The organism is Clostridium lapidicellarium, from assembly GCF_041224415.1.
In the GTDB taxonomy this organism is placed as follows: domain Bacteria; phylum Bacillota; class Clostridia; order Clostridiales; family Clostridiaceae; genus Clostridium_B; species Clostridium_B lapidicellarium.
The window spans coordinates 1-115343 of record NZ_JBGFFE010000002.1 but is presented as its reverse complement, the minus strand read 5'-3'; the positions used below and the strand labels follow the sequence as shown (position 1 = coordinate 115343).

General features: G+C 34.0%; 115 protein-coding genes. 110 read left to right on the top strand and 5 right to left on the bottom strand.

Annotation, left to right across the window (positions count from 1 at the left end):
• Positions 1–137 precede the first annotated feature (137 nt).
• From AB8S09_RS02575 to pyk, 21 genes are all read left to right on the top strand, one after another.
• Complete coding sequence (locus tag AB8S09_RS02575) at positions 138–962, top strand: transketolase (protein WP_294181103.1); 825 nt, start codon at positions 138–140, stop codon at positions 960–962.
• On the top strand, positions 962–1903 hold the full coding sequence (locus tag AB8S09_RS02570; protein WP_294181101.1) for a transketolase family protein: 942 nt from the start codon (positions 962–964) through the stop codon (positions 1901–1903). Before AB8S09_RS02575 ends, AB8S09_RS02570 begins: the two co-directional genes overlap by 1 nt.
• Positions 1904–2080: 177 nt before the next feature.
• Positions 2081–2767 carry a cell division ATP-binding protein FtsE gene (gene ftsE / locus AB8S09_RS02565; protein ID WP_294181099.1) on the top strand — a complete coding sequence of 229 codons (687 nt, stop codon included), beginning with the start codon at positions 2081–2083 and terminating at the stop codon, positions 2765–2767.
• Entirely contained in the window at positions 2757–3647 is an 891-nt protein-coding gene (gene ftsX / locus AB8S09_RS02560) for a permease-like cell division protein FtsX (RefSeq protein ID WP_294181097.1), read from the top strand. Before ftsE ends, ftsX begins: the two co-directional genes overlap by 11 nt.
• A gap of 174 nt (positions 3648–3821) precedes the next feature.
• Positions 3822–4997 (top strand): S41 family peptidase, encoded by a 1176-nt coding sequence (locus AB8S09_RS02555; RefSeq protein ID WP_294181095.1) that lies wholly within the window; start codon positions 3822–3824, stop codon positions 4995–4997.
• Between the two features lie 122 nt (positions 4998–5119).
• Positions 5120–6409 carry a PDZ domain-containing protein gene (locus AB8S09_RS02550; RefSeq protein WP_369868453.1) on the top strand — a complete coding sequence of 430 codons (1290 nt, stop codon included), beginning with the start codon at positions 5120–5122 and terminating at the stop codon, positions 6407–6409.
• A 3-nt stretch (positions 6410–6412) separates the two neighbouring features.
• The gene (gene uvrB, locus AB8S09_RS02545) at positions 6413–8413 is read left to right on the top strand and encodes an excinuclease ABC subunit UvrB (protein ID WP_369868452.1); all 2001 of its coding nucleotides are present in this window, start codon (positions 6413–6415) and stop codon (positions 8411–8413) included.
• A gap of 12 nt (positions 8414–8425) precedes the next feature.
• Entirely contained in the window at positions 8426–11248 is a 2823-nt protein-coding gene (uvrA, locus tag AB8S09_RS02540) for an excinuclease ABC subunit UvrA (protein ID WP_369868451.1), read from the top strand.
• 72 nt (positions 11249–11320) lie between these two features.
• Positions 11321–11761 carry an FHA domain-containing protein gene (locus tag AB8S09_RS02535; RefSeq protein ID WP_294181087.1) on the top strand — a complete coding sequence of 147 codons (441 nt, stop codon included), beginning with the start codon at positions 11321–11323 and terminating at the stop codon, positions 11759–11761.
• A 50-nt stretch (positions 11762–11811) separates the two neighbouring features.
• Complete coding sequence (locus AB8S09_RS02530; RefSeq protein ID WP_294181085.1) at positions 11812–13014, top strand: FtsW/RodA/SpoVE family cell cycle protein; 1203 nt, start codon at positions 11812–11814, stop codon at positions 13012–13014.
• A gap of 4 nt (positions 13015–13018) precedes the next feature.
• Positions 13019–14446, top strand: coding sequence for a peptidoglycan D,D-transpeptidase FtsI family protein (locus AB8S09_RS02525; RefSeq protein WP_294181083.1), 1428 nt, complete (start codon positions 13019–13021; stop codon positions 14444–14446).
• A gap of 152 nt (positions 14447–14598) precedes the next feature.
• Positions 14599–15207 (top strand): metal-dependent hydrolase, encoded by a 609-nt coding sequence (locus AB8S09_RS02520; protein WP_294181081.1) that lies wholly within the window; start codon positions 14599–14601, stop codon positions 15205–15207.
• A gap of 16 nt (positions 15208–15223) precedes the next feature.
• Positions 15224–17095, top strand: coding sequence for an excinuclease ABC subunit UvrC (uvrC, locus tag AB8S09_RS02515; protein WP_369868450.1), 1872 nt, complete (start codon positions 15224–15226; stop codon positions 17093–17095).
• Between the two features lie 90 nt (positions 17096–17185).
• Entirely contained in the window at positions 17186–18100 is a 915-nt protein-coding gene (gene murB / locus AB8S09_RS02510) for a UDP-N-acetylmuramate dehydrogenase (RefSeq protein ID WP_369868497.1), read from the top strand.
• 155 nt (positions 18101–18255) lie between these two features.
• On the top strand, positions 18256–19143 hold the full coding sequence (rapZ, locus tag AB8S09_RS02505) for an RNase adapter RapZ (RefSeq protein WP_294181077.1): 888 nt from the start codon (positions 18256–18258) through the stop codon (positions 19141–19143).
• Positions 19140–20468 carry a gluconeogenesis morphogenetic factor MgfK gene (mgfK, locus tag AB8S09_RS02500; protein ID WP_294181075.1) on the top strand — a complete coding sequence of 443 codons (1329 nt, stop codon included), beginning with the start codon at positions 19140–19142 and terminating at the stop codon, positions 20466–20468. Before rapZ ends, mgfK begins: the two co-directional genes overlap by 4 nt.
• Positions 20469–20482: 14 nt before the next feature.
• Entirely contained in the window at positions 20483–21433 is a 951-nt protein-coding gene (gene whiA / locus AB8S09_RS02495) for a DNA-binding protein WhiA (protein ID WP_369868449.1), read from the top strand.
• Between the two features lie 11 nt (positions 21434–21444).
• A complete protein-coding gene (locus AB8S09_RS02490; protein WP_294181072.1) occupies positions 21445–22749 on the top strand; it encodes a DRTGG domain-containing protein in 1305 nt (434 codons plus the stop codon).
• 43 nt (positions 22750–22792) lie between these two features.
• Positions 22793–26266 carry a DNA polymerase III subunit alpha gene (locus AB8S09_RS02485; protein WP_294181071.1) on the top strand — a complete coding sequence of 1158 codons (3474 nt, stop codon included), beginning with the start codon at positions 22793–22795 and terminating at the stop codon, positions 26264–26266.
• 206 nt (positions 26267–26472) lie between these two features.
• Positions 26473–27429, top strand: a complete 957-nt coding sequence (gene pfkA / locus AB8S09_RS02480; protein ID WP_294181069.1) for a 6-phosphofructokinase — start codon at positions 26473–26475, stop codon at positions 27427–27429.
• Positions 27430–27445: 16 nt separating this feature from the next.
• Positions 27446–29203 (top strand): pyruvate kinase, encoded by a 1758-nt coding sequence (gene pyk, locus AB8S09_RS02475; RefSeq protein WP_294181068.1) that lies wholly within the window; start codon positions 27446–27448, stop codon positions 29201–29203.
• 76 nt (positions 29204–29279) lie between these two features.
• On the opposite strand, the gene AB8S09_RS02470 is transcribed toward pyk, so the two are convergent.
• Positions 29280–29477, bottom strand: a complete 198-nt coding sequence (locus AB8S09_RS02470) for a hypothetical protein (RefSeq protein ID WP_369868448.1) — start codon at positions 29475–29477, stop codon at positions 29280–29282.
• Positions 29478–29816: 339 nt separating this feature from the next.
• Here AB8S09_RS02470 and rlmD point away from each other — a divergent pair, with 339 nt between their 5' ends.
• The 6 genes from rlmD (at position 29817) to AB8S09_RS02440 (ending at position 37120) form a co-directional block, all read left to right on the top strand.
• Positions 29817–31211 (top strand): 23S rRNA (uracil(1939)-C(5))-methyltransferase RlmD, encoded by a 1395-nt coding sequence (rlmD, locus tag AB8S09_RS02465; protein ID WP_369868447.1) that lies wholly within the window; start codon positions 29817–29819, stop codon positions 31209–31211.
• A 464-nt stretch (positions 31212–31675) separates the two neighbouring features.
• Positions 31676–31978 carry a hypothetical protein gene (locus AB8S09_RS02460; protein WP_369868446.1) on the top strand — a complete coding sequence of 101 codons (303 nt, stop codon included), beginning with the start codon at positions 31676–31678 and terminating at the stop codon, positions 31976–31978.
• A gap of 199 nt (positions 31979–32177) precedes the next feature.
• Positions 32178–32513, top strand: a complete 336-nt coding sequence (locus AB8S09_RS02455; protein ID WP_369868445.1) for a hypothetical protein — start codon at positions 32178–32180, stop codon at positions 32511–32513.
• A 103-nt stretch (positions 32514–32616) separates the two neighbouring features.
• Positions 32617–34254, top strand: coding sequence for a hypothetical protein (locus tag AB8S09_RS02450; protein WP_369868444.1), 1638 nt, complete (start codon positions 32617–32619; stop codon positions 34252–34254).
• A 413-nt stretch (positions 34255–34667) separates the two neighbouring features.
• Entirely contained in the window at positions 34668–35564 is an 897-nt protein-coding gene (locus tag AB8S09_RS02445) for a DUF5655 domain-containing protein (RefSeq protein WP_369868443.1), read from the top strand.
• Positions 35565–35686: 122 nt separating this feature from the next.
• On the top strand, positions 35687–37120 hold the full coding sequence (locus AB8S09_RS02440) for a hypothetical protein (protein ID WP_369868442.1): 1434 nt from the start codon (positions 35687–35689) through the stop codon (positions 37118–37120).
• A gap of 504 nt (positions 37121–37624) precedes the next feature.
• Here AB8S09_RS02440 and AB8S09_RS02435 read toward each other — a convergent pair.
• Both AB8S09_RS02435 and AB8S09_RS02430 read right to left on the bottom strand, forming a co-directional pair.
• Positions 37625–38521 carry an IS3 family transposase gene (locus AB8S09_RS02435; RefSeq protein ID WP_369868496.1) on the bottom strand — a complete coding sequence of 299 codons (897 nt, stop codon included), beginning with the start codon at positions 38519–38521 and terminating at the stop codon, positions 37625–37627.
• Positions 38515–39198, bottom strand: a complete 684-nt coding sequence (locus AB8S09_RS02430) for a helix-turn-helix domain-containing protein (RefSeq protein ID WP_369868441.1) — start codon at positions 39196–39198, stop codon at positions 38515–38517. The genes AB8S09_RS02435 and AB8S09_RS02430 overlap by 7 nt, the downstream gene beginning before the upstream one ends.
• Before the next feature lie 266 nt (positions 39199–39464).
• On the opposite strand from AB8S09_RS02430, the gene AB8S09_RS02425 reads away from it, so the two are divergent.
• From AB8S09_RS02425 to AB8S09_RS02325, 21 genes are all read left to right on the top strand, one after another.
• Positions 39465–40397, top strand: coding sequence for a hypothetical protein (locus AB8S09_RS02425; RefSeq protein WP_369868440.1), 933 nt, complete (start codon positions 39465–39467; stop codon positions 40395–40397).
• A gap of 179 nt (positions 40398–40576) precedes the next feature.
• Complete coding sequence (locus AB8S09_RS02420) at positions 40577–42094, top strand: Eco57I restriction-modification methylase domain-containing protein (RefSeq protein WP_369868439.1); 1518 nt, start codon at positions 40577–40579, stop codon at positions 42092–42094.
• Between the two features lie 448 nt (positions 42095–42542).
• Positions 42543–42917, top strand: a complete 375-nt coding sequence (locus AB8S09_RS02415; protein ID WP_195509882.1) for a helix-turn-helix domain-containing protein — start codon at positions 42543–42545, stop codon at positions 42915–42917.
• Positions 42917–43702 carry an ImmA/IrrE family metallo-endopeptidase gene (locus tag AB8S09_RS02410; RefSeq protein ID WP_369868438.1) on the top strand — a complete coding sequence of 262 codons (786 nt, stop codon included), beginning with the start codon at positions 42917–42919 and terminating at the stop codon, positions 43700–43702. Before AB8S09_RS02415 ends, AB8S09_RS02410 begins: the two co-directional genes overlap by 1 nt.
• Before the next feature lie 85 nt (positions 43703–43787).
• Complete coding sequence (locus AB8S09_RS02405; RefSeq protein WP_369868437.1) at positions 43788–44000, top strand: helix-turn-helix domain-containing protein; 213 nt, start codon at positions 43788–43790, stop codon at positions 43998–44000.
• Positions 44001–44315 carry an rRNA biogenesis protein rrp5 gene (locus AB8S09_RS02400; RefSeq protein WP_369868436.1) on the top strand — a complete coding sequence of 105 codons (315 nt, stop codon included), beginning with the start codon at positions 44001–44003 and terminating at the stop codon, positions 44313–44315.
• The gene (locus AB8S09_RS02395; protein WP_369868435.1) at positions 44315–45439 is read left to right on the top strand and encodes a DUF2800 domain-containing protein; all 1125 of its coding nucleotides are present in this window, start codon (positions 44315–44317) and stop codon (positions 45437–45439) included. Before AB8S09_RS02400 ends, AB8S09_RS02395 begins: the two co-directional genes overlap by 1 nt.
• Before the next feature lie 21 nt (positions 45440–45460).
• Positions 45461–46000, top strand: coding sequence for a DUF2815 family protein (locus AB8S09_RS02390; RefSeq protein WP_440132412.1), 540 nt, complete (start codon positions 45461–45463; stop codon positions 45998–46000).
• A 41-nt stretch (positions 46001–46041) separates the two neighbouring features.
• Entirely contained in the window at positions 46042–47994 is a 1953-nt protein-coding gene (locus AB8S09_RS02385; RefSeq protein ID WP_369868433.1) for a DNA polymerase, read from the top strand.
• Between the two features lie 17 nt (positions 47995–48011).
• Entirely contained in the window at positions 48012–50414 is a 2403-nt protein-coding gene (locus AB8S09_RS02380; RefSeq protein ID WP_369868432.1) for a virulence-associated E family protein, read from the top strand.
• Between the two features lie 254 nt (positions 50415–50668).
• The gene (locus AB8S09_RS02375; RefSeq protein WP_369868431.1) at positions 50669–50947 is read left to right on the top strand and encodes a VRR-NUC domain-containing protein; all 279 of its coding nucleotides are present in this window, start codon (positions 50669–50671) and stop codon (positions 50945–50947) included.
• Positions 50944–52290, top strand: coding sequence for an SNF2-related protein (locus AB8S09_RS02370; protein ID WP_369868430.1), 1347 nt, complete (start codon positions 50944–50946; stop codon positions 52288–52290). Before AB8S09_RS02375 ends, AB8S09_RS02370 begins: the two co-directional genes overlap by 4 nt.
• A gap of 15 nt (positions 52291–52305) precedes the next feature.
• A complete protein-coding gene (locus tag AB8S09_RS02365) occupies positions 52306–52626 on the top strand; it encodes a DUF7768 domain-containing protein (protein ID WP_369868429.1) in 321 nt (106 codons plus the stop codon).
• Positions 52627–52647: 21 nt separating this feature from the next.
• The gene (locus AB8S09_RS02360) at positions 52648–53127 is read left to right on the top strand and encodes a hypothetical protein (protein WP_369868428.1); all 480 of its coding nucleotides are present in this window, start codon (positions 52648–52650) and stop codon (positions 53125–53127) included.
• 166 nt (positions 53128–53293) lie between these two features.
• Positions 53294–53632, top strand: a complete 339-nt coding sequence (locus AB8S09_RS02355) for a hypothetical protein (RefSeq protein ID WP_369868427.1) — start codon at positions 53294–53296, stop codon at positions 53630–53632.
• The gene (locus tag AB8S09_RS02350; protein ID WP_369868426.1) at positions 53613–54701 is read left to right on the top strand and encodes a HigA family addiction module antitoxin; all 1089 of its coding nucleotides are present in this window, start codon (positions 53613–53615) and stop codon (positions 54699–54701) included. The genes AB8S09_RS02355 and AB8S09_RS02350 overlap by 20 nt, the downstream gene beginning before the upstream one ends.
• A 312-nt stretch (positions 54702–55013) precedes the next feature.
• Positions 55014–55316, top strand: coding sequence for a hypothetical protein (locus AB8S09_RS02345; RefSeq protein ID WP_369868425.1), 303 nt, complete (start codon positions 55014–55016; stop codon positions 55314–55316).
• 15 nt (positions 55317–55331) lie between these two features.
• On the top strand, positions 55332–55709 hold the full coding sequence (locus AB8S09_RS02340) for an HNH endonuclease (RefSeq protein ID WP_369868495.1): 378 nt from the start codon (positions 55332–55334) through the stop codon (positions 55707–55709).
• A 286-nt stretch (positions 55710–55995) separates the two neighbouring features.
• Positions 55996–57240, top strand: a complete 1245-nt coding sequence (locus tag AB8S09_RS02335) for a site-specific DNA-methyltransferase (RefSeq protein ID WP_369868424.1) — start codon at positions 55996–55998, stop codon at positions 57238–57240.
• A 68-nt stretch (positions 57241–57308) separates the two neighbouring features.
• The gene (locus tag AB8S09_RS02330; RefSeq protein ID WP_369868423.1) at positions 57309–57620 is read left to right on the top strand and encodes a DUF6329 domain-containing protein; all 312 of its coding nucleotides are present in this window, start codon (positions 57309–57311) and stop codon (positions 57618–57620) included.
• 237 nt (positions 57621–57857) lie between these two features.
• Complete coding sequence (locus tag AB8S09_RS02325) at positions 57858–58565, top strand: virulence-related protein (protein WP_369868422.1); 708 nt, start codon at positions 57858–57860, stop codon at positions 58563–58565.
• Positions 58566–58597: 32 nt separating this feature from the next.
• Here the strand turns inward: AB8S09_RS02325 and AB8S09_RS02320 are convergent, their stop codons facing one another.
• Entirely contained in the window at positions 58598–58966 is a 369-nt protein-coding gene (locus AB8S09_RS02320) for a DUF1413 domain-containing protein (RefSeq protein WP_369868421.1), read from the bottom strand.
• A gap of 117 nt (positions 58967–59083) precedes the next feature.
• Between AB8S09_RS02320 and AB8S09_RS02315 the strand changes: the two genes are divergently transcribed.
• From AB8S09_RS02315 to AB8S09_RS02090, 46 genes are all read left to right on the top strand, one after another.
• Complete coding sequence (locus AB8S09_RS02315; RefSeq protein WP_122057954.1) at positions 59084–59554, top strand: phage terminase small subunit P27 family; 471 nt, start codon at positions 59084–59086, stop codon at positions 59552–59554.
• A 2-nt stretch (positions 59555–59556) separates the two neighbouring features.
• Complete coding sequence (locus tag AB8S09_RS02310; RefSeq protein ID WP_369868420.1) at positions 59557–61107, top strand: terminase large subunit; 1551 nt, start codon at positions 59557–59559, stop codon at positions 61105–61107.
• An 11-nt stretch (positions 61108–61118) separates the two neighbouring features.
• Positions 61119–62399 (top strand): phage portal protein, encoded by a 1281-nt coding sequence (locus AB8S09_RS02305; RefSeq protein WP_369868419.1) that lies wholly within the window; start codon positions 61119–61121, stop codon positions 62397–62399.
• Positions 62392–63231 carry a head maturation protease, ClpP-related gene (locus tag AB8S09_RS02300; RefSeq protein ID WP_369868418.1) on the top strand — a complete coding sequence of 280 codons (840 nt, stop codon included), beginning with the start codon at positions 62392–62394 and terminating at the stop codon, positions 63229–63231. The genes AB8S09_RS02305 and AB8S09_RS02300 overlap by 8 nt, the downstream gene beginning before the upstream one ends.
• Complete coding sequence (locus AB8S09_RS02295; RefSeq protein WP_369868417.1) at positions 63228–64511, top strand: phage major capsid protein; 1284 nt, start codon at positions 63228–63230, stop codon at positions 64509–64511. Before AB8S09_RS02300 ends, AB8S09_RS02295 begins: the two co-directional genes overlap by 4 nt.
• A 103-nt stretch (positions 64512–64614) precedes the next feature.
• Positions 64615–65610: a hypothetical protein gene (locus tag AB8S09_RS02290; protein ID WP_369868416.1), complete on the top strand. Its 996-nt coding sequence runs from the start codon at positions 64615–64617 to the stop codon at positions 65608–65610.
• 74 nt (positions 65611–65684) lie between these two features.
• Positions 65685–66146 carry a hypothetical protein gene (locus AB8S09_RS02285; RefSeq protein WP_369868415.1) on the top strand — a complete coding sequence of 154 codons (462 nt, stop codon included), beginning with the start codon at positions 65685–65687 and terminating at the stop codon, positions 66144–66146.
• Positions 66147–66204: 58 nt separating this feature from the next.
• A complete protein-coding gene (locus tag AB8S09_RS02280; RefSeq protein WP_369868414.1) occupies positions 66205–66777 on the top strand; it encodes a head-tail connector protein in 573 nt (190 codons plus the stop codon).
• Positions 66774–67100 (top strand): phage head closure protein, encoded by a 327-nt coding sequence (locus AB8S09_RS02275; protein WP_369868413.1) that lies wholly within the window; start codon positions 66774–66776, stop codon positions 67098–67100. Before AB8S09_RS02280 ends, AB8S09_RS02275 begins: the two co-directional genes overlap by 4 nt.
• Complete coding sequence (locus AB8S09_RS02270) at positions 67093–67473, top strand: HK97-gp10 family putative phage morphogenesis protein (RefSeq protein WP_369868412.1); 381 nt, start codon at positions 67093–67095, stop codon at positions 67471–67473. Before AB8S09_RS02275 ends, AB8S09_RS02270 begins: the two co-directional genes overlap by 8 nt.
• Positions 67470–67802, top strand: coding sequence for a hypothetical protein (locus AB8S09_RS02265; RefSeq protein ID WP_369868411.1), 333 nt, complete (start codon positions 67470–67472; stop codon positions 67800–67802). The genes AB8S09_RS02270 and AB8S09_RS02265 overlap by 4 nt, the downstream gene beginning before the upstream one ends.
• 3 nt (positions 67803–67805) lie before the next feature.
• The gene (locus AB8S09_RS02260; RefSeq protein WP_369868410.1) at positions 67806–68636 is read left to right on the top strand and encodes a major tail protein; all 831 of its coding nucleotides are present in this window, start codon (positions 67806–67808) and stop codon (positions 68634–68636) included.
• A 46-nt stretch (positions 68637–68682) separates the two neighbouring features.
• The gene (gpG, locus tag AB8S09_RS02255) at positions 68683–68967 is read left to right on the top strand and encodes a phage tail assembly chaperone G (protein ID WP_369868409.1); all 285 of its coding nucleotides are present in this window, start codon (positions 68683–68685) and stop codon (positions 68965–68967) included.
• A 201-nt stretch (positions 68968–69168) separates the two neighbouring features.
• A complete protein-coding gene (locus tag AB8S09_RS02250; protein ID WP_369868408.1) occupies positions 69169–72006 on the top strand; it encodes a phage tail protein in 2838 nt (945 codons plus the stop codon).
• Position 72007: 1 nt separating this feature from the next.
• Positions 72008–72715: a distal tail protein Dit gene (locus tag AB8S09_RS02245; protein WP_369868407.1), complete on the top strand. Its 708-nt coding sequence runs from the start codon at positions 72008–72010 to the stop codon at positions 72713–72715.
• On the top strand, positions 72715–74571 hold the full coding sequence (locus tag AB8S09_RS02240) for a phage tail spike protein (RefSeq protein WP_369868494.1): 1857 nt from the start codon (positions 72715–72717) through the stop codon (positions 74569–74571). Before AB8S09_RS02245 ends, AB8S09_RS02240 begins: the two co-directional genes overlap by 1 nt.
• A 1-nt stretch (position 74572) precedes the next feature.
• Positions 74573–75694: a hypothetical protein gene (locus AB8S09_RS02235; protein WP_369868405.1), complete on the top strand. Its 1122-nt coding sequence runs from the start codon at positions 74573–74575 to the stop codon at positions 75692–75694.
• Positions 75695–75880: 186 nt separating this feature from the next.
• Positions 75881–76345 carry a hypothetical protein gene (locus AB8S09_RS02230; protein WP_369868404.1) on the top strand — a complete coding sequence of 155 codons (465 nt, stop codon included), beginning with the start codon at positions 75881–75883 and terminating at the stop codon, positions 76343–76345.
• A gap of 17 nt (positions 76346–76362) precedes the next feature.
• Complete coding sequence (locus AB8S09_RS02225) at positions 76363–77442, top strand: serine/threonine-protein kinase (RefSeq protein ID WP_369868402.1); 1080 nt, start codon at positions 76363–76365, stop codon at positions 77440–77442.
• Positions 77443–77485: 43 nt separating this feature from the next.
• Entirely contained in the window at positions 77486–77680 is a 195-nt protein-coding gene (locus AB8S09_RS02220) for a hypothetical protein (RefSeq protein WP_369868401.1), read from the top strand.
• A gap of 168 nt (positions 77681–77848) precedes the next feature.
• Positions 77849–79201 (top strand): hypothetical protein, encoded by a 1353-nt coding sequence (locus AB8S09_RS02215; RefSeq protein WP_369868400.1) that lies wholly within the window; start codon positions 77849–77851, stop codon positions 79199–79201.
• A gap of 25 nt (positions 79202–79226) precedes the next feature.
• Entirely contained in the window at positions 79227–79694 is a 468-nt protein-coding gene (locus AB8S09_RS02210; RefSeq protein ID WP_369868399.1) for a hypothetical protein, read from the top strand.
• A 106-nt stretch (positions 79695–79800) separates the two neighbouring features.
• Positions 79801–80052: a phage holin gene (locus AB8S09_RS02205; protein ID WP_369868398.1), complete on the top strand. Its 252-nt coding sequence runs from the start codon at positions 79801–79803 to the stop codon at positions 80050–80052.
• Positions 80053–80064: 12 nt separating this feature from the next.
• On the top strand, positions 80065–80202 hold the full coding sequence (locus AB8S09_RS02200; protein ID WP_369868397.1) for an SHOCT domain-containing protein: 138 nt from the start codon (positions 80065–80067) through the stop codon (positions 80200–80202).
• Between the two features lie 113 nt (positions 80203–80315).
• Positions 80316–81965, top strand: coding sequence for a recombinase family protein (locus AB8S09_RS02195; RefSeq protein ID WP_369868396.1), 1650 nt, complete (start codon positions 80316–80318; stop codon positions 81963–81965).
• Between the two features lie 14 nt (positions 81966–81979).
• Positions 81980–83581, top strand: coding sequence for a recombinase family protein (locus tag AB8S09_RS02190; protein ID WP_369868395.1), 1602 nt, complete (start codon positions 81980–81982; stop codon positions 83579–83581).
• Positions 83582–83714: 133 nt separating this feature from the next.
• Complete coding sequence (locus AB8S09_RS02185) at positions 83715–84554, top strand: hypothetical protein (protein WP_369868394.1); 840 nt, start codon at positions 83715–83717, stop codon at positions 84552–84554.
• Positions 84555–84902: 348 nt separating this feature from the next.
• Positions 84903–85892, top strand: coding sequence for a hypothetical protein (locus AB8S09_RS02180; protein WP_369868393.1), 990 nt, complete (start codon positions 84903–84905; stop codon positions 85890–85892).
• 21 nt (positions 85893–85913) lie between these two features.
• On the top strand, positions 85914–86339 hold the full coding sequence (locus AB8S09_RS02175) for a hypothetical protein (RefSeq protein WP_369868392.1): 426 nt from the start codon (positions 85914–85916) through the stop codon (positions 86337–86339).
• A 27-nt stretch (positions 86340–86366) separates the two neighbouring features.
• The gene (locus AB8S09_RS02170; protein ID WP_369868391.1) at positions 86367–86573 is read left to right on the top strand and encodes a hypothetical protein; all 207 of its coding nucleotides are present in this window, start codon (positions 86367–86369) and stop codon (positions 86571–86573) included.
• Between the two features lie 744 nt (positions 86574–87317).
• The gene (locus AB8S09_RS15835; protein WP_440132398.1) at positions 87318–87461 is read left to right on the top strand and encodes a DUF961 family protein; all 144 of its coding nucleotides are present in this window, start codon (positions 87318–87320) and stop codon (positions 87459–87461) included.
• Positions 87462–87578: 117 nt separating this feature from the next.
• Positions 87579–88340: an ABC-three component system protein gene (locus AB8S09_RS02160; RefSeq protein WP_369868390.1), complete on the top strand. Its 762-nt coding sequence runs from the start codon at positions 87579–87581 to the stop codon at positions 88338–88340.
• The gene (locus AB8S09_RS02155) at positions 88337–88576 is read left to right on the top strand and encodes an ABC-three component system middle component 7 (RefSeq protein ID WP_063600949.1); all 240 of its coding nucleotides are present in this window, start codon (positions 88337–88339) and stop codon (positions 88574–88576) included. Before AB8S09_RS02160 ends, AB8S09_RS02155 begins: the two co-directional genes overlap by 4 nt.
• On the top strand, positions 88554–90170 hold the full coding sequence (locus tag AB8S09_RS02150) for a DUF2326 domain-containing protein (protein WP_369868389.1): 1617 nt from the start codon (positions 88554–88556) through the stop codon (positions 90168–90170). The genes AB8S09_RS02155 and AB8S09_RS02150 overlap by 23 nt, the downstream gene beginning before the upstream one ends.
• A gap of 385 nt (positions 90171–90555) precedes the next feature.
• Positions 90556–90870, top strand: a complete 315-nt coding sequence (locus AB8S09_RS02145) for a YdcP family protein (protein ID WP_179978096.1) — start codon at positions 90556–90558, stop codon at positions 90868–90870.
• A 19-nt stretch (positions 90871–90889) separates the two neighbouring features.
• On the top strand, positions 90890–91273 hold the full coding sequence (locus tag AB8S09_RS02140; RefSeq protein ID WP_179978095.1) for a YdcP family protein: 384 nt from the start codon (positions 90890–90892) through the stop codon (positions 91271–91273).
• A gap of 30 nt (positions 91274–91303) precedes the next feature.
• Entirely contained in the window at positions 91304–92677 is a 1374-nt protein-coding gene (locus AB8S09_RS02135) for an FtsK/SpoIIIE domain-containing protein (protein WP_369868388.1), read from the top strand.
• A gap of 56 nt (positions 92678–92733) precedes the next feature.
• Positions 92734–93342: an MT-A70 family methyltransferase gene (locus AB8S09_RS02130; RefSeq protein ID WP_179978093.1), complete on the top strand. Its 609-nt coding sequence runs from the start codon at positions 92734–92736 to the stop codon at positions 93340–93342.
• A gap of 188 nt (positions 93343–93530) precedes the next feature.
• The gene (gene mobT, locus AB8S09_RS02125; RefSeq protein ID WP_369868387.1) at positions 93531–94724 is read left to right on the top strand and encodes a MobT family relaxase; all 1194 of its coding nucleotides are present in this window, start codon (positions 93531–93533) and stop codon (positions 94722–94724) included.
• Positions 94725–94779: 55 nt separating this feature from the next.
• Positions 94780–95001: a hypothetical protein gene (locus AB8S09_RS02120; protein WP_063600943.1), complete on the top strand. Its 222-nt coding sequence runs from the start codon at positions 94780–94782 to the stop codon at positions 94999–95001.
• A gap of 16 nt (positions 95002–95017) precedes the next feature.
• The gene (locus AB8S09_RS02115) at positions 95018–95518 is read left to right on the top strand and encodes an antirestriction protein ArdA (protein ID WP_179978091.1); all 501 of its coding nucleotides are present in this window, start codon (positions 95018–95020) and stop codon (positions 95516–95518) included.
• A gap of 52 nt (positions 95519–95570) precedes the next feature.
• Complete coding sequence (locus AB8S09_RS02110; RefSeq protein ID WP_440132397.1) at positions 95571–96017, top strand: conjugal transfer protein; 447 nt, start codon at positions 95571–95573, stop codon at positions 96015–96017.
• Entirely contained in the window at positions 96001–98451 is a 2451-nt protein-coding gene (gene tcpF, locus AB8S09_RS02105) for a conjugal transfer ATPase TcpF (RefSeq protein ID WP_179978089.1), read from the top strand. The genes AB8S09_RS02110 and tcpF overlap by 17 nt, the downstream gene beginning before the upstream one ends.
• The gene (locus tag AB8S09_RS02100) at positions 98452–100662 is read left to right on the top strand and encodes a CD3337/EF1877 family mobilome membrane protein (RefSeq protein WP_369868386.1); all 2211 of its coding nucleotides are present in this window, start codon (positions 98452–98454) and stop codon (positions 100660–100662) included. It abuts the gene before it with no gap.
• On the top strand, positions 100659–101660 hold the full coding sequence (locus AB8S09_RS02095) for a bifunctional lytic transglycosylase/C40 family peptidase (RefSeq protein WP_179978087.1): 1002 nt from the start codon (positions 100659–100661) through the stop codon (positions 101658–101660). Before AB8S09_RS02100 ends, AB8S09_RS02095 begins: the two co-directional genes overlap by 4 nt.
• Before the next feature lie 17 nt (positions 101661–101677).
• On the top strand, positions 101678–102574 hold the full coding sequence (locus AB8S09_RS02090) for a conjugal transfer protein (RefSeq protein WP_369868385.1): 897 nt from the start codon (positions 101678–101680) through the stop codon (positions 102572–102574).
• A 95-nt stretch (positions 102575–102669) separates the two neighbouring features.
• Here the strand turns inward: AB8S09_RS02090 and AB8S09_RS02085 are convergent, their stop codons facing one another.
• Positions 102670–102915, bottom strand: coding sequence for a helix-turn-helix domain-containing protein (locus AB8S09_RS02085; RefSeq protein WP_179978085.1), 246 nt, complete (start codon positions 102913–102915; stop codon positions 102670–102672).
• Positions 102916–103019: 104 nt separating this feature from the next.
• Between AB8S09_RS02085 and AB8S09_RS02080 the strand changes: the two genes are divergently transcribed.
• The 16 genes from AB8S09_RS02080 (at position 103020) to AB8S09_RS02005 (ending at position 115306) form a co-directional block, all read left to right on the top strand.
• On the top strand, positions 103020–103196 hold the full coding sequence (locus tag AB8S09_RS02080; RefSeq protein ID WP_369868384.1) for a hypothetical protein: 177 nt from the start codon (positions 103020–103022) through the stop codon (positions 103194–103196).
• Positions 103197–103596: 400 nt separating this feature from the next.
• Positions 103597–103785 (top strand): hypothetical protein, encoded by a 189-nt coding sequence (locus AB8S09_RS02075; RefSeq protein ID WP_179978084.1) that lies wholly within the window; start codon positions 103597–103599, stop codon positions 103783–103785.
• A gap of 162 nt (positions 103786–103947) precedes the next feature.
• The gene (locus AB8S09_RS02070) at positions 103948–104388 is read left to right on the top strand and encodes a MarR family winged helix-turn-helix transcriptional regulator (RefSeq protein WP_179978083.1); all 441 of its coding nucleotides are present in this window, start codon (positions 103948–103950) and stop codon (positions 104386–104388) included.
• Between the two features lie 13 nt (positions 104389–104401).
• Entirely contained in the window at positions 104402–105223 is an 822-nt protein-coding gene (gene arsM / locus AB8S09_RS02065; RefSeq protein WP_369868383.1) for an arsenite methyltransferase, read from the top strand.
• Positions 105224–105260: 37 nt separating this feature from the next.
• Positions 105261–105761: a GNAT family N-acetyltransferase gene (locus AB8S09_RS02060; RefSeq protein ID WP_179978081.1), complete on the top strand. Its 501-nt coding sequence runs from the start codon at positions 105261–105263 to the stop codon at positions 105759–105761.
• Positions 105762–106246: 485 nt separating this feature from the next.
• A complete protein-coding gene (locus AB8S09_RS02055; RefSeq protein WP_179978080.1) occupies positions 106247–106720 on the top strand; it encodes an arsenate reductase ArsC in 474 nt (157 codons plus the stop codon).
• A gap of 227 nt (positions 106721–106947) precedes the next feature.
• Complete coding sequence (locus tag AB8S09_RS02050; RefSeq protein WP_369868382.1) at positions 106948–107286, top strand: ArsR/SmtB family transcription factor; 339 nt, start codon at positions 106948–106950, stop codon at positions 107284–107286.
• A gap of 25 nt (positions 107287–107311) precedes the next feature.
• Positions 107312–107683, top strand: a complete 372-nt coding sequence (arsD, locus tag AB8S09_RS02045; RefSeq protein ID WP_179978079.1) for an arsenite efflux transporter metallochaperone ArsD — start codon at positions 107312–107314, stop codon at positions 107681–107683.
• Positions 107683–109428 (top strand): arsenical pump-driving ATPase, encoded by a 1746-nt coding sequence (gene arsA / locus AB8S09_RS02040; protein WP_179978078.1) that lies wholly within the window; start codon positions 107683–107685, stop codon positions 109426–109428. The genes arsD and arsA overlap by 1 nt, the downstream gene beginning before the upstream one ends.
• A 20-nt stretch (positions 109429–109448) precedes the next feature.
• Positions 109449–110498 (top strand): ACR3 family arsenite efflux transporter, encoded by a 1050-nt coding sequence (arsB, locus tag AB8S09_RS02035; protein WP_179978077.1) that lies wholly within the window; start codon positions 109449–109451, stop codon positions 110496–110498.
• A gap of 25 nt (positions 110499–110523) precedes the next feature.
• On the top strand, positions 110524–110727 hold the full coding sequence (locus AB8S09_RS02030; protein ID WP_179978076.1) for a DUF4177 domain-containing protein: 204 nt from the start codon (positions 110524–110526) through the stop codon (positions 110725–110727).
• 30 nt (positions 110728–110757) lie between these two features.
• Positions 110758–111168: an arsenate reductase ArsC gene (locus AB8S09_RS02025; protein WP_179978075.1), complete on the top strand. Its 411-nt coding sequence runs from the start codon at positions 110758–110760 to the stop codon at positions 111166–111168.
• A 1057-nt stretch (positions 111169–112225) separates the two neighbouring features.
• Complete coding sequence (locus AB8S09_RS02020) at positions 112226–112693, top strand: RNA polymerase sigma factor (RefSeq protein WP_179978074.1); 468 nt, start codon at positions 112226–112228, stop codon at positions 112691–112693.
• Positions 112690–112917 carry a helix-turn-helix domain-containing protein gene (locus AB8S09_RS02015; protein WP_179978073.1) on the top strand — a complete coding sequence of 76 codons (228 nt, stop codon included), beginning with the start codon at positions 112690–112692 and terminating at the stop codon, positions 112915–112917. The genes AB8S09_RS02020 and AB8S09_RS02015 overlap by 4 nt, the downstream gene beginning before the upstream one ends.
• Positions 112918–113349: 432 nt before the next feature.
• Entirely contained in the window at positions 113350–113496 is a 147-nt protein-coding gene (locus AB8S09_RS02010; RefSeq protein ID WP_058953099.1) for an SHOCT domain-containing protein, read from the top strand.
• A 61-nt stretch (positions 113497–113557) separates the two neighbouring features.
• Positions 113558–115306: a recombinase family protein gene (locus AB8S09_RS02005; RefSeq protein WP_369868381.1), complete on the top strand. Its 1749-nt coding sequence runs from the start codon at positions 113558–113560 to the stop codon at positions 115304–115306.
• Positions 115307–115343: the final 37 nt, after the last annotated feature.

The window sequence follows — 115343 nt, the reverse complement described above, 5'->3', positions numbered from 1 at the left end:
TGATTATAAGCCCCGGTGTTTTAAACACAGGGGTGAAGTTTTATACTGATTTATATAGTTAGTTCAAAAAGTGAAATTTTGTATTTTGTGGTAGAATAAAATTGAAGTTTTTATTAGGAGCATAGGAGGTAAAAATTGTGAAAAAAAACATAGATGAACTTAAAAAAATTGCTTCAAACATAAGAAAAGATATAATCAAAATGTTGACGAAAGCGGGTTCAGGTCATCCGGGAGGTTCATTATCTGCAGTGGAAATTTTAACTACACTATATTTTTATGAAATGAATATTGATCCTGAAAATACTAGAGATTTGGACAGGGATAGATTTGTATTATCGAAAGGACATGCAGCCCCGGTGCTGTACAGCACTCTTGCCAGAAGAGGGTATTTTGGCCTGGAAGAACTTAAAACTCTTAGGAAACTTGGATCCATGCTTCAGGGACATCCTAATATGAATGAAGTTCCGGGAGTCGATATGTCTACGGGTTCTCTAGGACAGGGAATATCTGCAGCTGTTGGAATGGCTCTTGGGGGCAAGATTGATAAGAGAAATTATAGGGTTTATACACTGCTTGGAGATGGAGAACTGGAAGAGGGTGAAGTTTGGGAAGCTTCTATGGCCGCAGCCCATTATAAACTTGATAATTTGACGGCTTTTATAGATGCAAACGGACTTCAGATAGACGGTACCTGTGAAGAGGTTATGTCTGCCTATCCTATTGGGGAAAAATTTAAAGCCTTCAGGTGGCATGTTATAGAAGTGGACGGACACGATTTTGAGCAGATTATAGATGCTATTGAAGAGGCAAAATCGACTGAGGGCAGTCCCACTGTTATAATTTGTAAAACCATTAAGGGAAAAGGGGTGTCCTTTATGGAGAACCAGGTAGGATGGCACGGTTCTGCACCTAATATAGATCAGTGTGAGAGAGCACTAAAAGATATAGGAGATGAAGAGTAATGTTGAATAAAATAGCAACCCGGGAGGCTTATGGAAAAGCACTTGTAGAATTGGGAGCTGAAAATGAAAAAATAGTGGTCTTTGATGCAGATCTTTCAAAATCAACCAAAACCGCTGAATTTAAGAAAGTCTATCCTGAGAGGTTTATGGATATGGGAATAGCAGAGGCCAACATGATGGCTGTGGCAGCTGGAATATCCACCTGTGACAAAATACCTTTTGTAAGCACTTTTGCAATATTTGCTACGGGAAGGGCATTTGAGCAGATAAGGAACTCAATATGTTATCCGAATTTAAACGTTAAGATATGTGCTACTCATGCAGGGCTTACTGTTGGTGAAGATGGAGCTTCGCACCAGTCCGTAGAAGATATATCTCTTATGAGAAGTATTCCAAATATGACAGTTATTTGTCCAAGTGATGCAGTTGAAGCGGAAGCTGCAGTTAAAGCTGTAGCCAGTATAAAAGGCCCCTGTTATGTAAGACTTGGGAGATCCAAGGTCTCCATTATAAATGACAGCAGGAATTATAACTTTGAAATAGGAAAGGCCATAAAGATGCGGGAAGGAAAAGATGCGGCAATAATTGCCACCGGAATAATGGTAGATGCTGCACTGGAAGCATACAATACCCTGGCTGAAGAGGGAATAAAGGTGTCAGTTTTAAATGTACATACGATAAAACCGATAGATAAAGAGGCAATAGTTGATATTGCAAGAAAAACGGGAGTGGTTATAACTGCAGAAGAGCACAGCATTATAGGTGGGCTTGGCTCTGCTGTATGCGAGGTATTAAGTGAAAATTCGCCCACACCGGTTATAAGAGTGGGAATTAAAGATACTTTTGGAGAGAGTGGAAAACCGGATGAGCTTCTAAAAGCCTATGGACTGACGGGTGACGATATAGTCAAGGCTGTTAAAAAGGGAATGTCCCTAAAATAAATCTGAGCAAAGAAGAGGTGTTTTACTGGAAAGCACCTCTTCTTTGATTTTGCCAGGAATGGCTTGTTTATCGTTAATTTCATATAATTAACTTTTGGTTTTCCATATTATTATGATATAATGTTTGATGTAACAGGCAAGCTTGGAAACTTGTTAAAATATTAAGGAGAGGTTTAGATGATACAATTTAAAAATGTGAGCAAGGTTTATAACAACAATTTATTTGCATTGTCCAATATAAACCTGAACATCCACAAGGGAGAGTTTGTATTTTTAGTTGGACCCAGCGGTGCAGGTAAAACTACATTTGTAAAAACTCTTTTAAAAGAAATTGAACCTACAACTGGAAATGTGATAGTTAATAATGTAGACATCACAAAACTCAAGAGAAGCCAGATACCTTTATACAGAAGAAGGTTGGGTGTTGTTTTCCAAGATTTCAGACTGATACCAACTCTCAATGTCTATGAGAATGTAGCTTTTGCGATGAGAGTGATTGAAGCACCCTTGAAAGAAATAAGAAAAAAAGTTCCTATTGTATTATCCCTGGTTGGACTAGCTAACAAGTATAAATCTTTTCCCCATGAGCTTTCAGGTGGAGAGCAGCAGAGAATTTCTCTTGCGAGAGCCATAGTAAACAATCCATCTGTATTAATAGCCGATGAGCCTACGGGAAATTTGGATCCGGACACTTCTATGGATATAATGGAAACTATAAATGACATAAATCATGCTGGAACCACGGTATTAATGGCAACCCACGCGAGTGATATAGTAAATGCTATGAGAAAGAGAGTTATAGCAATAGAGAAAGGTATTATTGTAAGAGACGAGCAAGGGGGTACATACGGCGATGAGGATTAGTACCATGGGTTTTTTTATAAAGGATGCATTCAGAAGTTTAAAGAGGAATAAGACTATAAGTATAGCAGCAGCGGCTACAGTAGCAGCTACACTTTTTATATTCGGGATATCCATGCTTACAATGTTGAATATAAAACAGGGTGTAGTGGAGATACAATCCAAAGTGGAGGCAAAAGTTTATTTGGAAGATAAAATAACTGTGCCTCAAAAAAGGAATATTGAAAACAAGATAAAAAGTATAGATGGTGTAGTTAGTCTTGATTACGAGACAAAATCCGAGGCGTTGAGCAAATTTAAGAATCAACTGGGAGAACAGAATAAATCTTTGGTGGAAGGACTTGACAAGGACAATCCGATTCCAAGTTCATACGTAGTTAAAGTGGAGAAGCCAGAAATCATATCCAAAGTGGTTGGCAGTATAAGAGGAATGCCGGGGATATACAGTATTCAGGACGGAAGAGGCGTAGTAGACAAGATTATAACTATAACCAGGACCATAAAATGGGTGGGAAGCATTATATTCATTCTGCTCATAGGAGTTTCACTGTTTTTGATAGGAAACACCATAAAGCTGACAGTTTACTCCAGAAGAAAAGAAGTAGGTATAATGAAGTATATCGGAGCTACAGATTGGTTCATAAGGTGGCCCTTTATTATAGAGGGTATTATAATTGGTATGACAGGAGCAATTGTGGCAAATCTGGTATTGTACTATCTGTATAGAATGGTTTATGTCAAGGCATCGGCTGCATTTATAATGATGCAGTTGATAAGTCCGCAGTATGTGATTACCACGGCACTTGGACTATTTGTACTGGCAGGTATGGTAATAGGTGCGGCAGGAAGTGTAATGTCCATTAGAAAGTTCTTAAATGTTTAAATTATTGGCTGAAAAGGTTGTTTCAAAGTTTCTTTGAAACAACCTTTGAGTTTTTTATTGTAAAAGTATTTACAAATATTTTCGCAAATTTATTTTCTTTAGTGTTATAATTATTTAAGATTTACATAAATACTATACTATATAGTGAATGTTTCAGAAAACGAGGTGTATAGTTTGAAAAGTAAAAAGAAATGGATAGCATGGACTGTAGCAATTGTACTTGTGACCAATATTCTTACAATGTTCGGAACTACTAATTTTATAAAAAATACCCAGGGCAATGTAATGGGAGAATTTTCAAAGTTATTTGAAGTTAGAAACCAATTATATAAATATTACGATGGACCTATAAACGACAATACATTGGTTGAGGGAGCCATTAAGGGAATGACTTCATCGTTGAATGATCCCTATACTGTATTTATGAACAAAAAAGAATATGATGATTTCAATGTTCAAACTGAGGGCAATTACAGCGGAATAGGAATTCAGGTTACGTCTAAGAACAATAAAATTGTTGTAATGAGCGTGTTTGAAGGTTCACCTTCCAAAAAAGCAGGAATAATTGCAAATGACATAATTCAAAAAGTAAATGGAATTACAGTAAATGGAAAAGATCTAAATAAAGCCGTGTCACTTATGAAAGGCGAGGAAAACACGGAGGTTACTCTTACACTTTACAGAAAAAACAAAGGTAATTTTGACGTGAAGGTAAACAGACAAAAAATAAATATTTCTACTGTGACGGGTGAAATGCTCCAGGGCAATGTGGGATACATACAGGTGTCTATGTTTGATGAAAACACTGCCAAGAGCTTTAAGAATAAATTAGACGAACTAAAGAACCAGGGCATGAAATCCCTGATATTGGACTTGAGGGATAACCCGGGAGGACTTCTGGATCAATGTGTGGATATGGTTTCCAACTTTGTGCCAAAAAACAAGGTAATAGTTTCTACGATAGATAAATATAATAATAAAAAAGAATACAAATCAAAAGGCGGTGATTTCAATAATCTGCCCTTAACTGTGCTTACCAACGGCAATACAGCCAGTGCTTCAGAAATATTTTCAGGTGCGGTGAGAGATTATAAAATTGGAACTTTAGTTGGAGAAAAAACTTATGGAAAAGGTGTTGTCCAGACCGTGCTGGATACTGGCAATGGAACTGCACTCAAGGTTACCATATCTAAATACTATACTCCAAATGGTGAAAATATACACAAGAAGGGAATAAAACCCGATGTCAAAGTTGAATACCCGGAATCTCTCAGAAATTCACCTTATGACAGAAATAAAGATCCACAATTTAGTAAAGCTTTGGAAATAGCAAAAAATAAAGTGAAATAAATGCTTTGATATTTTTGACGATAGGTGAATATATAATTATAATATATTTGAGATTTTAAGTTAGATGAGTTAGACAGGTAAATTCTGTCTAACTTAGTTCGTGGAGAGGGGAATTAGTTTTAATGATATTATTTTATACATTGAAATCTATAGCTTTTGCATTGACCGAACCTTATTTGATATTGGTTTTGGCTGTCCTGGTGTTTGCACTGTATAGAAGAAACAGACAGACAGTTGTAATGCAAAAAATGATAATTGGAGAGGGAATCAATTCTCCTTTTGAACTTACAATATCTCAAATTGTTATAGGAATTTTTGGAGGCATACTGGCAAGTGTCATCATGTCATATTTGGGGATAGTTTTTGATGAAAATTCGGCTGTAGACCTAATATTTTTAGCATCTATCGTCTTTATGTTTTTTAATGTGAGATTTATATGTTTTGCTTATTCGGGAGCAGTATTGGGCTTTTTAAGCCTTGCACTTACCGTGTCATCTCAAACTTTTAACATTCCCAATTTAGATTTTTTAAAAATAGATGTAGTGGCACTTATGAGTATGGTAGCTATATTACATTTTGTAGAAGGAATTTTGATTATATTGGATGGAAGGACAGGTTCAATTCCTGTTTTTTCAAGCAAAGAGGGAAACATAGTGGGAGGATTTGCTCTTCAAAGGTATTGGACAATTCCTGTAGCTATATTTTTTATGATTCACAATAAAACCATGATAGGAAGTTCATGGCAGGTGTCCGTGCCTAACTGGTGGCCGCTTATAAACAGTTCTATTCCCTACGGCGTTTTGAAAAGTGCGGTTTTGTCCCTGGTGCCATTTTATGCAGTGATGGGATACAATAGTGTTACTTTTACAAGAAATACTAAAGAAAAATCATTTTTGTCAGGAGTTTTATTGATATTGTACAGTATTGCCCTATTTGGAATAGCTCAACTGGCAGTTTTGAACATATGGCTAAAATTTTTGGCGGTTATATTTGCGCCTATAGCCCACGAGGGTATTATAATGCTTCAAAGATATCTGGAAATAAGGGGAACTCCCAAATATGTAAGCACCAGCGAGGGTATGATGGTTCTTGTAGTGGCGCCTAATTCCCCTGCCAGTGAAATGGGAATCAAAAGCGGAGATCTACTGGTGGAGATAAATAATGAAAAAATAGAAAATGAAGACAAGATAGCGGAAGTCATCAAAGAATGTTCAAATTTTATATGGTTTAAAGTAAAAAAGGAAGCGGGAAATTTTGAACAGGTGAGCTACAGTAAAATGAATGAAGACAAAAAGTTGGGGATAGTGTTTGTGCCTAGGAAGGTACCCCATAACAGCATGGTGGTAAAATTGAACAAGAATAAATTTTCTGATGTACTAAATAAGATAAAAAACAAAGGTAAGGATGATTAGAAAATGGGAAAATTTAAAATACATTCTAAATTTAAACCTACAGGTGATCAGCCTGAAGCAATAGATAATATAACAAAAGGTATTTTGAAAGGTGATAAATTTCAAACATTGTTGGGGGTAACTGGGTCGGGCAAGACCTTTACCATGGCAAATATAATAGAAAGGGTGCAAAAGCCCGCTCTTGTACTTGCACATAATAAAACATTGGCATCACAGTTGTGTTCAGAATTTAGAGAATTTTTTCCGGAAAATAGTGTGGAATATTTTGTTTCCTATTATGACTACTATCAACCTGAAGCTTATATACCGCAGACAGATACCTACATAGAAAAGGATGCCTCTATAAATGATGAGATTGATAAGCTTAGACATTCTGCCACCTCCGCACTTTTTGAGAGAAAGGACGTAATAGTTGTTGCTTCGGTATCCTGTATTTATGGACTTGGTAATCCGGAGGAGTATAAAAAATTGACATTGTCGTTGAGACCCGGCATGATTAAGAACAGAGACGATGTACTTAAAAAATTGGTTGAAATACAATATGAGAGAAATGATATAAACTTTGTGAGGGGAACTTTCAGGGTTAAAGGCGATATAGTTGATATATTTCCGGCTTCCTCAACAGATCGCGGGATAAGAGTTGAATTTTTTGGAGACGAGATTGATAAAATAAGAGAATTTGACGTGCTTACGGGAAAAACTATTGGAATCAGAAATCATGTTTCAATATTTCCGGCATCTCATTTTGCCACTTCAAAGGAAAAACTTGAGATAGCCATAAATAAGATAGAGGAGGAACTGGAAGACAGACTCAAGGAACTGACTTCACAGGACAAATTGCTTGAGGCCCAGCGCCTGAAACAGAGAACCAATTTTGACATAGAGATGATGCGTGAAGTAGGATACTGCAGTGGAATTGAAAATTATTCCAGAATACTGGACGGCAGGTCAAAGGGAACTCCACCTCAGACTCTTATGGATTATTTTCCGGAGGATTTTCTTTTGTTTATAGATGAAAGTCATGTTACACTTCCCCAGGTGAAGGCTATGTATGCAGGTGACAGATCCAGGAAAGATTCTCTGGTAAAATATGGTTTCAGACTTCCTTCGGCTTATGACAACAGGCCGCTCAAATTTGAAGAGTTCGAAAAGAAGATAAACCAGGTGGTGTTTGTAAGTGCTACACCTTCTGATTATGAATTGGAACATTCGCAAAATATAGTTGAACAGATATTGAGACCTACGGGACTTCTGGATCCGGAAATCATAGTAAAACCTATAAAGGGACAGATAGATGACCTGTATGAAAGTATAAGGGAAACTTCTGCCAAGGGGTACAGAACTCTTGTTACTACCCTCACAAAGAAAATGGCGGAGGATCTGACGGATTATTTTAAAAGTGTGGATATTAAGGCCAGATACCTGCATTCAGATATATCGACCATAAATAGGATGAAGATAATAAGAGATCTTAGAAAAGGAGAATTTGATGTATTGGTTGGCATCAATCTTTTAAGAGAAGGTCTTGATATACCGGAAGTTGCACTGGTTGCCATTTTGGACGCAGATAAGGAAGGCTTTTTGAGATCACAGAGATCACTTATACAGACCATAGGAAGGGCTGCCAGAAATTCTGAAAGTAAAGTCATAATGTATGCAGATACAATTACCGATTCCATGCACAGGGCCATAAGTGAAACCGAAAGAAGAAGGAAAATACAGATGGCCTATAACAAGAAAAATGGCATTACACCTACTACAATACACAAAGGTATAAGAGAAGTTATAGAATCAACTATGGTTTCTGAGAAAAAAGAAGAGTATAGCAGTTTAAAAGAAGCCGTAAAAGCCGATAATGAAAAGATAGATAAACTTATAGAAGTTCGCCAGAGGCAGATGAGAGCGGCAGCTAAGGAATTGAGATTTGAGGAAGCTGCGAAGCTGAGGGATACTATAGCAAAGTTAAAAAAGCAGAAGAAGCGAGGAAAAAGAAAACTTGTCTAAGGAGTTAAACCAATGAAGAATAGCATAGTTATAAAAGGAGCTAGAGTACACAATTTGAAAAACGTCAATTTGACCATACCGAGAAACAAATTGGTGGTTTTTACTGGCCTGTCGGGATCGGGAAAATCTTCTCTGGCTTTTGACACCCTGTATGCAGAGGGGCAGAGAAGGTATGTGGAATCACTGTCTGCATATGCAAGGCAATTTTTAGGACAGATGGATAAACCCGATGTGGATTATATTGAAGGTCTGTCTCCTGCCATATCCATAAGCCAGAAGACTACCAGCAGGAACCCGAGATCCACTGTGGGGACTGTTACGGAGATATATGATTATTTGAGGCTTTTATATGCACGTATAGGTGTGCCACACTGCCCAAAATGCGGCAGGGAAATAACCCAGCAGACAGTAGATCAGATGGCTGATAAAATTATGACCCTGCCCGAAAGGACTAAAATACAGGTGCTTTCTCCTATAATAAAGGGGCGGAAGGGAGAACATGTAAAAGTATTAAACAGTATAATTAAAAATGGATTTATAAGGGCGAGAATTGACGGAACTGTTATAGATTTGGAAGATGAAGATGTAAAACTTGAAAAAAATAAGAAGCATACTATTGAAGTGGTAATAGACAGGCTTATAATAAAAGGTGGTATGAGAAGCAGACTATCGGGTTCTATTGAAACTGCCCTTAAATTGTCAGATGGTATAGTCATAATAAATGTTCTGGGTGGAGAAGATATGCTCTTCAGTGAAAAGTTTGCATGTCCCGACTGCGGAATAAGTATAGGGGAAATTACTCCGAGAACTTTTTCTTTCAATTCACCTTTCGGGAAATGTGACACCTGTGACGGACTTGGAACTCTACTTGAAATAGACGAAAACCTTGTTATACCCGATAAAAAAAAGAGCATACTTGAAGGGGCTGTAATACCCTGGGGAGAAGGAAGTCTGAGAGAGGACTCCTGGACTTTCAGCATACTTAAGGCTCTTTCGAAAAAATACAAGTTTAAATTGAACACTCCTATAGAAAAACTCAGCCCCAAAGTTGTAGATATACTTCTTTATGGACTCAAGGGTGATAAGGTAAGAGTGAGATATAAAAAAAACAACAGGGTCATGGAGTTCAATCATTCCTTTGAGGGAGTAGTAAATAACTTAAAGAGAAGGTACATGGAGACAAACTCCGATTATATAAAAAGAGAGATAGAAAATTATATGAGCAACAACCCGTGCCCTGCATGCAAGGGAGCTAGACTGAATCCAGCAGCGTTATCTGTTACGGTGGGAGGAAAAAATATATTTGAATTCTGCAGCATGTCCATAACGGATGAATTGAAGTTTTTAAAGGAAATAAAGCTGTCCAAGAGGGACAGAATTATAAGTGATCAGATACTCAAGGAAATAGGAGGCAGGCTTCAGTTTCTAATAGATGTTGGATTGGATTATCTGACTCTCTCAAGGTCTGCTGGAACACTGTCTGGAGGAGAGGCGCAGAGGATAAGGCTTGCCACTCAGATAGGCTCAGGACTGGTAGGTGTACTCTATATACTGGATGAACCGAGTATCGGACTTCATCAGAGGGACAATGCAAGGCTTATTGCCACATTGAAGCATTTGAGGGATCTGGGGAATACGCTGATAGTTGTGGAACATGATGAAGATACTATGAGGCAGGCCGACTATATTGTGGATATAGGACCTGGGGCAGGAGAACATGGCGGAAAAATAGTTGCAGCAGGATCCATTTCTGATATTATGAAATGTAAAGGGTCCATAACCGGCCAATATTTAACGGGTGAAAAGAAGATAGAGGTTCCCAGACACAGGAGAAAAGGCAGCAGTAAATTTATAAAGGTAATAGGTGCCAGGCAGAATAATTTGAAAAGTATAGACGTGAATTTTCCGCTTGGGGTATTTAACTGTGTTACCGGGGTGTCCGGTTCTGGAAAAAGCACTCTGGTAAATGAAATATTGTATAAGGCACTGCATAAGAAACTGAATAATTCCAAAGACAATCCGGGGGCCTATGACAGTATTCGCGGCATAAAGAACATAGATAAGGTTATAAATATAGATCAGAGCCCCATAGGCAGGACCCCGAGGTCAAATCCTGCGACCTATACCGGAGTGTTTGACGTCATAAGGGAAGTATTTTCAAACACTGCAGAAGCCAAGATGAGAGGGTATAAGCCGGGGAGGTTTAGCTTTAACGTGAAGGGCGGCAGATGCGAGGCCTGCAGGGGCGACGGAATAATAAAAATAGAGATGCAGTTTTTATCGGATGTATATGTACCCTGTGAAGTGTGTAAGGGAAAGAGATATAATAGGGAGACTCTCCAGGTGAAATATAAAAATAAAAATATTGCTGATGTATTGAATATGACTGTAGAAGAAGCTTTTGAATTTTTTAAAAACATACCTAGGGTAAAAAATAAACTTCAGACATTGGTAGACGTAGGACTTGGATACATTAAATTAGGGCAGCCTTCTACACAGCTATCCGGAGGAGAAGCTCAGAGAATCAAGTTGGCTTATGAATTATCCAAGAGAAGCACTGGAAAAACATTGTATATACTGGATGAACCTACTACGGGGCTTCATGTGGATGATGTGAGCAAGCTTATAAATATACTTCAGAGAATTGTAGATTTAGGTAATACGGTGATAGTTATAGAACACAATCTGGAAGTTATAAAGTGTGCAGATTATATCATTGATCTTGGACCGGAAGGCGGAGAAAAGGGCGGTACTGTCATTTGTACCGGCACTCCTGAGCAAATAGCTAAAAATAAAAGCTCCTATACGGGACAATACTTAAAAGAAATGTTATAATTTATATAAAGGCTAGCATAGGTGCACACTTATAATGCTAGTCTTTCTATGTGTTAAGGAGGATACTTTTAAATGGATCTGAGTAAATTGAGTATTATTTTTAAAATTGTTATCATAGGTATAGTTTATATTATAATATTTTGGGCACTCAGGATAATGTATAAGGATATAAAAGTAGGCAGCAGACGGGCCAGGAAAGGAAATAGGAGGTCGTTTGGACTTGAAGTTTTGAACCCGGGCAGTAATTCAAACCTCAGAAGAGGAGCGGTGATTCCGGTTAGAAGGGAAATAACCGTTGGGAGAAAAAATGACAATCAGCTTGTACTGGAGGATCCTTATGCATCTGGGCATCATGCCAGAATTTATATAAGAAATGGAAAGGATTGTATATTGGAAGATTTGGAGAGTACCAACGGGACTCTTCTGAATGGGAAAAAACTGAGGGGAAAGCATTATCTGAATTCCGGAGATGAAATCAGGATAGGGAATACTTCTTTTAAATTTATAAGGTAGTTTTGATTTGAGTATTGTAAATTACTGTAAATAAATGGGTGGTGAAAGTATTGGACTCTAGTAAGGATGAAAAAAAATTATTAAAATATACATACCTTTTATGTTTTGTATGCTTTTTTAATTTGGCAGTAATAAAGCAGCCCTTTGACAAAGGGGCTATGATAATGGCGCTGGTAATATGCATGTTGATAGGATATTCTTATTTTGTAATAAGAAAATTTTTTTCTGACGGAGATAAATACATATTTATTTTTTCCAGTATACTGGCAGTTATAGGAATGGTAATGTTGTACAGAATAAATATGACAATTGCAATCAAGCAGATAATCTGGTTTGCAGTAGGAGTTACTGGATTTATACTCATTGTAGTTTTGATGCCTGATACCAGCAGGTTCAGCAAATATAAATACATATATCTATTGTTCACGCTTATATTTATGGGAATGGGTACTTTTATTGGGACCGAAGTAAACGGATCTAAAAACTGGGTGGATATGGGTGGATTTCAGTTCCAACCTTCTGAATTCGGAAAATTGTTTCTGGTGGCATATCTGGCAGCTGATTTGAAAGATTATAAAAATTTTAAGGATCTTATAATGCCTATAGTGGTGGTGATGATATCTCTTGGGTTTATGGTTACCCAAAAAGATCTTGGTTCCGCCCTCATATTTTTTGGTATAGCTGTAACCATGCTTTACATAGCTACTTCAAAATTCAAATATGTAATAGTCTGTTTTCTGCTGTTTGCCGCCGGGGGCATGATGAGTTATAATCTGTTCGGTCACGTCAGAACGAGAGTTATGATATGGAAAAACCCGTGGCCCTATGCAAACAACCAGAGTTATCAAATTGTCCAATCCATGTTTTCCATAGCATCCGGAGGGCTTACAGGATCGGGACTTGGACTTGGACACCCAGAATATGTGCCCATAAATACTACGGATTTTATTTTTGCGGTTCTTTGCGAGGAACTTGGCATATTGATGGGATTTGCAATAATAATATTATATTTTCTGCTGTTCTACAGGTGCATGAGAGCTGCCGTATACGGAAATGACGAATTTTCAAGACTGCTGGCTGTAGGATACAGTGCCATGATTGCATCACAGGTGCTGGTTATAGTTGGTGGTGTCATGAATGCAATTCCACTTACGGGCATAACGCTGCCTCTTGTGAGCAGGGGCGGGAGCTCCATGTTAATAACGTTCTTTTCGCTGGGTATAATTCAGAAAATATCAGAAGAAGGTAGGTAGCAGTATGAATAACATATTGAACAATATAAAAAAAGTGATGATGGTTTTTTTAATATGTTTTGTAGCTCTTATCTCCTATATGACTTATTTTGAGATCATAACAGGTCCTCAAATATTGAACAGTCCCTACAATAGGAGACTTTGGATAAAAAGAAATGAAGTTCTCAGGGGAACTATATACGATAGAAATGGAAATGCTCTCACCAAAAGTGAACCCATAAATCAGGAAACTCAAAAAAGGGAGTATACCGGCGGATCCATGTTTGCCCACGTTTTGGGATATGTGGATATCAAGTACGGCATTACGGGCCTTGAGAGGAAATACGATGAGGAACTTATGTCCTCAAATGTTCAGGATAGTATAAAGAGTCTCATATTAAACAAGGGAAAGTCTCAGAAGAAGGTTGGATACAGCTTGAAAACCACTCTGGATCTCGATACGCAGCAGGCTGCCTATAATCTCCTGGGCGACAACAAAGGTGCTGTTGTGGTATTGAATCCCAAGACCGGAGAAGTGATAGCCATGGTTTCCAAACCTTCCTTTGACCCGAATAATCTGCAGAATGACTGGAAACAGCTGAATGAAGACAGTAACAGGCCGCTTTTAAACAGGGCCACTGCAGGTCTGTATCCTCCAGGCTCCACTTTTAAGACTGTAACTGCGATAAGTGCCCTGGAGAATATACCGGGCGTTCAAAATAGAACCATTCAGGATACGGGCGAACTTCCACTTGGAGGAGGGTATACCCTCCATAATTTTGGAGGCGAGGTTCTGGGAACTATTGATTTTAAAAGTGCCTATACCCATTCGAGCAATGTATATTTTGGCGGACTGGGGATTGACCTTGGAAATGACAAATTAAAACAGACAGCGGAAAAGCTGTTTTTCAACAGAGAAATCCCGACGGACGGAATACCGGTAGAAGCCAGTAAATTTCCATATCTCAAGCCCTATGAAAAGGGCAGTATAGCGCAAAGTGCCATAGGACAGAGCAGCGACCTGGCAAGTCCGCTTCAGATGGCCGTAATTACGAGTACCATAGCCAATGGAGGGATCCTTATGAAACCTCATCTGGTGAGCGATGTACTTACGAGTTCGGGTCAGGAAGTAAGGAGCGTACAGCCAGAGCAAGTGGGGCAGCTGATTTCTGTAAATACGTCGGAGGTTATGCAGGGACTCATGAAGTCCGTTGTGGAATCCGGAACAGGAGTCAATGCTTCTGTTGAAGGATTGGATGTAGCCGGGAAAACGGGGACGGCAGATAATGAGTCCATGGGAAAATATTCACCGCCTCATTCCTGGTTTATAGGTTTTGCTCCCTACGAGGATCCACAGGTAGCTGTAGCGGTAATTGTGGAAAATGGAGGACAGGGAGGAAAGCTGGCTGCTTCCATAGCTTCAGAGGTTATAAGGGTGGCGCTCAGGAAATAGCATAAATTGTCAATTGCATAATTTTACCGGGAAATTTTGCTGTAAAATATGAAATTACCCTAAATTTAATGTTATAATGTAGTCAACAAAGGGGTTATTGGAATTAAAAACACAAAAATTGTCTAATATTATGACAGCTAAGAGGGAAAAAAATGAAGGGTAAAACTCATATAGGAATGGGACTGGTTACTTATTTATCAATTTACAACATAATTCCCGGCAAATTTAATTTCCTGGGACTTTTCCTGGTGGTATTCGCCTCCATATTGCCGGACGTTGATCATCCCAAAAGCATGATAAACAAGTACATTCTTCCTTTTAAGAATAAACTTACAAAAGTTGTGCTATATGGGTGTATCGGTCTGATATTTTTATGGTATGATTATCTGTATACGGATGCTCCCATAATGAAAGCTATCGGGATATCCTTCATTATAATAGCAGTATCTTCCCATAGAAATGGTTTAACTCACAGTTTTTCAGGAATGATAATGTTCTCCTTTATCATAGGCTATCTTGGAAATATGTATGATATCCATTATCTGGTTTATTATTTTATGATAGGTTATGGCATGCATCTGTTCTGTGATATGTTTACAAATATGGGAGTGCCTCTTTTTTATCCCTTTGAAAATAAGAAATTCAGATTTCCTCTCACCTATAGGACTAATTCTAAAGTCGGCTCTGTAATAGAAGAAATGTTGATGATATGTGGAATTTTATTTACAATATATAGACTTCCAGTTATATTTTGCAAATAGTTTTAGGAGTGATTTAGTGTTCGATTTTCAATATCAGTTAAAAGTGTTACCAGACAAACCTGGAGTTTATTTAATGAAAAATTCCCTGGGAGAAATCATATATGTTGGAAAGGCAAAGGTTTTGAAAAACAGGGTAAGGCAGTATTTCCAAAATTCGAGGAATCATTCTGAAAAAGTAAAGGCCATGGTCAGACATATTTCGGAATTTGAATATATTGTGACGGATTCGGAGATGGAAGCTCTTATTTTGGAATGTAATCTGATTAAGAAATATAGGCCGCATTACAATATATTGTTGAAAGATGATAAAAGATATCCATTTTTGAAGATAACTGTGAATGAGGACTTTCCCAGGATAATTTATGCAAGAACCGTATCCAGAGATGGAGCAAAGTATTTTGGCCCCTATACCAGTCCCTCTTCCGTATATGAGACCATGGAGGTTATAAAGAAGATATTTCCTATAAGAACCTGCAGGCTTTCCATAAAGAAAAATGGCAAAATGGTAAGACCATGCCTGAACTATTATATAGGGCTTTGCAAAGCTCCCTGCGGAGGTCATATTACCAGGGAGGAGTATGGAAAGATAGTGAAGGGTATAGTAGATTTTTTGTCCGGGAAAGATAAGAGTATAATTAAAAAATTAAAGGAAGATATGAATGCTGCATCGGAGAATCTGGAATTTGAAAAGGCAGCGGAATTGAGAGATAAAATATTTGCAGTGGAAAAAGTTATTGAAAAACAGAAAATAACTACTGTGGGATTTGAGAATGAGGACTTTATAAATGTATATTCGGATGGGAAGGACAGCTGTGTGCAGATATTCTTTTTGAGAACCGGTAAAATAATCGGCAGGGAACATTTTATTGTCGAAAACACGGTGGATTTACCTAAAAGTGAGGTAATATCAAATTTTATAAAGGAATTTTACGGAGGCACAGCTTATATAGGTAAAACCATATATGTTCCTGAAGTGGATGATATCCACCTTCTGGAGGACTGGCTCAGCATGAAAAAGGGCTCCAGGGTCTATATAAAAGTACCGTTTAGGGGTGAAAAAAGAGAAACTCTGGATTTGGTCGAGGAAAATGCCGAGACCACACTTAAGAATTTTAAATTGAAGTTTATTCAGGATAAAAAACTTTACAATACATCACTTGAAGAACTTTCTCAGATATTGGAACTTGATGATATCCCGCACAGGATAGAGGCTTATGATATATCCAACATCCAAGGGGTGGATTCGGTAGGTTCCATGGTAGTTTTTGAAGATGGAAGACCCAAGAACAGCGATTACAGAAGATTTAGAATAAATACTGTAGTGGGAGCCAATGACTATGACAGCATGAGGGAGATAATCAAAAGAAGATTTCAACATGGACTTGATGAAATAGAGAGGATAAAGGAAAAAAACCTCAAGTTAAGTGCTGGAAAGTTTTGTATTTTTCCGGATCTAATTCTCATGGACGGAGGTAAAGGGCAGGTAAATGCCGCGTTGCAGGTTTTGAAGGGCCTGAATGTAGATATACCTGTATGTGGAATGGTTAAAGATAACCACCATAGGACAAGGGGACTTATATATGACAACCGGGATTTGACCATAAACTGCAGTTCTAATGTAATTAAGCTTATTGCCAGAATACAAGATGAAGTTCATAGATTTGCTATATCCTATCACAGGAGCCTTAGAAATAAAAGGGCATTTCATTCAGTACTTGAGGACATACCCAATGTGGGAAAAACGAGAAGAAGGGCATTGTTGATGAAATTTGGAAGCATAGACAATATAAAAAAGGCAAATCTGGAAGAATTGACGGCTACGCCTTCCATAGACAGGCGTACGGCAAAAAACATCATTTCTTATTTCAAAATGGATGGTAAGAATTGAAATGTATATTCTTGATTAAGTAGTATACATACATTATACTAATTATAACACTTAATTTTAATTTTCAAGGAGAAACTTACAATGAATAAATTGAACAAATTTAAAAATTTTGCTATAAATCTAAGAGAAATATTGAATAGAGAAGATATAAAGATAGATGAACCCATGAAGTATCACACTTCTTTTAAGGTAGGGGGTCCTGCAGATATACTCCTTACCCCCAAAGATTTTCAACAGGTAGTAGATGTAATAAAGTTTTGTAGAAAAAATAACATACCCTTTTATATAATGGGAAACGGATCCAATTTGCTTGTAAAAGACGGCGGCATAAGGGGCATGATAATCAAGCTCATAAAATTGAACCATATCATTGTCGAGGGAAATAAAATTACTGCAGGAAGCGGGGCATCTTTGAAAGATGTTTCTACCGCCGCCTTGCAGAACAGTTTGACCGGAATTGAGTTTGCCTGTGGAATTCCCGGAAGTGTAGGGGGAGCAGTTACCATGAATGCAGGTGCGTATAACGGTGAAATCTCCAATGTGGTGGAAAGTGCAAAGGTTGTAGATAAATTCGGGAGGATAAGGATCCTCGACAGAGAGAAATTGAAATTGGGATACAGGATGAGTTCCATAATGATGTATGGATATACTGTCCTGGAAGTGACTTTTAATCTCGAAAAAGGAGAATATGATAGAATAAAAAAACGTATAGATGATTTAAATAGGAGAAGAAGAGAAAAGCAGCCCCTGGAATATGCTTCTGCAGGCAGTACTTTTAAAAGACCGGAAGGTCATTTTGCAGCTAAGCTGATAGAAGACAGCGGATTGAAGGGTGAGAGTGTTGGAGACGCCCAGGTTTCAGAGAAACATTCAGGATTTATAATAAACAGGGGAAATGCCACTGCCAGCGATATTTTGAATTTAATAGAGATTGTACAGTGCAGGGTAAAGGCAAAATTCAATGTGGATCTCTATACTGAAGTTAGAATCATAGGAGAAGATTAAAATATCAAATTTGCCGGATAAGTGGGGAATTGGTGCTTGTGCTGCACTTGATTCTCCATTTTAAGCTATATTTATTCTTACAATTCATTGTGCTATAATTAAAAAAAGCAAATTTGAATGAGAATCTAAATATGTATTGGTGGAGGAATGTGGCCATGAGATTTGTTATAGTGACAGGATTATCCGGGGCCGGGAAAACTCAGGCTATAAGAAGCTTGGAAGATTTAGGATTTTTTTGCGTAGACAATCTTCCTCCTACCCTTATACCTAAATTTGCAGAGGCCTGTTATCAGACTGACGGTAAAATAGATAAAATAGCTCTGGTAATAGATATAAGAGGAGGGCAATTTTTTGACGATATATTTGAGAGCTTGAATTATATAAAAAAAGAAGGATATAAATATGAAATATTGTTTTTAGATGCTTCAGACGAGGTGCTTGTTAAGAGATTTAAAGAATCCAGGAGGAAACATCCTCTGTCCCCTAATGGAAGGATTTTAAAGGGAATACTTATGGAGAGAAACAGGCTTAGAGACATAAAGGAAAGGGCAGATAATATAATAGATACTTCAAATCTTGCAACCAGAGAATTAAGGGAAAAAATAACAGAAATATATTCGGAAGAAGGACAAATAGAAACCCAATTGATGATAACCGTGCTTTCCTTTGGATTTAAATATGGTATACCGGTGGATTCAGATTTAGTGTTTGATGTGAGGTTTTTGCCGAACCCATTTTATATCCCATCTCTTAAAAAATATTCTGGAAAAGACAAACCTGTAGTGGATTATATAATGGATTTTAAGGAAACTGCTATATTTATAGATAAGCTGGAAGACATGCTGGAGTTTTTAATTCCAAATTATTTGAAAGAGGGCAAGAGGCAGCTCATTATATCGATAGGATGTACTGGAGGCAGACATAGATCTGTAACTATTGCCAATGCCATTTACGACAGATTGAAAGCTAATGGACATAAAGTGAACATAGACCACAGGGATATTGAAGAGGACGTAAAGAATAAAGGTGGTAAAAAACTATGAGAATTGTAGATTGGCTTAGACCCGGCATAAAGGTTAAAAGGTGGGTTATGCTTGGAGCCATGGGAGTGCTGTTTATAATATTTGGAGTGATAGAGTTTGTAAATAGGAGGTTTTACAGCTTTTATTATATTTCTTTTTATGTATTTTTAATTGCATCCGGGATATTTGTGGTATATATTTCCATAACTCAGGGAATGCGTTCCATAATAGCTTTGATAAACAAGGGGTACTTGAACGTATCTCTGGATTCAAAAAAATTGGAGAGCCTCATATATGAAAAACGCCTCCTGGTAAAGGGACCCAAAATTGTGGCTATCGGCGGGGGTACAGGACTCTCCACCATGCTTCGGGGTCTCAAATATTATACTTCGAATATAACTGCCATAGTGACTGTTGCAGATGACGGCGGCGGTTCCGGCGATTTGCGGGAGGATTTGGGAATGCTTCCGCCTGGTGACATACGAAATTGCATACTTGCCCTGGCGGATACCGAACCTTTAATGGAAGATCTTCTCCAGTACAGGTTTAAAGATGGAAGACTTAAAAATCAAAGCTTTGGGAATCTGTTTCTGGCTGCCATGGACGGAATATCTTCAAATTTCGAGGAGGCTGTCCATAAAATGAGTTCTGTCCTTGCAGTTACTGGAAAGGTTATGCCTGTTACATTGGACAATTTGGTTTTAAAGGCAAGACTGAAGAATGGTTCTGTAGTGGAAGGGGAATCCAATATCCCCCAGGAGGCTATCAGGCAGAACAGCAGTATAGACAGGATTTTCATAGAACCTGAGAATGCAAGGGCCTTAAAGGAGGCAGTGGATGCCATATTGGATGCAGATGCCGTGATATTGGGGCCGGGAAGCCTTTATACCAGTGTAATTCCCAATCTTCTGGTAAAGGATATAGCAGGTGCGATGCGAAATACAAATGCCCTGAAGCTTTATGTGTCTAATATAATGACCCAGCCTGGTGAAACGGATGGGTTTGCCGTAGAAGATCATATAAGAACGATTTTTGATCATGTGGGCAGTGGTATAATTGATTATGTGATTGTAAATGTAGGGAAGATAAACAGAGAATTGGAAGGAAAATACAAGGAAGAGGAATCACATCTGGTCAAGATAAACGAGGAGGCCATATCTTCCCTGGGAGTAAAGGTTATAGAAGGTGATTTTATAAGTGCTAAGAATGGACTTATAAGGCATAATTCCGAAAAATTGGCTTCTATATTGATAGAGACTATCATGGATAAAAAACTTCTGTATGACAGAAAGAAAATAATAGAATATTTCTATTTATCGGAGAGGTTAAAGGAAATAAAGAGATAAGCGGGAGATTGAATATGTCATTTTCGTTGAGGGTAAAAAATGAGATCTGCAGATATGCGAATATGAGCAGAGAAGAAGCTGTGGCTGAGTTGTCTGCAATAATGAAGGTAAGCGGTACTTTACTTTTGGGTGGGATAAAAAAGTTTGGCTTTAAGATAATTACGGAAAATGCTCCCACTGCCAGGTTTCTCTTCAAGCTGTTGAAGGATAAATTTGATATACATACGAAGATACTGGCGAAGAGAAGTAATTCTCTAAAAAAAAATCATATATATGAGATAATTATATCGGAAGATGGAAAAGTAAGGGGACTTCTCAAAGAAGTGGGAATTTTAAAAGAGGAAGGAGATATCTTTTCCCTGGATTACAGCATACCGAGGGATATGGTGAGGACTGATCTGCTAAAAAGGGCATATATAAGAGGTGCATTTTTGGGAGGGGGAAGTATCAGCAATCCTGAGAAGACATATCATCTGGAGTTTGTAACCCATAATGATGTATATGCAGGCGATTTGAGCAGCCTTATAAATGAGTACGGATTGAATTCTAAAATAATACAGAGGAAGAACAGCTTTATAGTGTACATCAAGGAAGGGGAACAGATAGTAAATCTTTTAAGTATAATGGGAGCATATTCTGCACTTCTGAAGCTGGAAAACATAAGGATAATGAAGGACATGAGAAATAATGTAAACAGGCTGGTAAACTGTGAAACTGCAAATTTAAGCAAAACTGTGAATGCATCGGTAAGACAAACGGAAAGCATAAAGCTTATACAGAGAAGGATAGGTCTAAACAGGCTCCCTGAGAATTTGAGAGAGATTGCCGAACTTAGGTTGAATTATCCGGATGAATCTTTAAAGGAATTGGGTGAAATGCTGAAACCCAAGGTAGGTAAATCTGGTGTGAACCATAGGTTAAGGAGAATTGAAAAAATAGCAGAGGAGCTTAGAAAAGAAAGGTAGGAACAGAGTATATGTCTAAGCATGAAGATGTAATAAAATATATACTTTCACTGGAAGTTGGCACCAAGATTTCAGTTAGAAGTATAGCGAGTGAATTAGGCGTTAGTGATGGAACAGCATATAGAGCTATAAAAGATTCTGATACTCTGGGAATAGTTACTACCATCCCGCGGGTTGGAACTGTTAGAATAGAAAAAGTTGGGAAGAAAAATATAGATGTCCTGACCTATGGTGAAGTTATAAATGTAGTGGACGGTAGTTTGCTGGGAGGTAAGAATGGTATACATAAGATGCTTCACAGTTTTATAATAGGGGCAATGACTACAGAAGCTATGAAGCGGTATATAAGAAAAGACTGCCTTGTTATAGTTGGAAATAGAGAAGATGCACAAAAACTTGCACTTTTAAATGACGCGGGAGTTCTTATAACCGGAGGTTTTGGATGCAGCGATAGAATAAAGGAACTGGCCAATGAAAAATGTCTTCCCATAATATCCAGCAGCTATGATACTTTTACTGTAGCCAGCATGATAAACAGGGCTATTTCTGAAAATCTCATAAAAAAAGACATAGTTTTAGTAGAGGATATAATGGAGGACAGTCCGTGCTACCTTAAATCCACAGACACAATTGAAAAATGGAAAAAAATAATGCGTGAAGTCAAACACGAGAGATATCCCATAGTGGACAGTGAGAAGAGAGTGGTTGGAATTGTATCCCTGAAGGATTTGTCGAACCACTATGTTGATGATGAACCAGTCAGCAGGATAATGCACAAGGATCCCATCACGGTGACTCCTAAGACCACAGTTGCCTATGCAGCCCATATAATGGGATGGGAGGGTATAGAGCTTTTCCCGGTGGTAAAAGGCAAGAAGTTGGCAGGTGTCATAACCAGGAGGGATGTAATAAAAGCACTTCAGTATATGGCAAGACAGCCCCAGTCGGGAGAAACCCTTGAGGATTCCATGTTGAAAAAATTCGAATTCAATATTGAGGACAATGTGGCGCATTTTAAGGGAAAGATAACTCCTGAAATGCTGGATCCCATTGGTACTGCTTCCTGGAGCTCGCTGAACATGCTCCTTTCCACTGTTGCAATTATGATTTTGAGGCAGAAAAATAATGCAAATATTTTGGTGGACAGTATAAATACCTATTTCATGAAGCCTGTACAGATTGACAGCGAGATTGAAATATATGTTAATGCGATAGATGAGGGTATAAATTACTGCAAAGTGGAAGTTGATATGTATGATGAAAAAAAAAATATAGTCGGGAAATGTATTTTGTCCGCAAGAATGATAAGAAGGTGAAAAGTCCTGATTATTAGTGGAAACTAGGGGGTTGATTGTGATTATGGAGAAAAAATGTAAATGGGTTAGCCTGCATCAGCATACGGAGTATTCCCTTCTGGATTCTTCAGCCAAGATTCCTGAACTCATAGCAAGGGCCAAAGAGCTGGGAATGAACAGCATGGCCATAACGGATCACGGAGTTATGTATGGATGTGTGGATTTTTATAAGGAGGCCAAAGCTCAGGGAATTAAACCCATAATAGGCTGCGAAATATATGTATCCCAGGGAGATATGCATGTAAAACAGAATAATGGCAGAAACAAAAATTATCATCTTGTGCTTCTTGTAAAAAATAAAGAAGGATATTCAAACCTGATGAAGATAGTTTCCACTGCCTCTATTGAGGGATTTTATTATAAACCCCGTGTGGATCATGATTATTTAAAATCCCACAGCAGGGGACTCATAGCATTGAGTGCCTGCATGAACGGTGAAATACAGTCCCATATATTAAATGATGATCTTGATGCAGCCAAAAATGCGGCAATTTTTTACAGGGATACTTTCAGTGATGGATTTTACCTTGAACTACAGTATCATGGAATAGAACAGCAGCTTAAAATAAATGACCGGCTCATTTCAATGTCAAAAGAGCTTGGTATTCCCCTGGTGGCTACTAACGATGTCCACTATATAAGAAAAGAGGACTACAGGGCTCATGATATCCTGCTCTGTATACAAACCGGTAGGACTGTGGATGAAAAGGACAGGATGCGGTATCCCTCGGATGAATTTTATCTGAAGTCCCCGGCAGAAATGTATAAGATGTTTTCAAATGTGCCGGAGGCTCTGGAAAATACAGTTAAGATAGCAGAAGAGTGTAATTTTGACTATGAATTTCACAAGTCAAAACTTCCCAAGTTCCCTCTCCCGGAGGGAGTGGATGCCTATGCTTATCTGAGGGATCTGTGTTATAAGGGGCTAGAAAAAGGATATGAAAATGTAACTGAAAAATTAAAGGAAAGACTGGAATATGAACTTGGTGTAATAAAAACCATGGGATATGTGGATTATTTTCTCATAGTCTGGGATTTTATAAGATTTGCAAGGGAAAATAAAATCATGACAGGTCCCGGCAGGGGAAGCGGAGCTGGTTCCATAGTTGCCTACACTCTTGGGATTACAAAAATAGATCCTATAAAATACAACCTTATTTTTGAACGTTTTTTGAACCCGGAAAGAGTTTCCATGCCTGATATAGACAGTGATTTTTGTTATGAGAGGCGTGGAGAAGTCATAGATTATGTAGTTAGAAAATACGGGGAGAATAACGTATCACAGATTATAACATTTGGAACCATGGCAGCCAGGGCAGTCATAAGGGATGTGGGCAGGGCCATGAATTATTCCTATGCAGAAGTGGATAGAATAGCGAAAATGGTTCCCACAGTTCCGAATATAACTATAGACAGGGCACTTGAAATGAATCCGGAGTTCAAGGAGGCATATGACAGCGAGCCGAGAACCAGGGAACTTATAGATGTGGCGAAGTCCCTTGAAGGACTTCCGAGGCACACTTCTACACATGCTGCTGGAGTCGTGATAGCTTCGAAACCTCTTGTGAATTACGTACCTCTTCAAAAGAATGACGATAATGTAGTAACTCAGTTCACAATGAATACTTTGGAAGAACTTGGGCTTTTAAAGATGGACTTTCTGGGTCTGCGTACCCTGACTGTTCTCAGGGATGCCGTGGACATGATAAAACAGGATAAGGGGAAGGAGATTGATCTTGACAATATAGATTATGACGATCAATCCGTATACAGTATGATAGGCGAGGGGGAGACGACCGGCGTGTTTCAGCTGGAATCCGCCGGAATGACATCTTTCATGAAAGAGTTAAAACCGGATTCACTGGAGGATATTATAGCAGGAATAAGTCTTTACAGGCCGGGGCCCATGTCAGAAATCCCAAAGTACATCAAGAATAAAAAGAATCCGGATGAAATTGAGTACATAACTCCCCAGCTCAAACACATTCTTTCTGTTACCTATGGGTGCATGGTGTATCAGGAACAGGTCATGCAGATCGTAAGGGATTTGGCTGGCTATTCCATGGGCAGGAGTGATCTTGTAAGGAGAGCCATGTCCAAGAAGAAACACAAGGTTATGGAAGAAGAGAGACATAATTTTGTATATGGGATAGTGGATGAAAATGGGAAAATACAGGTTCCGGGCTGTGTAAGAAATGGTATATCTGAGGATATTGCCAACAGGATATACGATTCCATGGTTGATTTTGCCTCATATGCTTTTAATAAATCCCATGCAGCTGCTTATGCAGTGGTGGCATTTCAAACTGCATATTTGATGCACTATTATCCTGTAGAATTTACGGCAGCCATGTTAAACAGCGTGAAGGGCGACAGTGAAAAGGTTGCCTATTACATAAGGTTTGCAAAAAATAAGGGTATAAAAATACTTCCTCCAAGTATCAACGAAAGCTGTGCCAAGTTCACGGTGGAAAATGGCTGTATCAGATTCGGACTTTCTGCTGTAAAAAATGTGGGTGAAAACATAATAGACAGCATAGTCGGGTCAAGAAATCAACATGGTAAATTCAAGGATCTGGCCGATTTCTGCAACAGCATAGATATTGGTGCAATAAATAAAAGAGTGGTGGAAAGTCTTATAAAGGCAGGTGCCTTTGACTGCTTTCATGTATACAGGTCCCAGCTTGTGGCAGTACATGAGAAGGTAATTGACGGCATAATAAATTCCAGAAAAAGAAACATAAAAGGGCAGGTCAGCCTGTTCTCACAAATTGAAGACAGAGGAGTGAAAATACAATATCCCGAAATAGGGGAATTCAAAAAAAGAGATATGCTTGCAATGGAGAAAGAAATGACCGGGCTGTACCTTTCAGGGCACCCTCTTGAGGAATATGCCAAGACCTTGAAACTTCAAACAGATACTAAAATATCCGATATAGTGAGTGTAAAGACCCTGGAAGAGGGCTTTGTAGAGGAGAGCAAGGTAAAAGACGGTGACAGGGTCGTGGTTGGAGGAATACTTTCGGAAGTATCCAAGAAAATAACCAGGAACAACGATATGATGGCTTTTGCAAAGATAGAGGATCTCTACGGCATTGTGGAGATAATAATATTTCCCAAGGTTTTTCAGAAATTTAAAAATTTAATTTATGATGATTCTATGATTATAGTAGAAGGCAGGGTAAGTGTAAGAGAGGAAGAAGATCCCAAGATTCTCTGTGAAAACATAAAACCTCTTGTGAGAGTGGATATCAATAAGCTTTATATATTGATAGGGGACCAGTCGGATTTGAAACAGGCCGTAGATGAAATCAAAACTATATTTTCAGATTTTAAAGGAAATATGCCTGTATATTTATGTACAGCCAAGGAGAGAAAGAAGTTCAGACTTGACAGAGAACTCTGGGTGGAACCCAGTTCAGAACTTGTTTCTATTTTAAAGAAAAAATTTGGAGAAAAAAATTTAAAGATAATTTAAAAATTGGTATATTTTATTGCCGAATAAACAAAATAACATAGGAAGAGCTTTTTCACGGGTTTTGGCAGCCGTGTTCTGAAAATCAGCACCAAAATATGGTGAAAAGGCAATCGTTGTATGTTATAATTGACGTGTAGAAGTTATAAATTTTATTTGTAGTTTCAATGGGACATAAAAAGTCCCTGCGGTCACAGGAGGTAACAAGTATGAAAACAATAGCTGTGTTGACAAGCGGCGGAGATGCTCCAGGCATGAATGCTGCCATAAGGGCAGTGGTGAGAACGGCTTTGGATAAGAAATTTACTGTGATGGGGATAGAAAGAGGATACAGCGGCCTCATAAACGGTGAAGTTATGCCTATGGAAAGAAAAACTGTGGCGGATATCATACAAAGGGGAGGAACTGTATTGAAAACTGCCCGCAGCGAAGAATTTAAGACTGAAAAGGGAAGAAAAAAAGCAGTGGGCGTGCTGAAAAAATTTGGTATAGACGGACTGGTTGTAATTGGAGGAGATGGTTCCTTCAGAGGGGCCCAGGAATTGTCCAAAATGTCCATAGCCACTATTGGAATTCCCGGTACCATAGATAATGACCTGGCATATACGGATTTTACCATAGGATTTGACACGGCAGTAAATACGGTATTGGATGCCATAAATAAATTGAGGGATACTTCCACTTCGCATGAAAGAGTGAGTGTAGTAGAGGTTATGGGAAGAAATTGTGGGGATATAGCGCTTTATTCCGGTCTGGCAGGAGGTGCCGAGAACATAATTCTGCCCGAGATAGGATATGATGGGGATGAACTGTGCAGAAGCATAATCAGGGAAAAAACCAAGGGCAAGCTGCATAATTTGATAGTCCTTGCCGAAGGTATTGGAGGAGCTGAAGCTCTTGCTGAAAAGATACAAAAGGTTACTGGAATAGAGGCTAGAGCCACAAAACTCGGACATATTCAAAGGGGAGGAAGTCCCAGCTGCATGGATAGAATACTGGCTTCCAAATTCGGGTACAGAGCTGTGGAACTGCTGGAAGAGGGAAAAACCTCTAGAGTTGTTGGAATTCGGGGTGGAAAGATTGTCGATTTGGATATAGATGAGGCTTTAAACATGTCAAAACATTTCGATAATAAGTTGTACAATATAGCAAACGCATTGGCTTAGAGGAGGGATATGTACTATGCAAAAGACTAAAATGATTTTTACTATCGGACCTGCAAGTAGTTCGGAGAAAGTTTTATCGAAGCTTATTGAAGCCGGTATGAATGTATCCAGGCATAATTTTTCACACGGGGATTATGCCGAGCATGAAGAGATGATAAATACTGTAAAGAAATTGAGGGAAAGATATGACAGGCCCATAGCAATTATGCTGGACACCAAGGGCCCTGAAATAAGAACGGGGAATTTTAAGGATGATAAGGTGGAATTGAAGGAAAATGAACATTTTGCCGTCTACTGCGGGGAAGATGTCCTCGGCGATGATCATAGATGTTCTATAACCTATGATGGGCTGTGTAAAGATGTCAAAAAGGGAAACCACATATTGATTGATGATGGTTTAATTGATTTGAAAGTTGAAGGTATTGAGGGAAGTAAAATAGATTGTACAGTTGAAAACAGCGGAATTATCAGCAATCACAAGGGAGTAAATGTTCCGGGGGTTTCCGTATCACTTCCGGCTCTTACTAAAAAAGATGAAGAGGATCTGAAGTTTGGATGCAGGATGGGTATAGATATGGTGGCGGCTTCTTTTATAAGAAAAGCTGCAGATGTGCTTGCTATAAGGAAGGTGCTTGAAGCAAATGGAGGACAAGATGTACAGATATTTTCCAAGATAGAGAGCCGTGAAGGTGTTGACAATATAGATGAAATACTTAAATTTTCTGATGGGATAATGATTGCAAGAGGGGATATGGGAGTTGAGATTCCCATAGAACAGGTACCCATGATTCAAAAAATGATAATAGAAAAATGTAACAGGGTGGGAAAACCTGTCATAACTGCTACCCAGATGCTGGATTCCATGATAAGAAATCCAAGGCCTACAAGGGCTGAAGCATCCGATATAGCCAATGCCATATTTGACGGGACGGACGCCATAATGTTGAGCGGGGAATCTGCAAATGGGAAATATCCTGTACAGGCAGCCCAGACCATGGCAAAGATAGCCCAGACTGCAGAGAAGAAAATAAATTACGATAACCTGCTTGAGAGGAAAAGAGAAGCTCATATACAAAATGTTCCCAATGCCATAAGTCTGGCAACTTGTACTACTGCTTCCGAGTTGAATGCTTCTGCCATAATAACTGCCACCCAGAGTGGACATACAGCTAGGATGGTTGCAAAATACAGGCCCGAATGTCATATAATAGCTGTGACTCCGAGCCATAGAGTTGCGAGAAGTCTTGCTCTCAACTGGGGAGTGTACCCGATAACTGCGAAGAGGGCGAATTCTACTGATGAGCTCATAGAAAATTCTGTTAACATAGCTTTAAAGAGCGGTTATGTGCAAAAAGGCGACCTGGTGGTCATAGCTGCAGGCATACCTGTCAGTTATTCCGGAACCACCAATATGCTGAAGGTTCACATAGTGGGTGATATCCTGGTTCAGGGCAGAGGTGCAGGGATAAGACCCGGCTACGGTAACGTGAAAGTTGTTGGAAGTCCCAAAGAATCAGATGAAATTGTTGAGAGAGACGATATACTGGTAGTTAAGAATTTGGATAGGGGATATATGAGTGTGCTGGACAGGGTGTCCGGGGTTATAGCGGAAAGCGGTGGACTGACATCTCATCTTGCCATCGAATGTATATCCAGGGAAATACCTATTATATGCAGCGCAGGAGGTGCTACTGAAGTACTTAAAACCGGGACATTTATAACTATGGACGTTATAAGGGGCATTGTATATAATGGTAGAGCCAATATAATGTAAATCAAAAAAAAGAGCAGCTGACAGCTGCTGTAAAATAAAAATCCTGCAAAGATCAAATATGAGCTGATGAATTCAATTATTTCTGAGAGTCCTTTGAATCCTTTGAATCATCTGACAGATCTTTGCGGTATGAAAAATTGCATGGTTCTCCGTCGCAATTCAATACGATATCGTCATCTTTACCTGTATATATTGCATTTTTGTCCACTGCGTCCTTGTGAAGTTCTCCCTCGTTTGCATTTTCCTTTGATTTTAAGTTCTTTTTGTCCTTCATTATAATACCTCCAAATTTATAAATTTTAATATTTTAAAGTAATTGTTATATTGTCTTATTTAATAATTATTATTGATTAATTATTATTATAACATACTTTGCCAGGTTGTCAATCCTTTTTTGGCTTATTTTGTTTTTTAATTTATAACATTGGAAATAATTATAAATTTATTGTATAATTATTAAATATGTGGATAAAATTATATAATAGAAATCAAGGCAACTGATTCTATATTTTTTGCACCTTTAAAGGTGCAATTTTTTTATATGCGGGAAGAGTTCGGTTTAAAAATAATGTATACTATATGTAGATAATTAATTTTTTTGGCAGGTGAAGACATGAAGGAAAAAATAATGAAAAATTTGAAATACATATTAAGAATAAGTGGAATTGGATACCGCGGTGAAGGGGTCGGAAGGATAGACGGGTTTACGTTTTTTATACCCGGAGCTCTGCAGGGTGAAAAGGTAATTGTAAAAGCAGTAAAAGTAAACAAGAATTTTGCCTTTGGAAAACTGCTCGATGTGGTTGAGCCCTCACCTGAAAGAGTCAATCCACCCTGTGCCGTATATAAAAGATGCGGTGGATGCCAGCTGCAGCATATGTCCTACAGTGCACAGCTGAATTTCAAAAAAAACAGGGTGAGAGAGTGCCTCGAGAGAATAGGAAAATTTGAGGTAACCGAATCCAGCGGGGAGAATTCGTTAAAACTGTACGATACTCTGGGGATGAAAAATCCATACAGGTACAGGAATAAGGTACAGCTTCCAGTTGGCAGGGACGAGTCTGGTTTAAAGATTGGATTCTATGCAAACAGGAGCCATGACATAATAGATATGGACAGCTGTCTCATACAGGATGAGTCTGCGGATAGAGTTGTGAAATCTATAAGAAAATGGATTGAAAAATACAATGTCCCCGTTTACGACGAAAAGACCGGCAGGGGAATCATAAGGCATATAATGATAAGAAAAGCCTTTGTTACAGGAGAGATAATGGTTGTAATTGTGACTTCCGTGTCCGAAATTCCTCACAAGGCTGAATTTATAGAAGCCCTGATCCAGAATATTCCCCATATAGTGAGTATAATTCAAAATATAAATGACAGAAGGACCAACGTTATACTGGGAGATAAATCTGTAACACTGTGGGGAAAAGACAGTATAAGCGACTATATAGGCAAATTCAGATTTAACATATCACCCATGTCCTTCTTTCAGGTAAATCCACTGCAGACTAAGATCCTCTACCGAAAAGTACTGGAATATGCCCATCTTACGGGGAATGAAATTGTATTTGATGCCTACTGCGGCACCGGCACCATTTCTCTTTTCCTCTCGCAGAAGGCAAAAAAGGTCTATGGAATTGAGATAGTGGAGTCTGCAGTTGAAAATGCCGGAGTAAATGCCAGGGAAAACGGCATCCACAATGTGAAATTCATATCAGGCAAATCTGAAGAAATAATACCAAAACTTGCAGAAGAGGGCATAAAGGCCGATGTGATGGTAGTGGATCCTCCGAGAAAAGGCTGTGATGCAGCTCTTCTCCGTTCCGCTGCCAGTATGTCCCCGAGGACTATAGTCTATGTATCCTGTGATCCTGCCACGCTGGCCAGAGATCTTGGGATATTGAGCAATCTGGGCTATAGACCTGAAAAGGTTCAGCCAGTGGACATGTTCCCGCAGACGGCCCACGTGGAGACTATAGTTAAGCTCAAAAGGAAAGACAGTTAGAGAAATTGGTATAACTGTGGTTATAAAATCGTAAAAGCTGTATATGTTTGGTGATACAGGGGTAGGAAACAATAAATATTTTACTAGAATATAAAACCACTCGTCTATATCATACGTAAACAATAATTTTGATACAATAGAAGTCCTTGATTTTCAAGGACTTTGAGTGCTTTTTGAAGGAATTTAAATAGAAGAATTAAGGCTTACAGCTTAGGATAAAAGGTTATATAGCAAAGCAATTCTAAGTTTAAAAATGATTAGAAGTGTGGTACATCTCATATTTACGAGGATACTTTAAAAAAAGCTTTTTTATAGGCTTTTAATAGTATTGTTAAAAATAAAGATGAGATATTAAAAGGTTACGAAGTTATAATACAAGCTTTAATTGATACTGCAAAACTAGATAAGGAAAGTGCTAATCTACAAAATGAACTTGAAGTAGTAGCAGAATTATTAAAAAGTGTGTGGAGGAAAATGGATACACAGCTTTAGATCGAGCTGAATATGAAGAACGTTATAATCCATTAACAAAACGTTATGAAGCTATAGAAAATAAGATTACAGAAATTAATAACAAACGGATTGAGAGAACTGCTAAACAAGAGAGAATAGAGGAATTTATAAAGATATTAGAAAAAAGTTCTACTATTTTAACAGAGCTTGATGATGGGATTTGGAATGCAGTTATCGAAGTAGTAAAAGTGAATTCGGAAAGAAAGATAACCTTTGTTTTTAAAGATGGGTTTAAGTTACAGTGGAATATATAAGTAGATGAATACCCGTATAGTTGGCAGAAATGATTACTTTACGGATATTTTTTACTTTAATTGATTAACTTTGTTTTATTTATGTAAAAAAGTGCTGCTGCATATTTAATTTCAGAGAAATAGTCTATATACTTACTTTATAAGTAGTAAAATTTAAAAAACTGAAAAAGTATAAGAAAACAGAATAGAGGTGAGCCATATGTCAAAATACACGGATGAAGAAATTAGAAAATTTTCTAAAATTACTTGTAAAATTGCAGCTGATTATCTTGGAATATCACCAATGGCAGTCAGCATTGGCATGAGAAATGACCTGCTTCCAATAGGATTTGCTATACATAATGAAGATAAATATTCAAATAGCTGGAGTTACCAAATTATTGCCGAACGATTAATTGCATATAAGTATGGAAGAATATCAGAAGTTCAGGTTCAGAACATAGAAAAGAGTCTCAATACAATTATTTCTCAATTTGAAGAAATGAAAAAAGATCTGCTTTTTATATTAAGCGAAAGCGTGGAACAAGAGACCTAAAATTATTCGAATATGCGTTTTCGCTTGATTCTGAAGAGAAAGATATTGAAGAGAAAAATAGTACACTTTAAACCTAAAGAAATTATGGAAAAGAGGGATTGATATGCCTGAGGAACAATTCATTAAAATAAGTAGAGAACTTCTGTATAAAGAAATATGGGAAATCTCAGCATCTGGTGTTGCAAAGAAATATAACGTTCCCTATGCTGAACTGCTTAGGCTTTGCAAGGAGATAGAACTCCCTATTCCACCATCAGGGTACTGGACTAAGTTGAGTTTTGGAAAACCAGTTTCTAAAACACCGCTGCCAAAATCTTCTCATAGTGAAGTTTTACTTCCTATTAACATTATACCAAAACACTTAAAACATTCATCTTCCTCTGAAACCATAGGTGAAGTGAAAGCAGAGAAAAGCCAATCAAAAATACTAGGTGATACTATAGATATAGTACAGACTGAAGGTATCAGGAAACAATCAGACGTTGAAATTATAGATGGAAATAATAGTCAGCTTGCTTATCGTACAGTTTCAGGAGAACGAAATATTTATAATCGTGAAAAGCTATATGAAGAGGTATGGTCAAAATCAGTTGTTCAAGTGGCACTTCAATATGGTGTATCGGATGTTGTGATACACAAGGTTTGCAAATCATTGAATGTGCCTGTTCCCCCACGAGGATATTGGGAAAGGATTCATGCTGGGGAAAAAGTAAAAAGGCCTCATCTTCCTGCTGCAAAAGGAATTGCTGAAGAAATTGGTTCAAAAACTTTTGAAGGTATTAAAGTGCAAAATGTGACACAACAGACACTTGCTTTTTTGACAGCAGACGAACGGCAAAAGGTATTAATTGCAGCGGAGCAGCTTCAAGTATTAGATGAAAATGTAAAATTGCATAAGAAAATCAGAGCTTACCAAGCTAAAGTAAAGGAATGGAATAAAGACGACAAAAAACCGGAAGGCTCCCAAAGAAGTTTTAAAAATTATTTTAATCGACCTCCTTTTCTTGCTGGTGTCATTTCAAATGAAACACTTCCACGTGTTTATCGTATTCTTGATACTCTTTATCGTCAAGTTGAGTCGCTGGGTGGTTCAGTTAATGAAGATCTTTCACTTACAATTAGAAACGAACATGTAACTTTTGAAGTATTTGAAGCTCAAGATAAAATCAATCATGAAATTAGCCGGCAGGAAGCACAGCAATTAGTTATCTATGAAGATGCAAAACGCCATAATGGATGGGCAAGTCAACCCAATATTAGAAAATATGATTATGTTTTCAATGGAAAACTAAGAATTTGTATCCGTAAAAGTAGACATTTTAGGGATTCCCAAAAGGAAAAGGTAGAATCTAGGCTCGGTGATATGCTAATAGAACTCTATGAAGAATCTGAAGTGGTTCGTAAAAAACGAGAAGCTTTTGAAGATGCGAAAAGGAAAGAAGCTGAGGAGGAAAGGCTACGTGAAGAACGTAGAATTCGATATAATGAGGAAGTTGATAAGACTATTGCATTAACAAATATGTCACAGGATTATTATACAGCCTGTAAAATCAGAGCATATATAAATGCTTTAGAATCAAAAGTTGACGTGAATGATGAAAAGGCTGCTGAATGGATTGAATGGGCAAAGAAAAAGGCTGATTGGTATGATCCAACGGTAGATAGAAAAGATGAGTTATTAGGTGAGAGAGAACATGGCGAAAACGAAGAGAGAAAAGCCATTAGAAAATCATATTATTAGTAAAAATAAGTTTTGATTTAAATACAGTGCACCTTTTAGCAGAAATCATATACAGTTTAGCAATATTAAAATCGATACCTTCAATGAAGAAGTCGCTAAATTGTATCAATATTATAGTTATTAGACATGTGGGGACAGTTGTTAAGATTAAAAGAAAAGACAGTTAGAGACATTGGTATAGCTGGGATTAGGAAATGTTAAAGGTTGTATATGTTTAGTGATACAGGGTTAGTAAACGGTAAGAAAAAGAAAATATAGCAAAAGTTATTAAGCTAGAAAGCCTTTGAGTGTTGCAGGTGATGCACTTAAGGCTTTTTTATATAGACAAAATGTGTGTTAACTGATATAAGATTATGAATTGAAATTTCCTGTGCTATAATATTTATGTAAAACGGTGGTTAGGAGCGATTAAAATGTCTGATATAAAATTATTTAAAATAGATGATAAAGTAGAAGAGCTGCCAGCTAAATGGGCAACATTAGAGAGAGAATTGCAAACATTAATTGAAAAAAATATGTCTGTATTTTTTGGCGTCAACTTTCTTAAAAGTGAATATACAACATCAAATGGAGGGCGCATAGATAGTTTAGGCATAGATGAAAATAATTGTCCTGTAATTTTTGAATATAAAAGAGCTAGCAATGAAAATGTAATAAATCAAGGATTGTTTTATCTGGATTGGCTTTTGGATCATAAAGCTGATTTTGAACTTTTAGTTATGAATACATTAGGAAAGGAATTCTCAGATAAGCTTGATTGGAGTATGCCACGCCTTATTTGCATAGCGGGAGATTTTACTAAATATGATGAATATGCTGTAAAACAAATAAATAGAAATATAGATTTAATACGATATAAAAAATTTGGAGAGAAACTTTTGATGTTTGACCTGATAAATTCTAATGTAGCTACAGCAATTAAGGACACGAATACAGAAAAAGTAGTTAAACAGAGTACAGATAAAACTTTTGATGAACAATTGGAAACGACGAGTTCAAAATTAAGAGAATTATATTATTCTCTTAGAGACTATGTTTTGGCATTAGGCGATGATGTTACGGAAAATAAATTAAAATTGTATAGTGCATTTAAGAAAATAAAAAATATTGTATGTGTAGAAGTTAGGATGAAAAGCATAATGCTATATTTAAGGTTAAGTCCAGAAGACATTGTGCTTGAAAATGGTTTTACAAGAGATGTAAGTAAAGTTGGCCATTGGGGAACTGGAGATTTGGAACTCACAATAAAAAATGCTAAGGATTTTGAGAAGGCTAAGGAATATATTGATAAGGCTTATGAAATGAATTAATCAGCCTGAAATGATTTCTCAAAAATTACTTTTTAGTAGTTAGCGGAGAGGTAATTATAAATATGTGTATGTAAAAGGTGATTAATTTGCAACAGAATAAAAGTAAATAGGGGGACATTATTTTGAAAAATTTATTATTAGGTAATGGTATTAATATTCAATTTGGTGGGATTGCATATAGTAGCAATTTTATTATGAAGAGGATAAAATATCGTGCCAAACTTGATAGTTATAAAAGATTATTTGGAAATAGGCTTACAGGGAGTGAGATAGTTAATTTATTAGAAAACTTTGTTGGAGAAGGTAACAAAATTCGTGATGGTGAGTATGATACTTTTGCTATAGATATAGACACCACAGATGCGTTAAAAGATTTTAAAAATCGTTATGATTCTTTGATAGAGAATCCATATGATATTATGCTTGAAGATTGGTTTTTTGTTGTTCATATGTTCTTTTTAAAAAATATTGATTTGGAGGAAAATAGGCAGTTAGCTGTACAAGGGTTTGAATATTTAATACTTGATGCAATATTTAATAGTGGTAAAATTCAAGAAATTTATAAAGGCATGAAAGAAAATAAAAAAGTTGGACGATTTTTTCAATCTTTTGATAACATATATACTTTGAATTACGATAATAATATCGAGAATTTAACACATAAAGAAGTTTACCATCTTCATGGGGACTTTTCAGTTTTAACAAATAGTGAAAATGAAAAGAATGTTTTAGGTTACATTAGAAGAAACGCTGGTGAAACTGTAGTTCTTGATGATATGATACATTGTTTTTGTAATGCCCTTTTGAGTTATAGTGGCAAATTAAAATATAAAATAATAAGTGATAATCATCGCTTAATTATGGAATCCGAAACTTTTGCAAATAGGTATGCAGATGAAGTGGAATTTAAGAAGCAGGTAGAAAAACTAAAAGAAGAAAAGCCTTTAGAATATAAAATGATTATGACAAAGATTTTACATCCAGAGTTGAATATGGCAACAGAATACCACTTTGATAGCTTCAGTAAAATAAAAAATGAACTGTATATTATAGGAATATCTCCTAACAATGATGCGCATATTTTTGATGCTATATTGAACAATAAAAGTTTATCTAAAATAATTTTCTATTACTATGATGAAAGAGATAGAATGTTTATTGAAAACCACTTTCCAAAAGAGTTATTTCAATGTGAGAAAGTGAATACCCTATGGGCAGCATTAGATTGCAAAGTTAAGACGTATAATTGTAATTACAATTTGGCAATTAAAGATTTTGAAAAATTTATTGATATATTCAATGCGTTATCAGATGATGCAGTCACAAAAGAGACTATAGTTAAAAAGATAAATCAGATTCCTAAATTTGAAATGCAACGATTGTGTAAGTTAGTTAAAGAAGATATGAATAAGAGAAATCCTAATCATTCTACAACAAGTGAAAAAGAATTTTTACAACAGAATGCAAGTATTAGTTATATAGCATTACAGGAAGGTGTAGTACCTTCTGTGCTTTATATGATTTGTATAATGAATTTTGAGTACATTAAAAATTAAAATTGCTGAAATTATTTTGTAAAGATATATTCCTACAAACGTCAAAACTTAAAAAATAGCTGTTGCTTTATTCCCACGAACGAACATATGTAAAAAAGGCGAAATTTACAGTCTCAACCTGAGTTCACATTGATCCAAGCCCTATTAGCCATACGTAAACTATAATATTGATACAATAGAAAGTTCTTGATTTCAGGGACTTTTAATTTTTTGAACTAAAATGAGTAAGAAAATTTAAGAGCTGAAGTTTGATTTTAATTATAAAAATATATATTTGTGGAATTTTAAATTAGGATGTGTATTCTTAGCAGATAATGATAGATAAAAATTTGAAAATGTAGGTTTGTTTTTTTTACGTGAAATTAAGGATATTTAGATATTTGTTTGGTTTTGAAAAAAATATATGTAATGGTAACTATGTGAACTGCTCCCTGTCAAGTAGACAGATGAAAAAATAAAAATGTTTTTATATATTCAACCATGGTTTTATGGTTGGATATATTTTTATGCTGCTTTATTTTTTAAATAAATTCTGTACTCTAATGGCGTCATGCAGTTTAATCGCTTTTGGTATCGACCAGTGTTATAATAATCTATGTAATCGGTGACTGCTTGCTTAAGTTCATTGTAGGAATTAAAAGACTTTAAATAATACATTTCAGATTTTAACATTCCCCAGAATGCTTCCATTGGACCATTATCAATGCATCTGGATATTCTTGACATACTTTGTGTCATTTCAGCATCATTTAGCTTTTTCTTAAATGCCTTGGTAGTATATTGAAATCCACGATCACTATGAAAAATTGGTTTCGCATCAGGATATTTCTCATGAGCTAAATCAAAGGTTTTAAATACAAGATCATTGTTATTAGAGTGACCAATGACAAATGAAACAATACTCTTGTCACTCAAATCCAATATGGCACTTAAGTAGGCTTTACTGCTTGTACCATACTTCATCTCTGTTACATCAGTAAGCCATTTTTCACCAAAATTATCTGCTATAAATTTACGGTTCAGGATGTTATCCGCTGTAACCTGTGGAGTAGATTTAATATACTTCTTTCTTTTTCGTCTGCAAACAGACTTTAAATTTAGTATCTGCATTAGTCTGTAAACCCGTTTATGATTGATATGAAAATCATTTTCTCTATTCAACTTTATTGTCATTTGTCTATATCCAAGAATTCCACCTTTTGCCTCATAGGCATCTTTTATTAGCAGTATCAATACTTTATTAAACATTTCATTTTTATTTTCTTTGCGGCTTAACCATTTATAATAAGAAGAACGTGGAATTTCTGCAAATTTACATAATACCGAAATAGGATATTCTTTTTCATTGTGTATTTCTTGAATCGCTACATAAATATTTTCATTCTGAACTTGGCTTAAAATCGCCTCCTTTCTATTTCGTCGAGTTTTTTTAAGAATTCCATCTCCATTTCTTTTCGCTTGTTTTCTGCCTTTAACAGACGATTTTCAGCGCGAAGTTTTTCCAACTCTGACATTTCATCTTCAGGTTTAATATGACCTCTGCGGTCAAGCAGTCCTTTAACTCCGTTTGTCTCATATTTTTTAAGCCAGGTGTAAACCTGTTGGTATGATACTTGATATTTTTCAGCTGTTTGAGCATAGTTATTTTCATTCTCAATACAGCATTTAACTATTGTAATCCGTTCTTCATAAGTGGTTTTTCGTCCTTTAGTCATGATAGTTGTTCCTCCTGTTCCAGAGGTTTTTAATTCCTCATGACTATTATACTTTATAATCCACTTTCTGAGTTGAGTTGTACTACGCATTTTATATTTAATTAAAATTTCTGGTACTGAAAGCCTACGGCTGAAATAATCGTGTACTGCATTTTTCTTTATATATGAAGAATATTTTCTGCACTTATTATTTTCCTTAAATGCAGTAATTCCAAAAGTCTTATATAAACGGAGCCAATCTTTAAGTCCAGATTGACTTACGTTATATATACGACAGCTTTCTCTGAATCCATTAGTACCATTAAGATATTCAGTTACAATCTTTACTTTTTCTTCAAAGGAAAACTTATGTTTAAATGACATTGAAAATACTCCCTCCTAAGTAAACAAGTTTTATTATTTCACTTGTCTACCTAGAAGGGAGCATATCAATGGTGATGTGTCATCTCATTTTATGATTTATAAAAATCTATGGAAAATATCAATTGCAAGTTTTGTTTGAGTAAAAGCTAAGAAACTATGGTCATCTTTTGATGATAAAAAGCTGAGCATTAAATTAAATATACAGATGTATGGTAGTATAATAGAATATAGCATATATTAGATAATTTAATAGAGGAGAGGATTTTGTGGATTATACAAAAGTTGAATTGCTTCAATATTTTAGGAAAAACTCAGAGGATACTTTTAGAAAGGAATATTCAATAAAAACAACTAATCAAAGTAAAACTAAACAAATGGATAAAAATATGGACAAGCTTAAAGCAGAAATTATAGAACAAATTGAAAAAAGATATATGAAGAGAAATGAAAGGGTGGAAAAAATATTTCTTGCTACATATTGTTGGACAGTTGTTTCTTTAGAAAGAAGGAATGCCTTATGGGCGTACAATAGTATGGATCTTTCACGTAGGAGCGGGGAACTATGGGAAAGGTTGATTAAAGTATCTTGGAAGTATCCTGTTAATGAAGAAATATCTATTTTTAAAGCCCCAAGTTTTGTTGATGTTATGAGCAAAATTAAGATATCATATAGAAATAAACTGGATAGGATGAGCTTATCAGATATCGAGAAAAAATGGATATATACTGAATATACGAAAATTTGGGATCTTTTGGGCAAAGGTATTAATTTGGATTCAGACCAGTTGTTTGAAAATTCAAATGAAAAATTTATTATAGATTTTAAAGGAAGCTATGGAAGCAATGAAAAAGGGAATAAAGATAGGCTGCTTTCTGTAGCAAGGGTTTATTCTTTACTTAATTATTATCATTTAACAACTAAGCCGTATAAATGTATTTTAGCAGTTAGAACAATTCAGGGAGCTGGACATAATTATTTAAGACAGCTTGAAGATTCTGGATTATGGAAAGTTAGAAGAAGAGAAGAAGTATATAATATGGTTCAAGAATTTACTGGTTTTGACATTTTAAATTGTATTAGTGAAAATCAGCTAGAATTCTCAACGGATTTTAATCAAGATACTATTAATTATATGAAAAGTAATTTTACATCAAGACAACATCAAACGTTCCTTGATTACTATTTGACTTGGTGGTAGGAAAATATCAGTTTTAATAAATGATTGATATTAAAGAATAGTATGGTATAATCAATTCTGACTTAAGTATTAACTTAAGTCAGAATTTTTAGTAAAGGAGCGTTAGTTAATTATAGAAATCTAAGAATAAGTGAGCATATTAAAGAAAATCAAAGATTATGGAGGAAGGAGATTTTGATATGGGAAATATTTATTGCTCTTATTATACTAAGTGTGACTATATAACAAATTATATGTGTAAAATGCTTGATTTTAATGAACAGCATAAAGTTTTAGAGCCATCGGCTGGAGATGGTGTGTTCATCGATAAACTTATCGAGCAAGTACCAAATATTAAAATTGATGCATTAGATTTAAATCAAGAAGCGGTTAAAGTTTTAAAAAACAAGTATTCTAATAAGCCAAATATTAATGTAATTCATACTGATACACTTTTTAATGAAGATCTAGACAAATATGTTAAAAATGGAGGAGAATATGATAGGATTATAGGAAATCCGCCTTATGGTGCTTGGTTAGATTATGACAAGCGAGCGGATCTAAAAGAAAAGTACAGTGGCTATTATGTGAAAGAAACATATTCCTTATTTTTGCTTAGGTGTATATCTTTATTAAAAAACAAAGGAAAATTATCTTTTATTATACCTGATACTTTTCTATTTTTACATAGACACTCTAGTTTGAGAGAATATATACTTACAAATACAAAGATAATTGAAGTAATAACTTTTCCTTCAAAAGTTTTTCCTAATGTTCAATTTGGATATTCTAAATTATCTATAATAACATTGCAAAAGGAAAATGATAAAAATACTGCAACAAATCATACACTTAGATTGATTACTGGATTAAAGGAGAAAGAGGACATTGATTTAGTTAGAGAAGGTAAGGCTAATAACTTCAACTATATGGAATTAAATCAACAAGATATTTATAATAATCCAAATCACGCTTTTTATATGAATATAAATGAACAAATTAATGAAATTATTAATAATGCTGAATGTAGATTAGGTGATATAGCCAATTGTGTAACTGGAATATATGTAGGAGACAATAAAAGGTTTATGAAAGTGAAATCACTAAATGTAAGAAATTCAAAGGGATATGAAATAATTTCAGAGGATGAAATTGCTAATGAATATATTGAAGAACCAAATTTAATTAATGGTTTATCCGAAAAAAAATACATTCCAATTGTTAAGGGAAGTTCAAATAGTAGATATTTGCGAAAAGAATACCCATGGTTTGTAAATTGGAGTGCTGAAGCAGTAAACCATTATAATAATGACAAAAAAGCTCGGTTTCAAAACTCACAATTCTATTTTAAACAAGGAATAGTTCTTCCTATGGTTAAGTCTAGTATGATTAGAGCTACATTGATTTCAAATATGGTTTTTGATCAATCTGTAGTTGGTGTATTTCCTAAGCAAGAAAAATATACTTTATTTTTATTAGGTTTGCTTAATTCAGATATTGTTAGAGATATAATTACTACTATTAATCCCTCAGCTAACAATTCAGCAAACTATATAAAAAAGATACCAGTAATTATTCCTAATGAAGAGATGTTTAACTTTATTATCCATAAGGTTAAAACAATCATTAATTGTATATATAATGGAGAAGATGAGGTTGCTATTAGAAGTATCCATAATGAATTAAACTCAATTTTTAGTAGTTTATACTTAATATAAACAGAATTTTATAGTTACAAATCTGAGCTAACAAGTTAACGAAAAAAGATTCTTTATGGATATAGAAGATAGAGCGGCCTGAAATGTACTTAAATTGATGACTGCAATGATCTAGATAGAAAAAGTCGGGTAATGGCAAAAGGTATACTCAAGAGTTTAAAGCTGATGTAATGGAAAATTTTATTAAACTAAAAGGAATAGTAAATATGTGATATTCAGAGAATTCATAGTTCCGAAGTGTCCACCTTTTTTGAGATAGCATGCAGGTTCTAGAAATTTTATACTTTAAATGATTAAATTATTAATCAAAATGATGAAAATGTATGCTTTTATTTCTAAGTAATACAATAAATTAATTTAATAAAAAATCTTGACAATGGAAACTGTTTCCTGTACAATAATGTTATCAGATATGCGAACACGCTATACAGCGTAGAGAGGTAATAAAATGGATGATATATTTAGTTTTGGAAAATTTATAGCAGATAAAAGAAAAAAACTCGGAATAACATTGAGAGGAATGGCCGCTGAACTAGGAATTGCTCCCGCATATCTCAGTGACATTGAAAAAGGCAGAAGATATCCGCCGGATATGGATAGGCTTATACAAATAGCTAAAATTTTAAAATTAACTGAGGATGAGAAACATACAATGTTTGATTTAGCAGGAGAAGGTAAGAACACTATAGCACCTGATCTCCCGGAATATATTATGTCGTCTAAAAAAGTCAGGGTGGCATTAAGAAAAGCTAGAGAAGTTGCAACAGAGGAGGATTGGGATGAGTTTGTTAAAAAGCTAACTGAAAAAGGAGGCAAAGCCTAGTGCACATTGAAGTTAAAAGAAAAAGTAACGGTCTGCCAGTTCTTTCTAAAGGTGATATTGAAGAAATTGCGGAAGCATATTTAGGGGACTTTGATTCGAAAATATTAGAAAAACCTATGCCAACACCAATAGAAGAATTTTTAGAAAATTATTTACATCTTGAAGTTGATTATGCAGATATAACACCAGATGGAAGTGTTCTTGGATTAACAACTTTTAATAACGGAATTCTTACTGTATACGATTTAGAAAAAGATAAGTACAAGGATATATATGTGAAAAAAGGTACTGTAGTTATAAACAATGGTTTACTTACAGAAGATCAAGAAGGAAGATGCAGGTTTACCAACGCACATGAATGTGGCCACTGGATGCTGCATAGAGAAATGTTTGAGACGCATGAAGATCAGCTTAATATTTTTGATATGTTAGATAATGAAGAAGCTAAGTCAATAAAGTGCCTTAGAAGAAGTTTTGAAGATTATCCAGAGAAAAGAACATTTAAAACAGACAATGACTGGATGGAATGGCAGGCAAATTATACATCATCATGTTTGATAATGCCTAAAAAGACATTTATAATAGCGGCACAAAACATATTTAAAGAAGTCGGTATTGGTGATGATTATATAACTTTAGATAGAGATTTTGATACTTATGAATTTGCAAATGATATGTCAAGAGAACTTGCTGGAATATTTAACGTATCAATACAGGCAGCTTCAATTAGGCTGAGGCAATTAAAACTTGTAAGGGAAGAAACAGCACAATTAGCATATTGCTAATGTGCTGTTCAGTACATACTTTTTTTAACTTTATGTTAGCAAATTAGCTAACAAGCATAAAAGGTAACATAAGAGGGGGACGATTATGAATTTAAATTCTTCAAAATTGAAAGAACTAATGGAGATAAATGGTTTATCTCAAAATAAGTTAGCTGCCAAAGCTAATGTATCAAAAGGAACTATAAGTAGGGTTCTTAGTGGAAAAAGAGGAGTAGGCTGCAAGGTTGCAAGTGGACTTTTAAGAGTATTTCCAGAAGAGTCAGTAGATACTTTATTTAAAAAGAAAGGGGTGTTATAGATGGATATTAATATTAGGGTGAGAGTTGATTCTCCAGATATTATGAATGCTTTACTAGCTTTAGCTGAAGCGTTACCACAAATGAAAACAGGGGTTCAAATAAAAGAAGAACCTAAAGAAGTACAAGCATCAAAAGAAAAGGAAGAAGTTAAAACTACAACTTTAGAAGAGGTGAGAGCAGTACTTGCACAGCTTGCACAAGATGGTAAGCAGAAAGAGGTGAAAGAACTTATTAAAAAATTTGGTGGTAAAAAATTAACTGATATACCAAAGGATAAATACTCTGAGTTATTAAAAAAAGCGGAGTTGATTTAATGGGTGAACATGCACTTTTATCAGCTTCGAGTTCTCACAGGTGGATACAATGTCCACCTTCTGCAAGGCTTGAAGAAAACTTTGAAAATAAGGATAGTATTTTTGCTGCAGAAGGTACTGCTGCTCATGCATTAGCTGAATATAAACTAAAAAAGTACCTTGGAATAAAGATAAAAAAACCAAAGAGTGAATTTGATGAAAAGGAGTTGGAATATTATACAGATATTTATTTTGATTATGCCTGCGAACTTATAGCAGAAGCTAAAATTAGATCAAAAGATCCAATTATTCTAGTGGAACAAAAATTGGACTTCAGTAATTATGTAAAAGATGCTTTTGGTACTGGAGATCTTGTTATTGTTGCTGATAAGATTCTGGATATTGTTGATTTGAAATATGGAAAAGGTGTAGACGTTTCAGCTGCTCATAATCCTCAAATGATGCTGTATGCCATAGGTGCTCTTAATTTATTTGACAGCCTTTATGACATTGAAAAAGTAAGAATGACTATTTGCCAGCCGAGACTTGACAACATATCAACTTTTGAAATTACTGTAGATGACTTGATTAAATGGGCAGAAGATGTAGTAAAACCAAAAGCAGATCTTGCCATAAAAGGTGAAGGAGAATTTTGTGCCGGGGAGCACTGCAGGTTCTGCAGAGCTAAATTTAATTGCAGAGCAAGAGCAGAAGAAAATGTAAAAATGGCACAATATGATTTTAGAAAAGGTCCGCTTTTAAATGATGATGAAATTACAGAAATATTGTCAGGCATAGATGAACTACAAAAATGGGCAAATGATATCCAAGCCTATGCACTTGATAAAGCTGTAAATGAAAATAAGAAATGGGATGGTTTTAAGTTAGTAGAGGGAAGAAGCAGCAGAAAATATAGTGATGAAGAAGCTGTTTCTAAAACTTTAATAGATGCAGGATATAAAGAAGAAGATATATATTCTAAAAGTTTATTAGGTATTACAGCTATGGAAAAAGCTATGGGTAAAAAGAAGTTTAAGGAATTGCTTAATAATTTAGTTTACAAACCTCAAGGCAAATTGACCTTAGTGGTTGAGAGTGATAAAAGACCAGAAATAAAAAATACTGCAGAGTTAGATTTTAAATAAAAGGGAGAAGTGATAGTTATGATGTCAAATTTAACAAAGGTAATAACCGGTGTAGGAAGATTTAGTTATGCAAATGTATGGGAAGCAAAGAGTATCAATGGTGGAGATGCAAAATATTCTGTGAGTTTCATTATTCCAAAATCAGATAAGGCTACAATTAAAAAGATTAAAACTGCTATTGAAGAGGCAAAAAAGGAAGGTATATCAAAACTTGGAGGTAAGATACCGTCTAATCTGAAGATTCCTCTTAGAGATGGAGATATAGACAAACCTGATGATGAAGCCTATGCAGACAGCTATTTTATAAATGCTAACAGCAACATGAAACCTGGAGTTGTGGACAAAAATGTACAGCCTATATTAGATCAGAGTGAATTTTATAGTGGATGTTATGGCAGAGCCAGTGTTGTATTTTATGCCTATAATGCAAATGGGAATAAGGGCATAGCCTGTGGACTTCAAAATCTACAAAAGTTAAAAGACGGAGAACCACTAGGAGGAAGAAGTAAAGCTGAGGAGGATTTTGAACCAGTAGAAGTCGAAGATGATTTTTTAGACTAGAAGGGAGAGAAATCTCCCTAACTCATTTAGGAGATGGTTAATTGTTAGCTATTGATGTAGAAACATATTCCAGCACAGATCTTATAAAATGCGGAGTCTATGCTTATGTAGAAGCTTCAGATTTTGAAATTTTATTATTTGCATATGCTTATGATGATAACCCTGTTGAAATTATAGACTTAGCTTGTGGTGAGAAATTACCACAAGCTGTAATAGGAGATTTGATTAATCCTAAGATTATTAAAACCGCTTTTAACGCTAACTTTGAAAGAACGTGTTTAGCAAAGTATTTAAACAAATTTATGCCGCCAGAGCAGTGGAGATGCAGTGCTGTTCATTCACTTGAATTAGGACTTCCAACAAGTCTTGATAAAGTAGCTAAATGCATGAATCTTCAGCAACAAAAAATGAGTGAAGGAAAGGCTCTCCTTAGATACTTTTCTATGCCCTGTAAGCCTACCAAATCTAATAATGGAAGAACCCGCAATCTGCCAGAACATAATAGAGAAAAATGGGAGATATTTAAAAGATACTGCAAACAGGATGTAGAAGTTGAAAGAACTATAAGAAAAAAGTTAGATAGGTATCCAGCTGCAGAAAATGAATGGAAGCTGTGGGCACTGGACCAGAGAATAAATGATGGTGGGGTTAAGATAGATAAATTACTAGTTGAAAATGCTATAAAGTGTGATGAAGTTTATCAAAATCAAAAGATAAAAGAAGCTGCGGCTTTAACAAATCTTGAAAATCCAAATAGTCCGTTTCAATTAAAAGAGTGGCTTGAAACTAAAGGTATAAAGGTTAAAAGCTTATCTAAAGAAAAGGTAAAAGAATTACTAGGAGAAGTAGAAGATAATAAGGTTAAAAGAGTACTTGAGCTCAGGCAAGAATTATCCAAAACTTCTGTTAGAAAATATGAAGCTATGAAAAGAGCTATGTGCCATGATGAAAGAGTTAGGGGACTTATGAAATTTTATGGAGCAAATAGAACTGGGCGATGGAGTTCTAAGTTGGTTCAAACTCAAAATTTACCAAGAAATAATATGGATAATTTAGAAGATGCACGTATGCTCCTTAAAGCAGGGAATTTTGAAATGTTAGAAATTTTATTTGATAGTATACCGGATGTTTTATCCCAACTTATAAGGACAGCTTTTATTCCATCAAACAATTCAAGATTTATCGTATCAGATTTTAGTGCCATTGAAGCTAGGGTTATAGCCTGGATTGCAGGAGAAAAGTGGGTTATAGATACATTTAAAAGCAGCGGAAAGATTTATGAAATGACAGCAAGTAAGATGTTTGGAGTTCCAATTGAAAAGATAGTAAAAGGTAATCCCGAATATGTACTTAGGCAGAAAGGTAAAGTAGCAACTTTAGCCTGTGGATATCAAGGAAGCAGTGGTGCACTTATAGCTATGGGAGCTGTAAAGATGGGATTAAAGGAAGAAGAACTGCCGGAGATTGTTGCAGCCTGGAGAGAATCAAACTCTAATATAGTAAGACTTTGGAAGAAAATTGAGACAGCAGCAATAAAGTCAGTAGATGAAAAGAAAGTAGTGAAAATGCAGTATGGACTTGAATTTTCGTGTAGAGGTGGAGTTCTATTTATTAAGCTTCCGTCAGGCAGGAGCCTTGCTTATGTAAGACCTAGAATTGAAACAGATGTTAGATTTAATAAGCCTAAGCTAACTTATGAAGGAATAGAGCAAGGAACTAAGCAGTGGGGAAGACTCAATACTTATGGAGGAAAGCTTACTGAAAATATAGTTCAGGCAATTGCAAGGGACTGTCTGGCAGAAGCTATGCTAAGACTCGATAAAGCGGGATACAAGATAGCTTTCCATGTTCATGATGAAGTGATATTAGATGTACCAAATGGCTTTGGATCATTAAATGAAGTAAATAAAATTATGGGGGAACCTATAGAATGGGCTCCCGGACTTCCACTAAAGGCAGACGGGTTTGAAACAAGTTATTATAAAAAAGATTAAGCAAGGTGGTGAAAAGTATGAACACTGAGGTTAATTCTAAAATAAAGTTGAAGAATGATGGGATTATTAATATTGCTGTAGGTAGAAATCGTAAAGAATTAAAGTGGAAAAATAAACAAATGAAATGGTCAGAGTTTTTAGATAGAGTGAGTCAAACTACAAAGACAGCAGAAACCTATGAAGAATATAAAAAATTTTCAAAGGGTGAGCAGGATAACGTTAAAGATGTTGGAGGTTTTGTTGGTGGTACTTTAAAAAATGGAAGAAGAAAAAGTAATTCACTATTAAATAGATGCCTTCTTACTTTAGATGTTGATTATGGAAAAGAGGGATTATGGGATACCATTGAAATGTTATTTGATTTTGGATGCTGTATATATACAACCCATAAGCACAGCAAAAATAAGCCGAGGTTCAGGTTGATCATTCCTCTAAGCAGACAAGTAAATCCAGAGGAGTACGGAGCTGTATCCAGAATGGTTGCATCTGATATAGGTATAGATTATTTTGATGATACAACATATGAACCTTCAAGGCTTATGTACTGGCCTTCTACATCACAAGATGGAGAATTTGTTTTTGAATATATAGATGAAAAGTGGTTAAATCCAGATGAAGTTTTAAATAAATATGAAGATTGGCATGATACTTCATTTTGGCCTGAATCTTCGAGAAGTATAAAAAAGAGAGAAAAGTTGGCAGATAAGCAGGGAAATCCAAGAGAAAAAGGCGGCATAATAGGAGCTTTCTGCAGAAGTTATACAGTAATGGATGCTGTAGAAAAGTTTTTAAGTGACACCTATGCACCATGTGCTGATGAGAATAGATACACTTATACTAAAGGTTCAACTTCAGGAGGACTTGTTATTTATGAAAATGGTGACTTTGCTTATTCTCACCATGGAACAGATCCGGTGTCAGGTAAACTTTGTAATGCATTTGATTTAGTAAGGCTCCATAAGTTTGGTAATCTAGATGTAGATGTTAAAGAAGGAACACCAATAAATAGAATGCCATCTTTCAAAGCAATGCAGGAGTTTTCAATGAAAGATAATGAAGTGAAAAGACAGATAGCAGAGGAGCACATTAAAAATGCTAGAGAGGATTTTGCTGCAGGTGATGATTGGATAGATAAACTAGAGATTAATTCAAAAGGTGAGTTTAAAACAACTTTAACAAATTTTGTACTTATAATTGGGCATGATCCTGCTTTAAAAGGAATTGCTTATAATGAACACAGCGAAAGAATAGAAACATTAAGTGATATGCCTTGGAAAAGGTTAAAGGTTGGTTGGTCTAAAGGTGATGATGCGGGATTATCCTGTTATCTTGAGAAAAATTATAAACTGTGGGCTCCAAGTAAATGTCAGGACGCACTTTTAAAAGTTGCTATGGAGAAATCTTTTCATCCTGTAAAAGAATATTTAAATTCTCTTACTAAATGGGATGGAATAGAACGTGTAGATACACTGCTTATTAAATATTTAGGTGCAGAGGATAGTGAATATGTTAGAGCAGTTACCCGTAAAACTTTGTGTGGGGCAATAGCTAGAATTATGAAACCGGGAATTAAATTTGATACCATACTTGTTTTAAATGGCCAACAGGGAATAGGAAAAAGTACTCTTTTATCAAAATTAGGTGGAAAGTTTTTTAGTGATTCTTTAACTATATCAGATATGCATGATAAGACAGCAGCAGAAAAACTTCAAGGTAATTGGATATTAGAAATTGGAGAATTGGCGGGTATTAAAAAAGTTGATGAAGATACACTAAAGTCCTTTTTAACAAGGCAGGATGATAAGTTTAGAGCTAGCTATGGGCGTACAGTGGAAGAACACCCAAGGCAGTGTATTATTGTGGGCTCTACTAATAAGGAAACAGGATTTTTAAGAGATACTACAGGTGGAAGACGATTCTGGCCTGTAAAAGTTTATAGAAATTCTAGATTAAAACCCTGGGATATAAAGGATATAGATCAAATATGGTCTGAAGCATTAGAGATGTATAACAAAGGTGAATCTTTAATATTAGGTAGTTCATTAAATGAAGCAGCAGAAAAAGCACAAATTGAAGCTTTTGAAAGTGATGAAAGAGAAGGTGTAGTTAGAGAATACTTAGACAAACTTTTACCTGATAATTGGGTGGATATGGATTTATATGAGAGAAGAAGTTTCTTAAGATGTGATGATGATTTAGCACCAAAAGTTGTGGGAACAGTAAAACGTGAGTATGTTTGCATAATGGAGATATGGTGTGAATTATTTGGAAAAGATGCAAGTACTCTTAAAAAATCAGATTCATACGAAATAGGTGGAATAATGAGAAAAATTGAAGGATGGAAAAAAGATAATGATAGGATTCGCCTACCTATTTATGGCAGACAAAGAGTATTTAAAAGAGAAACTAAGGGACAATAAATATTAACTTGTCCCATACCATGTCCCAAGCTTTAAGGCTGTATATAACAAGGACTTAAAGGCTTATTAGGACAAGTGGGACAACTATTTTATATAGAGATATATGAATTAGAGATAATAGTATATATGTATGTTCCTATATGCGTATATGTATATAAGAAACCAGTGTCCAAGTTGTCCACTTGTCCCGGGATGTTTTAAAAGCTAGTAAATAAGCCATATGTAGTTGTGTACAACTAAAATAGGGGTATGGAATGTTAGAAAGTAAGATTGAAAATAAATTAAAAATTGAAGTTAAAAAACGTGGTGGTATGGCACTAAAGTTTGTATCGCCTGGTTTAGCAGGTGTGCCAGATAGAATTGTTTTAATGCCTAAAGGAAAAGTTGCATTTGTAGAACTTAAAGCACCAGGTAAAAAAATGAGAGTTCTGCAGCTTAAAAGAAAAAAACAGCTTGAAACTTTAGGTTTTAAAGTTTACCTAATAGATAGTTTTAAAGCAGTTAATGATTTTATTCAGGAGATGATGCTGTGATTTATAAACCTCATAATTATCAGAAGTATGCTGCACAGTGGATTTTAGATAAAGAAAAAGCAGGACTTTTAATGGACATGGGACTTGGAAAGACTGTAGTAACACTTACAGCCATAGATGAACTTATGTATGACTATTTTGATGTTACAAAAGTTTTAGTTATAGCTCCACTCAGAGTAGCAGAAGATACCTGGACCAGTGAAAGTGAAAAGTGGGATCATTTAAAACATCTAAAAATATCAAAAGTACTAGGAACAGAGAAAGAACGTACAGCAACATTAAATTATAAAGCAGATATTTATGTTATAAACAGAGAAAATGTGGTGTGGCTTGTGAAATATTATGGGAGATATTGGCCTTTTGATATGGTTGTTATAGATGAACTTTCAAGTTTTAAGTCTTCAAGATCTCAAAGATTTAAGGCATTAAGAAAAGTAAAACCTAAAAGAATAGTGGGACTTACAGGAACACCAGCACCAAATGGACTTATGGATTTATGGTCAGAGATTTATCTTTTAGATGGAGGAGAAAGACTTGGAAGAACAATAACAGGATATAGAGAAAGATATTTTTTACCGGATAAAAGAAATCAGAATGTGATATTTAGCTATAAGCCTAAAGAAGGGGCAAAAGAACATATTTATGAAAAATTAAAAGATATATGTGTAAGCATGAAAGCAGAAGATTATTTAAAACTTCCAGATAGGATAAATAATATAATAAAAATTAATTTATCAAAAGCAGCAATGAATAAGTACAAGCAACTAGAAAGAGATTTACTTCTCCCATTTAAAGATTCAGATGTAGTTGCAAATAATGCTGCTGTACTTACAAATAAGTTACTTCAAATAGCAAATGGTGCTGTATATGATGAGAATGGTGATGTTTTAGAAATTCATGATGAAAAAATAAAAGCCCTAGAGGATGTTATTGAAGCTGCTAATGGAAAGCCAGTACTTATATTTTATTCCTATAAACATGATAGAGATAGGCTTCAAAAATATTTTAAAGCAAAAGAATTAAAAACATCAGAGGATATTAAAGCCTGGAATAAAGGAGAAATTCCTATAATGTTAGTGCATCCGGCATCAGCAGGACATGGACTTAATCTTCAGGCAGGAGGAAATATAATAGTTTGGTTTGGACTTACCTGGAGCCTAGAACTTTATCAGCAGGCTAATGCCAGATTGTATAGGCAGGGACAGAAGCAAAATGTAATAGTGCATCATTTAGTAGCAAAAGGAACTATGGATGAAGATGTAATGAAAGCACTTCAAAATAAAGAAGTAGGACAGGAAGCACTACTTCAGGCAGTAAAAGCAAGACTTAATAATATAAAGTGACGAGGAGGAATACACATGAAACTTGTTTATATCTGTTCTCCACTTAGGGGCGATGTTGAAAAGAATAAAGAACGCGCAAATAACTATTGTCATTTTGCTGTAAAAGAAGGGGTATTGCCACTTGCACCACATACGATATTTACACAGCTCCTTGATGATGATATTGAAGAAGAACGCAAAAAAGGAATGAATCTCGGACTTGAACTTTTAAAGCATTGTGATGAATTATGGGTCTTTGGAAATATGATATCTGATGGGATGAAGGGTGAAATTAAAATAGCTGAAAAACTTGAAATGCCTGTGATAAGATTTAGCTCTGATTGTAAAAGAATATAGAACTAGTTTAGGAGGTTTGTTATGGAAACTAGAGAATATGTGGAGTATCTTTTGAAAAATTATAACGAAATAGTGAAGGATGTTGAGCAGATGAAGTTTGAATTAAAAACTTTTAAAGATGTAGAATCAGATGAGGTCATAGAATCACTAAATTTTTCTTCGCCAAATGATGAGAAAATTTCAACAAGCAGTATTTCAGATAAAACCTGCAAAATAGCATTAATATATGACGAGGTAGTTAAAAGAATAAATAATGAAACTAAAGAAGAAATTATTAAAATGATTAAGGCTACAGAATTTGAAATTACAAGATTAAATTACTGTATAGATAGATTACAAACTAAAATAAAAGAGGTTATTAAAGGGGTGTATATAAATAAAAAATCATTGAAATACATTGGAAATGAACTATTTATAAGTGAAAATACTGTAAATAGGTATAGAAAAAAGGGAATAGAAGAAATAATTGCAATGTATAATATCAGTAGACTGGCCATATAGCTGGTCTACTGATATTATATCATAAATTAGAAATATTTTTATTTGAAAATATATGAGTAAAATAGTATATTCATAGTATAATTTGTTTAATATGGTAGAGAAAAATATAAAAAAATTAACCTACTAGGTTAATAAAATTTGACTATGGAGGGTATAATATTATATAATGAATTTAGAATTTAAGTCTAGTAAAATAAAAAAACAATGTGAGAATCCTAAAATAGCTCAAAGAGAGTATGGTGCAAAAATTGGGAATAAGTTAACTCAAAGAGTTGCAGAATTAAATGGAGCTAAGAGTTTGTTAGATATAAGTAAAATTCCAGCGGCAAGGCTACATCAATTAGAAGGAGCTAGAGCAGATGAATATGCAGTTGATTTAGTTCACCCGTTTAGATTAGTATTTAAGCCTATTTTAGAAAAAAAAGGTGACATCAATAAACTAGAGTGTATTAACATTGTAAGAATTGAGGAGGTGATCGATTACCATGGAAAACAAAAAAGATAATAATAAATTTATGCCTGCTATTGCTATACCTCCAGGAGATACAATTCGTGAGAATATGGAGTATTTAGGAATGAATCAAGAAGAATTAGCTGCTAGACTTGGAATAACACCAAAACACTTAAGTAATGTTCTTAATGGTAATGCCCCAATAACTTATGAGACGGCTCTACGTTTGGAAACTGTTATCGGGCCGAGTGCTGAATTTTGGATGAAATTAGAAACACAATATCAACTTGATAAATCCAGGATTGAGAAAGAAGAAGAATTAGCACTTGACTTGGATATTGTAAAGAAAATTCCGTATAATAAAATGAGTAAGTTTGGATGGGTTGAGGAAACGACAGATAAGAAACAAAGAGTAACTAATTGTAGAGAATTTTTTGGAGTAGCCAACTTGTCTTTAATACAAACGTCATATAATGTGATGTTTAGAAAACAAAAGCTAAGGAATGAAATATCTGATTTGAGTGTTTTAGCATGGTTGAGAAGAGCAGAACTTAAAGGGCAATCTATAGAGGTTGAAGAATTTAATAAAAATAAATTAAAAAATTTAATTCCAACTTTTAGGAAATTGACATTGAGCGAACCTAGTGAGTTTTATCCTGAGATCAAAGAACTATGTGCTAAATGTGGAGTTGCATTAATGCTAGTACAAGATTTGCCTAAAACTTATATATTTGGAGCAACAATATGGAGAAACAATAAAGCTATATTAGCTTTAAGTGTTAGAGGTAAAAGAGCAGATATATTTTGGTTTACTTTTTTCCATGAGTTAGCTCATTTAATAAATCATTCAAAGAAAGAGTTCCATATTAATTATGAAAATGATGATAGTGAAAATGAGGCGGATAAGATGGCTAGTGACTATCTTATCCCTAATAAATTATACAATGAGTTTATTTCAGAATGCAATTATAAGAACAAAAGTTCTATAATTAAGTATTCTCATGAAATTGGAATTGCACCATGTATACTAGTAGGTAGGCTACTTCATGATAGATTAATAGATTATAAAATGTATAGTGATTTAAGACCATCTTTTGAAATTGTTTCAAATAAAAGTAATTAACTGATACTTTTGTGTTAGGAAACAGTTAGTCAACAGTAGAAAAGTTGATTGAAAGTTGGCAGTAATAATCCCCAAAACGTGTGTTATAATTTAAAGTGTAGAAATGTATAAAAACCTCTTAGAGCAATCTGAGAGGTTTTTCATAAGTAAAATTAAATATAGCTTCTGAGGAATTTTCCTTGGTGGCTTTTTTTATTGTTGGAGGAATTATGAATAAATGCAGAAGATGTGTATGGAGTGACAAAATAAGCGGTGACCTTATATTTTGTATGTTTCCAGGATGTATAAGAAAAAGTAAGAGGGTTAACAAAAATGATAGACCTAGAAAAAATATATAATCTTTGTAATAACTTTGAAGGATATTGTAGAGCTACTGGTATTAAAAAACTTATGGCACGAGGACTTAATGAAGGAGATGCAGTTAGTTATTATAATATTTGGAGAAGGCATTACTTAGAGTCAACTAGAGATGATTTGAGACTATCAGGGATTTTTATAAGGCAAGGTAGAAATAGAAAACGTCTTGAAGAATGTTCATACAAAGAAAGACAAAAATATTTAGAAGCCTTAAATAAGGATCAGCTAATTAAAATAACACAGGCTGTACTTAAATGAGTAGAGGTGAAAGTTGTGCCATTTAAACATCAAAGACCTTGTAGTTATCCAGGATGTCCTGAACTTACAAGTGAAAGATACTGTAGCAAACATCAAAAGGAAATAGAAAATAAGTACAACAAGACAAGCAGACCTTTTAAGAAACTCTACAACGGTAGATGGAGAAAACTTAGAAAACAATTTTTAAAAGAGCATCCTCTTTGTGAAGAATGTAAAAGAGAAGGTGTAGTTACCGCCGCAGAAGTAGTTGATCATGTTATACCTCACAAAGGTAATGAAGAACTTTTCTGGGATGAGAGTAACTGGCAATCTTTATGTAAGCATCATCATGATGTTAAGACTGCAAAGGAAGATGGTAGGTTTGGAAACAAGAATGAAGTTTATTCTTATTAAGTTATCAACAGAAACTTGTTTATAACCTGTGGACAACATGTTGATAATTTTTCAAAGGAGTAGGAAGAGGTAGGGGGTATAATTTCCTCTGGGGTTGTGCCGAAAAGGCCGGGTGGCCCCCTTCGTGTGAAAAATCGCAAAATTCCATAGGGGGGTATAGGCTAAAAATCAAATATGAAGAATGTTGAATTTTAAAGGAATTACAGAAAGTTTTGCACCTTAAGAAGTTAAATTAAAAATATACTTTTTAAGGTGTTTTCTATTTGCTTTTAAGGAAGGTGATAATTTGGAGATTCAAAAGGTATCTGTTAAAAAGCTTAATCCAGCTAAATATAATCCAAGAAAAGATTTAAAGCCGGGAGATCCTGAATATGAAAAGCTTAAAAGATCAATTGAAACTTTTGGATATGTAGAACCTGTAATTTGGAATAAGAAAACAGGAAATATTGTAGGGGGACATCAAAGATTTAAAGTTTTAAAGCAGGAAGGTGCGAAGGAAATTGAATGTGTAGTCGTTGATATAAGTTCAGATAAGGAGAAGGCGTTAAATGTAGCTCTTAATAAAGTAAGTGGAGAATGGGATATGCCAAAGTTAGCTGATATTTTAGATGAGCTTGATAAATCTATGTTTGATATCTCTCTTACTGGATTTGATGCAGCAGAGATAGAAGATTTATTTTCTAAAGTTCATGATAAAGATGTTAGTGACGATAACTTTGATGCAGATAAGGCTCTTGAAGAAATAGAAGAACCTATAACAAGAGCAGGTGATCTGTGGATCTTAGGAAAACACAGGTTAATATGTGGTGACAGCACTAAAACTTCTGATGTTGAAAAGCTTATGAATGGAAAGAAAGCTAATCTATGCGTTACCGATCCACCTTACAACGTTAATTATTCAGCAGGAAAAGAAAATGAAAGAGTTATAAAAAATGACAGCATGGATGATAAGAGTTTTCATGAATTTTTATTGGCTGCTTTTAAAAATATCTATTTAGTATTGGATGATGGTGCGGGAGCGTATATTTTCCATGCGGATACAGAAGGATTGAACTTTAGAAAGGCTTTTAAAGAGGCTGGCTTTCATCTTTCAAGTGTATGTGTTTGGGTAAAACAGTCATTGGTTTTAGGAAGAAGTGATTATCAATTCCAGCATGAGCCTGTACTTTATGGATGGAAACCAACAGGTAAGCATAGATGGTATTCAGACAGAAAACAGACAACTGTATGGAATTTTGATAGACCGAGCAAAAGTCCAGAACATCCAACAATGAAGCCAGTACCATTAATAGCATATCCAATTAAGAACAGCAGCATGACAAACTGTATAGTATTCGAGCCTTTTGCAGGAAGTGGATCTACTTTAATTGCCTGTGAACAAACAGATAGGATATGTTATGCAGTAGAGCTTGATCAAAAATATTGTGATGTTATTGTAAAAAGATATATAGAAACTGCTGGGAATGAAGGAGTTTTTCTAATTAGAGATGGCAAAAATATAGAATATAAAAATGTGCTTAAAGTTGAATAAGACTCTTGCTATTACTGTGCTTTAGAGTGATATATAGTATAACAAAAAAGCACATGGAGGAAAACAAAATGAAAGCATTATTTGGAAGAAAGGTTTTAAATTTAAAGGAACTTGAGGAATTTACAAAAGAAGCTAAAAAGGATGGAATGAGAGGAACAGCTTATGAAGTTATAAAAGAAATTGAATTAATTGATGATGAATTTGAACAGTTTGAAAAGGAACTTTGGAAGGATCAAACATGGATATCAGAAGAAGATGGCGGCTGCAATGAAAAAGGTGAGTTGAGATGCATAAGAGCAAAAAATACAAAAACAAATGAAAGCATCTTGGTAGATTCAGAAGGATATACATACCCAAGATATACAGCCATAGAAAAATAAAAAGCTTGCTGGGCTTTTTTTAGTGTATAAATTTAACTGATGCTAATATAAAAAGCATAATTGCTGAAATAGTTATAAGGGTATCTATTCTTATGAAACTTGATTTTTTCATTGATATCACCGCCTTGGTACTCATATTAGCCTTTATTCAAAGGAAATAAACCTTCATAAATAACTTGATATATCTGTGTTTTAGAGTGATTAATGTAATAACAAAAAGCACAGGAGGTAATTGATTTGGAAAGAAAAGAAGCTGTAAGAATATTAGGTGAGCATTTTGGTGTGAAACCAGAATATATGGGGGTACCAAGTTTTGCTTATCAAATTAAATCACTACAAGGAGTTATAACTGTTGATAAAGAAGGCGGTATCAAAAATTCAGAAGGCATAGAAGTAGAACTTGAAGAATTGTTAAATGATTTTCAAGAAGAAAGTATAAAAGCAGAGACTGAGCATTCAGAAATTATATTCTCAATGGCTGGGCATACAGGGATCACCTTAAGAAATTTAATAAATATGATAAGCAGCAAGCAGACTCTTATAAAAAAGGCATTAGCAATTGAAACGGATATTGTTACAGGAGAATTTGTGGAAGGTATAAACAATATAAGAATTGTAAGTATTGAAGATTTTAAAACAGCAGTTTTAGAAATTGGAGCAGAAAAGTGTCCGGGTATTAGTTTCGATTTTGAAAAGAAAACTTTAGAATTTAAATTTATAAAAGGAATTGAGGATGCTGAAATTGCTGACCAATTTGTTGAGGCACTTAATGAAAGCTCAAAGAAGTTTAAACATTCTTCTCCAAAGGAAAGGCAAACGGATAATGAAAAATACACCTTTAGAACCTGGCTTTTAAGGCTTGGATTTATAGGAGATAGGTATAAAGAGGCAAGGAATCAATTACTTAGTAAGCTAGATGGCAACAGTGCTTTTAGAAAAAAGTAATAGGAAGATCCTATTACTTTTTGATTACTCGATTAATTATCAGTAAGTTTTTTATAAATTGCAAGGTTTGCTGAATTTTTTCCAAGAAATTCAATGCGTGATTTTAAATTAAATTGATTTTTTTCATATGCTTGAAAAAATAGTCTTCCAGTTGATATGTGACTACCAGGTGTAGAATTGCTCCAATCACTAGCAGAGAATAAATCCTTAATTGAGAAAACATTACCTGATTTTTTAGAAGGTAGTTTATCAAGAACTTTACCAACAGTTAATATTTCGTCAATATAGTTAGGTAATGCTTGGGATATAAGATAGTCAGTTACTGTTAAATTTTTAGCATCTGCATATTTTTGAAGTTTTTTTAAGGTGGATTTTGAAACTCTTAAAGTAATTTGAGGCATAATTATCATCCTTTCAACAATGTAATTACATAGTATGAATGTCATAGTATGTAATTACATTGTATTGAATAAAAGATAAAATGTCAATAATTAATTAAAAAATTAGGAGGTGAAACCATGGCGACAAGAGGAAGAAAACCAAAACCAACAGCTCTAAAAGTTCTTGAAGGAAATCCAGGAAAAAGACCATTAAATATAAATGAACCAAAACCCGAAAAGAAAGCTCCAAAATGTCCGTCATGGCTTGAACCAGAAGCTAAAAAAGAATGGAGAAGGATGACAAAGACATTAGAGAAAATAGGTGTACTTACAAAAGTAGATGCGGCTGCTTTTGCTGGATACTGCCAGGCTTATGCAAGATGGAAAGAAGCAGAAGAGTTTTTAACAAAGCATGGTACTATTTTTAAAACACCATCAGGATATATTCAACAGGTACCGCAGGTTTCTATTGCTCAAACTTATCTTAAAATTATGAAAGACTTTTGCTCTGAATTTGGATTAACACCATCATCTCGTACTAGGATTAGGGTAGGTACAGAAACAGGTAAAACTGATGATCCTATGGAAGACATTCTAAGGATGGTGTGAAGATGTTTGACGAAAAGAAAGCAGAAAAGGTAGTAAAGTTCATAAATAATCTTAAGCACACAAAGGGCGTGTGGCATGGAGTTCCCTTTGATTTATTACCCTGGCAGGATAAAATTATAAGAGACATATTTGGAAATGTTAAAGAAAATGGATTTAGACAGTACAATACGGCTTATGTAGAAATTCCAAAGAAAAATGGAAAAAGTGAAATTGCCGCAGCTATAGCTCTTTACCTTACCTGTGCAGATAATGAATGGGGGGCTGAAGTTTATGGCTGTGCCGCAGACAGGCAGCAGGCATCTATAGTTTTTGATGTAGCAGTAGATATGGTTGACCAATGTCCGGCACTTAAAAAAAGAATAAAGCCTGTAATATCTCAAAAGAGATTAGTGTATATGCCTCTTGGAAGCTTTTATCAAGTTTTGTCATCGGAGGCTTTTTCAAAACATGGACTTAATGTTCATGGAGTAATTTTTGATGAGCTACATGCACAACCTAATAGAGAATTATATGATGTTATGACAAAGGGCAGTGGTGATGCAAGAATGCAGCCGCTGTTCTTTTTAATTACAACGGCTGGAACAGATAGAAATTCTATATGCTATGAGGTACATCAAAAGGCAGAAGACATTTTAAGAGGTAAGAAAATTGATAAAACTTTTTATCCTGTGATATATGGAATTAAAGATGAGGATGATTGGAGCTTAGAGGAGAATTGGTATAAAGCTAATCCATCACTAGGGCATACCATTGATATAGAAAAGGTTAGGAATGCTTTTAATAGTGCAAAGGAAAATCCAGCTGAAGAAAATATATTCAGGCAGCTTAGACTTAATCAATGGGTTAAACAATCTGTAAGATGGATGCCTATGGATGTTTGGAACAAGTGCTCTTTTGAAGTTAATATTGAAAAACTTAAAGGTAGAGAATGTTATGGCGGCTTGGATCTTTCAAGTACTAATGATATTACTGCCTTTGTTTTAGTATTTCCCCCAATAACTGAGGATGATAAATATTATGTTTTACCTTTCTTCTGGATACCAGAAGATAATTTGAAACTTAGAGTAAAAAGAGATCATGTTCCTTATGATGTATGGAAGAAACAGGGTTTTCTTGAAACTACAGAAGGAAATGTTATTCATTATGCTTTTATTGAAAATTTTATAGATAAACTTGGGACACAATTTAATATAAAAGAAATAGCTTTTGACCGCTGGGGAGCTGTGCAGATGGTTCAAAACTTAGACGGCTTAGGTTTTACTGTAGTTCCCTTTGGTCAAGGCTATAAGGATATGAGTCCACCAACGAAAGAGCTTATGAAAATAACTCTAGAACAGAAAATAGCTCATGGAGGACATCCTGTATTAAGTTGGATGATGGACAACATATTTGTGAGGACTGATCCAGCTGGAAACATAAAACCTGATAAAGAAAAGTCTACTGAAAAAATAGATGGAGCTGTAGCTTTAATAATGGCTCTTGATAGGGCAATAAGACATGAATCTAAAGAATCAGTTTATGAAAAAAGAGGAATGAGAAGTTTACTTGATTAGGAAGTGATGTTTTGAAATTTATAGATAGATGTAAGCTTTTTCTTACTCCACAGAATGCATTATTTGAAGTCCTGCAGAAATATTCTCAGGATTTTTTAAGTGGAGAAGATGTTCCTACAGCAGATAATACAACTATAGATGCTAATACAGCTATGAGTTTTACAGCAGTTTTTGCTTGTAACAGGGTACTTTCAGAAACTCTTGCTAGTTGTCCTATATTTTTATATGAGAAAGACAGTAAAGGCAATAGAGTTCAAGTTACAGATGCTCCAGAATATCAGCTGATGCATTATAATCCAAATCCAGAAATGACACCGGGGCAGTTTAAGGAAACAGGAATGAGTAATATGAACTTAGGTGGAAACTTTATAGCTCAAAAGGTATTTAATCTTCATGGTGATTTATTAGAACTTAGACCTATTTTATGGAATAGAGTAAGGATTGATATAGATAAAGACACAGGAAGGCTTCTTTACTTTATTGATGGTAAAACTGAGCCGAAGACAAGAGATGAAATACTGCATATACCGGGGTTAACTTTGGATGGCTATATAGGAGTAACACCTCTAACTTATGCGGCGTTAACTATTGATATTGGATTATCTCAAGACAAGTTTGAAAGAAATTTTTATCTTAATAGGGCATCGACAAGTGGAATATTTCAGTATCCTAATGAGCTAGGAGACGAAGCTTTTAAGAGATTAAAAAAGGACATAAAGAAAAATTATACAGGGCTTTCTAATGCAGGAGTGCCTATGATACTTGAGGGTGGAGGTCAATTTAAAGAAGTTACTATGAAACTTACTGATGCACAGTTTTTAGAATCCAAGAGATTTAGGATAGAAGATGTGTGTAGGATATTTAGAATACCACTTCATTTGGTACAAGATTTAACAAGGTCAACCAACAATAACATAGAACACCAAAGTCTTGAATTCATTGTTTATACAATGCTCCCCTGGTTTAAAAGATGGGAAGAAAATTTGAATTTGCAGTTGCTTTCAAATGAATCAAAAAGAAAAAATAGATATTTCGAGTTTAAAGTGGATGCACTTTTAAGAGGAGATGCCCAGACTAGAGCTTCAGCTTATGCACAGGGCAGACAATGGGGTTGGCTAAGTGTAAATGATATAAGAAGACTTGAAAACATGGACCCAATTGAAAATGGAGATATATATTTACAGCCTTTAAATATGAGTGAAGCAGGTTCTGTTGACATAGAAAATAAAAATAAGGAATTGGCGGAGAAAATATATGAAATGATTTCAAAAGGTGGTGAAAAGCGTGAGTAAATGTAAGAAGTTTTGGAAGTTTAATGCAAAAGAAAATAGTGATGAAGGAGAGCTTCTTTTATATGGAGATATAAGTGACTCCACTTGGTGGGGAGATGAAATTACACCTAAAAATTTTAAGGAAGAATTAGACTCACTTGGAGATATTAAAACCTTAAATGTTTATATAAACAGTGGCGGCGGTGATGTGTTTGCAGGACAGGCGATATATTCAATGCTAAAAAGGCATAGTGCAACAGTTAATGTTTATGTGGATGGACTTGCAGCAAGTATAGCTTCAATAATTGCTATGGCAGGAGATAGAGTTAAAATGCCTAAAAATGCAATGCTTATGGTGCACAATCCCTGGTCTTTTGGTATGGGGAATGCAAATGATTTTAGAAAATTAGCTGATGATTTAGATAAAGTAAGAGAAAGTATGATCTCAGTATATGAGGATAAAACAGGAATGGAGAAAGAAAGTATAGTTGAACTGATGGATGCAGAAACATGGATGACAGCAGAGGAAGCAGTAGAATTTGGTTTTGCAGATGAAATTGAAGAAGAAAAACAAGTAGCAGCTTCGTTGAATAATAGAATATTTGCTATTAATGGATTAAAGGTTGATATTACTAGATATAAAAATCTTCAAGTAGGCAAAATTCAGTTTAAAGAGTCAATTCCAAGTGAAAGTAAAATTAATAAGCTTAAAGAACAGCCTGTTAACATAGAAGAAATTAAAGAAAAAGTTACAGACAATAATAAAAATCCAACAGCTAAGGATGAAAAGCAGGTTCCTATAGATTTATACAAAAAGTTAAATGAAATTCATGAGAGGAGATTTAATATATGAGTTTAAAAGAAATATTAAAACAAAAACTTGACTCACAAGCAGCTGTAGTACAAGGTGCAATTGATGCAGCAAGAGCAATGAATGAAGAAGAGCAAAAGTTATATGATGATTTAGAGGTAGAAATTAAAAATCTTGAAAAAACAATAGAAGCAGAAGACAAGCTGAAAGAAAGAGAAAAGCTTAATAAGACACCAGTAAATGAGCCTATATATGCAAAGCCTAAAGATCCTAATGATAAAAAATGGAAAGGCGGCATGGGAGAATTTCTTCAAGCTGTAGCAAAGGCATCTTCACCAGGTGGAATAATGGATAATAGACTCATATATCAAAATTCAGCATCAGGTTTGAATGAAAGTGTAACGTCTGAAGGCGGCTTTATGCTGGAAAATGATTTTATACAGGATATGTTTGATGTTATGATGTCAGAAAGCCAGGTTGCAAACAGAATAAGAATGATTCCAATTGGTGCAAATACAAATAGACTAAGAACTCTTGGAATTGATGAAACTAGCAGAGCAAATGGAAGCAGATGGGGCGGTGTTCAAGCTTACTGGATAGCTGAAGCAGAAACTGTTACAAAATCAAAACCTAAATTCAGAGAAATTGATATGGCACTTCAAAAATTACTGGCACTTTGTTATGTTACAGATGATTTACTTCAGGATGCAACAGCTCTTGAGGCAATAGTAAAACAAGCTTATGCTGATGAAATGAGTTTCAAAATAGATGATGCAATTATAAATGGTACTGGTGTAGGAATGCCGCTTGGAGTATTAAATTCAGATGCACTTGTAACTGTAGCAAAAGAAAAAGATCAAGCTGCAGGAACTATAAAGTATGAAAATATACTTAAAATGTGGAGTTCAGTGCCCGCAAGGCTTAGAGCTAATGCCGTGTGGTATATTAATCAAGAAATAGAACCACAGCTTTACACAATGGCACTTAATATAGGAACAGGAGGAGCACCTGTATTTTTACCATCTGGAGGAGCTTCAAGTTCACAGTACAGCACTCTTTTAAATAGACCAATAATTCCAATAGAGCAGTGTTCTGTGCTTGGTAAAAAGGGAGACATCATACTTGCAGATCCAACCCAGTATATTGGAATAGATAAAAAGGCACCAACAGCAGATGTGTCAATACATGTAAGATTCTTGTATGATGAGCAGGTATTTAGATTTATTTATAAATTCAATGGTGCTCCATATAGAAGTAAACCTATTACACCTTATAAAGGTGCTAGTTATTTGAGTCCATTTGTTACTTTGGGGGATAGGTAAGCAGATATAATATTTTTATTGTGTATAAGTTTTGATATAATATATATAAAATAGTTAATAACTTTTATACATATTATAGTTAATTTATATTGGGGGAATAAGGATGGATGTATTTGGGTGTCTATTACCAAGAAATTTGATCTACGCTATTCCATATTTCAAATGTCAAGGATCAAATATACCTGAAATAGGTAAGGAGTTTCTACAAGAACAATTATTATTATCTGAAGAAAATCATGATTTAGTTAAATTAGCTCGTGGTGAAGGAAGAAAGTCTATTTTAGATTCTATAATTGATAAACCTGATATAATCTTTGATTGGGGAGAAAAGTCTATACATGCATTTTTGGAAAATTCTAAAGTTAGGGATTTTTTGGAACCAAATGTAGTAAATAAAGAGATGTTGTTAAGTTTTGTTAATTTGTACAAAGAAGAACTTGCCAAACATTGTAATAGATACTTTAAAAAGCGTAACCCGTATGTCAATAGTGATGAGGTTATTGATAAGATAAGGAAAGCTATTAAGAGTATAGATTCGTATAATGAATTAATTATTATTAAAGACTGGTTGTGCTATGCTCTTCATACTGCTGGTAATAAAGATTTTAGAGCAATAAGTCCATGGGTTTCAACATCAATGGGAGATAAGAGATATAAAACTGCTTATCTTTATGGTTCTGGAAATTATAGCATATTTAAGCCCAATAATAAGAATTACTCATTTAATAAAAGATTTGTTGTTTTAGATTACTGGGTACCTGTTAACGAGGAAGGCCTTACATATAGAAATGCTGATTATGTTGGGAATAAGTTAAGAAATATGGGAATACCATGGCATTTTAATAGGCATAATGAAGTTATGGTTAAGTATGGTCTGCTACCACATCAGTTAATAGGATACTATTATTTTGAAAACGATCAATTAAAATATTATTTTATAAATCATCACTATTTAGATGAGTGGAAGGAAAATAGTAATTTTAAAATTGGTGATAATGTATATATAGACCAAACAAATGTTGATTTCCCAAGTAATAATCCTTATAGGGTAATATACTTAAAGCATGGAAGAAGTTTTTCTATTTTTGGTAGAAGGTAAAATTAATCTAATGCAAATTTTAAAGTAAGGCAGCCTTAGTGCTGCCTTAGTTATTTGAAGGAGGAAAATGAATTATGACATTAATTGAAAAATATAAATTAATACAAGCATTTGAACCTAAAACAACAAATGCTGCAATAACAAGTAATTATGTAACTTTAAAGAATTCTATTACAGCAACAGTTGTTGTAAATCTAGCTCAAACAGTGGGGCATACAACACAAATTCCTTTATATCAGGCACAAGATATAGAAGGAACTGGTGCAAAGCCTTTAGCAAATGATGTTCCTATTCTTGCAAATGAAGATGTTTCAGCAAGTGATACATTAGTAAGGCAAGCAGATGGAGTAAGTTATACTGTAGCAAATACTGCAAAGAATAAGCAGGTAATATTTCACGTTGATCCAGCTAAACTTGATATAAATAATGGGTTCACTTGTTTAAATGTGAGAATTGGAGCTAGTTCACAAGCTACAAACTTTGCAAGTGGCGAATTTATATTGGAAAATAAATATGCTGAGGATGAAAAAAATTAGATATTAGGTAATTAGATTTTGGGAGCCATCTAGGCTCTTTTGTTTTTGGGGTGATTTTATGGCTTTAAAAATTATAACACCACCTGCAGCTGAACCTATAACTTTGGAGGAAGCAAAACATCATTTAAGAGTAACCGGAAGTGATGATGATATTATTTTGCTCAGTATGATCAAGCAGGCTAGAGAATTCTGTGAGGATTTTCAAAACAGAAAATACATTACCCAGACTTTAGAAATGGTATTAGATTCTTTTCCAAATGATAATTATATTTCATTTAAAAACTGTTCACCAGTTCAAAGTGTAGAAAATATTAAATATTATGATACAAATGGGCAGGAATATATATTTGATTCAAGTAACTATATTGTTGATACAGATAGCTTTGTTAACAGAATTGTACTTGGATACTGTAAGCTATGGCCAACAATAGCATTACAATCTGTTAATGCTGTAAGAGTAAGATTTACAGCTGGCTTTGGAAATACAGGAGTAGATGTTCCTGAAACAGTTAAATGGGCAATGATCCTCCACATGAGACTTCTTTATGACGATTATAAGCCTGATGAAAGAACTAAGATTGAAGAAGCAAGAAATTCATTATTAAGTATGAATAGAGTGATACCAGTATGAGAACTGAGGAATTGAAACATAAAATAACCTTTCAAAAACTTACAACAACTACAAATGAAAACGGATTTGAAGTTGAAGTATGGGGGGATTACTTAACTGTTTGGGCAGCAGTATCAAATCTGATAGGAAGAGAATATTTTGCAGCTGCAGCTGTGCAGGCAGAAAAAACTGTTAAGTTTACTATAAGGTATCTACAAGGTATAACAGGTGATATGAGGATATTATTTGAAGATAAACAGTACAATATAACTTTCATAGATAACATTAAATATAGAAACAAATATATAGAAATAAAAGCTTTGGAGGTTGAGAATAGTGGCTAATATAGAACTTACGGGTGTTGATGAAATATTAAATAGGCTCCAACAAATAGGTTCAAATGTAGGAAGACTTGAAAATAAAGCATTAAAAAATGCGGCAGAACCCGTACTTGAAGATGCAAAAGCAAATGTTCCTGTGAGGACTGGGAAACTTAAAAAAGGTCTTAAGATAACCAATGTAAAAAAGAAAGAGGGGATAAAATACATTTTTGTAGGTGTAGATAAAGGAGATAATTCAGAAATATTTTATGGAAAGTTTATTGAATTCGGTACTAGTAAGAGAGCAGCCCATCCTTTCCTCCAGCCTGCTTATGAGAAAAATAAAAATACAATAAAAGAAATTATAGCTGAAACTTTGAGGGAAGGATTAAAGTGATAAACAAATTAGTAGTAGAAGCTTTAAAACCTCTTAAAGTACCTGTTTCATTTCAAAAATATAAAGGAAAAGAAAATACTTATATAACCTTTTTTAATTATCTAGAACAGGGTGAGCAGTATGCTGATAATGAAGAAAAAGCTACAGGTTTTTATATTCAGGTAGATGTATGGAGCAAAAATGATTATACAGAGATTGTAGAAAAAGTAAAAAACGCTATGAAAGCCGCAGGGTTTATGAGAACTTCTGCGGCTGATTTATTTGAAAGTGATACTAAAATATATCATAAGGCAATAAGATTTTTTATTCAGATGGAAGGGGGACAGTAAGTTATGTCAGGAATAGTAAATAGTGCTCCTATAGGAGTAGAAAATTTAGTTTATGCTGTTTTAACAGATGAAGTAACTGCAGTTTATGATAAACCGGCTTTAATTTCACCAGCAATAAATGTAAAGATAAATCCAAAGAGTAATTCAGATACGTTATATGCTGATAATAGAGCTGTAGAAACAGCTACATCATTAGGTGAGATAGATGTAGAAATTGAAACGCAGGATCTACCACTTGAAGTACAGGCAGAACTTTTAGGACACAAGATCGATTCAGCAACTAAAGTAATGTGTTCAGATGTTCAAGATTCAGCACCATATGTTGCTGTAGGTTTTAAAATTAAAAAAGCTAATGGAAAGTATAGATATGTATGGCTTCTTAAAGGTAAATTTAGTGAACCGGAAGAAGAACATTCATCACAGGAAGATAAAACAAAATTCCAGACACCTAAAATTAAAGGCACATTTGTTACAAGAACAGATGGTAAGTGGAAATATACAGCTGACGAAGATAGTGGATTTACAGGTGGAGCCACATGGTTTGGCAGTGTGTATAAACTAATAAGTATACCAGCGGCACCAACTAATCCAGTACAGGATGATACAGCTAATACTTTTGGATGGACTAATGTTAGCGGATATGATAAAGCATCAGATTATGAATACAGCACAGATGGTGGAGCAACGTGGTCAGCAGCAACAGCGAATCCACAAAGTGTTGGAAATAGCAGTTATGTTATAGGAAAAGTACAGGTAAGGGTAAAGGCAGATACAGAAAATAATAGACCAGCAGGGTTAGTATTAAGTTCAACATCAGCATATACTGCAGGTTAAATTAAAAATTTGGAAGAGCCATGTTAATTTCTGGGAGGGATAGAATGTGGAGATAGTATTGAACAATAAAACATATGTAATGCCTAAAGTTAAAACGAGGATGCTTAGAAAGGCTATTGAAATTAATGAAAATATAGATTTTAGTAACATGAAGACAAAAGATTTAGATGGACTCGTGGATTTTATAGTAGATTTATATGGAAATAAGTTTAGTAGAGATAATTTTTATGATGGACTGGATGCAGATAAACTTATAGAAACTCTTAATAATAGTATAAATGGTATAGTAGGAAATCTAGGAAACAAGTTAAAGGAATTCCCAAACAAGTAAGCGGAGGTAGTGATGAAAAGCTGTCTCCGCTTGATTTTATAAAGGAGATTTATTCTAAACTTTTAGAACAGGGATGGACACTAAATGATGTTGATGAAATGGATATATTTTATTACTTTGACATTTTAATTTACAGGGCAAATAAGAAATACAAGCAGAATTTAGATGCCGTTTTAAATATATTGTAAAGAAGGCGAGAGAGTGGCAGAAGAACTTGGAAGTTTAGCTGTAAAAATAGGTCTAGATAGTTCGGGTTTCCAAAATGGTATAAGCAGTATTAATAGAAATCTTAGAGTTCTTGACAGTGAGTTTAAAGCTAACACAGCAGCTCTTGGAGAAAATGCAAAGGGAATTGAAGGGCTTAAATTAAAAGAGGAAAGCCTTTCTAGACAAATGGAACTTCAAAAACAAAAAGTAAGTGCACTAGAGCAAGCCTATATTAAAAGTGCTCAGACAAAGGGCAAAGACAGTAAAGCCACTCAAGAACTTGAAATAAAACTTAATAAAGCTAAACAAGCACTTTCTAATATGGAGACAGAACTAGGAAAAACAACTAAAGAGATGGAAAAAGAGTCTGCTGCCACAAATAAACTGGGAAGTGGTATACAAGCTTCCATGACTAAAATGCATACACATGTTTCAGGTGCATTTAATGGTATTAAAAGTGCAGCAATTGGAGTAGGTACTACTCTTGCCGGTGGACTGGGGTTATTTGCTTTAACAGAGAAGGCAGTTGAAAGCGGAGATGCTACATATAAACTTTCGCAAAAATTAGGAATAACTGCATCCGAAGCTGGTAATCTTAATAAAATGTTGAAAATAACTGATACAGATACACAACCATTTATATCTACAATGTTAAGGTTGGATAAAGGTATAGAAGGTGCGGGTAGAAATGGTAACGCAACAACAAAGTCACTAGAGGAATTTGGAATAAAACTTACAGATGCAAATGGTAAATTACTCCCTATGCCTGAGCAGCTTAAAAAATTATCTGAAGGATATCAAAAAGCAGCTGCAAGTGGAAATGAAGAGGCTTTTGTAGCACAAGTATTAGGTGCAAAAGGACAAGAATTAATACCAATCTTGCAGGATTATACAGAAGCTTCAGAGGCCGCAAGCAAAGTTAAAGGTTTTGGTGTGGACCCAAAAGAAGCTCATGAACAAGCTGTACAAATGAAAGTACTGAAAATGGAAATGAGCCAATTTTCAATGGTTATGGCTCAAGTTTTATTACCAATAGCAAGTGCAGTACTCCCAGTTATAAGTAATTTATTCACAAGTTTAGGAAAAGTTATATCTGATAATAAAAAAACTATACAGGATGCAGTAAACAGTATTGCTAGTGTAGTAAAGACAATGGGGGCAGTAATAACACCAATTATCAAGAATTTATTTGATTTTATAGCCAAGCATGGGGAATTAACAAAAGCAATTATAATAGGTATTGTTGCTGTATTAGGGGAGTTAAAGATAGCTAAGTTTGTAACGGATATAATTACAGGAGTAAGCAATATAAAAAAAGCAGTAGAAGGACTGCAGGGACTATCTAAAATAGGAGGGATTTTTGAAGCAATCTTTAAAATAAATCCGCTGGCTTTTGGTATTCTTGTAGGAATAACAGCCATAGCTGCAGCTGCTTATCTAATCATAAAAAATTGGGAACCCATAAAGAAATTCTTTAGTGATCTCTGGAATGGAATTAAAACTACATTTAATAATTTTTGGAACTGGCTAAAGGAGTTTTTTAGCAAGTGGGGTACTGAAATATTAGTTGTAATAGCTCCTTTTATAGGTATACCCTTAGAAATTGTAAAACATTGGGATACTATTAAAGCTGGATTAGGTGCAACCTGGAATTGGATAAAAACTACTGTAACAAGTACATTCACATCTATAGGTACTTTTTTTACAAATATATGGACTAATATAAGTAATACATTTAACAATGTTTTAACAGCTATAACTACATTCATAAGTAGTAAATTTGGAAGTATGTCCACTGGAATAAATAATATATTTAATGGGCTTAAAAGTTATTTTACAGGCATATGGGAAGTTATTAAAAATATATTTCTTGGAGCAGTTCTTTTAATTTTAGACGCAGTAACAGGTAACTTTAAAAAACTAAGTTCTGATGCCCAAGGAATATGGAATAACTTAAAAAATGCTTTTTCTGAAATATGGAAGGGCATACAGCAAATTTTCACTGGAGCTTTGCAAGCTATATCAGCATTTTGCTCTTCAATATGGAAAGCAATATCAAGTACAGCTAAAACTATTTGGAATGATTTTAAAAATTATATAGAAACTTTATGGAATAGTATAAAGCAAAGTGGAGAAAATGCTTGGACTAAATTAAAAGAAACTGTAATAAACCTGTGTACTAATATAAAAGAAGGAGCTATAAACATTTGGAATGCTCTTTTAAATTGGTTTGCTGAACTCCCAGAGAAACTTTATAGTTATGGATCTAGCATGTTTACAAGAATGAGAGAAGGAGTAGAAAGTACTATAGGAAATGTAAGAAGTTCCATAGAAAATGGCATTAGTAATGCATTAAATTATCTGGCAAGTTTACCGGGTATAGCATGGAGCTATGGAGCAGATTTTGTAAATGGAATTGTAAATGGCATATGGTCTGCTGTAGGCAGTGTTGAAGATGCAGTAAGTGCATTAGCAGCTAAAATAAGAAGTTATCTTCATTTTTCAGTTCCGGATGAAGGACCACTTACCGACTATGAAAAATGGATGCCGGATTTTATGGCTGGTTTAGCTGAAGGAATAAATAAGAGCAAACACATTGTTGCTGAAGCTGTAAATGGATTGTCATTAGATATGAAAGTGAACTCTAGTATAGCAGAAATGGCAGTACCCTATAACAATAGCCTAAAAGAGAGTGAAAACATAGGTAATAGAAACGGAATTATTTTGCATATAGAAAATTTTAATAATTACACTGAAAAAGATATAGAACAGCTTGCTTATGAACTAGAGTTTTATAGACAGAAAATCTCTATGGGGAAGGGAGGAGTTTAGTGTGCTTAGTTTTAATTTCGGTGGTAAGAATAGTTACGATGACTTTGGCATTTTAATATCTCAAAGACCAGGTATTCCTTCTCCTAAACGCAGAGTAAGTACAATAAATATTCCCGGAAGAAATTCTAATTTAAGGTTTGATGAAAAAACCTATGATGATATAACACTAACCGTTGAGTGTTCAGTAAAAGATAGAGAAAATATTGCAGATAAAATTGATGATATAACAGCCTGGCTTTTTAAAACGGGTGAAAGTAATTTGATATTTAGTTTTCAAGAGGATAAAAAATACATTGCTCAAGTTGTAAATGCTATTGATTTTAAACAAGTTTATAAATATTTTAGTGAGTTCCCTATAATATTTAACTGCAGACCTTTTAAATATGCAGTAGAAAATAATATAGTAAACATAATTAAAGCTGAAACTACTATAAATAATCCGGGAACTATTGAAAGTGAGCCTGTAATAAGTATTTATGGTTCTGGTGATATAGCTTTTAAAATAAATGGGCAGCAGATAAGTCTTAAAGGTGTATCTGAAAAAATCATAGTAGATTCAGTTATACAAGACTGCTATGATGATGCCGGAAACAATTTAAATGGGAATATGTCAGGTGAATTCTTAAAAATGAAGCCTGGTGAAAATATTATAGAATGGAGTGGAAATGTTACTAAAGTTGAGCTTTTACCAAACTGGCGGTGGTTGTAATGATATGCATCTACGATAAGAAAACTACTAAAGGAAACTTTGATAACAATGGTATTGGAATCTTAAGTGAAGCCATAAGCTGTTATATTACTGAAGAACTAAATGGAGATTATTCATTAGAGCTAGAGTATCCTGCTAATTCTAAAAAGTCGAAGTATCTGGTTGAGTGGAATATTATCAAGGCAGAGGGTCAGCTTTTTAGAATATATAAAGTAGAGAAAAGCAGTGATGGCAAAAATGTTATTAAAGTATGGGCAAAGCATATCTTTTATGATCTTTCCTATTATTTTATAGAAAATATGAAGGCTGAAAACTGCAGTGTAAAAACAGCCATGCAGAAATCTTTAGTAGGAGATTTGATAACCATATATACAGCAGACAGTGATATTATAACTGCAAATACAATTAATGTTGAAGAAAAAAATCCTGTAGAAGCCATATTTTTAATAATTAATATATGGGGCTGTGGTGAATTAAAAAGAGATAACTTTGATATTAAAATATTGAAAGCCATAGAAAAAGATGCAGGAGTATTGATTGCACAAGGTAAAAATATAGCAGGTTTGAAATTTAATATAGATACTACAAGTGTTGCAACTAAGCTTTACCCTGTAGGAAAAAATGGTATAAAACTTACTGAAAAATATATCAGTGTTCCCAACTGGAATAGTGATGCATATCCACCATTCCCTATTATAAAGAAGGTTGAATTTAAAGATGCTGGAGATGAAGTTACTTTAAGAGCACTTGCTAAAGAATCAGCCACTGTAATAGGTTTAAGCAGGGTAAATATTGATGTGGATTTTATTGAACTCAGTAAAACAAAAGAATATGAGAAATACAAACATCTTCAAACAGTTAATGTTGGAGATTTAGTTATAGTAAGACATAAAGATTTTAATATTGATGTAAAAGTACCTGTAATTAAGGTAAAGAGAGATATTTTAAATTGTGTAAATATTAAAGTTGAACTTGGACAGCCAAAAGACAGTATATTAAAACAGCTTGATACAGCAAATATTAAAACTACATTAGATGAACTTGGAAATAAGGTAGCTGAATCCTTTAGCTCAATGCTTTATTATGCAAATCCAGTAGCTTTAGCTATAGGCACAGCAGCAATTGAACCTGTATATTTAGGAATAACGGCAGTAGCAGATACAAATCTATCTATGAACTTTACTATGTGCTGCACAGCCAGCAGTTTGTGTACAATAACAATAGAAATTCAGTTAGATAACAAAGATATTCCATTTATGCCGAAGCAAAAATTACAACAAGGGGATAACGTTATAGGTATACCGCTTGGAATTCCACAAGTTCAACAAGGGGCACACTACATTGCAGTATTTCTAAAAGTAGATGCTGGTACAGTAAATATACCTATGTTCAATCTTCAATGCATGATAGATGGAAGAAATCTTCAGGGCGGTTTGAGTGCAGAACATCCACACGCAGAATGTTTTGAAAAACAAAAACTTGTAAATATGAATGGATTATATTTGAGTAAAGTAAAGAGTAATTATATAAAAACGGAATTGCAGAATCCTTTGACTTCAGTTTTTGGTGTTCACAAAACAGCAGATACAGCAGCAATTAGCAGCGGTAAGCAGATGAGTACAAATCATGAAATTTCAATTAAAAAGTTAGGCGAAATCTTATATTTTATTTCAAAGTATAAATACAAATATTCAATAGATGATAATGTTTTAATTTTAGATGATGATGGGCTTTACTTTAAAACAATTTATGATGGCACAGCAGTTAATGAAAGTATAGATGCAGGAAAGATGTATAGTTTTCAGCTGCTTGACAGTAGTAAGTTTGCAGGTATCGAAAAATTGGAGGTGAAATGATATGGGTGTATACAGTGCAAACATAATTTCTCCAAAAGGAAGCAGCGGCATGACTTCAGTAAGTTCCCATAATGATGATACTACAGTTAAGTTTCCAGACATAGGTTTTGATTTTTTCTATAATGGGATAAATTGCAGAACTACCATTAATAGTAACGGTAATTCGTGGGTTGGGTTTACTGGTTCAAGTGAACAGCTTAAAATAAATAGAAGGGATGCAGGAGCAGATAATATTTACTATGCTAAAGAAACAGTAAATGATAAACCTACGTTTAGAATAAGGTGGGAAGGTCATCAAAGCTACAGTACCTGGGGGACTCTTAATTTGGTATGGGAGCTTATACTATTTAATGATAACGCCATGGTACTTGTTATTGAAAAGATACCTAATACAGGCACAAATTCTTTTGAAAATCCTGCATTAGGAACTACTGCTTTAACTCTTGAAAGCAATAAATCCTATGTTTTTATTCCACATCAGGATCAAGGAAAAGCATATGACATCAAAGAAGGTTCCTATATTCAGACTGATATAAAGTATCTTATAGTAGATGGAAATGATATTAAGCACTGGGATGCTGCATCTTCAAGTTATGTTAAGGTTTCAGAAGTACCACTAACATCAGATAAGTTTAAGACTTATGGTGATGATATATATCACAAGGAAAGAACAGGAATAATAGCTGCTTCACCAATCTTAAAAATATGGTCACCTTCAGCTGAATTGCCTGAACCAAAGGTAACTCAAACAATTAAGCCTAAGCCAATAGTAGTAAATATGAAGGATGATATTTCATTTAGTGAAGCATATATAAAAGATATTATGAATACAGTAGTAACTTTAGATAATACAGGTAATGGAATTATAGTTTTTATAGTAAGTACAGATAGTGGAGTTACATGGAAAGCATGGAATGGAAATTCATGGACTTTAGTAGATATAACAAATATTGAAGATGTAAAAAGTAAAGGGATGTCTGCTGCAGTTCTTAAAGAAATTACTGAAGCGCAATGGACATCCCTTGGACTTTCAAATAAAAAGATAAGATTTGCTTGGTATATGGAAATTACAGCAAGCACAGATGTTTTAAAGTTAAAGGAGATAAGAGTTAATTATATATAAGATAAAAGATTTTATGTGTAGCTTTTATTATTATATAAAAAATTATTAGTAATTAAATATAATGTAGAAAAATATGTTATAATTGACTATATAAGAGAAATATATCTAACAATCTATAAATGAGCAAAAATGATAATATAATTTTACAAATAGCTAAGTATAAATAGGAATTGAAAGGAGAGTATTATGACAGCTATAGGTATTAGAGTAACTCCTTCAGAAGTATATTATTCAATATTAACAGAAGAAGATGAAGGATTTTCTATAGTAACAGTCTCCAAGGTAATTATACCAAAGGCATTAGAAGATCCAGATAAATTAACTTTTATAAGAACAACATTTATTTCTATTATAGATGAGTATAATATAAAAAATGCAGGAATTAAATTGATAGAGTATGGAGTAAGAAATCCATCATTTTTTAGAATAAATGTAGAGGGTATAATTCAGGAATTGTTTGCAAATAGCTCTATTCAAAAATACTTTTATGGTGCTATACCGAAGATAGCATCACTTATTAAGGAAGATAAGTCAAATTTAAAAAGATATTTTAAGGGTGAATTAGAATTCTCTGAAATAGAAAATTGGGCAAGCTATAAAATAGAAGAGAGAGAGTCTATAATAACTTCTTTTGCGGCTTTAAATCTATAAATATGGGGGGTAGCATATTGGTAATTACTGATACAAGTTTAAAATTTGAAAAAATTAGGGATATTGGCGGAGAAGGAAGAAATTCAAAGGTATATTTAGCACATGATTTACAGCTAGATACAGATATAGTGGTTAAAGAAATTCCTAAAAGTCAATTTTCTGATGAAAATGAGTATTTTTCAGAGGCTAGAAAACTTTATCAAAATCAACATCCTAATATAGTAGAGATTCAATATGCTTGTGAGAAAGATGGCAATGTATATTTGTCTATGCCATGTTATAGTAAGGGATCAATTAATAAACTTATAAGCAAAAAATTTCTTACTGTAAGAGAAATTATTAAATATTCTTTGGATTTTTTGTGCGGTATACATTATATGCACACAAAAGGTTTAATACACTTTGATATTAAACCAACTAATATACTAATTAATGATTCTAATAAAGCTGTTATAACTGATTTTGGACTTGCTAAATATATAGATTCTAGTGGACTTGCGGAACAATTATACTTTTATAATACACATAGACCTCCTGAAGCATTTAAACAAACAAAGCTTACAATTGAATCTGATATATATCAAATTGGAGTTACATTATATAGAATGTGTAATGGTAATTTAATTTTCAAAAATCAGTTTAAAGCATTACATTTAGAGAAATGTAGCACTGATGCTGAAAAGTGGAATAAACTAGCTGATAACATACAAAAACAGAAGTTTCCTGATAGAAAACAATATTTACCGCACATACCTAATAAGTTAAGAAAAATTATAAATAAGGCCATGTCTGCTGATATTAATAAGAGGTACTCTAATGTTTTACAAGTTATGAATGATTTATCATGCATTGATAAATCATTAGATTGGCATTATAATATAAATAAGAACATAGGTTCTGAATCTTGGAAACTTGATCAAGAAAATCATACTAAAATAATAAGTTTGAACCAAATTGGAAACACTTTTAATATTGTTGGACAAAAAATAATGAAAGAAACTGGTAATAGTACTAAAATAAATAAATGGTGTAAGAAAAACATTCAGAATAAAGAAGAAGCTTTAAAAGAAGTAAATTATTTTATAGAACATGCATAAAATAATAAAAACGAGTTAAAATGTATGAAAGGAGAGTGATTTTTTGGTTAAAAAAGTATGTTGTAAAAACTATAGTTTGACTAGAGAAAAGCTGGCTAATCCATTCTCCAAAGGTACATTAAAAGATAGGCTTATTAAAAGTAATACGATTGATTTACAAGATAATATTATATTTAAAGATTTTGGAGATGGTTATGGCAAAGCAGCACCTATAGATAAATCTAAGATTATGAAGTAGTGGATAAGTTCAGTTAACTGGACTTATTTTTTTTATAAATTAATATATTTGCCATATTTTTAATTATATTTGATTTATTCATATACTATCTAAAGAAGTTAAGAGCTTGTTTATTTTAAACTATAAAAAATATATTTTAGATATATCAATAGGTAGGAGGAAAGTGCTATGGTTTTAAAAAATAGTTTGGCTTACAGCAAAGATTTAATAAAAGGTACTAAAATAGAAGTATTAAAGAAAAAACCAATAATGCCCTATACAGGAATTGCAACAGTTAAGCTCTATGATTCACTTACAGGAAAACAGACTTATGAAGCTAAAAGTGAAAACAGGATATCTGCTGTATTTGGAAATATGGCTTATCTTGATGGCTTTTACTATCCTATGCTGGACAATATGCAGGAAAAAGTATTAAATGATGTGTATGTAACTTATCCATTTAGAATAATGGTTCTAACTACGGGAGATATAGCAGAAGATCCTTATGATTACTGGACCTGGGGAAGTATTGTAGGATATGCAGACAGCTTGTACCCTTATAGTGGCAGTGATAATTTAAGGGGCAGCGTAAATAGTTCTGAAACAACAAGATCTACTAGCACAAGGCATTATGTAATGGACTTTCCAACCAATGCCGCCAATGGAACTTTTAAAAGTATATATTGGACAGGTGGTAATGAAACTGATAGCGATGCACAAAGTCCTAGAATAAATTCAATGTATACTAAAAAAATATTAGAAGCAGGTGGCAGTGGAAACTATTTATCTAATTATAATTTATGTACTGATGGAACTAATCTTTATGTATTAAAAATTAATTCAACAACCTTATATGTATATGATAAGGTTACTTATGCTAAAAAGAGTAATGTGACACTGCCAGCATCAGCAAGAGCTATAGCCTATGATGGCACAAACTTCTGGATACTTATAAGTGATGGCTCTTTTAAAAAGCTGGATAAAAATTTTGCTGTAGTAGAATCTTATTCAAAAAGTGCTGCTGTTCCGGGAGATCTTGTTTATGATGTGAGTTATTATGATATAGTAGCAAATGAAACTTATGTTTATATAACTTATAATGGATGTACTGATTCATCCGGTTCAAATTCCAAGTATAAGAGTTGTATTGCAAAGTATAATAAAGATGGTACTTTTGCTGATAAAAGTCAGATATATTCAGGGAGTTCTGGTGGTATTACTTTGACTAAAATACCAGGTAATAAATTGTGGGCGATAATAAATTATGGAACTTGTCTCCAATTAAATAAGGATGCAGGAGTTTATGGTACATCAGATTTTAGCTCTACAGATTATGACAGTATTGTTTGGGATGAGGATACTTCTACTATGTTCACATACAGTGATAGAAGTTATGGAGAATTAAAACAGCAGTATATTGTTCCGGCTTCAGCACATACTCTTCTACCTGAAGCAATAACTAAAACACCTACGAATACTATGAAAATTCAATATGATTTTACCTGTGATTATGTATGTCCACTGGATATGCCAGTTCACTAGGAGTATTAGATATCTTTAATATAGGATGTCTTTTTTTATTTTTTGGAGGAAAGAGGGTGAAAAATTGGAGGATAAGAACTGCAAAGATTGTGTGCAGATTGAAAATTTAAAAAATAAGATGGGAGATTTAGAAAAAGATTTAAAGGAATCGGAGAAAAAGGTTTATGATATTACTTTAAAACTTCAGGATAGGGTGGGAGCTTTAGAAAGGCAGGGTGACAAAAATGAAGAAAGGGTATCTATGATATTTAATATTTTAAATGAAATAAAACACAGCGTAAAAGTAATAGCAGATAAAATAGATAGTTTTGAAAGGCATCCGCCGGGCAATGCACTTATAGAAGCCCTGAAAATTGATATGAAAGAGCTGTCTGCGAGAATAAAAGTAGTAGAAGATAAACCGGCTAAGAAATGGGATGATACCACAAAAACAATAATGTTAGTTGTAGTTACCCAGATAGCAATATTTATAATATCAAAAATTTTAAAATAGGGAGGTAAAAGATTATGTAGAAATAGGCAATTGGTAGAGCATATATTTTGGTGACCATGGTGGTTTTGTATGTGCAGATTATATTAAATAGAGGGGAAGGATTAGAGTGGAAAATAACAATCAAACACAGAATGATAATAAAACTGTAAATGACAGCAGTCAAAAACAAAATAGATTCAAAAGTAAAGCAGCATGGGTAGCTGTAGCAGCCCTACTGCTTTTTATTTTGAAAACATATGGACTACTAGCACCTATAGGACTTACAGAAGAAAGTTATAAGGAATTGACGACACTTATATTTGCAGTACTTACTGCATTTGGAATTTTTAATGATCCTACTAATAAAGAAAGTCTTTAAGAGGTGGTGTGAATGCTTACTGTTGAAAATAATTCAGTAGAATATCTAGTCAGTAAATCAATACTAAAGGAACTTTTAAAAGAAAAACTTATAACAGAAGATGAGTTTATAAATATAGATATAGAAAATAGAAGGTCATTTAACAAATAAAAACAGGGCTTGGACTATAGCAGTTCAAGCTCTTAATTTTTAACTTTTATTATATGTTTGCACAATTTAAATTACTTGCTTTGAGGCGGGAGTAGAGCTAACATATAGCACTGATGAAAGAAGGCTTTATATTGAAAAAGATAATTTCAATTGCAGCTAGGAATGTATCATTTTCTGATAATGGACAATTTTTGAGAAAGACAAGAGTATGTGCATACTGCAGGGTAAGTACCGGAAGTTTAAAACAATCGGAGTCGCTAAAAACACAAGTTTCTTATTATGGAAGATACATAAAGAATAAAGCAGAATGGGAGTATGCTGGGGTTTTTGCAGACGAAGGAATTTCAGGTACAGGAATGCTTAAAAGGACAGAATTTAATAAAATGATTAGAGCTTGTGAATTAGGAAAGATTGATTTGATAATGACAAAGAGTATATCAAGGTTTGCAAGAAATTCAGCAGATTGTCTTGATGTAGTAAGGCACCTTAAAAATATTGGAGTAGGTGTGTATTTTGAAAGAGAAAATATAAATACGTTAGGTGCAGATAGTGAACTTGTTTTAAGTATTTTGAGTTCTATTGCGCAAGATGAATCAAGAAATATTTCGGAAAATGTAAAATGGGGTGTTCAGAAAAGATTTAGAGAGGGGAAGGTTTACATTGCAACTAAAAGATTTCTGGGGTATGACTTAAATAATGAAAAGCAGCTTACTGTAAATAGTAATGAAGCCCAAATAGTAAAAAGAATTTACAGTGAATATTTAAATGGTAGAAGTTTAAAAGAAATAAAATCCGGACTTGAAAAAGATAATATAAAAACTGTAACAGGAAATAGAGTGTGGAATAAAAGCACAATAGAATATATTCTACAAAATGAGAAATACTGTGGGGATGCAGTACTTCAAAAGACTATAACTGTTGATTATTTAACTGGAAAGAGAAAGAAAAATAAAGGTGAAGCTCCAAAATATGAAGTTAAGGCACATCATGAATCAATAATATCAAAAGAAGATTTCTTAAAGGCTCAGAATATAAGAAAAAGAAAAGCTCTAAAATATGGGAATCTACCTGAAGACAGAGATAAGTATCAGAATAGATATGTTTTTAGCGGAAAAATAATATGCGGAAATTGTGGAGCATCTTTTAATAGAAGAACCTGGAATAGTAAAACAAAGGTAAAGCAGATAGTATGGCAGTGCAGGACATATATTAATGAAGGGAAAAGTTCTTGCAGTATGAAAGCAGTTGATGATATTACTTTAAAAGCTGTATTTGTTAGAGTATTTAATAGAATTTATGAAGCTAAAGAAGATTTCTTTAAAAGGTTTGCTAACAATATAGAAAAAGCTTTAAAGCAAAGTGAAAAATGTGAAGATGTATTAAAAGTAGATAGAGAGATTGAGAACATTAGCGGAAAAATTAAAGAACTTGTAAGAAAGCAGATAAAAGGTGAATTAGAAGAAAGTACATTTGATAGAAAATATAACGATTTAAAAGATACACTTCAGGAATTCAAAAATAGAAGAAATTTATTAAGTTATGATGATGAAAAGTACAAAGAGCTTTTAGAAAGAAATAAAAAAATTAAAAAGTTTCTAGAAGGTAGAGAGGGTACTGTTACAGAATTTGATGATGATATATTTGAAAACCTAATAGAAAATATTGTGGTTATAACACCCACACATCTAGAATTTCACTTTAAGAATGGAATGGTGGTTGAAGAAGAATTTATAAAAAAAAGAGGTATTAAAGGATTGCAGTAAAGGGGGAAAATTTTATGCCAAAGGTTTCTGTGATACCTGCAAAACAGGTACAGGTAATAAATGGTATTGAAGATAAAAAGAAGAAAAGAGTATGTGCTTACTGCAGGGTAAGTACGGATACTGATGAGCAGCTCACAAGTTATGAAGCTCAGGTAACTTACTATGAAAGCTATATTAGAAGCAAGCCGGAATATGAGTTTGCAGGAATTTTTGCTGATGAAGGTATAACTGGTACAAATACAAAACATAGGACAGAATTTAAAAGAATGATTGATGAGGCACTTGCAGGTAAGTTTGATATGATCATTACAAAATCAATTTCAAGATTTGCCCGTAATACACTGGATTGTCTTAAATATGTAAGGCTTTTAAGAGACAAAGGAATAGGTGTGTATTTTGAAAAAGAAAATATTGATACACTGGATTCAAAAGGAGAAGTTTTGCTTACCATTCTATCTTCCCTTGCGCAAGATGAGTCAAGGAATATTTCGGAAAACAGCAGGTGGGGTATAGTTAGAAGATTTCAGCAGGGAAAAGTAAGAGTCAACCATAAAAGATTTTTGGGCTATGATAAAGATGAAAATGGCGAGCTTATTATAAATGAGGAACAGGCTAAAATAGTCAGGCGTATATATAAAGAATATCTTGAAGGAAAAGGTATAAGGGCTATAGGAAAAGACCTTGAAAAAGATAATATTTTGACAGGTGCAGGAGGAAGAAAGTGGCATGATTCAACGATTCAGAAGATATTAAGAAATGAGAAGTATTCTGGAGATGCGCTTCTTCAAAAAACTATAACTACAGATTTTTTAACACATAAAAGGGTGAAGAATAAAGGTGAAGTTCAGCAGTATTATGTTGAAGACAGCCATCCGGCAATAATACCAAAAGAAATGTTTCAAATGGTTCAGGAAGAAATAAAAAGAAGGGCATCACTTGTTGGATATTCAGAGAAAACTAAAAGCAGATATACCAATAAATATGCCTTTTCAGGAAGGATAATATGCGGCAACTGCGGCAGTAAATTCAGAAGAAAAATGTGGGGACCAGGTGAAAAATATAAAAAATATGTATGGCTTTGTGCCAATCATATTGATAATGGGTTAAAAGCGTGCAGTATGAAGGCAGTATCGGAAGAAAAACTAAAAGCTGCATTTGTAAGATCTATAAATAAAATCATTGAGAATAAGGAAGCTTTTGTTAAAACTATGATGGAAAATATAAATAGGGTATCAGAAAGTAAAGAAGATAGAAGTGAGCTTAAAACAATAAATGAAAGGCTGGAAGAATTGAAGGAGCAGATGATGAATCTGGTAAGACTAAATGTAAGAAGTAGTTTGGATAATCAGATTTATGATGAGGAATATGAAAGGCTTGAAGAAGAAATAAAACAGTTGAAAGAAAAGAAGGTAAGGTTTGATAATATAGACTTAATAAAGAAAAAGGGTATTCAGAAAGTAAAAGAAATTGAAAGGATTTTAAGAGGTAGACAAGGTATTATTAAGGATTTTGATAGAGAGCTTTTCACACAGATTGTTGATAAGATAAAAGTAATAAGTTTGGTCGAAGTTGAATTTATTTACAAAAGTGGTGTTGTTGTAAAAGAAATATTGTAGGAAAATCAGCATAGATCACAAGTACTTTAATGAATTTTTTCATTTTTGCTGTGGTTACTAAAATGTTAGATAGTTATAATTAAAGGTATAAAAATAAAAATTTACATGTATTAGCTGTTTACGAGGTGTTAGTATGATTACTATTGAAGAATATATTGCAAGAAGAAAAAAAGAGGATAAAATTAATGAATTTGATATTAATGTACGTATTGAAAATATAAGAACCTGTGTTAATTATGTTTTTGAATACTTTAACAATTATTTAAATATCTCAGAGGCAGAGGAAAAGACAGCTTTGAAGGATGAAAAATTAGATAAGTATCGCCGGCAGTTAAAGGATTATGATCAAGAGGTGAGAGAATGGTTAGTAGGTATATATGCTGAATATGGAAAGGTTATGAATAGAAACATTGGTAATATGCTGAAGCAGGATACATTCTTTTTCCTATATAATTCAGATAAAGAATTTAGAAGTTTATCATATGATTGCTATTCAAAATTAATAAAGAGATTTCCTTTTCTTAAGGATCAAACAGAAATGCTATTTTTATTTATAAAAGAGTATCATAGGGTGATGAGTGAACCAGATGAAGAATTTGAAAATTTATTTATTTCAGAGGAAATAGACGATTGGATTAAGCAAACTTGGTTAAAACATCAGGTTAATGTTTTAGTATTTACTTATAATTGGGCTTATTATTTTTATGAAAATGAAGATTTGTGGCCGTCAACTCATAGAAGAAAAAGTCAATATAATTTTAGAAAATATGATTATGATATAAAGCAAAAAAGTAACCTATTCAATCTTGATTCACTTTATAGGAAAATGCCAAAGAAGTCATTTACTAGAGGAAGAAAACAAGAATTTGAAATTTTGATGATGTATCATTGGCTTCATAGTTTGGAAGGAGATGATGAGGGATATTGGCAGGAATATTTAGAAAAGACATTGCCGAGTTTAAATAAAGGATAATTGAAGTTAAAGAGCAAAAATAACGTAAACAAAAAATAGATTTAATATATGATAGTAAGTTTAGAAGAAAAAATAGATTGGCAGGTTAACTTGATAAGTTTGATTGAGTTATAGATATTATAATAAATATATAAATAAAGAGTAGGTAAAATTAAACTATAAAGCAGTATGAAATTTGTTAGAGTTTGATGAGAAAATATTTAAATTCAAAGTAATATTAATAAATAATGTTAAAAAATTTAACAAAAAATATATTTAAAAGTGTAATAGAAAATGTTACAAATGTGTTATATAATTTTATCAAAGGTAGTTTTAAAAACTTATTTAATAATGCGGAGATAGACTATTATGACAAGTATGTGGCAAAAAGTGAGGATAAAATTAAAAAGTGGAATAAGGAAAAATTTTAAAAAAATAAGAAAGATAATGGGTTATAAGAATGAAGAAAGTCTTTCTAGAATTTTAGGTATTACACGTCAAACATTATCAAGATTTGGGGAGATCGATGGAATAACTGATAATACTAGCAATACTTTGCTAATGTCGATTTTAACATTAATGGAGCAATTTTTATATACTAATAGATATGATTACGATAATTTAAAGGATTATATACAAAAATTTGATCAATATTTTCTTGGTGATTTGTGGAATGATGAAAACTTAAGAAAGCGCACTCAATTAATGGATCCATTCTTTTTTGAAATGGATTTACAGAAAACAGAATTTAGGTATATAGATATTTGGTTAAAGACATTTCAATATGAGATATCGGAAAATGAGAAAGAGAAAGATGAATTAATTGATTATAATAAATTAACAATAAGAAAAATAATAGATAAGTATCATATATATGTTACTTCAGATTTTCTGCTACATGATAATGCAGAAGAATTTTTTATTCAATTAGTAGAAATTATTTTAAAGAAAAATAGAAAAATTAAAATTTCTAATTTTACAATTGATATTATTCAAAACACAAGGATCTCAAAAGAATATAGGCTGTATCAAAATGGATTAAAGGCATTAGAAATTGTTAATTACTTAAATGATGCTAATTGTTTATCTAGAATGAAAAGTAATTACAATTGTAAAGATGAAATAGAGCTTATTATTAATGAGATCTTAAAAAATAATATAAATAATGTAATTGTATTTTCTCAAGAAAACTCATATAGAATATTATCAGCAATTAATAACATTCATGATTTGATAACAAAAATTATTACAAAAGAGTGTACATCATTAAGCTTAAGCTTAACAGGACGAGAGGTCAATTTAAATAATGGTGGGGGCTATAAAATATGTAGTCTAATGGACTTTTTGAAAAATAATTAATATATAAGGAAGTGAATTTTTATGGAATTTAAAATGCCAACAGTAAAACAATGGAATTCAATGATCGAAAGAACAGCTTTGGATAGGTTCGCTGCATTAGATGTATATGTAAATCAAACTATTGAATTAGAAGGAAAGTTTATCCGATTAGGTCGCGATAAAAAAACAGGAATAGATAATATACATGTTTTAATGGAGAACGTTTATTTTGAGGATGGTAGTGGAGAAAGCTATACATTTAGTCATATATGGTTAAATAAGGCTGGTATCTATTTTTGGAGTGGAACGTGGTACTATAATCCAATATGGTTTCAGATTAAACAAAACGATTTTATAAAAATAAGAGGAATGGTGAAAAGATATTATGATAATAAAAATAAGGCTTTGAAAAATACTCTTGTTAATGTAGTAGTTTTATCAGTTAATGATATTCGTATTGCATTATAAAAATTGTAAATAAAAGGAGAGCTGCATATGGATTTTAATTTATGTGAAGAATGTGAAAAATATAAGGCTAAATATAAAGTGTACTTAAGTGGTGTTGAAACTATTGACCTTTGTGGAAGATGTATTAGAAAGAAAAAGTATGCTGAATATGAATGCATTCCCATAGATGAACTTGATATGGATGATGAAGAACAAGAAGGCTGGGAAGATATTGCAGAATATTATAATGACTGACTTTAAGTAGTTGATAAGCTAAAATTAGTTATTATATGATGCATGATTAATTTTAGAATAAAAATAGACTGTTTCCTTTTTACCTTATATAACAGCTTCATGCATGTGGAGACTATAGTTTCGCTACAAAGGAAAGATATGTAGAAATCCTTGATTTTAAGCACTTTCTCAAACATATCGTGTTTATAGAAAATAGTGATAAAAGCCGAAATAAAGAGATAAAAAATTATATTAATGTTTCAGTAGTAGTTGATATAGAGTGTGGGGATACAATAAAATAAGGTTTATAAGGGATGGGATATTAAATAAAAATGGTTTTCTTCTTCTTTATTTTTAGACGTTCAGAAATGAACGTCTATTTTTATATCCAAATTAAAAAGGAAGTGGTAATGGTGCCTATATTGTTGTATTTAAATTACAAAAAGAAATCATGTTCTCCACCATTTAAAATTATGAAATAGTTAGTATAATGTTGTCTTATTCTGCTTATCTGCTATTTACCTTTTTGACCGGGCTTTGTCAAAGGTGTGAAGCATGTAAGCTTGCCCTTGATAAAGAACGGGCAGGAAGGTATGCTTCATCTAGCAGAATAAGTAGACAATTACAATTTAACTATTATAAATAAAAATGAAAAGAGGTTAAAGTATATGGTAAAATATGTTATTCAGAGCATGGAAAAGACATTTGGAAATCTGGAGTATGCAGGAGAAGAAAAGATTGAATAGCGTAGGTTAAAATAGTTGTATGTCTATCTTTTCTCGCAGCTATGATCTTTATTCTGATATTCAGAGATCAAATGATATTGTAGTGATATTTGGTGAAAATCACTTTGAAGTTGAAGAAAAAGTGGAAGCAATAAAGGATACATTGAGATATAGACAAAGATAATATTGATATTCTATTAGTCCATAATTATAGAGCTAAATATAGCATACAAAGCGACATTTACAATTCCATGTGGTAAAATTAAATAAAGTTGTAATTTTATGAGCACAGGTGGTAAATATGGGAGATAATCGAAGGATTTTTTCTGATAATGAAAAGATGCTCTTATTTAATGAGGTGGATGGACGGTGTCCAATTTGCGGAAAAGCTTTAAGTAATAAGAAAAATGGACAAATTATTAAAATGTTTGAAGTGGCACATATATATCCCGCAAATCCACATCCAAAGGAAGAAAAATTACTGGAAAATGAGGAACGCCTAAGTGAAGATATTAATAGTTTAGACAATGTCATAGCAGTATGTAGAATATGTCATAAAAAATTTGATACACCTCGAACTATAGAAGAATATCGTTCATGGGTAAGGCTTAAAAAGAAGTTGTTGCAGGATGCAAAATTAAAAAATACGTATGCACTTTTTAATATAGAGGAAGAAATAAAGGAGATATTGAAAAATTTAAATGATGAATCTTTGGAGGAAGAATTAGTTCGTTTAAGTTATGAATCTTTAAGGATAGAACAAAAAGCTAATAATACATTACCTTTTGCAATAAAGCGTACTATCAAAAATGACGTGGTAGATTATTTTGATTATATCCATAACATATTTGTTGAAATGAATGAAGTAACTCCATATAAATTTGATACCTTAGCAGCTCAAATAAAAAGCTTTTATTGTAAAACCATGCAAATCAATCCTAATCAAGAATTTGTATATTCTTCTTTAGTTGACTGGTTAAACGAAAAAACAGGTTCATATTCAAGGAGAGCCTGCGAAATTGTGGTTGCATATTTTGTACAAGATTGTGAGGTGTTTTCATGATATTGCCTAATAAGTTAATAAGTTTCCAAGATTGCATTCTTGCAAAAACAGTGTATATTTTAGAAAAGATATGTGATACTAACTATTCAGTAAGTGAGTTATATGAAGTTGTAAAAAAGTATTTCAAGGATTTGAATGAATATATGTTAGCTTTAGATGTTTTATATGTTCTTGAGAAGGTAGAATATAATGAGGAGTTACAGGTGATACAGTATGTTAAAAAAAATAATTTGTGATATATTTTTGGAAAAAGAAGTTATATTTCATGAAGGATTAAATGCGATTGTAGGAGATGACGTTGCTTCTAATTCAATAGGAAAATCGACCATGCTTATGATTATTGATTTCATATTTGGTGGCAATGATTATATAAATAAAAACCACGATGTAGTAGAACAGTTAGGACATCATAATTTTAGATTTATTTTTAATTTCGATAACCATAATTATTACTTTATTAGGAGTACAAATGAATATAAGTCTGTTTCAATTTGCAATGAAAAATTTGAAGCTTTAGAAAGTATATCAACAGAAGAATATACTGCATGGTTACAGAAAAATTATAAGTGTCAATTAGAATCGTTATCATTTAGAAATATTGTTGGAAGATATTTTAGAATTTATGGTAAAGAGAACCTAATTGAAAAAAAGCCAATTCAATATTTTGAGAAAGAAAGTGCTCCAAAATCAATATTAGCTTTGCTAAAATTATTTGATAAATATAAATCATTAAAAGCATATGAGGAGCAAATTGAAAAGTTAAAAAAAGATAAATTGACTTTAACAAATGCTGCCAAAAAGAATTTTTTACCTAATGTAAGTACAAAAAGTTTATTTAGTAAAAATGAAAAAAAAATTGCTGAACTAAATATACGATTAGAAAAAATAAAGAAAGAAATCGTAATGACTTCTCTTGATTTAGAGTCAATGGTCTCACAAGAAGTATTAAAGCTTAAACGTGAAAAAAGCTTGCTTACTACTAAAGTAAACACACATCGTAGTAGATTACTCCGAACTCAGAATAATATAAAAAACAAACCAGTTAAAATCAATGCCGAGTTAGAACAATTTGTATATTATTTTCCGAATTTTAATGTAGAGCAAATTAATAAGGTTGAAGAATTTCATAAAAACATAACTAAAATTTTAAAAAGTGAACTTATGACAGTAGAGAAGGAATTAAAATCAAAAATAAAAAAATTTGATAATCAGATAAAAGAAATAGATAAGCAAATAGAACAGAAGCTATCAATTAAAGATGCTCCTAAATTAGCAGTGGATGAAGTGGTTGATTTGGTTGCACAAATCAAACAGCTTAGCGATGAAAATGGTTATTATACGAAGAAGAAGCAGTTGGAAGCATCTATATCTCAAGCTAATCTTGATTTAAGTGAATTAAAAGAAAAAGCATTGGATGAAATATGTAATAAGATAAATGTTAGAATGTATGAATTAAATAAACAAATTTATGTTGATGGGAGAAGATCACCAACGTTAAATATTCATGGAAATAAATATTCGTTTAATACTGCTGGAGATACAGGAACAGGTACAGCTTTTGCCAATTTAATTTCATTTGACCTTGCATTATTGGAATTAACGTGTTTACCAGCCATAGCACATGATTTACCTTTATTAAAGAATATTGAAAATGCAGCTTTAGAAAATATCATATCAATTTATAGTCAAAGTAAAAAACAAATATTCATTGCTATTGACAAATTGAGTTCTTATGATGAAAAAGCAACTCGCATAATAAATAAGCATAAGGTATTACAGCTTTCAAAAGATAAGTTACTTTTTATAAAAAATTGGAAAAGTAATAAGTAAAATTTAATAACAACAGCCTATCGAAAGGCGAATGGTCAATATGTGAGAAAAAATCAACGGAAAGATACTATGTTTAGGCGTTCAGAAATGAACGTCTATTTTTATACCTAAATTTAAAAAGGAAGTGGTAATAGTGTATATATTGTTTTATTCAAATTACAAAAAGAAATCACGTTCTCCACCATTTAAAATTGTAAAGAACAGTTAGTATAATGTTTCCTTATTCTGCTTACCTACTATTTACCTTTTTGACCGAGCTTTGTCAAGGGTGCGAAGCACATAAGCTTGCCCTTGATAAAGAACGGGCAGAAAGGTATGCTTCATGCAGCAGAATAAGGAGACAAGTAGAATTTAAACTATTATAAATGAAAAGAGGTTAAAGTATATGGAACTAAAATATGTTATTCCTAACATGGAAAAGACATTTGGAAATCTGGAGTATGCCGGAGAAGGTAAAGTTGAACAGCGCAGAATGAACGGTCGTATGTCAATTCTTTCCCGTAGTTACAATTTATATTCTGACATTCAGAGAGCAGACGATATTGTAGTAATATTGCCGCCGGAAGCTGGTGAAAAACATTTTGAGGTAGAAGAAAAAGTAAAACTTATCAATCCCCGTATCACTGCTGAAGGATATAAAATTGGAAATCGTGGTTTTACAAATTATATTCTGCATGCAGGTGATATGGTGAAAGAATAAGGAAAGAGAGGTAAAAAAAATGAGATTAGCTGAAGGAATTGTAATTGACAAGGAAAAGACATTTGGAATATTGAAGTTTTCTGCACTTCGCCGTGAGGTGCATATCAACAATGAAGATGGTACGGTCAGTGATGAAATAAAGGAGCGTACCTATGATCTTAAATCCCGTGGACAGGGTTGTATGATACAAGTGAGTATTCCAGCTTCTGTTCCTTTAAAAGAGTTTGCCTACAACGCCGAAGTGGAACTTGTAAATCCAGTAGCAGATACGGTGGCAACTGCCACTTTCAGGGGCGCAGACGTGGACTGGTATATAAAGGCCGATGATATTGTACTGAAAAACAAACAGGCAATCTCCCATGTTAAAAACCAACAGCCGCAGCCTCAAAATAAAGGAAAATAGGACATTTATATTTTCCGGAAAGGATGATTTATGAAACATTTTATCTATAAAGGAAGACGAATTAGAGCAAGTGATAAAAATTTGGTATTCCGGTTTGATGCTATCTCACTTACTGTGATTTTCTTACTGGTGCTATTGTCATTTCATGGAAAACAGCTCATACTAATGGACTGGCAGAAAGTCAGGCTTATGCATGGTGGCTGTTTTCAATTGTCTATTACGCCCTATCTGATATTTAGTGTAGTTATTGCCACAGCAGTAAGCGTGCTTGTAGCTTGTCTGTATTACCATTTTCGGCGTGACCATGTGAAACAGCTGATTCACCGTCAGAAGCTGGCAAGAATGATACTTGAAAATAAATGGTATGAATCTCAGCAGATACAAAGTGATGGACTATTTAAAGACATACCATTTGGCAGATCTAAAGAGAAAATCAGTCATTTTCCGAAGATGTATTATCTCCTGAAAGACGGGTTGATTCATATACATGTGGAAATTACTCTTGGAAAGTATCAAGACCAGCTTCTGCACCTGGAAAAGAAACTGGAAAGTGGCTTGTACTGTGAACTGGTGGACAAAGAGTTAAAGGATTCCTATGTGGAATATACCCTGCTCTATGACATGATTGCAAACCGAATTACTATTGATGAATTAAAGGCAGAACACGGCAGGCTAAAGCTCATGAAAAATATCTGGTGGGAATATGACAAACTCCCTCACATGCTGATAGCCGGAGGCACAGGCGGAGGTAAGACCTACTTCATCTTCTCCATTATTGAAGCATTACTGCATACAAATGCCGTTCTCTATGTTCTTGATCCAAAAAATGCTGACCTTGCCGATCTTTCTTCTGTCATGCCAAATGTATATTACAAACAGCAGGATATGATTGACTGTTTGGATCAGTTCTATGATGATATGATGAAACAAAATGAAGAAATGAAGTTGATGGAGAATTACAAAACAGGTGAAAACTATGCCTATTTAGGACTGCCGGCTCATTTCCTTATCTTTGATGAGTATCCTTCATTTATGGAGATGATAGGTAAAAAAAGTACACAGGTTATGAGCAAGCTAAAACAAATTGTCATGCTGGGGCGCCAAAGTGGTTTTTTCTTGGTTTTAGCTTGTCAGAGGCCAGATGCAAAATATTTAGGAGATGGGATTAGGGATCAGTTCAATTTTCGTGTAGCACTTGGCAGAATGAGTGAGCTTGGTTATGGAATGATCTTTGGTGAGGTGGAAAAAGATTTTTTCCTAAATCAGATAAAAGGCCGTGGTTATGTGGATACGGGTACAAGTGTGATATCAGAGTTTTATACTCCCCTTGTACCAAAAGGACATGATTTTTTAAGAGAAATATCAAGATTAGTGAACAAAGAACAAATAGAAGAAAAAGAGTAATGGCGTTTGCTTTTAAAGTAAATGTCATTTTTTACTTTACAGATTGGAGAACTATAATGAAATACAATATTATTTATGCTGATCCTCCTTGGCAGTATAAAAGAAAAAAAGGACAAGGAGTGGCAGAAAACCATTATCCAACAATGTCTATAGAGGATCTATGTAATTTACAAGTAGATAAAATAGCCGAAAAACACTGCATACTATTTTTATGGGTTACATTTCCCCAATTAGAAAATGGCTTACACTTAATTAAGGCATGGGGATTTGTGTATAAAACAGTAGCTTTTGTATGGGTAAAATTAAACCGGAAAAGCAAGACACCATTTTGGGGTCTTGGGAACTGGACAAGATCAAACTCGGAAATATGCCTTCTTGGAACAAAAGGACATCCTAAAAGAATATCTAAAAGGGTTCATCAGCTTATCTGTACTCCTATACAAGAGCATAGTAAGAAGCCAGAACAGGCAAGGGAAAAAATTATAGAACTTATGGGAAATTTGCCAAGAATAGAGTTATTTGCAAGAGAAAAAGAAGATGGATGGGATGTTTGGGGAAATGAAATTAAAAATAGCATAGAGTTGCCTGAAATAGCAGAATCAATAAATAAAAGCAGGCAGGACGGACAGGCGGCGTGCGAAGCGAAAGCCGCAGGGACGGACTGACCTGCTTTTGGTGTGGCGATAGCCACACCAGTGATTAGCCCCCCGTATCTAACAGGGGGGCACAAATACAATAAAAAACAGTTTTAAAATCCTGCAAATACCTTATTATATAAAGGTTTGTGGGATTTTTTAAGTATGTCAACTACAACCCTTTCAGTTGACATACTTTTTTGATTGGAGGGATATAGTTGAGTGAAAATGGATTATGGGTACAGGTACTAAAAGAAAAGAGAACTTACTATGGTATCTCGCAAAACCGCCTTGCAGTTGCAGCTGGAATCACAAGACAGTATCTAAGTGACATTGAAAATGGCAGAGCTTCACCATCGGAAGACATCAAAGAGACTATTTTAAAATCACTGGAACGTTTTAATCCTGACTCGCCTCTTGAAATGCTGTTTGACTATGTGAGGATACGTTTCCCCACTGTAAATGTAAAACATGTTATTGAAGATATACTGCTTCTTAAAATGAAATACATGCTTCATGAGGACTATGGTTTTTATTCCTATGCAGAGCATTATGCTTTGGGAGATATTTTTGTAATGGTATCTCCTGATGAAAAGAAAGGAGTACTGCTAGAGCTTAAAGGACGGGGCTGCAGGCAATTTGAAGGATTTCTTCTGGCACAGCACAGAAGCTGGTATGATTTTTTCATGTGTGCAATAGGTGAAGGCGGCGTATTCAAACGATTGGATTTAGCTATAAATGACAAGGCAGGTATACTTGATATTCCAAAGCTCACTGAAAAATGCCGAAATGAAGAATGCATTTCAGTATTTCGAAGTTTCAAGAGCTATCGAAGTGGTGAGCTTATACACCGTGAGGAAAAAGAAGCCATGGGAAATACACTCTATATCGGTTCCCTGAAAAGTGAAATTTACTTTTGCATATATGAAAAGGACTATGAACAGTACGTGAAAAACGGCGTTCCCATAGAAGAAGCAGAGGTCAAAAACCGTTTTGAAATTAGGCTGAAAAATGATAGAGCCTATCATGCAATTATTGACCTTCTGTCATATAGAGATGCAGAACGTACAGCTTTTTCCATTATAAACCGTTACCTTCGATTTGTTGACAAGATAGAGAATAAGAGGCGCAGTGAATGGAAGATAAATGAAAGTTGGGCCTGGTTTATAGGCAAGGACCGTGAAAAGCTCAAACTTACCACCAAACCGGAGCCCTATTCCTTTGTACGTACCTTAAACTGGCTAGGGCGTCAGGTTGCCCCAACATTAAAGGTGGCACTTTTAATCGATCAGATACGTGGCACAAACATCATCTATGATATTATACAAAATGCCAAACTAACAAAAAGGCATGAGAAAATACTACAGCAGCAGGTGGATAATACAGAACAGATGGTAACTAACTGCAACTGATAAATAGAATTTTATTTGATTATATAATGAAAGATTATGGAAGGAGAAATGTGTAATGAATTTCGGACAGAATCTATACAACTGGTTTTTAAGCAATGCCCAGTCACTTGTGCTCATGGCAATTGTAGTAATCGGGCTTTATCTTGGTTTCAAGAGGGAGTTTTCCAAGCTCATTGGTTTTCTTATAATTGCACTTATTGCCGTAGGTCTGGTTTTCAATGCTTCTGGCGTCAAGGATGTACTTTTGAACCTGTTTAACAGAGTTGTTGGTGCATAAGGAGGTGAAGGAAGATATGGAAATGCAAGTCTATATCGCTAATATTGGTAAATACAACGAGGGCGAATCAGTAGGTGCGTGGTTTACTCCACCTATAGACATGGAAGATGTCAAGGAGCGCATTGGCTTAAATGGTGAGTATGAAGAATATGCCATTCATGATTATGAGCTGCCCTTTGATATTGACGAGTACACATCCATTGATGAAATAAATCGTCTGTGTTCTATGGCAGAAGAATTGGAGGGAACTCCAATTGAGGACGAAATGAGAGAAATTCAGAGAACTTTCTTTGGCAGCTTTGAAGAGATGGTGGAGCACAAGGATGATATTATCTGTTATCCTGATTGTGACGACATGGAGGATGTCGCCTACTATCTACTTGAGGAATCCGGAAGGCTTGGTGAGATCCCCTCCGATTTACAAAACTATATTGACTATAAAGCCTATGGGCGAGATCTTGAGATTGAAGGAAATTTCCTTGTCACTCCCCATGGGGTTTTTGAATATGCAGGTTAGTTAAAAAATTTCCAGAAAAGGTGCCAGTGCTATAATTATCCCCTGTTAATTTATGTACTGGTCACCTTTCTTATTTGAAAATTCAAAACAGAAAGGATTGTTACATGTGAAGAAGATTAAAAGCTATACAAGCATCTGGAATGTGGAAAAGGTCATATATGCAATCAATGATTTCCAGCTGCCTTTTCCGGTTACATTCACGCAGATGGCATGGTTTGTTTGCTCCCTACTTCTGGTAGTTATGTTTGCAAATGTTTCACCACTTTCAATGATCCATGGTGCACTGCTTAAATATGTGGGAATCCCTGCTGCGCTTACATGGTTCATGTCACAAAAGACTTTCGATGGGAAAAAGCCCTTCGGCTTTTTAAAATCCGTGTTTTCATACATCGTTAGAGCAAAAGTTACTTATGCAGGAAAACCAGTGAGACTTAAAAAAGAAATTGTGGACGAAGCTATTACCGCAGTTAGGAGTGAAATTTATGACTTATCCCATTAAATATATAGAAAATAATCTTGTATTTAACCATGATGGAGAATGTTTTGCTTATTATGAGATGATACCCTACAATTACTCATTTCTCAGTCCGGAAGAAAAATATCAGGTGCACGACAGTTTTCGTCAGCTTATAGCCCAGAGCCGTGATGGAAAAATACATGCCTTGCAGATTGCAACAGAATCCAGTATCAGGATAACACAGGAGAACAGCAAGAGAGAAGTCACTGGAAAATTAAAGGAAGTTGCCTATCAAAAAATCGACCAGCAGACCGAAGCGTTAGTCAGCATGATTGGTGAAAACCAGATTGACTATCGCTTTTTTATTGGCTTCAAGCTCCTTTTAAACGAGCAGGAAGTGAGCATTAAAACTATAGGTGAGTCCATAGCTATGACTTTTTCTGATTTTCTACATGAGGTAAATCACAAGCTCATGGGTGATTTTGTAAGCATGAGCAATAAAGAAATTGACAGGTTTATGAAAATGGAGCGTTTGCTTCAAAGCAAGATTTCCCGCAGATTTAAATTTCGCAGGCTAAACAAGAATGATTTTGGCTACTTAATTGAACATCTCTATGGAAAGACAGGTACACCTTATGAGGAATATGAATACCATTTGCCTGTAGAAAAGCTAAAGCAGGAAACTCTAGTAAAAAGATATGACATTATAAAACCTACTCGCTGCCTGGTGGAAGAAAAGCAGAGATACTTGAGAATTGAACATGAAGACCAAACGACCTATGTTTCCTATTTCACTATAAATTCCATTGTGAGAGAGCTTGATTTTCCATCCTCGGAAATTTTCTACTATCAGCAGCAGCAATTTACTTTCCCCATAGACACCTCTATGAATGTAGAAATTGTCGCCAACAAGAAAGCCTTGACTACTGTTAGAAACAAGAAAAAAGAGCTTAAAGACTTGGACAATCATGCTTGGGAGTCCAACAATGATACAGGTAATGATGTTTTAGAAGCGCTTGATAATGTAAATGAACTGGAAACCAATCTGGATAAGACAAAGGAAGCTATGTACAAGTTGAGCTATGTTATATGTGTATCAGCTTCAAGCCTTGATGAACTGAAACGCCGTTGTAATGAAGTTATGGACTTCTATGACGATTTAAGCATTAAGCTGGTACGCCCTTTTGGAGATATGCTGGGACTTCATGGTGAATTTCTACCTGCCAGCAAGCGCTACATGAATGACTATATCCAGTATGTTACCAGTGATTTTTTAGCTGGTTTAGGCTTTGGTGCCACACAGATGCTTGGAGAAAAAGAAGGAATATACATTGGATACAATCTTGACACAGGGCGAAATGTGTACTTAAAGCCTAGCCTTGCAGCCCAGGGCGTGAAAGGTTCTGTTACCAATGCTCTTGCAGCAGCTTTCCTTGGTTCACTTGGTGGTGGAAAATCATTTTCAAACAACCTGCTTGTTTATTATGCTGTTCTCTATGGAGGACAGGCGGTAATTGTTGATCCAAAGTCCGAGCGCGGCAGGTGGAAAGAAACACTGCCGGAAATTGCCCATGAAATCAACATTATAAACCTTACGAGAGAGGAAAGTGACAAGGGATTGCTTGACCCTTACGTGATTATGAAAAAAACAAAGGATGCGGAAAGCCTTGCAATTGACATTCTTACCTTTTTAACTGGAATTTCAAGTCGTGATGGAGAGAAATTCCCGGTTCTTCGTAAAGCCATTCGCAGAGTAACACAAAGTGAAAATAAAGGACTTTTGCGTGTCATTGATGAGCTGCATAAGGAAAATACAACTGTTGCCAACAGTATTGCCGATCATATTGACAGTATTAAGGACAGTAATCTTGGTCAACTGTTATTTTCAGGCGGTACTACTATTCAGTCTATCAGCCTTGACAGACAGCTGAACGTCATACAAGTGGCTGACTTGGTACTGCCGGATGCAGAAACAAATTTTAAGGAATATACCACCGTAGAACTTCTAAGCGTAGCCATTTTAATTGTTATAAGCACCTTTGCTCTTGACTTCATTCATTCCGAACGCAGTGTATTTAAAATTGTGGACTTGGATGAAGCATGGAGTTTTTTGCAGGTGTCACAGGGTAAGACGCTTTCCAACAAGCTTGTAAGGGCCGGTCGTGCCATGAATGCAGGTGTTTATTTCGTGACGCAGAATGCGGATGATCTGCTTGATGAAAAGATGAAGAACAATATAGGACTTAAATTTGCATTTCGTTCCACGGATATCAATGAAATAAAGAAGACACTGGAGTTTTTTGGAGTAGATAAGGAAGACGAGAATAACCAGAAGCGATTGCGTGAACTTGAAAATGGTCAATGCCTAATCTCTGATCTTTATGGCCGTGTAGGTGTCATTCAGATTCATCCGGTATTTGAAGAACTTCTCCATGCCTTTGACACCCGACCACCGGTTAAGAAAGAGGTGACCTAAATGAGCTTGAAGAAAGTACAGATGAAAAAGATACGAAAAATCTTTATAACTATCTTGCTGGTCACCGTAATATCCTTTCTTTTTTTAGTCATTGTTGGAACTGTAGTACATGCATCAGGTCTTGTAGATGATACAGTAAGTTCCAAGAATACTTACTCCAAATATCCTCTTGGCAATTATCAGCTGGATTTTTACGTGGATAATTCCTGGGGCTGGCTGCCCTGGAACTGGACAGATGGAATAGGCAAACAGGTCATGTATGGGCTATATGCCATCACCAATTTTATATGGACAATTTCACTCTACCTGTCCAATGCCACAGGATATCTGGTGCAGGAAGCCTACTCACTTGATTTTATCTCCAAGACTTCAGATGCCATCGGGAAGAACATGCAGACTTTGGCAGGCATTTCGCCAAATGGCTTTCAAAGTTCCGGTTTTTATGTGGGATTTCTTCTGATTTTCATCTTGATAGTTGGTATATATGTTGCCTATGTAGGGCTTATCAAGAAAGAAACTACTAAAGCTGTTCATGCAGTAATTAATCTAGTTGTAGTCTTTATTCTTTCTGCTTCCTTTATTGCCTATGCTCCAGATTATATTGGTAAAATCAATGATTTTTCATCTGATGTCAGCAATGCCAGCTTATCCATTGGTGGAAAAATTGTCATGTCAAATTCAAAAACCAAGGGTAAAGACAGTGTAGATATGATAAGGAACAACCTGTTTTCCATACAGGTACAGCAGCCCTGGCTTCTACTACAGTATGGCAATTCCGACATGGATAAAATTGGACAAAAAAGGGTTGAAAAGCTGATTTCTGCTGATCCTGATAAGAATAATGGAAAGGATAGAGAAACAGTTGTAAAAGAGGAAATTGAGGACAAGAACAACATGAATCTTACCATTACCAAAACCATTACACGCCTTGGTATGGTATTTTTTCTGTTTATTTTCAATATAGGGATTTCCATATTCGTGTTTTTGCTGACAGGTATTATGATATTCTCACAAATACTTTTCATAATCTATGCCATGTTTTTGCCTATGAGTTTTCTACTGTCCATGATACCTGGTTTTGATAACATGGCAAAGCATGCCATAATGAAGCTTTTTAATGTGATTATGACAAGAGCAGGTATTACACTTATTGTCACTGTTGCCTTTTCAATCTCTACAATGATTTATACCCTATCGGAAGGATTCCCCTTTTTCCTAATTGCATTTTTGCAGATAGTGACATTTGCCGGTATTTATATGAAGCTTGGAGATCTGATGGGCATGTTCAACTTGCAGGCAAATGACTCCAAGCAGATGGGACACAGAATTTTTCAAAAACCTTACAAGCTGTTAAACCGTGGGACACGAAGACTAAAAAGGAAAATCGGACGTATCCTTGTTGCCGGAACAACTGGTGCGGCAGCTGGAGCCATGGCAGGTGCCGCAGCTTCAAAAAAGTCTGGAAAATCTCAAAGAGCACAGCCTAATCATAAACGTCCAGCCAGCAGCTCTGATGTATCATCCGAAAATAAGCCAAGTTTTGGAGAGAGTGTCGGTGAGAAAGTTGGAGCAGTTATGGATACTAAAGATCGCATTGCAGATAAAGCAGGACAAATAAAAGAGCAGGCAAAGGATCTGCCAGTCAATGCACGTTATGCCCTATACCATGGGAAAAAGCAAGTATCAGACAAGGTAGTAAAAAATGTGGATGGCTTCAAAAGTGGTATGGTACAAACACTAGAGTGTAAAAAGCAGGAACGAGCAAAAAACGGAAATCTACGCCGAGAGACAATTGCAAAGCGTCGAATGGAGCTGGACAAAGCACGTCAGCAGAGTACAACGAAGCAGCCTGTAACAGAGCAGCTAAATATACAAAAAACATCATCTCCCAGTCCGGTACGTACTAGACCTGTAACATCTAGTGATATTCCCAAAACAAACAGGGCCAACATGAGTCAAACAAATTCATTTACTGATGGGATGACAACAAACAGTTCTGAAAATCTTAATATGAACTCTCCTATAGCAAGTACACCAAAATTTACAGAAAATCATGTTTCTAGCAAATATTATTCTTATGAAAAAGGGAAAGGATCGGAGAATATTTATCAAAAGCCAGTTGTAAAGTCTTCCACTTTAAGATCTACCACACAGCAGCGCCAAAAAGTAAAAGAGCAAGTAGGCAAAAGGCAGAAAGGACGAAGAAAATGAAGCTTAAACATTTGATTGTCCTCGGTGTTGTGTTTGCTGTACTGCTTTTTCTTCTTATTTTTGTTGCTGTCTTTATTTCAGATGAAGACAGTGGAAATGACAGCGATATTGATCTTGCAGGTTCCAATTTGTCACAGGAAGTGCTGGCACACAAGCCTATGGTTGAGAAGTATGCCAGGGAATATGGAATTGAAGAATATGTAAGCTATTTGCTTGCCATCATGCAGGTGGAAAGTGGCGGACGAGGAACAGATGTCATGCAATCTATTGAATCTGCAGGAGTGTCCGCAGGTTCCTTTTCTGTAGAGGAATCCATAAAGCAAGGCTGTAAATATTTTGTAACCTTGCTTGAGTATTCCAAGAAAAAAGGCTGTGATATAAATACTGTTGTACAGTCTTATAACTATGGAGAAGGTTTCATAGATTATGTCGCCAGTCATGGCAAGAAGTACACATTTGAACTTGCAGAGAGCTTTGCAAGAGAAAAATCCGGTGGAAATAAAGTCACTTATACAAATCCAATTGCTGTAAGAAAAAACGGCGGTTGGATGTATGGCTATGGAAACATGTTTTATGTGCCGTTGGTATTACAATATCTGAGCACTCCTCGTTTTGATAATACCACAGTCCAGACAATTATGACAGAAGCCCTTAAATATGAAGGCTGGAAATATATGTTTGGTGGCAGCAACCCAAACATTTCATTTGATTGCAGTGGGCTGACACAGTGGTGTTTTGGGAAGGCCGGAATTAAACTTCCCAGGACAGCCCAGGAGCAATATGATATGACGCAGCACATTTCCCTATCAGAAGCAAAGCCAGGTGATCTGGTGTTTTTTCATGGTACCTATAATGCAGGAACCTATATCACGCATGTGGGCATTTATATTGGAAACAATCGTATGTATCATGCGGGCAATCCTATAGGATACGCCGACCTCACTACTTCATACTGGCATGAGCATTTGGTAAGCGCAGGTAGAATTAAAAATAAATAGAAAGGAAAATTTAAGATATGAAGATATGGAAAAAAGAAAAGAAGCTTAGGGCGAAAAAGGTACATGTTATGAAAGTTGGTACCCATAGGAAATCCATCATTTTTCTGTGGGTACTGCTTGTTGGCAGTATTATTTTTGGAATTTATAAGAATTTTACTGCCATAGATATAAAAACTGTTCATGAAACAAAGGTCATTGAAAAACAAGTGGTGGATACCAATCAGATAGAAAATTTCGTGAAGAACTTTGCCAATATCTACTACTCATGGCAAAACAACCAGAAGTCTATAGATGCGCGAACAGAAAACCTCAAAGGGTATCTGACTAAGGAATTGCAGGATTTGAATACTGATACTATTCGAAGAGATATACCAACGTCTTCTACAGTTAATGACGTGGAAATCTGGAAAGTAAAAAAGGTAGATAACAATAAATATGAAGTTATTTTTTCTGTTGATCAATTGATAACGGAAGGTACTACAAAAAAGGTTGTTGATTCCTCTTATGAAGTGACAGTCTATGTTGATAAATCCGAAAACATGGCCATTATAAAAAATCCAACCATTTGTGGAATACCTGCCAAGTCAGTTTATGAACCAAAGATACCAGAAAGTGATGGTAGAGTGGGTGAGGCTACTACAGAGGAAATCAACGAATTCTTAAAGACATTCTTTAAACTCTACCCTACTGCAAGTAAAAAGGAGTTGTCCTACTATGTAAAAGACGATGTACTGAAACCAGTTAGTAAGGATTATGTATTTTCAGAGCTTATCAATCCCGTGTATCGAAAAATTGATAATAAAGTGCAGGTATCGGTATCTGTGAAGTACCTTGATCAACAGACAAAGGCGATACAAATTTCACAGTTTGATTTGACTCTGGATAAGGATAGAAATTGGATGATTGTTAAATAAAAATAGCAACAAATGTTATATTATCAAGAATAGAAATTACCATGCTTTATCATTTATTAACGATTTATATTAATTACTAAATAAAAAGAATATTTTTATTCCTTTCCAAGCAGCCATAATATATTTACACCTAAAGCATCAGCTATGGCAACAAGTTCCTTGTCTGTAACCGGTCTTGTTTTGGATTCAATTTTGGATATTGCTGTTTTTTCAAGAGTTATTCCTCTTACTGCAAGTCTAGCGAGTAAATCGTTTTGAGTTATTTTGGGCTTATTTCTAAGCCTTGCATATTTGACCTTATCACCAATTAAATTTTTGTTTTTATTTTTAGTGTATGCCATTAAGCTAATCCTCCAAAATAATCCTTTGTCTATATTGATTATATGTGAGAAATAATGTTATAATTTGCTTGTGAAGCAAGTTTACTAATTATATGGAGGATTTTATGGATAAGAAAATGAGAATAAGGCATGAAATAGAAGAAACTAGGCATATTTTAAATAATAAATTATCACAGAATATCTTAAATAAAGATATGATAGATGTGGATATATTAAGTGTAAGCTGGGAATTAGACAAGTTAATTCTTGATTACATAAAAGAGGAAAGTTTGCATAGATAGAAACTATATTGTTTATACTTATTTTTTATTATATTCGTTAGTAAATATAGTAATATATTAAAATTGTAACAAAACAAGCATTAATTGCAATAGCATGCAGTATGCTCATTGATATATATTATATTTTAAAAGAAGTTACATCGTTTAAAGATTTAGAAAGCAGTCATTTTGTCTCTATTAACAAGGACTTATATAAAATATATGGAATTGATTATAAACAAATTGATAGATATAAAGGATTGATGATTTAAATAGAACTTTTTATAAAAAATTTATAGTTAAGTTTTTTAATGCTAATTTTTTAGAAACGAGATCTAATATAGTTTCTGCAAATATTAATTTTGTAGAGGAAATATTACATCTAGGTAAGGAAAATATTGAAGATGATGAGTTCGTACCTTTGGGTGGAACGGTTAATATTATTTGCAGGAATGGTTTAAAGATGGTAATGCATACGTGGAGAGATAAAGAGTATAAACACCTTGATATTTTGGAAAATGAAATAAGTACCTATTTAAGGTTTGAATATAAAATAAATGATAAAAAAGAATGGTTACATGTAATTGAAAAAGGTGAAGAATGGTATTAATATAATAAAAATTTCAGAAAATAAAATGGCCTTTATATTTAAAATAATGCTATTACTTATGGTATGTATTGAAAGTAATGCATTATTAATTTTAAGTTAAATTATAAATAATTAGTTGTAAAATACAACGGTTGTATGATACAATTCATTTGAGGTGGTTATATGGAAGAAACCGAAAGTAATTATTTAAGAGAGCTGATTAGGATATTAGTAAGAAATCTAGGAATATTGGAGAAAGGAGATTCAGTTTGTTGTGGTGTAACTATTTCGCAATGTCATGCTATTGTAGAGATTGGGAGAGCACAAAAAATTTCTTTGAATAGGCTTGCTGAAATACTGACTTTGGATAAAAGTACAATGAGCAGAACAATAAATAATCTTGTTGAAAATGATTTTGTAATTAGAGAACTGCATCCAGATGATAGACGATACGTAACAATAAAACTTACAGATAAGGGAGTAGGAGCATTTAAAAATATTGAAGGAAGTATGGAAGAATATTATGAAAGAATTTTTAAATCTATACCTGAACATAAAAGGGAACAAGTAATTGAAAGTTTAAAATTGCTTGTTAAGGCTGTAAATCAAAATAAATGTTGTTAAGGAGGAATATATTATGAAAAATTCAATTAAAGGTCAAGTTAAAGAGTATTATGGCAATATAGCTAGAAAGGTAAGCGATAAAACCAATGTTAATTGTGGATGCGGTACATCATCATGCTGTGGAGATACTACCAAAAATCAAAATTTGTATACTAAAGATTTTATAGAAGGGTTGCCGGATGAAGCTGTAAATGCATCACTTGGATGTGCAAACCCTGTTGTACTTGCTAATCCTAAATTGGGTGAAACAGTTCTGGATCTGGGAAGTGGTGGCGGAATAGATGTCTTTATTTCATCTAAATATGTTGGTGAAGATGGGAAAGTGTATGGCCTTGACATGACAGATGAAATGCTGGAATTAGCAAACAAAAATAAAGAAAAAATGGGAGTTAAAAATGTAGAATTTATAAAGGGATATATTGAAGATATACCTTTAAAAGATGAAACAATAGATGTTATTACATCAAATTGTGTAATAAATCTATGTGAAAGTAAAGAAAAAGCCTTGTCAGAAGCTTATAGGGTATTAAAAAAGGGTGGAAGGTTAGCAATTGCGGATATTGTTGTTCTTAAAGATGTACCGGAAAATATAAGGCATAGTGTTGAAATGTGGGTAGGGTGTATTGCAGGTGCTTTACCAATCAAAGAATATGAGGAAATACTTGAAAAGGTCGGATTTAAAGATATTGAAATAACGCCGATAAATATATATACCAAGGATGTTATAGAAGATATTGCAAAGCAAAAAAAATTAGATGATGTATATAGTAAAATAGATACGGATATTGTTGATGGAGCTTTCGCAGGAGCGCATGTAAAGGCATATAAATTTTAGGATAAAGATTGTATATAAGTGGGAGATGTGGAGAAAGGTGAATTTTAATATTGAAGAAATAACTGAAAAACACTGGGAAGAAGTATCAAAAATTTATTTGGAAGGTATAAATACAGGTAAAGCCACATTTCAGACAGAAGTACCTACATGGCAGGATTGGAATAACAGCCACATTAAATCATGTAGATTAATAGTATGTTCATCTACTAAAGTATTGGGATGGGCAGCTTTAAGCCCAATTTCAAGTAGATGTGTATATGCAGGTGTTGCAGAAGTAAGCATATATATAAAAAAGGAATACAGAGAGAAGGGCATAGGAACCGCCCTTCTAACAAACTTAATAAAATTTTCAGAAGAAAATGGATTCTGGACTTTGCAATCTGTAATTATAAAGGAGAATATTAAAAGCATAGATCTTCATAAAAAATGTGGTTTTAGAAAAGTAGGTATAAGAGAAAGATTGGGAAAAATGAGTAATGGTGTATGGCATGATGTGGTTTTGATGGAACACAGAAGTAAATCAGTTGGAATAAATTAGATGCATATAGTAGAAATTAATTAGATATTTATACAAATTGAGAATAAATAAAATCTTATTACATAGACTATTATACATATAATAGTCTATAATTTTAATTAATTTTAGTAATGTTGTTGACAATACATAGATAATAATCTATATTTATAAATATAGATTATTATCTATGTGAAAAATGATTTTGTGAATTTATATTTAAAAGTTAAACATAAAGATTTTAAAAATAAAAATAAAAAGCTTTTTGAATTAATATGAATTTTACGAAATTATAATTGATAAATCATAGGATTAAGTTTTTTAGTTTCATTCTCCCTAACTGATGAAATTATTTAGTTAATCCTATGAAATTTCAAGATAGTTGTTTAATGCTATTTATATAAAATGTTAAATGTATGCTAAATAATTATTATAATTATTGATAACTAATATGATCTACCATATGATTATGAATAAGTAATTACATAAAAGAATTAGGGAGTGATATTATGCAAAAGAAAGTATTATTTTTATGTACTCAAAATTCTGCAAGAAGCCAAATGGCAGAGGCCATACTAAATGATAAAGGTAAGGGCAAATTTATTGCCTTTAGTGCGGGAAATCAGCCAGCTGATGATATTAATATTTATGCAAAAATTGTTATGAAAGAAATGGGTATAGATATTAGTAATTACAAACCTAAGTCAATACAACAATTTTTAAATGAGGAGTTTGATTTTGTTATTACATTATGTGATAAGGCTAAAAATGAATGTCCTACTTTACCAAATGATGCAATTTATGTGCATTGGGGGATAACTGATCCGAGAGATTTTAAGGGAAATGAGGAAGAGACAGTTAATCACTTTAAAAAAATTAGAAATGAGTTGGCTAAAAGAATTAATTTATTTATTGCTCTACCAATAGATAAATTGGACAAGGTGACATTGAGAAAAAGATTAGATGAAATAATTTTAAAATAATATTTTATTTTTAATATATGGCTATAGTGAAAGATTAAAAGGTATAAAAATAATGTTTTATTGATTATAAATTAATCATTATAAGTAACAAATAAATGTTCATTACATAGGTTATTATATATATAATAACCTATTATTTTTATTTATTACAATAATCATATTGACAACACATAGATAATAGTCTATATTATACATATAGATAATCATCTATATAAGGAGGTGACTTTATGAATTTGGATTACGAACTAAACGCAAAAATATTCAAGGCACTGTCAGATCAAAACAGATTAAAGATCATTGATATACTTTCCTGTGGTGAAAAATGTGCTTGTGATTTACTGGAACATTTTGATTTTACACAGCCTACTCTATCTCACCATATGAAAGTTCTGATGGATTGTAAGCTTATTAAATGCAGAAAAGAAGGGGTATGGAGTCACTATTCATTAGATAATACTAATACGAATAAGCTGATGTTGTTTTTAATGAATATTATGACGGATACAGAGGAATGTATCTGTAAAGGCAAGAGTATTGGTTTATGTAAAACTGACAATGAAAAATAAATTTATATAATAAGGAGAGATTTATATGAAAAAAATGATAATTTTTGAACCGGCAATGTGCTGTTCTACAGGTGTATGCGGACCTTCCATAGATCCAGAATTGTTAAGGATCTCCACTGCTATTAATACACTTCAAAAGAAAGGAATATTGGTTGAAAGGTATAATTTGACCAGTAATCCCCAAATATTTGTAGACAATAAAACAATTAATGAGGTATTGAATAAAGAAGGTACAGAAATACTTCCAGTAACTATGGTAGATGGTGTAATAGTAAAAACAAAGGCATATCCGACAAATAAGGAATTTTGTGAATTACTAGGTATATCAGAAGATTATTTAAAAACTGGACTTAAGATAAAGTCTAAAGGCTGTGATTGCGGAGGAGGATGTTGTTAATGTTTAAAAAATTTAACCCTGACAGTATACATTTAACTAAATATTTGTTTTTTACAGGTAAAGGCGGTGTAGGCAAGACTTCCACTGCTTGTGCCACTGCTGTTACCCTTGCAGATCAAGGGAAAAAAATCATGCTCATTAGTACAGATCCAGCTTCCAACTTACAGGACGTGTTTGGTACAGATCTCGATAATAAAGGAGTTGAAATTAAAGAGGTACCAAATTTGACAGTAGCAAACCTCAATCCTGAAAAGGCTGCGGAAGAGTACAGGGAAAGTGTAATAGCTCCATATCGAGGTAAGCTTCCGAAAGCAGCCGTTAAGAATATGGAAGAACAGCTTTCAGGTTCTTGTACTGTGGAAATAGCAGCTTTTAATGAATTTTCAACTTTTATTACTGATGAAAAAATTGAAGAAAAATTTGATCATATAATTTTTGATACAGCACCTACAGGGCATACTTTGAGGATGCTTCAACTTCCTTCGGCTTGGAGTAATTTTATAGGAGAAAGTACTCATGGAGCTTCATGTTTAGGGCAGTTATCAGGACTTGAAGATAAGAGATCATTATATAAAAATGCGGTTGAAACTTTATCGGATGGAACAACGACTACTCTTGTTCTTGTTTCAAGGCCTGAAATTACACCTCTTAAAGAAGCAGAAAGAGCATCTAAAGAATTAAGAGATATAGGTATAAATAATCAGTCAATGATTGTAAATGGTGTACTTGAAATTCATAATGACAATATTTCAAACGCAATTTATTTAAAGCAGAAAAATGCTTTAGAGAATATGCCTAAAAGCTTAAAAGATCTTGAAATTTATGAAATACCACTTAGGCCATATAATGTAACAGGAATTAAAAATATAAGAGCATTTTTAAAAAAAGATAACGTTGAATATAAAGTTGCAGAATTAAATGTAAATAAAATAAATAAGCTGAAAGATATAGTTGATGATCTATACAATAATGATAAAAAGGTGATATTTACTATGGGAAAAGGCGGAGTAGGTAAGACGACAGTTGCGGCTGCCATTGCCCTGGGACTTTCAAAAAGAGGTAAAAAGGTTCATTTGACTACTACTGATCCAGCAGCACATTTAAAATTTGTTTTAAACAAAAATTATGGTATTACAATAAGCCATATTGATGAAAAAGAGGAACTTGAAAAATATAAAACAGAAGTATTAAATAATGCCAGAAAAACTATGGATGAAAGCGACATAGCATATATTGAAGAGGATTTAAGATCTCCGTGCACACAGGAAATAGCTGTATTCAGAGCTTTTGCAGATATAGTTGAGAAATCAAAGGATGAAGTTGTGGTAATAGATACAGCACCTACAGGTCATACATTATTACTATTAGATTCCACAGAAAGCTATAATAGAGAAATACAGCGTTCAGAAGGCAATATACCTCAATCTGTCAAAGATCTTTTACCTGAACTCAAAAATGCCAATGATACAGAAGTCATTATTGTAACTTTGGCCGAGGATACTCCAGTTTACGAATCCATGCGTCTCGAAGCAGATCTAGAACGTGCGGGAATTGCAAGTAAGTGGTGGGTTATAAATTCTAGTATGTATATGGCTGATACTACAAATAGTGTACTCAAGGCTAAAGCAAGCAATGAAATACCATGGATAAACAAAGTCAATGAAATTTCCAATGGAAATTTTGCATTAATAGAATGGAAAGCAGAAGAAATTAAAGATGAAAAATTATTTGAGTTATTAGGTTAAAGAAAACAGGAGGAATGTATATGAAAAGTAAATCATCTAGATTGTCATTGCTTGATCGTTATTTGACGCTTTGGATATTTCTTGCTATGTTTGCAGGAATTTTGCTTGGGTGGGGTGTACCGGGTATATCAAGAGGACTATCCAGTCTGTCCGTTGGAACTACATCCATTCCAATTGCAATAGGGCTTATTGTAATGATGTATCCGCCACTCGCCAAAGTAAACTATAAAGAACTTGGAAAAGTATTTAGAAATCCTAAGGTATTATCTTTATCACTTATTCAGAACTGGATAATAGGACCTATACTGATGTTTGCACTTGCAGTAATATTTTTACATGCTTATCCTGCATATATGACAGGTCTTATCCTCATTGGAATTGCCAGATGTATTGCCATGGTTATTATATGGAACAGTCTGGCAGATGGTGACACGGAATATGCAGCTGCACTTGTAGCTTTTAACTCTATATTCCAGGTTATATTTTATTCTATATATGCTTATATATTCATAACTGTACTTCCAACTTGGTTTGGACTTACCGGCTATAGTGTAGATATTTCTATGGGGAAAATTGCCTCATCTGTTGCAGTTTATCTTGGCGTGCCTTTTGCACTTGGAATACTGAGCAGGTTGTTGTTGGAGCCTAAAATGGGTACTGAATGGTATACAAAAAAATTTATCCCTAAAATAAGCCCTTTGGCTTTGATTGCATTATTGTTCACTATTGTTGTAATGTTTACCTTTAAAGGAAAGTATATTATAGAATTACCTTTAGATGTAATCAGAATTGCCATACCACTTGTAATCTATTTTGTAGTTATGTTTTCAATTTCGTTTTTTATAAGTTATAAATCAGGTATAGATTATAAGAAGACAGCTACACTTTCATTTACTGCTGCAAGTAATAATTTTGAGCTTGCTATAGCTGTGGCAGTTGCTGTATTTGGTATAGAGTCCAAGGAAGCTTTTACGGCAGTAATAGGGCCGTTGATTGAAGTGCCTGTAATGATAGGACTTGTGAATGTAGCATTGCACTGGGGAAAAAAGTATTTTGCATTAAATAGATAGGAATTTTTAAGGGGGTATTGTTAATATGGAATGGGAATATAAAGTATTTACGGTTGACCATTTTTTAAGTTCACAAGAAAATTTAAGTATAGAAGAATTACTAAATAAATATGGAAAAGAGGGATGGGAGTTAGTAGGAATTTTACAAAATCTTTATAAAACATTGGGTAAATCGTCTAAATTAGATAGTGATTTAATAGTGTTTAAAAAATCGGAATATAAATCATAATATTAAAATTTAACACAGGAGGAGAATAAGATGAAGCCAAAAGTAGCTTTTATATGTGTCCATAATTCATGCAGATCACAGATGGCTGAAGCAATAGGAAGATTATATGGAAGTGAGGTATTTGATTCATATTCAGCTGGAACGGAGATTAAATCCGGAATAAATAAAGATGCAATTAGAGTAATTAAAAAATTATATAGTATTAACATAAGTGAAACTCAACATGTCAAATTGATTGATGATTTACCCCAAATTGATGTAGTAGTAAAAATGGGATGTAATGTCACATGTCCATTCTTGCCATCCAAATATGAAGAAGATTGGGGACTTGAAGATCCTACAGGAAAAAACGACGAGGAATTCATTAAAACAGCTAAAATAATTGAGGAGAAAGTAAAGAATCTAATAAAAAAAATAGAAAATAAAGAAATTAAATTATAACAAATAATAAAAAACGAGGATCGATGTACTGAATAATTTTAAATTTTTAATAATAAAAAAGAGTGAAAATCACCCTTTTTTATTATACCATTTTTTTGAAATAACAAAATTTTTTACTCTTTTCAAAAAGCTTATTAATAAGCTCTAAATCTAAATCTCCTAAAAAGACTCCATAATAGATTATTTATTCCAAGCTACTAAAACAAATTTTCCAATTACTATGAAGCTTTAACTTTTATATTAAGTTCTCTACAGTTTTCTTCACTTCCAATACATTGATGGATAAGTTTACTTCGCTAGATTATTGATATAACTAAAAATATATCATGTATAGAATTAAGACGATTTTCTACATACAATCAGATTATCACTGTAATGATTATAGAGTGTTACTAGATTATATCATTCTTTATAAACAACCAAAGTAAAGCAATATGATAAATGGTTTTATTATATATCAATGATATTTTCGCACATTTCTTTCATTTTACAAAAGTTTGCTCAATACTCTCAAAAGAATCTATTGTTATAACAGAAATTCCAGAAAATGTTGAAAGATAATGTCTTTTAGCATTAAAAACCGCTATTAGGCGGAAATTACGTTTTTATATCATATCTAAACTAATTTGTCTAACAGCGGCTTTTCTACCTGCTAAAGCTGCTGCCTTTTTTATTATGGACAAGCATCTCTTCATCATAGTAAGCAATATTAACTATTGGACAGTAGCAAAATAAGGAGGTCTCCGTTATGAGATTAAAATATGAATCTCGCCCTTGTGAACAGAGTGATTTTCTAAAAAAAGCTCATTTTTATTTTGGGATAGCTATGGTCTATCTTATGTAGAATTATATCATATAATAGAAAATAATGTCATATTAAAAGCTCGTTCGGATAACAATATCCGTTCGGGCTTTTTTCAGTTCTTAAAATATTTTTCTCAAATAAAAAGAATTTTCTGCAACAAGTATCGACCTCCCGGTGAGAGTCAGTGTGAAAGAGGAAAAAAGAAACGAAGTCTTCTCATTCCTCACTGGCTTGGAAAGGGGGTGATATCTTATGAAGCCATCTTCTTTCAATAAATTACTACTTAAGAAGTTTAATCACAAAATACAGGACGATTTTCAGACAACCATTCAATTTCAGTTTGACCATATGGCAAGAAAAGTGATGATACGTACCAGAAGTAATTGCTATCGTTCTATTAATAGGCAGAGTAAGCGTGAATGTCTGTTTTCAGAAATGTCGGAATTGGAATTGAGCAAGTTACAAACCTTTGATACCTATCATCTTGATAGTCGAATTTATGAGATATTGTCACTGAATGTGGAAGTTATTGATTATCAGATTGCAGAGGCACTGGATATTTTACCAAAACGCAAGCGTGACATCATTCTGATGTCTTACTATCTGGAAATGTCGGATGCAGAAATTGCGGATGAATTAGGTGTAAACCGCAGTACAGTATACCGCAACCGCACTAGTGCATTAGAGATTATAAAAGAACTATTGGAGGAGGATTTATGAAAGAAACAAAGAAATTAATTCCCTTTCCTATTATAAAGGCAGCAAGTGAGGGCTACACTTTGGCAATTGAATGTATATTGAAGCATTATGAAGGCTATATTGCCAAACTTTCTACAAGGATTCTTGCTGACGAATACGGCAATGGGTATTATTTTGTGGACAAGGATATTCAAGAACAGCTTACTACTGCTTTACTGAAAATGATCTTCAATTTTAAAATCTAAACATATAAGGGCGTAGGGATACACCCATACGCCCTGACTTTAAGGTTGTCATTCTATCAAATCATATTTCTATTCAGTATGCTTTGATAGGCTGACAAGGCCTTATGATCTTTGAGAAAGAAAACACCTTTTGAAGGTGTAGTATAACGCAATCAGATACATTCAATATGCAGAGAGCCGGCGAACTGGAACGCCATGACCATTGAAAGGAGGAATAAAAAGTGAGCGATTATTCCAGTGCTTCGCAAGTGACCTGTGGCAAGGTTGCTGTCATGACCTGCATATTGGGATAATGATACTCCTGCCTTGAACGTCTGCACGGCATTGGGTGGTATACCCATAAGTATGGGATAAGGTGAAAATCCTGTGGAGCTTTGCCAGAGTCATCTGATTTGTTGATTCCCTATATATTTAAAAGCGAGGAGGTTTTTGATGGATAAAAAATTGATTCGATACAGTATGCAAATTGCTATGTTAAAGCAACTGCTTTCCTGTAAGTTAATTTCAAAGAAGGAATATAATCTTGTTAAAAGCCGACTTATGAAAGACTATAAAATATTTTCTGATATAACAGCTTGAAAATGTATCATTTTATATGATATTATAACACTATAAAGGAGATACAAAAGGAGGCTGTTATATGCAGAAAGTTGAAGTTATAAAAGCAAGAGATGTATTGCCAAAACGAGTACGTGGAAAAACTATAGAACGCCTACGTGTTGCTGCTTATTGTCGTGTCAGTACAGATAGTGAAGACCAGTTGAATAGTTACAAGTCACAAGTCAGCTATTATACTGATTTGATTAATAAGAATAAAGAGTGGGTATTAGTAGATATTTATGCAGATGAGGCAATTACAGGTACGCAGGTTACAAAGCGTGAGGATTTCCAGCGTATGATTAATGATTGTATGAATGGTAATATTGATATGATTATTACAAAATCTATTTCAAGGTTTGCCAGAAATACTTTGGATACGCTGAAATATGTTCGTATGTTGAAAGAAAAAGATATTGCCATCTATTTTGAAGATGAAAAGATAAACACACTTACGATGGATGGAGAATTACTGCTTGTTGTACTTAGCTCTGTAGCACAACAGGAAGTTGAAAACATTTCTGCCAATGTTAAAAAAGGATTAAAAATGAAAATGAAGCGCGGAGAATTAGTTGGATTTCAAGGTTGCCTTGGATATGATTATCATGCAGAAGACAAGACTATTACTATAAATGAAGAAGAAGCGGAAATTGTTCAATATATCTTTAAGAGATATATTGAAGGTGTTGGTGCTTATGTAATAGGCCATGAATTAGAGAATCTTGGATACAAGACGAAATATGGAAATACTACATGGGCACCGTCTACAGTTATTGGAATTATTAAGAACGAGAAATATAAAGGTGATTTATTGTTGGGTAAGACTTTTACTGTTGACCCTATTTCAAAGAGACGTCTCGAAAATATGGGAGAAGAAGACAAGTTTTACATACGTGATCATCATGAACCTATTATTAGTGGGGAGGTCTTTGAAAAAGCACAGGAAATCCTTAATAGAAGAAGTAAAAATAGAACAACAGTAGGTGTTGGAAAAAGAGAAAAATACAGCAGAAAATATGCCTTTAGCTGTATGCTTGAATGTGGATTCTGTGGTAGTAACCTGTCAAGACGTGTCTGGCATAGCAGTTCCAAGTATAGCAAGATTGTCTGGGAGTGTGTAACAGCTACCAAAAAAGGTAAAAAGTTTTGCCCAGACAGTAAAGGTATACCCGAAAAAGCAATTGAGGATGCTTTTGTTGAAAGCTATCGTTTGCTATGTAGTGATAACAAAGATGTACTGAATGAATTTCTTCAGAGAATGGACGATACATTAAGTAGCAGTACTATAAATAAGCAACTTGCTAAAGTAGAAAAAAATATAGACATAATAGAAAACAAAAAAAATAAACTAGTAGATATGCTTCTGGAAGAAGCTATAGATAAGGATATGTATGAAATGAAGTATTCTGCATTGATAGAAAAGCAGGAACAGCTTTTAAATGAACGTGAGAAACTACAAAAATCAGCAGGCAATGAAAAAAATATTAAACATCGTTTGAAGGAATTCAAAAAGACATTAGAGAAAAATGAAGTTTTAGATAAATTTGATAGGCACGTTTTTGAAAGTGTTGTAGAAAAAGTGATTGTCGGTGGAATTGACGAGGATGGAAATAAAGATCCAGCACAATTAACATTTGTATATAAAACAGGTATGAAAAACAATGTGAATGGAAATAAATTTAAACCACAGAGAAGAAATAATAAAGATAAAAATAAGACTAGCAAATTGTACTCCCATGATAATAACGAGGTCAATAAATTGTCTTCTCATAGTAGCGTTGATACAAAATAACTGGGAAAATCTATCTACATATTTTGACTTTTCTCAA

Excerpts from the sequence above, each read along its gene's own strand:
- AB8S09_RS02570 (WP_294181101.1), top strand. The coding sequence starts at position 962 with ATGTTGAATAAAATAGCAACCCGGGAGGCTTATGGAAAAGCACTTGTA.
- ftsE (WP_294181099.1), top strand. The coding sequence starts at position 2,081 with ATGATACAATTTAAAAATGTGAGCAAGGTTTATAACAACAATTTATTT.
- ftsX (WP_294181097.1), top strand. The coding sequence starts at position 2,757 with ATGAGGATTAGTACCATGGGTTTTTTTATAAAGGATGCATTCAGAAGT.
- AB8S09_RS02550 (WP_369868453.1), top strand. The coding sequence starts at position 5,120 with ATGATATTATTTTATACATTGAAATCTATAGCTTTTGCATTGACCGAA.
- uvrB (WP_369868452.1), top strand. The coding sequence starts at position 6,413 with ATGGGAAAATTTAAAATACATTCTAAATTTAAACCTACAGGTGATCAG.
- uvrA (WP_369868451.1), top strand. The coding sequence starts at position 8,426 with ATGAAGAATAGCATAGTTATAAAAGGAGCTAGAGTACACAATTTGAAA.
- AB8S09_RS02535 (WP_294181087.1), top strand. The coding sequence starts at position 11,321 with ATGGATCTGAGTAAATTGAGTATTATTTTTAAAATTGTTATCATAGGT.
- AB8S09_RS02525 (WP_294181083.1), top strand. The coding sequence starts at position 13,019 with ATGAATAACATATTGAACAATATAAAAAAAGTGATGATGGTTTTTTTA.
- AB8S09_RS02520 (WP_294181081.1), top strand. The coding sequence starts at position 14,599 with ATGAAGGGTAAAACTCATATAGGAATGGGACTGGTTACTTATTTATCA.
- rapZ (WP_294181077.1), top strand. The coding sequence starts at position 18,256 with ATGAGATTTGTTATAGTGACAGGATTATCCGGGGCCGGGAAAACTCAG.
- mgfK (WP_294181075.1), top strand. The coding sequence starts at position 19,140 with ATGAGAATTGTAGATTGGCTTAGACCCGGCATAAAGGTTAAAAGGTGG.
- whiA (WP_369868449.1), top strand. The coding sequence starts at position 20,483 with ATGTCATTTTCGTTGAGGGTAAAAAATGAGATCTGCAGATATGCGAAT.
- AB8S09_RS02490 (WP_294181072.1), top strand. The coding sequence starts at position 21,445 with ATGTCTAAGCATGAAGATGTAATAAAATATATACTTTCACTGGAAGTT.
- AB8S09_RS02485 (WP_294181071.1), top strand. The coding sequence starts at position 22,793 with ATGGAGAAAAAATGTAAATGGGTTAGCCTGCATCAGCATACGGAGTAT.
- pfkA (WP_294181069.1), top strand. The coding sequence starts at position 26,473 with ATGAAAACAATAGCTGTGTTGACAAGCGGCGGAGATGCTCCAGGCATG.
- pyk (WP_294181068.1), top strand. The coding sequence starts at position 27,446 with ATGCAAAAGACTAAAATGATTTTTACTATCGGACCTGCAAGTAGTTCG.
- AB8S09_RS02470 (WP_369868448.1), bottom strand. The coding sequence starts at position 29,477 with ATGAAGGACAAAAAGAACTTAAAATCAAAGGAAAATGCAAACGAGGGA.
- rlmD (WP_369868447.1), top strand. The coding sequence starts at position 29,817 with ATGAAGGAAAAAATAATGAAAAATTTGAAATACATATTAAGAATAAGT.
- AB8S09_RS02455 (WP_369868445.1), top strand. The coding sequence starts at position 32,178 with ATGTCAAAATACACGGATGAAGAAATTAGAAAATTTTCTAAAATTACT.
- AB8S09_RS02450 (WP_369868444.1), top strand. The coding sequence starts at position 32,617 with ATGCCTGAGGAACAATTCATTAAAATAAGTAGAGAACTTCTGTATAAA.
- AB8S09_RS02445 (WP_369868443.1), top strand. The coding sequence starts at position 34,668 with ATGTCTGATATAAAATTATTTAAAATAGATGATAAAGTAGAAGAGCTG.
- AB8S09_RS02430 (WP_369868441.1), bottom strand. The coding sequence starts at position 39,198 with ATGTCATTTAAACATAAGTTTTCCTTTGAAGAAAAAGTAAAGATTGTA.
- AB8S09_RS02420 (WP_369868439.1), top strand. The coding sequence starts at position 40,577 with ATGGGAAATATTTATTGCTCTTATTATACTAAGTGTGACTATATAACA.
- AB8S09_RS02415 (WP_195509882.1), top strand. The coding sequence starts at position 42,543 with ATGGATGATATATTTAGTTTTGGAAAATTTATAGCAGATAAAAGAAAA.
- AB8S09_RS02405 (WP_369868437.1), top strand. The coding sequence starts at position 43,788 with ATGAATTTAAATTCTTCAAAATTGAAAGAACTAATGGAGATAAATGGT.
- AB8S09_RS02400 (WP_369868436.1), top strand. The coding sequence starts at position 44,001 with ATGGATATTAATATTAGGGTGAGAGTTGATTCTCCAGATATTATGAAT.
- AB8S09_RS02395 (WP_369868435.1), top strand. The coding sequence starts at position 44,315 with ATGGGTGAACATGCACTTTTATCAGCTTCGAGTTCTCACAGGTGGATA.
- AB8S09_RS02390 (WP_440132412.1), top strand. The coding sequence starts at position 45,461 with ATGTCAAATTTAACAAAGGTAATAACCGGTGTAGGAAGATTTAGTTAT.
- AB8S09_RS02380 (WP_369868432.1), top strand. The coding sequence starts at position 48,012 with ATGAACACTGAGGTTAATTCTAAAATAAAGTTGAAGAATGATGGGATT.
- AB8S09_RS02375 (WP_369868431.1), top strand. The coding sequence starts at position 50,669 with ATGTTAGAAAGTAAGATTGAAAATAAATTAAAAATTGAAGTTAAAAAA.
- AB8S09_RS02365 (WP_369868429.1), top strand. The coding sequence starts at position 52,306 with ATGAAACTTGTTTATATCTGTTCTCCACTTAGGGGCGATGTTGAAAAG.
- AB8S09_RS02360 (WP_369868428.1), top strand. The coding sequence starts at position 52,648 with ATGGAAACTAGAGAATATGTGGAGTATCTTTTGAAAAATTATAACGAA.
- AB8S09_RS02355 (WP_369868427.1), top strand. The coding sequence starts at position 53,294 with ATGAATTTAGAATTTAAGTCTAGTAAAATAAAAAAACAATGTGAGAAT.
- AB8S09_RS02350 (WP_369868426.1), top strand. The coding sequence starts at position 53,613 with ATGGAAAACAAAAAAGATAATAATAAATTTATGCCTGCTATTGCTATA.
- AB8S09_RS02345 (WP_369868425.1), top strand. The coding sequence starts at position 55,014 with ATGATAGACCTAGAAAAAATATATAATCTTTGTAATAACTTTGAAGGA.
- AB8S09_RS02330 (WP_369868423.1), top strand. The coding sequence starts at position 57,309 with ATGAAAGCATTATTTGGAAGAAAGGTTTTAAATTTAAAGGAACTTGAG.
- AB8S09_RS02320 (WP_369868421.1), bottom strand. The coding sequence starts at position 58,966 with ATGCCTCAAATTACTTTAAGAGTTTCAAAATCCACCTTAAAAAAACTT.
- AB8S09_RS02315 (WP_122057954.1), top strand. The coding sequence starts at position 59,084 with ATGGCGACAAGAGGAAGAAAACCAAAACCAACAGCTCTAAAAGTTCTT.
- AB8S09_RS02310 (WP_369868420.1), top strand. The coding sequence starts at position 59,557 with ATGTTTGACGAAAAGAAAGCAGAAAAGGTAGTAAAGTTCATAAATAAT.
- AB8S09_RS02295 (WP_369868417.1), top strand. The coding sequence starts at position 63,228 with ATGAGTTTAAAAGAAATATTAAAACAAAAACTTGACTCACAAGCAGCT.
- AB8S09_RS02290 (WP_369868416.1), top strand. The coding sequence starts at position 64,615 with ATGGATGTATTTGGGTGTCTATTACCAAGAAATTTGATCTACGCTATT.
- AB8S09_RS02285 (WP_369868415.1), top strand. The coding sequence starts at position 65,685 with ATGACATTAATTGAAAAATATAAATTAATACAAGCATTTGAACCTAAA.
- AB8S09_RS02280 (WP_369868414.1), top strand. The coding sequence starts at position 66,205 with ATGGCTTTAAAAATTATAACACCACCTGCAGCTGAACCTATAACTTTG.
- AB8S09_RS02275 (WP_369868413.1), top strand. The coding sequence starts at position 66,774 with ATGAGAACTGAGGAATTGAAACATAAAATAACCTTTCAAAAACTTACA.
- AB8S09_RS02260 (WP_369868410.1), top strand. The coding sequence starts at position 67,806 with ATGTCAGGAATAGTAAATAGTGCTCCTATAGGAGTAGAAAATTTAGTT.
- AB8S09_RS02240 (WP_369868494.1), top strand. The coding sequence starts at position 72,715 with ATGATATGCATCTACGATAAGAAAACTACTAAAGGAAACTTTGATAAC.
- AB8S09_RS02235 (WP_369868405.1), top strand. The coding sequence starts at position 74,573 with ATGGGTGTATACAGTGCAAACATAATTTCTCCAAAAGGAAGCAGCGGC.
- AB8S09_RS02230 (WP_369868404.1), top strand. The coding sequence starts at position 75,881 with ATGACAGCTATAGGTATTAGAGTAACTCCTTCAGAAGTATATTATTCA.
- AB8S09_RS02215 (WP_369868400.1), top strand. The coding sequence starts at position 77,849 with ATGGTTTTAAAAAATAGTTTGGCTTACAGCAAAGATTTAATAAAAGGT.
- AB8S09_RS02210 (WP_369868399.1), top strand. The coding sequence starts at position 79,227 with ATGTCTTTTTTTATTTTTTGGAGGAAAGAGGGTGAAAAATTGGAGGAT.
- AB8S09_RS02200 (WP_369868397.1), top strand. The coding sequence starts at position 80,065 with ATGCTTACTGTTGAAAATAATTCAGTAGAATATCTAGTCAGTAAATCA.
- AB8S09_RS02195 (WP_369868396.1), top strand. The coding sequence starts at position 80,316 with ATGAAAGAAGGCTTTATATTGAAAAAGATAATTTCAATTGCAGCTAGG.
- AB8S09_RS02190 (WP_369868395.1), top strand. The coding sequence starts at position 81,980 with ATGCCAAAGGTTTCTGTGATACCTGCAAAACAGGTACAGGTAATAAAT.
- AB8S09_RS02185 (WP_369868394.1), top strand. The coding sequence starts at position 83,715 with ATGATTACTATTGAAGAATATATTGCAAGAAGAAAAAAAGAGGATAAA.
- AB8S09_RS02180 (WP_369868393.1), top strand. The coding sequence starts at position 84,903 with ATGACAAGTATGTGGCAAAAAGTGAGGATAAAATTAAAAAGTGGAATA.
- AB8S09_RS02175 (WP_369868392.1), top strand. The coding sequence starts at position 85,914 with ATGGAATTTAAAATGCCAACAGTAAAACAATGGAATTCAATGATCGAA.
- AB8S09_RS02170 (WP_369868391.1), top strand. The coding sequence starts at position 86,367 with ATGGATTTTAATTTATGTGAAGAATGTGAAAAATATAAGGCTAAATAT.
- AB8S09_RS15835 (WP_440132398.1), top strand. The coding sequence starts at position 87,318 with ATGTCTATCTTTTCTCGCAGCTATGATCTTTATTCTGATATTCAGAGA.
- AB8S09_RS02160 (WP_369868390.1), top strand. The coding sequence starts at position 87,579 with ATGGGAGATAATCGAAGGATTTTTTCTGATAATGAAAAGATGCTCTTA.
- AB8S09_RS02155 (WP_063600949.1), top strand. The coding sequence starts at position 88,337 with ATGATATTGCCTAATAAGTTAATAAGTTTCCAAGATTGCATTCTTGCA.
- AB8S09_RS02150 (WP_369868389.1), top strand. The coding sequence starts at position 88,554 with ATGTTAAAAAAAATAATTTGTGATATATTTTTGGAAAAAGAAGTTATA.
- AB8S09_RS02145 (WP_179978096.1), top strand. The coding sequence starts at position 90,556 with ATGGAACTAAAATATGTTATTCCTAACATGGAAAAGACATTTGGAAAT.
- AB8S09_RS02140 (WP_179978095.1), top strand. The coding sequence starts at position 90,890 with ATGAGATTAGCTGAAGGAATTGTAATTGACAAGGAAAAGACATTTGGA.
- AB8S09_RS02135 (WP_369868388.1), top strand. The coding sequence starts at position 91,304 with ATGAAACATTTTATCTATAAAGGAAGACGAATTAGAGCAAGTGATAAA.
- AB8S09_RS02130 (WP_179978093.1), top strand. The coding sequence starts at position 92,734 with ATGAAATACAATATTATTTATGCTGATCCTCCTTGGCAGTATAAAAGA.
- AB8S09_RS02120 (WP_063600943.1), top strand. The coding sequence starts at position 94,780 with ATGAATTTCGGACAGAATCTATACAACTGGTTTTTAAGCAATGCCCAG.
- AB8S09_RS02115 (WP_179978091.1), top strand. The coding sequence starts at position 95,018 with ATGGAAATGCAAGTCTATATCGCTAATATTGGTAAATACAACGAGGGC.
- AB8S09_RS02110 (WP_440132397.1), top strand. The coding sequence starts at position 95,571 with ATGTACTGGTCACCTTTCTTATTTGAAAATTCAAAACAGAAAGGATTG.
- tcpF (WP_179978089.1), top strand. The coding sequence starts at position 96,001 with ATGACTTATCCCATTAAATATATAGAAAATAATCTTGTATTTAACCAT.
- AB8S09_RS02100 (WP_369868386.1), top strand. The coding sequence starts at position 98,452 with ATGAGCTTGAAGAAAGTACAGATGAAAAAGATACGAAAAATCTTTATA.
- AB8S09_RS02095 (WP_179978087.1), top strand. The coding sequence starts at position 100,659 with ATGAAGCTTAAACATTTGATTGTCCTCGGTGTTGTGTTTGCTGTACTG.
- AB8S09_RS02090 (WP_369868385.1), top strand. The coding sequence starts at position 101,678 with ATGAAGATATGGAAAAAAGAAAAGAAGCTTAGGGCGAAAAAGGTACAT.
- AB8S09_RS02085 (WP_179978085.1), bottom strand. The coding sequence starts at position 102,915 with ATGGCATACACTAAAAATAAAAACAAAAATTTAATTGGTGATAAGGTC.
- AB8S09_RS02080 (WP_369868384.1), top strand. The coding sequence starts at position 103,020 with ATGGATAAGAAAATGAGAATAAGGCATGAAATAGAAGAAACTAGGCAT.
- AB8S09_RS02070 (WP_179978083.1), top strand. The coding sequence starts at position 103,948 with ATGGAAGAAACCGAAAGTAATTATTTAAGAGAGCTGATTAGGATATTA.
- arsM (WP_369868383.1), top strand. The coding sequence starts at position 104,402 with ATGAAAAATTCAATTAAAGGTCAAGTTAAAGAGTATTATGGCAATATA.
- AB8S09_RS02055 (WP_179978080.1), top strand. The coding sequence starts at position 106,247 with ATGCAAAAGAAAGTATTATTTTTATGTACTCAAAATTCTGCAAGAAGC.
- AB8S09_RS02050 (WP_369868382.1), top strand. The coding sequence starts at position 106,948 with ATGAATTTGGATTACGAACTAAACGCAAAAATATTCAAGGCACTGTCA.
- arsD (WP_179978079.1), top strand. The coding sequence starts at position 107,312 with ATGAAAAAAATGATAATTTTTGAACCGGCAATGTGCTGTTCTACAGGT.
- arsA (WP_179978078.1), top strand. The coding sequence starts at position 107,683 with ATGTTTAAAAAATTTAACCCTGACAGTATACATTTAACTAAATATTTG.
- arsB (WP_179978077.1), top strand. The coding sequence starts at position 109,449 with ATGAAAAGTAAATCATCTAGATTGTCATTGCTTGATCGTTATTTGACG.
- AB8S09_RS02030 (WP_179978076.1), top strand. The coding sequence starts at position 110,524 with ATGGAATGGGAATATAAAGTATTTACGGTTGACCATTTTTTAAGTTCA.
- AB8S09_RS02025 (WP_179978075.1), top strand. The coding sequence starts at position 110,758 with ATGAAGCCAAAAGTAGCTTTTATATGTGTCCATAATTCATGCAGATCA.
- AB8S09_RS02020 (WP_179978074.1), top strand. The coding sequence starts at position 112,226 with ATGAAGCCATCTTCTTTCAATAAATTACTACTTAAGAAGTTTAATCAC.
- AB8S09_RS02015 (WP_179978073.1), top strand. The coding sequence starts at position 112,690 with ATGAAAGAAACAAAGAAATTAATTCCCTTTCCTATTATAAAGGCAGCA.
- AB8S09_RS02010 (WP_058953099.1), top strand. The coding sequence starts at position 113,350 with ATGGATAAAAAATTGATTCGATACAGTATGCAAATTGCTATGTTAAAG.
- AB8S09_RS02005 (WP_369868381.1), top strand. The coding sequence starts at position 113,558 with ATGCAGAAAGTTGAAGTTATAAAAGCAAGAGATGTATTGCCAAAACGA.